A 111,953-nucleotide genomic window follows, 5' to 3' on the forward strand; every position below is an offset into this window, starting at 1 on the left:
AGCCCCACCTCGCGGCAAACCTTCGCGGTCACGAGATCGTTATCGCCCGTGAGCACCTTGACGTCGACACCCGCCGCCGCGAGCGCCGTCAGTGCCGGTGCCGTCGACTCTTTGGGCGGATCGAGAAACGCGATGTACCCGACCAGCACGAGTTCGCTTTCGTCTGCAATCCCGTAGCTGTCTCGCACCGGCGGCAAATGCCGCGTAGCCACCGCCACCACACGCAGCCCTTCGGCGTTCAGATCGGCGGTTACGCGACGCAGACGCGCCAGCACGTCGGGAGTGAGCGGCTCGACATTCGCGCCGTGCTGCACGCGGTCGCACACCGCCATCACCTCTTCCACCGCGCCCTTGCAGATCAGCTCGTGATGCGCACCGTTTTCGCTGACCACGACGGACATGCGACGGCGCTGGAAGTCGAACGGAATCTCGTCGATCTTGCGGTAGCGGTTGACCACATCCAGACGCTGATGCAACTCGGCATGGTCGAGCACGGCCACGTCGAGCAGATTTTTCAGACCGGTCTGGTAGAAACTGTTGAGATAGGCGTACTCCAGCACGTCTTCGGAGCCGTGACCCCAGACATCCGTGTGACGCTCAAGGCAGATCTTGTCCTGCGTGAGCGTGCCGGTCTTGTCCGTGCACAACACGTCCATCGCACCGAAGTTCTGAATCGCGTCGAGCCGTTTGACAATCACCTTCTTGCGCGAGAGCACGACCGCCCCCTTCGCCAGGGTGGCAGTCACGATCATCGGCAACATTTCAGGTGTCAGGCCAACCGCGACCGACAAGGCGAAGAGCGAGGCTTCGAGCCAGTCGTGCTTCGTGAATCCGTTGATGAGCAACACGATGGGGGTCATGACCATCATGAAGCGGATCAACACCCACGACACCCGATTCACACCTTGCTGGAACGATGTGACCGTCGGTTGCAGGGCCGTGACGCGCTGCGCGAGCGAACCGAAGAACGTGCGCGCACCCGTTGCCACCACCACCGCGGTGGCCGACCCGCTGACAACGTTCGTCCCCATGAAGGCAAGGTTGTCGTAAGCGAGCGGGTTGCTTCCACCGGACTCGCACGCATGCGCGAATTTCTCGACGGGCAGCGCCTCGCCGGTGAGCGCCGATTGCGAGACGAACAAGTCCTTGGCCGCGAGAATGCGCACGTCTGCCGGAATCATGTCGCCTGCCGCGAGCAGCACAATGTCGCCCGGCACGAGTTCGGCCAGCGGAATTTCTCGGCCCATGCGGCCCAGACGCCGCACATTGTCCGCCTCCACGCTCCCCTGGCCCGGCACTTCACGGCGCAACACGGTGGCCGTTGTACTCACCATTGCCTTGAGCTTCTCGGCCGCCTTGTTCGAACGCGCTTCCTGCACAAATCGCAACACCGTGGAAATGATCACCATCGACGCGATGATGATCGTTCCCTCGGTGTCGTCGGTCGCGTATGAGACAGCGGCCAGTGCCGAGAGCAACAAATTGAACGGATTGCGATAGCAGTTGAACAGGTGCCGCCACCAGGGCAACGGCTTTTCGTGCTCGACCTCGTTGGCGCCGACGTGAGCCCGCACGGTGGCGGCTTCGTCGTCGGACAAACCGTCTCGGGTGGTGCTCAGCCGTGCGAGCAGATCCGGACCGGCGTCGCGGGCAGCTTCGGCAAGACCGGGTGGTGCCTCGTGGCCGTGCGCGGGCGCATCGAGGGTTTCGAGCATGTCGCGGCGACGGAAGAAGCGCAGCCCAAGGCGCGCGCCAAGCACCGCAATCAGTCGCTCGCTGAGCGTGAGAGCTTGTTGCATCGGATACATCCTGAAAATGCCCCGGGGCACCGGCGAATCGCCAATGCCCCCGGAAGGTCGTGAGGCGGTGTCAGACCGCCGTTTTTTCGCGGCGCACGAACGCCCGCAGCCATTGCCCGACACGCGTCATGGCGCCCGGACGCACCGCCGCGGCGGCCTCCGGATGCGGATCGACGTGATAGTGATGCAGGCACTCGCTCGGCAGCATCAGGGCTTGCGGATTGCCTCCGCGAAGGGTCATGGAGTAACGGAACACGATGAATCTCCCGGCCGCACGGCAATCCGCCCGTCGCTCGCAACGTGTTCGAGCTTGCCGGCCGATGCCCAATGGCGAACGGAAACGGCCTGAAACGAACACGCGCGCACGGCGGAACAGCCCGAACGGCAGATGAAAAGCTAATTAGGGAGCGTGCTACGAAAGACGGACGCTATCGGTACGGCCCAAGAAAACCCTTTGGCATGCAGGCCAAGGGGACAGGGCATTCGAAACGTACATCAGAGGTGCGCGCCAACCCGACTATGCGAGTCAGCGGCGGGGAAGATCCCGGGGACTAACTCGCGGTGATGGTGTCGAACTGCGTCGACCGGCAACTACCACTAGAACTACTGTCCACGGAAGGACCTCCTGAGAGCTATGACGGCGCGATTTTACCCCCGAGTGCGTCGAAAGAAAAGTGACAATTCAACGTGTTACAAAATGATGACAGATGCAACTTTCCAACGGAAAGCGGCTCAGTCAGAATTCGTCATGTTTTCGTCACAAACCGCCTGCCGGCGGCCGTCGATGCGCCGGCACCCTGTGTGCAGCCCGGTAGCATCCCGGACGACCGGCGGTCACTTCTTCGCCCCCCGGACTCCATGGATTCGCTCAACCGCGCCCTCTTTCTGGCCATCAACGCCTCGCCCAACGTGAGCGAAGGCGAACTGGCCGTCGCTATCTTCCTCGCCAAGTATCTGATTCTCCTGCTCCCTGTGGGATTGGTCACCCTTTGGCTGGCAGGCGGGCGCGATCGCGAAAGCGCTGTTCACGGGCTGCTGGGCGTGGGGCTCGTGCTGCTGATCAATTTCGTGGTGGGGCTGGCGTGGTCCGAACCGCGCCCGTTCGTCGTTGGCCTCGGCACGAACCTGCTCGCCCACGCACCGACGAGCGCATTCCCCAGCAATCACGCGTCGATCATGTTCACGTCTGCATTCGTGTTGATGGGCACCGTCGCGCGCACGCCGCGCCTGCTCGGCCGATTGCTGCTGATTTGCGCGTTGCCGGTGTGCTGGGCACGCGTCTATCTTGGCGTTCACTGGCCGGTCGATATGCTCGGCGGACTGGCCGTATCGATTGTGGTCGCACTCGTCATGCGTACGGGAAGCGCGCGTGAAACGAGCCGGATCGTCGCCGCGATCCTTGAAGGCATCTATCGCCGCTTGATGGCGTGGCCGATTGCGCGCGGCTGGCTGCGTCGCTGAAGCAGAGGGATCACGGAAAACTCGGGAACTGCCGAAGAGACGGGCGGGAACGGCGAGGAACGTCAGACGTGCAGGGGATGAGGGTTGGGAGACTCGGGAGATCCGAATCTCCCAGTGGTGCTGCGCAGAGGGAGATCAGCGGTGGTATTCGCCAGCAGCTTCGGGCTGGTAATCAATGCCGAGCAGTTCCAGCTCGATCAGGTGGCCGCCCGGCACTTGCCAGTGAATCGACTGGCCGACGCGCAAACCAAGCAACGCGCTGCCCACAGGGGCCAGTACCGAAATACCGCCTTCCGTGCTCGCCAGATGCTGCGGATACACGAGCGTGACGCGATGTTCCTGCTGCGTGGCGAGGTCACGATAGCGCAACACCGAATTCATCGTGGCGACGTCGGCCGGCATTTGCTCCGGATCGACGGCGACCGCCCGGGCAAGCTCTGTTTCGAGTGCCTCCACATACGGCAATGCCGCACGCGGCGCCTGCGCCATGAGCGCTTCCAGGCGTTCGAGGTCGAGAGTCGAGACAGTGATCGAGGGGCGTTGGGAGTGAACGGTGGACATGTCGACGGGCCTGTTTTTCCTTGACGTTGAGAGAGTGGCCTTCAATCTAACAGAAGCCCCGCACGGCGAGAAGTCCCGGACTTGACCGCCATCCGCTAGAATCGACGCATCAAGACGTCTCAAAAAGCCGAATTCATGTCCGAATCTACTACGAACGCCGCCCTCTTCGAGCGCGCCCAGCAAACCATTCCCGGCGGCGTGAACTCGCCGGTCCGCGCCTTCCGTTCGGTCGGCGGCACACCCCGCTTCATTGCCCGTGCACAAGGCCCCTACATGTGGGACGCCGAAGGCACGCGCTATATCGATTACATCGGCTCGTGGGGCCCGATGATCGTCGGCCACCTGCACCCGGACGTCGTGGCCGCCGTGCAAACGGCCATGTCGCAAGGCTTCAGCTTCGGTGCGCCTACCGAGGCCGAAGTGGTCATGGCCGAAGAAATCTGCCGCCTCGTGCCGTCTATCGAACAGGTGCGTCTGGTGTCGTCCGGCACCGAGGCCACGATGAGCGCGCTGCGTCTCGCGCGCGGCTTTACGGGCCGCAACAAGATCGTGAAGTTCGAGGGCTGCTATCACGGTCACGCCGACAGCCTGCTGGTCAAGGCAGGCTCGGGGTTGCTCACGTTCGCCGACTCCACGCGCAACGCGCCGTCGTCTGCCGGAGTGCCGCCCGAAGTTACGCGCGACACACTCGTGCTCGAGTACAACAATGTCGAGCAGCTCCGCGAGCTTTTCGCCGGACAAGGCGGTGAGATCGCTGCCGTGATCGTCGAGCCCGTGGCCGGCAACATGAATCTGGTGCGAGGCTCGCGCCACTTCCTGCAAACCTTGCGCGAGTTGTGCACCGCGCACGGCGCCGTGCTGATCTTCGATGAAGTGATGTGCGGATTCCGCGTCGGTCTGGGCGGCGCGCAAGCGCTTTATGGCATTACGGCAGACCTCACCTGCCTGGGCAAGGTCATCGGCGGCGGCATGCCCGCAGCAGCGTTCGGCGGCCGGCGCGACATCATGTCGCACCTTGCACCGCTGGGCGGGGTCTATCAGGCGGGCACGCTCTCGGGCAACCCGCTGGCGGTCGCGGCAGGGCTCGCCACGCTCAGGCTGATTCAGGCACCGGGCTTCTACGAGGATCTGGCCAAGCGTACGTCGAAGCTCGTCACCGGACTGGTCGACGCGGCGCAGGCAGCAGGCGTGCCGTTCTCCGGCGACAGCGTCGGCGGCATGTTCGGCCTGTACTTCCGCGCGAACGTGCCGCAGAGTTTTGCCGAAGTCACGACCTCCGACGTGGCGCGCTTCAACAAGTTTTTCCATGCGATGCTCGATCGCGGTGTCTATCTTGCGCCGAGCGCCTTCGAAGCGGGCTTCGTCTCGGCCACGCACGACGACACGATCCTCGACGCGACGCTCGACGCCGCCCGCGATGCCTTCCGGGCCATCGCCTGAGCGTCTCGCATCACGTCGCATCGGGGCGTGTCGCCAACCCGATTTCGCTCCACGTCTCACGTCACACGTAATGGTTGCAATGGATCGGGCCTGCGCACAGGCCCGTCCGACGCCAACAAGGAGAAACACACCATGCAAATGCTGCTGCCGACAAAACTCCGTCAATCGTTTGTTCGCTGGCTCGCGCTGGGACTGTTGACGTCCCTGCTGTCCGCCTGCGGATATAACCAGATTCAGGTCAAGGACGAAGCCGTCAAGGCCGCCTGGAGCGAAGTCGTCAACCAGTACCAGCGCCGCGCCGATCTGGTGCCGAATCTGGTGAACACGGTCAAGGGCTACGCATCGCATGAGCAATCGACGCTCACCGACGTGATCAACGCCCGCGCCAAGGCCACGAGCATCACCGTCACGCCCGAGACGCTGAACGACCCCGAGGCGTTCAAGCGCTTCCAGCAAGCACAAGGGGAATTGTCCGGCGCACTTTCGCGCCTGATGGCGGTCTCGGAAAACTATCCGAACCTGAAGGCCGACGGCCTGTTCCGTGACTTGCAGTCGCAGCTCGAAGGCACGGAAAACCGCATCACCGTGGCGCGTAATCGCTACATTCAGGCCGTGCAGGACTATAACGTGTATGTGCGCCAGTTCCCGAACAACCTGACGGCGAAGATGTTCGGCTACTCGCCGAAGCCGAACTTCACGGTGGAAAACGAGAAGGCGATTTCGACCGCACCGGCCGTCAAGTTCTGAGGATCATGTCATGGCTGCCGTCTCTGCTGTCTCATCGGTCATGTCGGATAGCGGCGCGCTGCCACTGCCGACGTTGCACCGTTCGTTGACCGACTTACGCGACAGCGCCGCCGGCACGCCACGACGCCACGCGAAGGGACGCGTGCTTTGGGGGCTCTGGGCACTGGTGCTGGCTTGCCTGTGCTGGCTGGCGCTGCCGGCCGGTGCAGAAGCGCTGGTGGCCGTGCCCGCGCTCACGGCGCGCGTGACCGACCTCACGGGAACGCTCACGCCCGAGCAACGCAACGCCCTGGAAACACAACTCGCGCAGTACGAGCAGGAGCGCGGCAGTCAGATCTTCATTCTGATGGTGCCAAGCACCGCGCCCGAAACCATCGACCAGTACAGCATTCGGGTAGCGGACGCGTGGAAAGCGGGCCGCAAGGGCGTGGACGATGGCGTCATCATGCTCATCGCGAAGAACAATCCGAACGACCTGCGCAAGATGCGCATCGAAGTCGGACGCGGCGTGCAAGGCTCGCTCACCGATGCCATCTCCGGGCGCATTCTGCGCGACGTGATGGCACCGTACTTCCGCAACGGCGATTTCTTCGGCGGGCTCGCGGCGGGCGTTGCGGCCGTGCAAGCGGCCATGAACAACGAAGCGCTGCCCGCGCCGAATCTGCCGTCGACGCGCGCGCCCCACTCCGATCTGTCCGACTTCCTGCCACTGCTCTTCATCGTCTTCATCATTGCGATGGTGGTGATCATGGAGAGCCGCCGGCGCTTTCGCGGCCCGGGCTTACCGGGTGGCGATCCCAACGACCCGCGCTCGCGCGTGCTCACCGGTCAACGCGGACGCATCGGCGCGGGTGGCTTCGGCGCCGGTCTCGGGGGCGGCCTGGGGGGCGGCCTCGGCGGAGGCTGGGGACGCAACGACGGTGGCGGCTTCGGGGGCGGGGGCGGAGGCGGCTTCGGGGGTGGCGGGGGTGGCGGCTTTGACGGCGGCGGCTCGTCGGGGAACTGGTAATGGCGATGACACACGAACCCATCACGATGGAACAGAAGCCGCACGACGTCTCGCGCTGGTTGCGGCATCTCGGCACCTGGCGCGCACACGCCCGATGGATCTTCCCCGACAAGGCGCTGGATACGCTTGAAGCAGCAATCCGGGAGTCGGAGACGGAACACCGCTGCGAGATCCGCCTGGTGATCGAAGCGGCAATGCCGCTTGCGGCCGTGTGGCGCGGGCACACCTGCCGTCAACGGGCCGTTCAGCTATTTCATCACCTCGGCGTCGCCCATACGGGCGAGCGCACGGGCATACTTCTGTACATCAACATCGCCGATCACGATATCGAGCTGATCGCCGACAAAGGCGTCAATGCGCTGGTGCCTGCACGTACGTGGGACGCCGTCGTCGCGCAAATGAGCGCCGGCTTTCGCGACGAACGTTACGTCCAGAGCGTGCTCGACGCGCTGAACACCCTGCGCGGCATTGCGCGCGAATCCCTGCCGGCTCACGCCGGCGCTGCGCCGGACAATGCCTTGACCGACCGGCCGCTGATGATCTGACGCCTCATGTTTTCCGAACAGGATTTTGCTTACATGCGCCGCGCGCTGGCCCTTGCCGAGCGCGCAATGTTCACCACGACGCCGAATCCGCGCGTCGGCTGTGTGATCGTGCAGGACGGCCGTGTCATCGGCGAAGGCTTCACACAGCCCGCCGGACAGGATCACGCCGAAGTGCAGGCCATGAAAGACGCCCGCACGCGCGGCGAGTCGTTACGCGGGGCGACGGCATACGTCACGCTGGAACCGTGCAGCCACTACGGCCGCACACCGCCCTGTGCGAAGGGCCTGATCGAAGCCGGCGTGAAACGCGTGATCGCGGCAATGGAAGATCCGAACCCGCTCGTGGCGGGACGCGGCCTGACCATGCTGCGCGACGCCGGCATCGAAGTGCGCTGCGGACTGCTCGAGCAAGAGGCGCGCGAAATGAACATCGGCTTCGTTGCGCGCATGGTGCGCGGCACGCCGTGGGTGCGGCTGAAGGTGGCCGCCAGCCTCGACGGCAAGACCGCCCTGAACAACGGTGCGAGCCAATGGCTCACCGGCCCGGCCGCGCGCGCCGACGGACATGCGTGGCGCGCACGGGCGTGTGCCATTCTCACCGGCATCGGCACCGTGCGAGAAGACGACCCGGCCCTCACGGTGCGCGAGGTGGAGACAACGCGCCAGCCACTGCGCATCGTCGTCGATTCCCGTCTGGAGATTTCCCCGACCGCCAAGGTGCTCGCGAACGGCAACGCGCTCGTGGTCTGCGCGAACGGCGCGCCGGACCGGGTGTCGCGTCTGCACGATCTCGGCGTGGAAGTCCTGGATCTGCCCAATCCGAACGGCAAGGTCGAGCTGTCTGCATTGCTGCGTACGCTGGGCGAGCGTCAGCTTAACGAAATTCACGTGGAAGCCGGCTACAAGCTCAACGGCTCGTTGCTGCGCGAGCACTGTGTGGACGAACTGCTGACCTATCTCGCCCCATGCATCGTGGGCGACGCGCAGGGCATGTTCAATCTGCCCGCGCTCACCTCGCTCGACGACAAGCTCACGCTCACCTTCACCGACGTGCGCATGATCGAAAACGATCTGCGCGTGATGGCCCGCTTCAGGCGCGACTAGCGGAAGGCCGGGACGAGCCAGGTCCGATGAAGCGCAGCATCGCGAAGACAAAGAAACGGGGCGTACCGAATGGCGCGCCCCGTTCTTCTTTGCAGGACCGGAAACCAGGCCCTGCCGTATGGCACCGTTTGTAACGTTGTAACGTTTGTACCGTACCGTGCGTTGTCTCAGACGTGGAAGCCCACGCGACCGAGCGACTCCATTTCGACCGAGACGTACTGCCCCGGCTGAATGTATTCGGCCGGCGTCGCCCCGCCCGCCATCACGATCCAGCCCGCCTGGAGCGGCTCGCCGGCCGCCGCCGACAAACGCGCCGCCGCAACCAGCGAACGCAGCGGATGCCCCAGCAGCGCCGCCGTCGATCCTACCTGCACGGTGCGGCCGTTGATCGTCATTGCGAGCCCCAGATTCGAGAAGTCGACATGCGGATCGTGCCAGGCACCAATCACGAAGCCGCTCGACGACGCGTTATCGGCAATCACCTCCGGCAGCGTGAACTTGAAGTCCTTGTAGCGCGAATCGATGATCTCGATGGCTGGTGCAATCGCCTCGACGGCCGCAAGCGCTTGCGGGCCCGTGACGTTGCCATCGAGCGGCTTCTTCAGAATGAAGGCGATCTCCGGTTCGACACGCGGATGCACATAGCGCCTGAAGTCGATGGAGGTGCCTTCCTCGACCTGCATACCGGACGTGAGACGCCCCCAGATCACGTCGGACAGCCCCATTTGAATCATCTTCGCGCGACTCGTAAAACCCATCTTCACGCCCACGCGCGTTTCACCGCGCGCTTCGCGCCGGGCGAGCGATGCGGCCTGAATGGCGTAGGCGTCGTCGAGCGACAGACGGTTGTCGGTATCGAACTGCTCAACCTCGTGCGCGAAGTGCGCCGCGTCGTCGAGCAGCTTGGCGTAGTCTTGAATGTGGCTCATCGCGCAGCCTCGCTGGCAGGTGCGAACACGGCGCGGACCGAGCCCAGGCCGTTGATACGGGTTTCGAAAATGTCGCCGGGCGTCACAGCGGCCATCGGGCCGAGCGCACCGGAGAGCACCAGATCGCCGGCCTTGAGCGGTGTGCCCACGGCCGCCATCGTGCGGGCAAGCCACACCACGGCGTTGATCGGACTGCCCAGACAGGCAGCCCCCGCCCCCACCGACACCGGCTCGCCGCGCCGCTCCATCACCATGCCGCACATGCGCACGTCGAATTCCGAGAGGCGCTTCGGCGTATTGCCGATCACATAGGCCGACGACGACGCGTTATCGGCAATCGTGTCGGTAATGCGAATGTTCCAGTCGGCCACACGGCTACCAACGATCTCCAGCGCGGGCAGTGCATATTCGATGGCGTTGATGACGTCGAGCTGGCCCGGGTTCTCGACGTTCAGATCGCGACCGATGACGAAGGCGATCTCGGCTTCGATCTTCGGTTGCGTGAGGATCGAAGCCGGAATCGGTTCACCGTCGCCATAGCCCATATCGTCGAAGAGCATGCCGAAATCGGGCTGATCGACACCGAGCTGTTTCTGCACGGCGACCGACGTGAGGCCGATCTTGCACCCGACGATACGGCGCCCGGCAGCCAGACGCCGCTCGGTGTTGATGCGCTGGATGGCGTAGGCGTCGTCGATGCTCAACGGTGCGTACGTGTCGCGCAACGGGGCAATGAACTGATGCGAGCGCTCGGCTTCGAGCAGCGCATCAGCCGCCTGTTGCAGACGCGCCTGCGTGGCAGCGTCGCGTGGTGTGCTCATCGTCATCACGCGCCTGCCTTGGCCGGCGCCGCCGGCTCGTCCTTGGTTCGCTCGCCAACCGCCCAATGTGCCGCCGGCACCTGCGTGGCATACACACGGATCGATTCGAGCGGCGCGCCGAGCGTTTCGTGCACGGTGCGCGCTACGGCCTTCACACAAGCCTTCACGGCGGCGGCGTCACGACCTTCCACCAGATTGATATGTACGATTGGCATGATGCTGTCCCCTGAAAATGCCGAAAAGATTGCTTTCGGACCTCATGATGCGCGCACCTCGGGGATACCGTCCAATACCAAATTTCCATATTCCGATACCATTTCGGTATTGAGAGATGGCGCCAGTCGCGGCGCCCGGACGGGATTTCCATGGACATCAAGCAGATGCGATACTTTCTTGCCGTCGCGCAGGAAGGGCATTTCGGGCGGGCGGCAGAGCGGCTGAATATGGCGCAGCCGCCGTTGACCCGCCACATCCACGCCCTAGAAGCGCAACTGGGCACGCCCCTCTTCGTGCGCACCCCCAAAGGCGCCACGCTGACCGCTGCCGGGCAAACGCTGCTCGCCGAGGTGCCGAACATTCTGGCGCTGACGCGTCGCGCCGAAGAACAGACGCGCCTCGCCGGCGAGGGCTATATCGGGCGCCTCGACGTGGGCATCTTCAGTTCCGGCATTCTCAACGTCATTCCACAGTTGCTGGCGGACTTTCATACGGATCGCCCCGAAGTGAAGATCGGGCTGCACAACCTGTCGAAAACCGAGCAGATTTCGGCGCTGCGCGAACGGCGCATCGCCATCGGATTCAACCGCCTGATTCCGGACGAACCGGATCTGGTGGTCGACTGGATTCATCGGGAGCCGTTTCTGGTGGCGCTCTACGAGGGCCACCCGCTATGCAAACGTGCCTCGCTGACACTGGCCGATCTCGACAACGAGCGGATGATCCTCTATCCGAACGCGCCGGTGCCCGGGCTCGCGGAAGAAGTTACTGCGGCGTTCCGCGCCGAGGGCGTCACGCTGCGGGTGGAGCAAGAGGTGGAGGACGTGGTGACGTCGATCGCGCTGGTGGCGAGCCGCTTCGGTGTTTGCGTGACAACGGAGTCGGCGGCGAACCTGCGCCTGCCCGGCGTGGTGTACCGGCCGCTGAAGTCTCAGCGGCTGCGCTCCATCGAGCTCAATTGTATGTACCGGCGCGACGACGACTCGCCCATTCTGGCAGCCTTTCTGGCGCTCATCCGGCGCTCACGCAACCAACGCCGCCCACTGACCATGTAATGAAGCCGCATATCCGCCGGTATATAGCATCGGATGCAAAACTCCATAATTGGATTCCAATGAATCGCGGATTGTATCCAAAATGTCCTGTTCGACAATCCGAGTCGTCGATTCAACATGGCCCCGATTAGTCGACTTGAATCGATTTCAATGGGTTTTTTATCTGCGTAGTAGTACGGAGTATCACTGTGAGGACTCTTATTTTTTTCTTCCGACCCTTTTGAAACCCTTTATTCATGCGGCGCTTCGGGGCGTTGAGGATAGCTGTTCCAATTGAACTGCGTATTACGCTACTATGGCGCATCGTTCGTGTCGCCTGCGGCATGAGTGATCAAATACCAACAGGTTTAGCAGTCGATCAAGACCACCGCACGCTTGGGTAGTCAGAAAAATACAAATCAAGGAGATGTCCACAATGCAGTTTCGTCACAAATCCCTGTTCGTCGCCGCTGCCCTCGCCTTCATTGGAACGGCCGCCAACGCCGAGACCGTCAAGATCGCCATCGCCGGTCCGTTCAGCGGCTCGGTTGCTCAATACGGCGACATGGTCAAGGCCGGTGCGCTGACCGCCATCGAAGAAATCAACGCAGCGGGCGGTGCCAATGGCAACAAGCTTGAAGCCGTGATGATGGACGATGCCTGCGAGCCGAAGCAGGCCGTTGCCGTCGCCAACAAGATCGTTAGCCAGAAGATCAAGTATGTGATCGGTCACGTGTGCTCGGGTTCGACGATCCCGGCATCGGACATCTACGAGAACGAAGGCGTGGTGATGATTACGCCGTCGGCGACGGCCCCGCAACTGACCGAAGGCAAGAAGCGCCACTTCATCTTCCGCACCATCGGCCGTGACGATCAGCAAGGCCCGGCGGCTGCCCAGTACATCATCAACAAGGTCAAGCCGAAGAAGGTTGCCGTGCTGCACGACAAGCAGTCGTACGGCCAGGGCATTGCCACCTCGGTGAAGAAGGATCTCGACGCCGCCAAGGTTCCGGTCGTGCTGTTCGAAGGTATCAACGCCGGCGACTCGGACTACTCGGCTGTCATCACCAAGCTCAAATCGCAAGGCGTGGATTTCGTGTACTTCGGCGGCTATCACCCGGAAATGGGTCTGCTGCTTCGCCAGGCGCGTGAACAAGGCGTGAAAGCCACGTTCATGGGTCCGGAAGGCGTGGGTAACAAGGACGTGACGGCCATTGCCGGCCCGGCCTCGGAAGGCATGCTCGTGACGCTGCCGGCCGACTTCGCTGCCGACCCGGCCAACGCCAAGCTGGTGAAGGCATTTGCCGACGCCAAGCGCGATCCGAATGGTCCGTTCCAGATGCCTGCCTACACGGGCGTGCAACTGATCGCCAAGGGCATCGCCGGCGCGAAGAGCACCGACTCGGAAAAGGTCGCCAAGTACCTCCACGCCAACACGTTCGACACGCCGATCGGCAAGGTTGCGTATGACGCTGCCGGCGATCTGAAGTCGTTCAAGTTCGTGGTGTTCACGTGGCACAAAGACGCCACCAAGACCGCCGCCAACTGATTCCCTGACGCTTTACCGGCCAGCGAATCACCCCCTGCCGCCCGCCGACCCCGGCGGGCGGCGCGCATTCGCGCTCGGCCCCCGCTCGTCGCGAGGCTTCCCGCATGAACGAATTTTTCCCACAGCTCGCCCAGCAACTGGTCAATGGCCTGACGCTGGGTGCGATCTATGCATTGATTGCCATTGGCTACACAATGGTCTACGGCATCATCGGCATGATCAACTTTGCCCACGGCGAGATCTATATGATCGGCGCCTATGTCGGGCTTGTCACACTGACTGCCATCGGCACAGCGGCGGGTTACCCCTTGCCTCTCGTGCTGGGGGCAGCGCTGCTGGTATCGGTGCTGATCACGGGCCTGTATGGCTTCGCGATCGAGCGGGTGGCGTATCGCCCGCTGCGCGGCGGACCTCGTCTCGGACCCCTGATCTCCGCGATCGGTATGTCCATCTTCCTGCAGAACTACGTGCAGATCGGGCAAGGCGCGCGCGATGTCTCCGTGCCAATGCTGATCTCGGGCGCCATCGACATTCCGATGGGTGACTTCACCGTGACCATTCCCTACGCTCGCATGTTGATCGTGGGGGTGACGGTCGCGTTGATGATTCTGCTTACGCTGTTCATCGCCAACTCGCGCATGGGCCGTGCCTGCCGTGCCTGCGCCGAGGACATGCGCATGGCCAATCTGCTCGGCATCGATACGAACCGCGTGATCTCGTTCACGTTCGTGCTCGGCGCCATGCTCGCGGCCGTGGGCGGCGTGCTGATCGGCCTGACCATTGGCAAGCTCAATCCGTATATCGGCTTCATCGCCGGCATCAAGGCCTTCACGGCGGCAGTGCTGGGCGGTATCGGCAGCGTACCCGGCGCGATGCTGGGCGGTGTGCTGCTGGGGCTGGCGGAGACACTCGCCTCGGGCTACATGCCCTCCGAGTACAAGGACATCGTGGCGTTCTGCCTGCTGGTACTGGTGCTGCTGTTCCGCCCGACCGGCTTGCTGGGCAAGCCCGACGTCGAGAAAGTCTGAGGTCGACCATGACACAACAACTCACTCTCAAGTCCGGCGCCGCAAATCGCGCGCAGGCAGGCGACACGCTCAAGGGTGCGGTCATCGCCGCACTCGTGACGATCGTTCTCACGGCCCCCATCCTGGGCCTGCAATTGAAGCTCGAAGGCTATCAGGTGGTGCTCGAGCAGCACTGGCGCCCGGTCTGGATCGCCACGGCCATCGTCTTCGTGTTTCAGTTGATCAAGCCTTTCCTTCTGCGCACCAAGCGTGCAGTGAAGCTGCCGACCCTGCCCGCCATGGGACGCCGCCAGCAACTGACGGCAATGTGGGTGCTGCTTGCCGTCGGGCTCGTGTGGCCGTTCGTCGGTTCGCGCGGTGCGGTCGACGTAGCCACGCTTGCCCTTATCTATTGCGTGCTCGGTCTCGGCCTGAACATCGTTGTGGGCTTCGCGGGCCTGCTCGATCTGGGCTATGTCGGCTTCTACGCCGTGGGCGGTTATACATATGCGCTACTCAATCAGTACTTCGGACTGACTTTCTGGGAATGCCTGCCGCTTGCCGCGCTCATGTCGGCTACGTTCGGCTTCCTGCTCGGTTTTCCGGTGCTGCGTCTGCGCGGCGACTACCTCGCTATCGTGACGCTGGGTTTCGGTGAAATCATCCGTCTCCTGCTGAACAATCTGACGAGCCTCACGGGTGGACCCGACGGCGTGTCGGGTATTCCGAAGCCCAGCGTGTTCGGGCTGGAAATGGCGCGTTCGTCGAGTGTCGAAGGGGCCAGGACATTCCATGAACTGATCGGCCTGCCCTACAGCGGCTCGCACATGGTGATCTTTCTCTACCTGCTCGCGTTTGCACTGGTGGGTTTCACACTGTTTGTCACGAGCCGCCTGATCCGCATGCCGATCGGGCGCGCGTGGGAAGCGCTGCGCGAAGATGAAATCGCATGCCGCTCGCTCGGCCTGAACCCTACGCGCATCAAACTCTCGGCGTTCACGCTGGGGGCATCGTTCGCGGGTCTCGCCGGTGCGTTCTTTGCCGCACGTCAGGGACTGGTCACGCCCGAGTCGTTCACGTTCATCGAATCGGCGCTCATTCTCGCCGTGGTGGTGCTCGGCGGCATGGGGTCGCAGATCGGTGTGATTCTCGCGGCCATTCTGCTCACGATCCTGCCGGAAGTCGCGCGCGACTTTGCCGAGTACCGGATGCTGATTTTCGGTCTGGTGATGGTGCTGATGATGATGTGGCGTCCGCAGGGTCTGTTGCCCGCCACCCGCCCGCATGTGGAGTTGCCGCAATGAGCGCAGAACTGTTGAAACTCTCCGGCCTGCAGATGCGCTTCGGCGGTCTGCTCGCCGTCGACGGCGTCGAGTTCGACGTCCGCAAGAACGAAGTCTTCGCGATCATCGGCCCGAACGGCGCAGGCAAGACGACCGTGTTCAATTGCGTCGGTGGTTTCTATCGCCCCACGGGCGGTTCGATCACGCTCGACGGCGATAACATCACCGGTCTGCCAAGCCACATGGTGGCCCGGCGCGGTCTCGTGCGCACATTCCAGAACATCCGGCTGTTCCGTCAATTGACGGTCGTGGAGAACCTGTTGGTCGCGCAGCATATGCGTGTGCATAGCGGCTTCCTGCAAGGGCTGTTCTCGACGGGAGCGTTCCGGCGGGCCGAGCGCACCGCACTTGAGCGGGCCAAGATGTGGCTCGATCGGCTGGGCCTGACCGCCGTGGCCAATCGCGAGGCGGGCACGCTATCGTATGGACATCAGCGGCGTCTTGAAATCGCGCGCTGCATGATCACCGAGCCGCGTCTGCTCATGCTCGACGAACCCGCTGCCGGCCTGAATCCGCAAGAGAAGGTCGAGTTGCAGCAACTTGTCGACAATCTGCGTCACGAGTTCGGCATCTCGGTACTGCTCATCGAACACGACATGAGTTTGGTGATGGGCGTGTCGGACCGGATTCTCGTTATGGAACACGGCAAGCCCATCATGACCGGCAAGCCCGACGAGGTGCGCAACGATCCGCGCGTCATCAAGGCCTACCTCGGGGAGGAATAATGCTGAAGCTGGAAAAAATCCACACCCATTACGGGGCCGTCGAAGCGCTTTCCGGCGTGTCGATAGAAGTCAACAAGGGCGAGATTGTCACGCTCATCGGCAGCAACGGCGCGGGCAAGACCACGCTGATGATGACGGTATGCGGCACGCCGCGTGCGTCGAGCGGACGGGTGATGTTCGAAGGCAACGACATCACCGCCTGCCCCACGCATGAAATCATGCGCATGGGCCTCGCGATTTCGCCGGAAGGCCGCCGCGTGTTTCCAAGCCTGACGGTGATCGAAAATCTGAAAATGGGCGGCTTCTTTGCGTCCAAGGACGAAATCGAGGCTGGCATGGACCACGTCTTCAAGCTGTTCCCGAGACTCGCACAGCGTGGCAAGCAGCGCGCCGGCACCATGTCGGGGGGCGAGCAGCAGATGCTCGCCATCGGACGTGCGCTGATGAGCCGTCCGCGTCTGCTTCTGCTCGACGAACCGACGCTGGGTCTGGCCCCGCTCGTCATCGCGCAGATCTTCGACATCATTCGCGCCATTCGCGAAGAAGGGGTCACGGTGTTTCTGGTGGAGCAAAACGCGAACAAGGCGCTGCATGTGGCCGATCGAGGCTACGTGCTGGAGACCGGCCGCGTGGTGCTCGCGGATTCGGCCGCCAACCTGCTCGCGAACGACGACATCAAGCGCGCTTATCTCGGGGCATGAGATTGCAGCCTGGGATGTAAGCGCCGCTCTCGGCACATGCCGAGCGCAAAAAGGGACGCGCCTTCGGGCGCGTCCCTTTTTTCATGCCGCCGCGATGACCCAACGTGTTTTGTCCGGCTTCGCCGGCACATCACTTCATCAGTTCGACCAACTGATCGAGCGCCTTGCCCCATCCGTCGTGGAAGCCCATGGCCTCGTGCTGCGCACGCGTAGTTTCATCGCCATGAATGGCAATGGCCGTATAACGTGTGCCCTTGCCTTGTGCCTCCATCAATACGGCCGCGGTGAAATGAAAGCCGCCGTGTTCCGCCACAGGGGCAGGCGCCGGACGGAAGCCAGGCAGGACCACGTTCGTCCAGACCAGTCGCGAGTTCTCGACGACTTCCAGATAGCATCCGTCGTTGGGGAACTGCTGCCCTTCGGGCGAGCGCATGACGGTGCGGAAAAGCCCGCCGGGGCGCAGATCGATTTCGCACTCCACGGTCTGCCACGGCGCAGGGGTGAACCACTTCTTGATGTGCTCGGGTTGTGTCCACGCCGCCCAGACACGCTCGCACGGCACATCGACGTAACGCTCGAGCACTAGATCCAGCTTCGGGTCGATCGAGAAAAGGTTGGCACGGCTCATCGTCATGTCTCCTTCATTTGCAGTAGATAGCTATCGAGTTGATCGAGGCGGCGCGTCCATTTGTCGCGCTGCAACTGGAGCCAATCCTGCGCGCCAGCCAGTGTTTCCGTTTCCAACACATAAGTGCGGACACGGCCACTTTTCCGGGAGACGACCAGTCCGCTCTCCTCAAGCACATTCAAGTGCTGGGAGAACGACGGCAATGCCATGGAAAACGGACGCGCCAGTTCGCTCACCGAAGCGGGCCCGAGCGTCAAACGCTCGACGACCGCGCGTCTCGTGGGGTCGGACAGCGCCTGAAAGATCCGGTCGAGAGGGATAGATTGGTTAGCCATTCACCTAACTATAGTGACACCAATCACTTAGGTCAACACCTTTGTATTGGGAATTTTCCACCCAATGCCCGGCCCGCCACCGACGCCTTGCGCCGATTCTTCCGAGTTCACATTCGGACGCTGCCGAAATTGCCCGTGTCGGCCGATTTTCCGGGGCTGCGGCGCGAGATTCGGCCGCAGCCGTGCACCGGCTTGGCGTAGAATAGAGCCTTTCCAAATTCAGCCCCCGCGTTGTCCGCTATGCCGTTGGCCACTACAGAAGAAATCATTGCCGAGCTGAAGGCCGGCCGCATGGTTGTCCTCGTCGACGAGGAAGATCGTGAAAACGAGGGCGATCTGGTCATGGCAGCCGAGTTCGCCACGCCCGAAGCCATCAATTTCATGGCGAAGTACGGCCGTGGACTGATTTGCCTTACGCTCACCCAAGCGCGTTGCAAGCAGTTGAATCTGCCGTTGATGACCTACCGCAACGGCACGCAATACGGCACCGCATTTACGCTGTCGATCGAAGCGGCCGAGGGGGTTACCACCGGCATCTCGGCGGCAGATCGCGCGCATACGGTCAAGACGGCCATTGCACAAGAAGCGCGTCCCGAAGATATCGTGCAGCCGGGTCACGTCTTCCCGATCATGGCGCAGCCCGGCGGGGTGCTGGTGCGCGCGGGTCACACGGAAGCCGGTTGCGACCTCACGGCAATGGCCGGCCTCACGCCCGCCGCCGTAATCTGCGAGATCATGAACGACGACGGCACGATGGCACGTCTGCCGCAGTTGCTGGAGTTCGCGGAACAACACAACGTCAAGATCGGCACGATCGTCGATCTGATTCACTACCGCAGCCGCACCGAATCGATGATCGAGACGGTCGCAACGCGCGAAATGCAGACGGCCTGGGGCACCTTCCAGGCAACCCTTTATCGGGATAAGCCCAGCGGCAACCCGCATCTGGCATTGGTGCGGGGCACGCCAACCCCGGCAGACGAAACGCTCGTGCGGGTGCACGAACCGCTGTCGGTACTCGATCTGCTCGAAACCGGCGTGTCGACGCACTCCTGGACGCTCGCAGGCGCCATGCAGGCGATTGCCGAGGCAGGCAAGGGGGTGGTCGTGCTGCTCAATTGCGTGGAAACGCCGGAGCACCTGTTCAACCAGTTCGAAGCCCTCGACGAATCCGAGAAGGCTGCGCGCGCCAAGCGCCGCCCGGTGGACTTCCGTACGCACGGCGTGGGGGCACAGATCCTGCGCGAACTGGGCGTCGGTAAAATGCGTGTGCTTTCGAGCCCGCGCAAGATCCCCAACATGGCAGGTTATGGCCTCGAGGTCACCGGCTTCCAGCCGATGCCCGGCGCCGAAACCGCCTGAGTCTGTTCTGTATCGATCCCCTGCCGGCAAACGGCGTTGGGGGATCATCTTGCCGAGCATTGCCTGTTTCGGGCATGCCGGCACAACGTTGGCTGCACCGCCTGGACGGTACTTTTTTAGAGGAAGCCCATTATGGACATCGGACAATACCAGCCGGAACTCGACGGTGAAGGCCTGCGCGTGGGTATCGTGCAAGCACGATTCAACGACGCCATATGCACGGCGTTGCGCACTGCCGCTGTGGCTGAACTCGACCGCCTCGGCGTCGACGGCGAAGACGTTCTGCTTGTGACGGTGCCCGGTGCACTGGAAATTCCGCTGGCATTGCAGAAAATGGCCGAAAGCGGCCAGTTCGACGCGCTCATCGCGCTCGGCGCGGTGATTCGCGGCGAGACGTATCACTTTGAGCTGGTGTCGAACGAAAGCGGTGCCGGTATTACGCGTATCGGTCTCGATTTCGGTATTCCCATCGCCAACGCGGTGCTCACGACCGAAAACGACGAACAGGCCGAAGTGCGCGCCGCCGAAAAGGGCCGCGATGCAGCCCGCGTGGCGGTGGAAATGGCCAATCTGCTCGAAGCCATGGACATGCTCAGTGGCGACGACGACGGATCGGATGAAGACGAAGAAGAGGAAAATCGGTAATGAAGAGTGCTCGCCGCCGCGCGCGCGAATTTGCGCTGCAAGGGTTGTATCAATGGCTGCTCTCGCGCGACCACGCGGGTGAGATCGATGCGCACCTGCGCACCACCCCCGGCTACGACAAGGCGGACCATACCCACCTGGATGCCCTGCTGCACGGTAGCATCCGGGAGGCGGACGCCTTGTCGCAGCAACTCCAGCCGTACCTGGACCGCCCGGCCGCAGAATTGTCGCCGGTCGAACACGCCGTGCTCGTCATTGGCGCCTACGAACTGATTCACCACCTGGATATTCCGTATCGCGTGGTCATCAACGAGGCCGTCGAACTCGCCAAGACCTTTGGCGGTGTCGAAGGCTTCCGCTACGTGAACGGTGTCCTCGACAAGTTCTCGGCGGAAGTGCGCCCGGACGAAGTTGCAGCGAACCGCAACGGCAATCGCGGCAAGAGCGCGTAACGCATAACGCTCAGCAGGTGTCTCAGGCCTGAAGCCGCCAGAAACCTGCCACCGGTTGGGCTCAACGGGGTGTTATCTGCCCCGCAGGGCCCAGCCAGTCGCCCTCAGCCCTTCTCATCCAATCGCTCAGCCTCCTCCCCCCGATATCATGGACCGCACGCCAGATCTCGCCTCTCCCTCGCTCAAACTTGCACAACGCGTCGACGACATCGCTCCGTTCCACGTGATGGAGCTAGCCAAGCAAGCCGCGTTGCGGGAGAAGGCAGGCCACCCCGTAATCCACATGGGGATCGGCGAGCCGGATTTCACGGCGCCCGAAGCGGTGATCGAGGCGGCCGCGAAGGCCATGCGCGATGGACGCACGCAATACACGGGCGCCATGGGCATCCCCGCGCTGCGCGAGGCCATCGCCGGTTACTACCGTAGCTATTACGGCGTTGACATCGATCCGTCGCGCATTGTCGTGACGGCCGGCGCGTCGGCCGCCCTGGTGCTGGCCTGTGCAGCCCTGGTCGGCGTGGGCGATGAAGTGTTGATGCCGGATCCCTGTTATCCGTGCAACCGGCACTTCGTCTCGACGTTCGACGGCAAGCCGGTCCTGATCCCCTCGGGCCCGGCAGAACGTTTTCAACTGACAGCCGAGCGCATTGAATCCCACTGGGGGCCGGCCACGAAGGGCGTGTTGCTTGCCTCGCCGTCGAACCCGACCGGCACATCCATCGAGACGGAAGAACTGTCTCGCATCGTCAAGGCAGTGCGCGCCCGTGGCGGCTTCACACTGGTCGATGAGATCTATCAGGGCCTCTCCTACGATGGCAAGCCGACTACGGCGCTGTCGTTCGGCGACGACGTTCTGGTCGTGAGCAGCTTCTCGAAGTACTTCAACATGACAGGATGGCGCCTCGGTTGGCTAGTCGTGCCGCCTTCGATGGTCCCGACCTTCGAGAAGCTTGCGCAGAATCTGTTCATCTGCCCGTCTGCGGTGGCACAGCATGCCGCCACCGCCTGCTTCCTCCCGGAAACGCTGGCGATTTACGAATCTCGAAAGGAAGCGTTCCGCGAGCGTCGTGACTACATCGTGCCGGCTCTCGAACATCTTGGCTTCAAAGTGCCCGTGATGCCGGACGGCGCGTTTTACGTTTACGCAGATTGCACCGGCGTTTCGCATCCGCACGCCGCCGACAGCGACCGCCTCACTCAATCGTTGCTCCAACAAGCAGATGTGGTGCTGGTGCCGGGGCTCGATTTCGGCTTTGCCGAACCGCACCAGTACATCCGCTTGTCGTATGCCACGTCACTGGCACAGTTGCACGAAGCGATGGACCGGATCGGGAAGGTCTTTGCCGCCGGCGGATAACGCAGATAGCGTCAGCACTCCCCCGCACAAACGGCAACAGAAGCGCAGCCCCGTTGGAAAGCAAAAAACCCATCGAATCGCTTCGATGGGTTTTTTTGTTGGCTTCGCGCAGCCTCTCTATATAGATAGACAACACGCGTACCCGTGTGACGATTGGCTCGAAGGCAATGCACCGGCCGTGGCGCATCCATCCAAAGCGAATCGCCGATCCGTCAGGCAGCGGTGCTGTCGTCCGCCTCAAGCGGCTTGGCAGCCGCAGCGGCCTTGCCAGCCGACGTTGACGCGGCCGGCGCGGGCGCCGAGTCGGTTGATTCGTCCGACTTGCCTGCCGAGACCGGCTTCATCGCCGGCTTGGCCGAACTGACGATCACCGGCGCTTGCGGTGCATTCGGCGAGACCTTGCGACCCATGGTCACGCTGCGCAGACGATCGCGTTCGGCAAGCACCTTGGCGCCGTAACCGCCGTCACCCGCACTGGTCGATCCCACATACAGGCGCAAACCACCGGCGAGCGAGCCACCGCGGGCAATGCATTCCTTCAGGATCAGCGCACCCACCTTGATGTTCGCGAGCGGATGCAGTGCCGCCTCGGGACCGCCGAAGTATTCCAGCTTGTCCTGATGCACTTTCGACATGACCTGCATCAGGCCCTGCGCGCCGACGGTGCTCTCCGCATACGGGTTGAAGCCCGATTCGATAGCCATCACGGCGAGCAGCAGCAGCGGATCGAGGCCGACTTCCTTGCCCGTCGAGTAAGCGGCGCGCACGAGATTGCCCGTGACGTCACCCGCGACGCGATAACGCCGCGCCAGGTAATCGGCCACGGCGATCTGCTCACGCGTGTCCAGTACCTTGGTGGCACGCGCGTCGGCGGCCACACGTTGGTTCGGAATATAGGCGGCGAGGACTGCTGCCGACGGCACATGTTGTGCCGCTTGCGCCATCAACGCCGAGTCGGAGGACGAGGCGCCCTGCGCGACCATGCCGCCGTTGGCGCCCTGGCTGGCCGCATTGGCCGAACCGGTGGCTGCCTCTAGCAGCGGACCCACGCGCGACGCCAGATCGGCACGCCACGTCGGTCGAGCCCACAACGCCAGCGTGCCGACCACGGCAACCAGACCGACCGCGCTGGACGTATACAGTCCAACACGACCGCCATGCCATGCCAGGCGACGCCAATCGCGGCGAGCCGCGGCTACCGTTGCCGCACTGCGTGCGCCAAGCGCACGGACAGCGGCCAGTAGCCAGGGTGATAAACCAGACTTCTTCATACTACGTACTCCGGTTACGCCGTCACCACGGGGTGGCCCCGAGGCGTAAGGAAACGAGCCGGTATGCCCGCCAGGCATCCCGTTAAGTGCTCATTTACGGCATATGGAACGAGGCGGTGCATCGCGTTTGTCGTTGACGATGCCGCTACCGCCGCAGCGCGCCGACCTGTTCAGGTCCCCGGCGCTGACGAGCTATCGCTCGCGCTGCTTCCTAAAACACTGGCTTCCCGACCTCGGTGAGAAAACCAGCCACTGAAAATCCACGTCGATGTTGTAGTTGTCGCTAAGCTTGAGCGGGTCGGCCTACCCGTCTTCAAAGCCGCCTTTCTGGATTCAACGGGCGGATTGTAGCAGCCACATATAAACAGTCAATACTATTATTAGTCTAAATCATTACCAAAAGTAATTTGTAACGGCTGTTTTGCCGTGACGTTCGGGAGCCTTGACCGGTAAAATGCCCTGCCTCACCCCGCGTTTACGGGGGTGCCACCCCGACATTCTGCGAATTCAAACGACCGTTTTCATTGGACGTATGAATTTCGTAAAAATTTTTGGTAACTGTTTGTTTCATGAAATATCTCGATCTTCGTGACTTCACCGCGCAACTGGAGCGATCCGGCCAGCTTCGTCGCGTAGACGTGCCGGTTTCGCCGGTATTGGAGATGACGGCACTCGCCGACCGTGTTCTCAAAGCGGCAGGTCCCGCGCTGTGGTTTGAGCGGCCGACCGGCTACGACATGCCGGTGCTTGCCAACTTATTTGGCACCCCTGAACGAGTGGCCCTTGGCATGGGCATCGACGGCGGTGAAAACGCCCTCGGCTCGCTGCGCGACATTGGCCGCCTTCTCTCGACCCTCAAGGAACCGGAACCCCCTCGCGGGCTGAAGGACGCGGGCAAGCTGCTCGGCATGGCCAAGGCCGTTTGGGACATGGCCCCCAAGGAAGTCGGCAGCCCCGTTTGTCAGGAAATCGTCTGGGAGGGCAACGACGTCGACCTCGCACGCCTGCCGATTCAGACCTGCTGGCCCGGCGACGCCGCGCCGCTCATCACATGGGGTTTGGTCATTACCAAGGGACCTCACCGCAAGCGACAGAATCTCGGCATCTATCGCCAGCAGGTCATCGGCCGCAATCAGGTCATCATGCGATGGCTCGCCCACCGGGGCGGTGCTCTCGACTTCCGCGAGTTTGCACAGGCGAACCCGGGCAAGCCGTTTCCGATTGCCGTCGCGCTCGGTGCCGATCCGGCGACCATGCTCGGTGCCGTGACACCGGTGCCCGATACGCTGTCCGAGTATCAATTTGCCGGGCTTCTGCGTGGCAGCCGAACCGAGTTGGCCAAATGTCTGACGCCAGGGCTGGAGTCGTTGCGTGTCCCCGCCCGCGCCGAGATCGTGCTCGAGGGCTTCATTTATCCATCCGAGCAAGCGCGCCCCATCCCCGACGGTGCCCCGCCGCCCCCGTCGCGCGGTGCGACAGCGGGTTACGACCACGCCCTCGAAGGTCCTTATGGCGACCACACCGGCTATTACAACGAGCAGGAATGGTTCCCGGTGTTCACGATCGAGCGCATCACCCTGCGTCGTAACGCGGTCTATCACTCCACCTACACCGGCAAGCCACCCGATGAACCGGCCGTGCTGGGCGTGGCGCTCAATGAGGTGTTCGTCCCGCTGCTGCAAAAGCAATTCCCCGAGATCACCGATTTCTATCTGCCGCCTGAGGGTTGCAGCTACCGGATGGCCATCGTCCAGATGAAGAAGGCCTATCCGGGGCACGCCAAGCGTGTCATGTTCGGCGTCTGGAGTTTCCTGCGCCAGTTCATGTATACGAAGTTCATCGTCGTGGTGGACGAGGACGTCGATATTCGCGACTGGAAGGAAGTCATCTGGGCGATCACCACGCGCGTCGATCCGACCCGCGACACCACGCTTGTCGACCAGACGCCTATCGACTATCTCGATTTCGCCTCGCCCCAGGCAGGGCTCGGCTCCAAGATGGGCATCGACGCGACGAACAAGTGGCCGGGGGAAACTTCGCGCGAGTGGGGACGTCCCATCGAAATGACCGCCGACGTCGACGCGCGCATGGCTGCTCTATATAAGGATCTCGGCCTGTAAAACCGGCCGCGCAAGCCGGATCGCGATCCTCGTCTTACGCCGGCGGCCGTCGGGCTGCCGGTGTCGCACGCGCGGCGCATTGTTCGACATTGCATCGCCCCATCCGATGTTCATGCGTCGTCACGAACGGCGCACGGCATTGGAGTAAGCTGGCACCCGATACACCGACAAGCCGTATCCGTTTCCGTCCCCCGTACGGTGCACAGTCCCCCGACAGCGCCGCCCGGTCATCGAAGAGGAGAGCTGATCGTGTCATCTACCCGCCCACCGGCGCATTCCCGCGCATCGGCCAAAGCCCATCCGGCGCTGGCCCGTCTGAAAGATCCCGAATTGCTTAAGTCCGACGCCTATATCGACGGCGACTGGACACCGGCCGACTCGCACGCGACCTTCGTGGTGAACGATCCCGCCACCGACGCCGAAATCGCGCATGTGGCCGATCTGGGGGCCAAGGAGACCGAGCGCGCTCTGGTCGCCGCCGAAACCGCCCTGCCCGAGTGGCGTCGTAAGACCGGTAAGGAGCGTGCACGCATCATGCGTCGCTGGTTCGACCTCATCATGCAGGCACAGGACGACCTCGGCGCGATCATGACCGCCGAGCAAGGCAAGCCGCTGGCCGAGGCCAAAGGCGAAGTGGCCTACGGCGCATCGTTCATCGAGTGGTTCGCCGAGGAGGCCAAGCGCATCGACGGCGACGTGCTCAGTTCGCCGGAAAACGGCAAACGTCTGCTGGTGCTCAAGCAGCCCATCGGCGTGTGCGCTTCGATCACGCCGTGGAATTTTCCCATCGCGATGATCACCCGCAAGATCGCGCCTGCGATTGCCGCGGGCTGCACTATCGTGGTCAAACCAGCCCGTCTCACCCCGCTCTCGGCACTGGCGCTCGCCGAACTCGCCAATCGCGCCGGGTTACCCAAAGGCGTATTCAATGTCGTGACGTCGAAAAACTCGTCGGATGTGGGCAACGTGCTCACCTCGAGTCCCCGAGTGCGCCATCTGTCGTTCACCGGGTCCACGCCGGTCGGCGCGAAGCTGATGGAACAATGTGCGTCCACAATCAAGAAGGTAGCGCTCGAACTGGGTGGCCTCGCGCCGTTCCTCGTCTTCGACGATGCCGACGTGGACGCCGCCGTCGAAGGCTGCATCGCCTCCAAATTCCGCAATGCCGGCCAGACGTGCGTGTGCGCGAACCGTATCTATGCGCAGGACGGTATCTACGACACTTTCGTTGAGAAACTGACCGTGGCGGTGAGCAAGCTGCGCGTGGGCAACGGCTTCGAGCCCGGCGTCGCGATTGGGCCGCTCATCGAAGACGCCGCCGTCGCGAAGGTGGAGCGTCACGTGGAAGACGCGCTCGCTAAGGGCGGGCGTGTCACCGTCGGCGGCAAAGTGTTGCATGGCCGCTTTTTCGAACCGACCGTGGTGGCAGACGCCAGCGCCGACATGCTCGTCGCGCAGGAAGAGACCTTCGGGCCGGTGGCGCCGGTCTTCCGTTTCAAGGACGAAGCGGACGGCATTCGCCTGGCCAATGCCTCCGATTTCGGCCTCGCATCGTACTTCTTCGCCCGCGATGTCGGACGCGTCTGGCGCGTGGCCGAGGGCATCGAAGCGGGAATGGTCGGCATCAATACCGGCCTGATCTCGAATGAGGTGGCGCCGTTCGGAGGCGTCAAGCAGTCGGGTCTGGGCCGGGAGGGGTCCAAATACGGCATCGACGAGTACCTTGAAATGAAGTATCTCTGCCTTGCCGGGATGTGACGACAATCTGACCCTTTAATACTTTGTAATAGGCACTTTCCCATGCCGAGATCCGCGTCCTGACTGGCTTGCACGTAATTTTCCGTAACGTCGGCAAACAGGATGGCATTGGGAAAGTGTTACAAAGTCCCACAGACGCGGGGCGCCTCGGGTAGAATCGCGCTTTTTTCGCGAACGGCGACTCCGACCCCAATTCGGGTAATGCACGCCCCCCGTGCGCCACGACATGGGACCGGTCGATGTTCGCGAAGCCCATCAACGGAAGTCGCGTCGGTCAGCGTCGCCCCCGCGCCGTCATGTTTCTCGTGACGGCGACCGGCCTGCCGGCAGTTTGTCCGCCCTCGCGCAGCGTGCCGCCCCGCCCTCATCGGGCCGGTGCCTGCTCCCCCCGGGCGTGGAGAAGACATCGAATGGATAACAATCAATCTCTCATGCGCAACATCGGGCCGTTTGCCCTGATGTTGACGGGCCTCGGCTCGATTATTGGTTCCGGCTGGTTGTTCGGCGCCTGGAAAGCCGCCAAAATCGCTGGCCCCGCCGCCCTTTTTGCCTGGATCATTGGCGCGGTCGTCATTCTGGCCATTGCACTCACTTACGCGGAATTGGGCGCCATGTTCCCCGAGTCGGGCGGCATGGTGCGCTATTCGCGTTATTCGCATGGCAGTCTGGTCGGCTTCATCGCCGCCTGGGCAAACTGGATCGCCATCGTGTCGGTGATCCCGATCGAGGCCGAAGCGTCGATTCAGTACATGAGCACATGGCCGTACGACTGGGCGCACCGCCTGTTTGTCGACGGCACGCTCACAAGCAGCGGCCTCATGCTTTCAGCCCTGCTCGTGATCGTCTACTTCATGTTGAACTACTGGGGCGTGAAGCTCTTCGCGCGCGCCAATACGGCGATCACGCTGTTCAAGTTCGCGATTCCGGCCCTGACCATCGCAGGTCTGATGATCGCGGGATTCCACCCCGGCAACTTTAATCTGGCGGAACACGGCGGTTTCGCGCCGAACGGCATGTCGGCCGTGCTTACCGCTGTCGCCACGTCGGGCATTGTGTTTGCGTTCAACGGCTTTCAAAGCCCGGTGAACCTCGCGGGCGAAGCGCGCGATCCGGGTCGCAGCATTCCGTTTGCAGTGGTCGGTTCGATTCTGCTCGCAACCGTGATCTATCTGCTGCTGCAAGTGGCCTATATCGGCGCGCTCTCCCCCGAGCAACTGGCAGGCGGATGGCACATGGTGAGCTTCAGCTCGCCGTTCGCCGAATTGGCCATTGCTCTGGGTCTGAACTGGCTCGCGATCGTGCTGTACTTCGACGCGTTTCTGAGCCCGAGCGGCACCGGCACCACCTATATGGCGACCACGAGCCGTATGATCTACGCAATGGAACGCAACCGCACCATGCCTGAGATCTTCGGCCGCGTGCACCCGCTATACGGTGTGCCGCGCCCGGCCATGTGGTTCAATCTGGCCATCTCGTTTGTCTTCATGTTCTTCTTCCGTGGCTGGGACTCGCTCGCCGCCGTGATTTCAGTGGCCACCGTGATCTCGTATCTGACCGGCCCGATCAGTGTGATGGCTCTGCGCCGTGCCGCACCGGACATGCACCGCCCCCTGCGTTTGCCCGGCCTGTCGCTGATTGCGCCGTTCGCCTTTGTGTGTGCTTCGCTGATCCTGTACTGGGCTCGCTGGCCACTCACCGGCCAGATCATCGTGCTGGTGGTCGTGGCGCTGCCGGTGTACTTCTACTATCAGGCAAAGGACAAGTGGCAAGGCTTCGGTCGTGATCTCAAAGCCTCATGGTGGCTGATCGGATATCTGCCGGTCATGGCGCTTTGCTCGTATCTCGGCAGCAAGGAATTCGGCGGTATCGGTTGGCTGCCGTACGGCTGGGACATGGTGATCGTGGCAGCCCTCTCGCTCGCCTTCTATCACTGGGGAGTGAAGGCCGGGTGGCGCACGCCCTACCTCGCTGAAGAACGCGAGCAAGACGCCGCCAGCATGGAAGGCATGCCCGCCCTCTCGCACTAAGCCACGTCATCTTTCTCTTTTTACGACGGTCTCTTTTGGGGGGCGCTTTACCTCGCCCCCCAGACGGACCGAAGCCCCTTTCCGCCTCTCAGACATAAACCCAACTCGCCGCAGAAAGGGGCTTCGGTCCGTCTCTCTTCACGCCGTCAGGACTTCCATCAACACCGTTCCTGCGTCTCAGTGCGCCGCGCTGCTCGGGTAGCGTTTTGCGGGCTATCTTTTTTCCGTTCGGTCCTTCACTCACCGGTGTGCGCGTCGACGCTCGATGAACAGGCTGTTGCCTAGTGCTCGCTTCGCCATTTTCTTGGCATCGGCCGCCGCGGCCGAAACTTCTACATGCGACGGGAAACTCTCCGGAGTGACCGCCACGACACCGATCGACAAGCTCGTGATCGGATGGAAGATAACCATGCCACGTCGATCTTCCGCCTCGAATCCACCCGCCGCAATCTGGTCCGGATGGAAGTACTCAGTCACCGCCTCGCCAAAACGGGTAAGCGCTTCGCGGCATCGCGCCTCCCAGTCGGGACTGCGGAACAGAATCAGGAAGTCGTCACCCCCGATATGCCCGAGGAAGTCCCGCTCGGGATTTCGCACGGCCATCAGCACACGCGCGACAAGCTGAATCAGGTCGTCGCCGCGTCGGTAACCGAACACGTCGTTGAACGGCTTGAAGTTGTCCAGATCGATGTAACAAGCATGGAACGACTGCCGCTCGCCAATCATGCGATCCATGTAGTCGTCGATCGGCACGTTGCCCGGCAGCAACGTGAGCGGATTAGCGTAGCGCGCCGCGTCGAGTTGCATATCGGTAATGTGACGCATGAGGGCATGCCCCTGCGCGACGCCGAAATATCGGCCCTGATCCGTCACGATGAAACCCGCCGCAATCTGCCGGCTCGCCCCTTCGGCAATCATGCGGCTCAGATCTTCCATGCGCGCTGTCTTGTCGAACGTGAGCGGGCGCGGCTCCATCACCGCCGAACACGGCTTGCGACCGTACAACTCCCGCGTGAACGGACGTGCGAACCGGCCTATGAGCGATGCGCGTCCGATCAACCCTACCGCACGATCGCGCTCGACCACGGGCAATACCTCTAGCGCCGGATCGCTCTCGAAACGCGCCACCACATCTTCGCTACGGGTATCGGGCGAGACCGGCTCGACGTAGGCAGCAATGCGCTCGAGCGTCACATTGCCCGAACCCAGTTGACTGGGCTGCTGGTGCACATAGGCACGGCGCTCGTTCACAACATCCTGCACATTGGCCGTGATCGCCCGTTGCGGCTGTGCTTCAGGGCGCGCAATGAAATATCCCTGACCGAGGAAGATGCCAAGATCGCGCACTACCTGAAGCTCTTCGGCATGTTCGATGCCTTCGGCAATGACGCGTGTACCACTCGTCTCGGCAATCTGGCGCATCGAACGCACGAACTGGAGTTTGACCGTATCGGTGTCGATGCCGTCAACGAAATGCCGATCGATCTTGACGTAGTCAGGCCGCAGCTCGGACCAGAGTCGTAGGCTCGCGTAGCCTTCGCCCATGTCGTCCAGCGCCACTTCGAAGCCCAGCGACCGATACGCGGTGAGCGACGCCCGCGTGCTCGCCAGATCGAGTGTGGGGGCATGCTCCGTGAGTTCGAGCACGACGCGCTCGGGCGCAAGGCGAAACGACTGGAGCATGGCGAATGTCTCGTCGAGCCCCAACGATTCGCTCACGCCCCCCCCAGGTTGGGCGCGCGTAACGGGGCCGATGTTCAGGAACAACCGTTCGGGCAAGTCCTGTTCGACAAAACCGCGCAACACCGCACGGCGGCAGGCCAGCTCCAGCGGTCCGAGCAGACCATGACGACGCGCAGCGGCAAACAGCGCCATCGGCGAGTGAATCGACGTGCCCGCAGGGCCCCGCACCAACCCCTCGAAACCCGCGACTTCCGATGTCCGAAAATCAAGAATCGGCTGAAACACGCAGGTCAGACCAATGCCCTCGCACAGTTCGGCGAGCAACGCACTCTCGTCGGGATCGGCATAAGGCGCGGCAGGACTGGCAGAGAGGGTTTTCGCGTCGCGTGACGCACCGAAGGCGCCGGGGCGCTCCGGCGGACGTATCGCGACAGGCGTGGGAGGGTTCAACTGAGACTCCGTAGGTCGGTGCGGTGCGCCGCCATCATGCAAACAGCAATGCGTTGTGCGGGCATGTGTCGGGCGCCATCGAGCGCGCCGAAGGCAAGTGCGCTCCGATGAACGGTCTCACCCGTGTTCCCCGTGCTTCGCGTGCGGTAGCTGCTCTGTGGCCCATATCCGCGTCTTGTGACGGTGCCCGCAGGCACCCTCTTTTACTTGGCACTCAGGCTATCGCCGTTATTTGACAGAACCGTGACAGTGCCGGAATTGCCACACACCCGGCCCCCGCGCGAACCCCGGCATCTCGTCAGGCGGGAATTCTCACACCAGTGGGGAATGTTTCCGACACGGGACGAAAAAAAACGGCAACGCCGCAAAGCGTTGCCGTTTTTCCAGCCCGGCTCCATCGACTGGAGCGGCCTGCCCGAACTTACCAGGCGGTCACGACCGAGCCGCCAAACTTCTGCTCGATGAATGCCTTCACTTCCGGCGAGTGGTAGGCCTTGATCAGCTTGGCCACCCAAGGCTTGTTCTTGTCGGCCGTGCGAATGACCAGCACGTTGGCGTACGGGCCATTGGCGTCTTCGATGGCGAGCGAATCGCGCTTCGGGTTCAGACCAGCTTCCATCGCGAAGTTGGTGTTGATGACAGCCACGGCCACGTCGTCGAGCGAGCGCGGCAGTTGTGCCGCATCCAGTTCCACGAACTTGAGCTTCTTCGGGTTTTCGACCACGTCGAGCGGTGTTGCCTTCAGGCCGGCGTCGGCCCGCAACTTGAGCAGACCCTGCTTTTGCAGCAACAGCAGCGCACGGCCGCCATTGGTCGGGTCGTTCGGCAGCGACACCTTGTCACCCGACTTCAGTTCGGCCAGCGACTTGAGCTTCTTGGAGTAGATGCCCATCGGGAAGATCACCGTCTTGGCGATCGACTCGAGCTTGTAGCCACGGTCCTTCACTTGCGCATCGAGGTACGGCTGGTGCTGATAGCTGTTCACGTCCAGATCGCCCGACGACAGTGCGGCATTCGGCTGCACGTAGTCGCTGAATTCGATGACCTTGATGTTCAGGCCGTCTTTCGCAGCAACTTTCTTCACTTCATCGAAGATCTGCGCGTGCGGGCCGCCCGTGACACCCACTTTCAGATTAATCGCATCGGCGGCGACAGCAGGGGCTGCAAATTGCGTGGCGAAGACCGTGGCGGCGCCAACTCCGGCCAGCAGCTTGAAAATCGTACGGCGTTGCATAGAAAACCTCGCGTGTGTATGAAGTGCCGGTTTGCCGGCGATGTTGTTATGTGAAGCGTAATTACTTGTGGCTCAGGCGACGCACCAGCCAGTCGCCGAACGTCTGCACCAGTTGCACGAAAACAATCAGGATCAGCACCACGGTGATCATGACTTCCGGCAGGAAGCGCTGATACCCATAGCGGATGCCCAGATCGCCCAGTCCGCCGCCACCGATGGCGCCTGCCATTGCCGAGTAGCCGACCAGACTCACAAACGTGATCGTGAGGCCGGCCACGATACCGGGCAACGCTTCGGGCAGCAGAACCTTCATGACGATCTGACCGGTCGTGGCGCCCATCGACTGGGCCGCTTCGATCAGGCCACGGTCGACTTCGCGCAGCGCGGTCTCTACGAGACGCGCCACGAACGGCGCAGCGGCGATGGTGAGCGGCACCACGGCGGCCATCGTACCGATGGACGAGCCGACGATGAGTCGCGTGAACGGAATCACGGCAACGAGCAGGATGATGAACGGCGTAGAGCGTACCGCGTTGACGATGATTCCGACGACGCGATTGGTCGGCAGGTTCTGCAACACGCCGTTGCGATCGGTCAAATAGAGCAGCACGCCGAGCGGCACACCGACGACGGCGCCGATCAGGCCGGAAATCCCGACCATGATGAGCGTCTCCCAGAACGAGGAGACGAACAAATCGAACATTTCACTCCACATGGCTCAGCTCCTCAACGACAACGCCCTGACTGGCGAGGAACGCCATGGCTTCGGCCACACGGGCCGGGGTGCCGCCTGCCATGACGGCAAGCGATCCGAATGCCTGCCCCTGGATCTCGTCGATCTGGCCATGCAGGATATTGAAATCGAGTTCGTAACGGCGAATCGCCTCGGAAAGCAGCGGCTGATCCACGCCCGCGCCGGAAAACGCCAGACGATACAGATGGTCGTGGCCATTACCGATGCGCGATGCGACACGCTCGCGAACGCCGGCGGGCAACTCTTGCGCAATCACGTCGCCGATGAGGGCACGCGTAACTTCGTGGCGCGGGCGCAGGAATACGTCGATCACGCGCCCCTGCTCAACCACGCGGCCGGCGTCGAGCACGGCGACACGGTCGCACACCTGCTTGATGACTTCCATCTGGTGAGTAATCAGCACGACGGTCAGTCCCAGCTCTCGATTGATACGCTTGAGCAGTTCGAGAATCGAGCGCGTGGTCTCGGGATCGAGGGCCGACGTGGCTTCGTCCGAGAGCAACACCTGCGGCTCGCTCGCCAACGCGCGGGCAATACCCACGCGCTGCTTCTGGCCGCCGGAGATCTGCGCCGGATAGCGGTCCTTCTGCGCCGTCAGGCCCACCAGTTCGAGCAGCGGCAGCACCTTCGCACGAATCTCGGTGGCCGACATGCCCGCCAGTTCGAGCGGCAGCGCGACGTTGTCGTAAACGGTGCGCGAGCTGAGCAGGTTGAAGTGCTGGAAGATCATGCCGATGCGACGGCGCGCCTGACGCAGTTCGTCCGACGACAATGACGTCAGATCCTGGCCGTCCACGCGCACGGTCCCGTCGCTCGGGCGATTGAGCAGGTTGATCACACGCACGAGCGTGCTCTTACCGGCGCCGCTTCGGCCGATGATGCCGAAAACTTCGCCGCGCTCGATCGACAGGCTGATATTGGAAAGCGCGTCGATCGGCCCCTTGGGTCCAGCAAATCGCTGGGTAATGTTCTGGAGTTCGATCATGCAAAAAAATGGCAGCCCCACTGCCTGAAGTGCCCGCAGTGCCGCCGCCTTGACCCGGTATTTAGCGCAAAGGCGACATTCTAGCCCATGCACCTAAATAGTTGAAAATAATAAAATTTGATCTCTTTATATCGAATTTCAACCGAAGTTCTTAGCGCCTCGCGAAGCTCGAACGAGGGGGAACCCTGCCGTGCCGCAATGCAACACGAATCGGGCTCGCGACAGAATGCCTGCCCTCTCAATCGAGAAAATGTGAGGTGATTTCGCTAATCGGGAATCGCATTCCCGCCAGACAGGAATGGAGCGTGAGTGGGATCAAGAGCCCCGGATCGAACCGGCACTCCCGAAATTAGGGAGATTTCAGGCCTGCCGGCTGGAGGCAAAGTCGTCGAGCACTTCGATTACGCGATCGAATTCCAGCGATTTGTCGAAGAAGTACTGCACACCCAGCTGGAGGCACCGCTTGCGATACGTCGCCAGTGCGTAGTTCGTCAGCACAACGGCCATGAGCTGCGGCAACAGGCCAGCGTCGTGCAGATATGAGAGCACGTCCATGCCCGAGCCACGTCGCAACTGAATGTCGACGATCACGGCGTCGAACTGGTCTTCCTTTAGCGTGCGAACCGCGTCGTCGGCAGTCTCCGCCACGCCCGCCACCTGGAGCATCCCGGTCGAACCGAGCGCTTCGGACAGGCTCTCGCGAATTACCGCCGAGTCTTCGATCAACAGCACCTTGAGGGGCAAACGGGACCCCGTATGCGTTGCCGCGTTCCCGGTTGACATCACAAGCCTCTCTTTTCCATCAACTGATCAGACCGTTCTTGAGCGCATAAAGCGTCAGGTCGGCATTGGTTTTCAAATGCATTTTTTCCAGCACGCGCGCGCGGTACGTGCTGACAGTCTTCACCGACAGATGCAACTCGTCGGCGATTTCCGTAGGGGTACGCCCCTGCGCGAGCTTGCAGAACACCTGAAACTCGCGCTCCGAGAGCTGTTCGTGCATCGGCTCGTCGATCGGATTATCCAGCTTCTGCGCCAGCAGATCGGCCGTTCCCTCACTGACATACCGGTGGCCGCGCGCCACCGTGCGGATCGCCCGAATGATCTCTTCGGGCGGCGCATCTTTCATCAGATATCCGTTCGCCCCGGCACGCAGCAAATTCACCGCGTACTGCGCTTCCGGATACGTCGACAGGAACAGCACACCCTGCTCGGGACGCAATTGCTTGATCACTCGCAGGGTGTCGATGCCGTTCTTGTCAGGCATGGCGATATCCAACAGCACGACATCGAACGCCGTATCGCGAACGGCGCGAATCACCTCGTCGCCGCTCGCGGCCTCGCCCAGCACTTGCATGTCCGATTCGTCGGCAATGAACTGCTTGAAGCCCGTGCGAACGATTGCGTGATCGTCGGCAATCAGGATTTTTATTGTCAGTGACATCTAAGCTCCAGAAACGGTCCCCATCGGCCCGATGGCGTCGCCCACATGTTTTGGATGGACAGACCATGGCCGTCACCGCTGGTTATTCTCGCTCGAGCAGGTCGTGCATATCGTCGGCATGCTCTTCCTCGACCGCCAGAATTTCTTCGAGCATGCGCCGCGTCGTCGTGTCCCGGTCGCCTAAATAATGAATCATCTCGCGGTAACTCTCAATCGCAATACGCTCTGCAACGAGATTCTCGCGAATCATGTCCCGCAGGTTGTTCCCCGTGACGTATTCCGCATGACTGCGTGCCGACAGCCCGTCGGGTGAGAAATCGGGTTCACCGCCCAGTTGCACGATACGCGCCGCAATGCGATCCGCGTGATCCTGCTCCTGCAAGGCGTGTTCGGCAAACTCGGCCGCGACCGGTTCGGCATGAATCCCGGTGGCCATGAAGTGGTGGCGCTTGTAGCGCAGCACGCACACCAGCTCGGTGGCCAGTGCGTCGTTGAGCATGTGCACGACCGCGTCGCGGTCTGCACGGTAGTCTTCCGTGACGGCGCCGTCGTCGAGATGCTCACGGGCACGCTCACGCAGGGCGCGAACATCGATCTCGAAGTCTTCGCCCGCGTGCTTGCTGTGACCGTTGCCTTTCGTCGCGGGCTGGCCATGCGTCTTGGCAGGGGCCTTGGCTTGCTTGGCGGTATGCATTAGCGAATCTCCTTGGTAGTGTTTGCGAGTGTTTGCGGGGGATGGACGGGATGGAAAGAAGGCGTGCTTCGCGGCCGTCGGTGAGCGATCACCGGTCATCGCGCCGGGCGAACTGCCGGGCGGATCGAACCGCCCCGCCCGCCCGGGGGATGCCGCGCAAGGCGAGCACGTCTATCGTCGGACCACCCCGAACAGCAGCGTGACCAGAAAGATCACCAGGAAGATGAAGAACAGAATCTTGGCAATCTCGGCTGCACCGGCAGCAATTCCCGTGAAGCCGAAAACAGCGGCGATCAACGCGATCACGAAAAAAACGACAGCATAGTGAAGCATCGCAACCTCCTCCTTGAATGGGAACGGACCGTGAGCGGCATGACTGACGCTTCACGGAATCGCCACAGCGCAAGATCACGCGTTGCGCCGCGGCGCACCGTCTAATCGACGATCTTCTTGGCGACGGTCAGTCCAAGCAGCAGGAAGATCACGAACAGCACCAGGAACAGCACGAACAGAATCTTCGCGATCCCGGCGGCACCGGCAGCGATCCCAGTGAAGCCCAGCAAGCCGGCCACGATGGAGATCAGTGCAAACAGCAAAGCCCACTTCAACATAGCGCTCTCCTTGTTATTGCATCGTTTCCCGGAGACATTCCTGGCATCCGACGGGGTGACATCGTGTTACACACGGCGACGCAAACTATCGGACGCTGACTGTATGGTAGGGAATGCCCGCCGACGAGACTGCCCGGCCGGCGCTGGTTTTTGCGTAGGAATTCGCTGACAATTTCCGAAATGACGCGATTTTCGACTTATGATCAAAGCGCGTCTCGCCCGTCGAACTCCCTGCTGGACCACTTCCCAACCACCTGACAACCCCTCATGCCCCGATTGTTGACGTCCTGGCTGCGCCGCCGAAGCTGGATCATCGCCATGATTGCCGCGATCGTCATCACGGTCGGGAGCCTGATCGGGCTGGAGTCTGCGCACCGGCGTCTCGCCTCCACCTACGAGACTGCCCTCCAGGCCATGACTGCGGCCAACGAGCTCAACGAGATCATGGCGCGCACCTCCACGGTGGTCTCGAGCCAGCGCGGCTACCTGCTCACGAACAATCCGATCTATCTCGATCCGTATCTGTCGGCAGTGCGGCGCATTCGCGATCTCGCGGCACTCATCGTCCAGCATTACGACGATGTCGGCGATACCCAGGCCACGCGGGACTTTGCCAACGTAATGACGTTGTTCTCGCAACGCATTACCGCCATGGAAACGGCGCGCGCGGCGGTCAAGCAAGGAGAAATGACCATCGAAGAGGCGCTCTCGCCGTCCAATCTCGGCATGGGCACGATGGAACCCGTACAGAACGGCATTACGGATCTGTACAACCGCGAGTTGGCGCGCGCACGCACAGCGCAAGACGACGGACGCTTCGACCAGGCCATCTCGGCCGTGAGCGCCGGCGCCCTCTCGATCCTTACCATCCTGCTGTTCATTCTGCTGTTCCGCACGCTCGGGCGACAGATGCGGCAAGAGGAACTGGCGCGCGAACAGTTGCGCGAACAGCAGACCCATCTGGACCGGCTCGTGCGCGAACGCACCGAACAGCTCGACGAGTTGGCCACCCACTTGCAAAACGTCAGCGAAGACGAGAAGACACGCCTCTCGCGCGAGTTGCACGACGAACTCGGTGCGATTCTCACGGCCTGCAAGATGGACGTGACGTGGGCGCACCACAAACTGCGAGCGACCGATCCGGCTATCGCGGAGAAACTGGCTCGCGCACAGCGCAATCTCGACTCCGGTATTCAGACCAAGCGCCGCATCATCGAGAACCTGCGTCCAACGGTGCTGATCAACTTCGGTCTGGTCACGGCGTTACGCTCGCTTGCCGAGGAAGCGGCCGATCAACAGCACTGGCAACTCGACCTCGATCTGCCGGAAGAAGACTTCGCGCTGCCGGAGTCGACTGCCATCGTGCTGTTCCGCGTGGCGCAGGAGGCGCTTACGAACGCGGGCAAGTACGCACGCGCTACCGCCGTGCGCGTCGCGCTGGCGTGCGACGGTCAACGTGTCCGCCTGGAAGTCATCGACAACGGCATTGGCCTCACGCGCGATCAGTTCAACAAGCCCAAGACACATGGCCTGTTCGGCATGCGCCAGCGTGTCTCCGCCAAGGGCGGACGCATCGATATTCACTCGCTGCCGCAACGCCTCGGCACCGAGATTCAGGTCGTGCTGCCGCTGTGCAATCCGGCAGACGCGCTCGACATTGCCACGGAAGTGACCGAAAGCACTGCACCGCAGGCGCCCGCCGGTACAACTCCCGACAGCGGCGCCAGCGAGACTTCCCAAGCGCCGGGTTCGTCTGGATCGCCGGAGTCGCCCGAGTCGCCCGAGTCGCCCGAATCGTCTGAATCGTCTGAATCGCCGCAGGTGTCTCCACGCTCCGTCCCTCCCGTCGGAATGCGCTGACAGCGCAACCCGACTCCGCCTACACCGCGACGCTCACGCGGCTGACAGCGCAAACGTTTCGCACTCCCTACCATGGAATCACTTGCCGCCCTCACGGCGCGGCAATGACGCGGTAATGACGCGGGTATCAAACGCGCGATGCTGTGCGTGCTGTGGCACGAACTATCCCTGAACCCAACATTAAGGAGTTGCTATGAACTCGGATCTGATCAAGGGCAAGTGGAATCAGCTTAAGGGCGAAGCCAAGAAGCAGTGGGGCAATCTGACTGACGACGATCTGCTCAAGATTGAAGGCAACCGCGACAAGTTCGTGGGCGTGATTCAGGAACGCTACGGCAAGGCCAAGGCCGATGCCGAACGCGAAGTCGATACCTGGAACAACCAGCACAAGCTCTGGTAAGCCCAGGTCGCCGTGCCCGCCGGGAGGCGGGCCGCAACTGCGTTCTAGCGCCTCGCGCCTCACGCCTTGCGCTTTCCAGCGCCTCGGACGACATTCACTCTCAAGGAGAAATCAAAATGAAACGATTGATCGCCATCGCACTGCTCTCCGGCTTCGCACTGGGTCTTGCCGGTTGCAACACCATTCAGGGCGCGGGCAAGGACGTTGAAAAGGGTGGCGAGGCCATTCAAGGCGCCGCAGAGCGTAATAAGTAACGCCGACTGACCGCCGGAACCCCGGCGCATGCCCCGTCTGACACGCGATGCATCGGCATCGCGTCTCATACTCGTTCGCTCGTTCTAATACCAGCCCAAAGGAGGACTTTGAGATGTCACATCGAATCGCCATGAACTTCCTCACCTGCGCCTGTCTCGCGGCAGGCGCTGCGGGAATGATGGGCACAACGGTAGCCAACGCGGCCGACGCCGCCACCAAGGATCGGTACGACGCCGCGCAGAAATCTGCCGAGGCCGACTACAAGGCATCGGTGGCGCGCTGCGAGGATCTCAAGGACAACGCGAAGAAAGTTTGCGTAGAGAACGCCAAGGGTAACGAGAAGGTTGCCAAGGCGAACGCCGAAGCCGACTACAAGCAAACGCCCAAGGCCCGTTACGACGCCGCCATCGCGAAGGCCGACGCCGATTACAGCGTGGCCAAGCTGCGCTGCGACGACAAGAAGGGTAACGAGAAGGACGTCTGCGTCAAGGATGCCGACGCCGCCAAGACCAAGGCCTATGGCGACGCCAAGGTCATGCGCACGAGCCGCGAATCGTCGAAGGACACCATGGCCGCACGCGAGGACGCCAACGCCGATGCGAACAAGGCCCAATACAAGGCCGCGCTCGAGCGTTGCGACAGCCTGAGCGGCAACAGCAAGGACGCCTGTGTGGCCGACGCCAAGGCGCGCTTTCACCAGTAACCGGGCCACATCTGGCACACATCCGGCAAATTTCCGGCAATAGGCGGCCCCGCCCCATAACCCGGGCGATTCCCCAAAAACAAGCATCGCGGCGGGGGCCGATTCGGTTTAGCAGGGAGGAGGAGGTGTCTCGTCGACACGAGAGACACTGGCAGCGGGCGGATGCCGTGAGAGCGGCTTCCGCCCGCTGTTTTTGCGCCACACGCACACGGCGTCATGTAAATGAATGTAACAAGTGTCGCTCGAAACCGCGTGCCGACGCGCGGACGCCACCCTCTGGCGCGTCAACCAAAACGAGCGCAAACCGTTGATTCTGAATAGAATAGGGGCCTGATTCACACGTTTGGCGGCCGCCTTTCTACGCCCGAACGTTCCCTATGCCGTGTCAATGCGCATACTTTGCAACAATTGCGCCACGCCTGCGTTTCGGAACTTCAGTAAAGTTAAGTCAAGAAATCTGACGAACCAAGGTGCCGGTGGGCACCTGGCGCGTCGAACGGCATGGTGCCGTTCGGGTGCCGTCATCAGTACGCTGCCAAGTCCGCAGGAGAAATGTCATGAAAACCAAGTTTGCCGCCCTTGCCATCGCCGGCATCGCGCTCGCCGCGGGTGCGATCGGGACGGCGCAGGCGCACGTCTCGGTCGGTATCGGTATTGGGGTGCCGCTGGTCGTCCCCGGCCCGGTGTATGGGCCGGCCCCGGTGTACGTGGCGCCGCCTCCGCCGGTCTATGTCGCACCGCCGCCCGTCTATGTCGCCCCCGCGCCCGTCTACTATGGCCCACCGCCGCCGGCTTATTACGGTCGTCCGTACTACTACGGCCACGGTTACTGGCGTCACGGCCGCTGGTACCGGTATTGATTGAGGGCTGGCAAGCCCGGCCACTGAAAGCACAACGCGCCACCGACTGCGAAGTCCGTGGCGCGTTGCTTTTCAGGGGGACAAGACGAGCGCGTGCTCAGCGCGCCACCCGGTAGGCAATGCGAAAACCGCCCCAATGACGCCCGTTCACATAGATCGGTGCCGACGCGTCTTTCATCACCACGAACTCGCCCCCACCCATGTCACGCCGGTAAGTCTGGAGCAGCAGCGGTTTGGTATTGCGTCCGGCCGCAGCGCCCGTTCGGTCGTTGAAAAGACGCCGATTACGACAGTTCGCAGCGTTCCACACCGGATCGTTGGTCGGCGACTGTGAGAACTTTCGATTGTGCGTGGGCAGATAGCCGTTTTCGTCGACGGCGGCGCAGAACGTGATTCGCTCGTTGAGTCCGAGCAACGGCTCCTGAATGGCGGGCAGCGTCTCGTCGGTAAAGCGGGTGAAACTCGCCATCAACTGCTGCGGGTTCGACCCCGGAATCGGTTCGTAGCGACGGTCGAACAGCTCCTGCTCGCTGATCTTTCCCTTGGCCAGCGCCGCCTCGAAACTCTCCCCCACTTGCTTGGCCGCGCGGCGTACGGCGCGAATGAAGGGCGTGTCTTCGGTTTCGACGTCGGCCTCGGCGATCAGGCCGATCAAATGCTCCGAGACAGACAACAGCCCGTTGATGCGCTCGCGCGCGCTTTCGACATGATCGGCCGAATGCGAGACACCGTCTGCCATTTCATCGACGTGGGCGGCGAGCGTCGTGCACTCGTTCTCGATCGCTTCACTGACCTCGGCAATCTGGCCGGCCTGACGATCGAACGTATCGAGTGCCGAGCCGGCGGTCTCGATCACGTTCGCAATGGCGCGGGTGCCTTCGCGCGCATCGTTGGCGCGTGCAACGTTGGCATTGCTCTCGCGCATCAAACGCTCGGTGCGCTCCCCCAGCGCGGCGAGTGTGTGCTCGATCTGCTGGGTCGCCTCAGCCGTCTTGCTGGCAAGCAATTTGACTTCGGTGGCAACGACCGCGAAGCTTCGCCCGGCCGCGCCTGCACGAGCCGCTTCGATAGCGGCATTGAGCGCCAGCAGATTCGTCTGACGGGCGATCACCGAAATCCCCTCGGCGACTTTCCCCACATGATCGAGTGCGTCTCGCAGCCCGGCGATCTCGCCGGCCATGCCGGATACGCCCTCCACCAAGCCGTGAATGGAAGCCAGCGATGCGTCTGCCGTGTTGCGCGACGCGGAGATTTCCGCGCTCGCACGATCGGCCACATCGCGTGCCTCGCGGGCAGCGCTCGCGATCCGCTGATTCCCTTCGCTGGTGTCGGCGGCGGCCCGGCGAAGCTCCTGAAACACTTCGGCCTGCCGCTTGATTCGAACGGCGATTTCGTCGACGTTACCGGCGATATCGCACAACTCCACGCCGAGGGTGCCCGCATTGGTGGCCACCTCGTTCATGATAGCGACGGTCTTCGCTGCTCCCCTTGTGCGCGTGAATAGCCCCATCGTCAGTCTCCTCGCATTCTGATCTGCTTGTTATGACGAGGGCGCGACATCCGCCGGAACTGCCAAAAACGCCGGGAAGACGCTCGCGCCGCACGCTGATGTGTCGAAAAGTATAACGGGAGAAAAAACGGCCGACTTGAGGGTTTCTTCGCTTGTCGCACCCCTTGCCGCCGCCCGCACTTTCGACTTTATGGGGCCACCCTCTCACGCACGGCTTACGCGTGACTTACTGAGCGCTGAGCGGCCTGACGAGGCCGCCGCGCCTATCGCGGCGCGCATCGCTTCGCCCACCGCAACGACCAGCCCACTGGCATCGCGGCGATGCAGCAACGCGATTTCGCTGTCGGCGTTGGCGTCGTCGAGCGTCACGCGCCTTACCTCCGGCCCTGCCATGGCAGCAAGGCTCTCCGGCACGATAGCCACGCCGAATCCCGCTGCTACCAGGTTCACAAGCGTCGCCTTGCGCGACGTTGCCACGGCAGCCTTCGGAAAGAAGCCGTGCTGTTGGCATAACTGCGCAACGCGATAACTCAATCCGCCGCGTTCCCGATGCGGCAGCGAGACAAACGGCTCGGCCGCCAGCGCCGCCACGCTCACCGACGCCTCGCCCGCCAGCACGTGACCCGGCGGGACGAGCAACAGCAAGCGCTCCGTTGCGAGGGTGTCGCACACGAGCGACGCCGCGGGACGAAGCACTGGCAGGCGCACCAGCCCCAGATCGATGCGGCCGGCTTCGATTTCGTCTTGTTGCTGTTCGGAGGACAGCGTGGAGACATCAACACTCACGCCGGGGTGTGCCTGAAGATGGGCAAACAAGGCGGCGGGCAACGCCCCGGCAAACGGAACCGAACTCGAATGCGCCAGCCGTACCGTGCCCTGCTCGCCACGCGCCACACTGCGCGTGAGGGCCACCGAGCCTTCAAGTTCGGTGAGCACCCGCCGCGCCTCGTTGACGAATGTGCGCCCCGCAGGCGTGAGCGTTACGCCCTTGGACGAGCGCTCGAGCAACACCGCCTGCAATTCGCGCTCAAGCTCCGATATCTGGCGGCTCAGCGCCGATTGCGCGACGAACAAACGTTCGGCCGCCGCGCTGAAACCACCGGCGTCGACCACTTCCAGGAAATACCGCAACTGCCGCAGCGACACCATAACCATGCCGTTTCGAGATCGAATATCGCCACATTCTATATTGGCGCGGCCCCGGCACACGGCCCTATGCTGGCGGAAAACCTGCAAACGCCATGTGCGTTCTTCTCGCCCGCTTCGCTCTCGTCCCACTACGCCTGCCATCATGCTCTCGACGTTGTCTGCGCCGCTACTCGACACACTTGCCGCCGCACTCCCCACCCCCGGCCACTGGCTACTGATGAGTGCCGCCCTTGTCGTCGCCTATGTGATCTTCGGCGTCGCGGGCTTCGGCACGGCGCTCGTCGCCAGCCCTGTGCTTGCCTATGCGATGCCCGTCGCCCAGATCGTGCCGATGCTGGCCCTGCTCGACTTCAGCGCGGCCTCGGGCAATGTCGTGCGCAATGCCCGCGCCGCCGACATCGGCGAGTTGCGTCGTCTGGTGCCGTCGATCGTCGCCGGGAGTCTTGCGGGCACCGCGCTGTTGCTGACATTGCAGCCCGAGGTTCTATTGCGCGCGCTGGCGTGGTTCATCTGCGGATACGCCGTGTTCTCGCTGATCGGGCCGCGTGCGAAATCGCGTCTGTCACAGGCATGGGCGGTGCCGTTCGGGGCGCTGGGCGGCATGTTCGGCGCGATGTTCGGCAGCGGCGGCTTCATCTTTGCGATCTATCTGACGAGTCCCCTGGAGCGGGTCGAGGCGATGCGGGTCACGCAGGCCACGCTGATCGGCTTCAGTACTCTGGCGCGCGCCATGCTGTTCCTGTTTGCCGGCGTCTACGCCAATCTGCCGATGCTGGTGACGGCGGCGTCATTGATCCCGGCGATGATCGCCGGGATGTGGCTCGGCAAGCACATTACCTTGCGCCTCTCACGCCTGCAGTTTGTGAAAGCGGTCAATCTTGTCGTACTGGCGGCGGGGATCGCGCTGCTGATGCGCAGCCGATAGCGCCAAGCGCCGTTACGGCGGATATCGAGGTCATGTCGATTCCCCCCAACACAGCGCGCACCGGCAAGCGGGTATGCTGACAGCCGTACGCAACTCTATACGGCTCTGTATGGCCCTGTATGGCCCTCCTCCCATGTCGCTGCCCGCCCTGCTCGTCTTCGGCGAAGCCCTCACCGATCTGATTCGCCGACCCGGCGGCGATGGCCGCCAGTGGGTGACGCGCGCGGGGGGTGCGTGCTGGAATGTCGCGCGGGTGAGCGCCGCCATGGGCGTGGCAACAGGTTACGGCGGCGCGATCAGCACGCATGCGCCCTTCGGCACCGAATTGCTTGCCCTTTCCCGCGCGGCAGGTCTGGACGAACGATACCTGCAACCGGTCGACGCCCCGCCGCTCGTGGCCGTCGTGCATCGTCACGATCCGCCCGCGTACTTCTTTCTCGGCACGGGCGCCGCCGATCTCGCCTTCGATCCCGATGCCCTACCCTCCGGCTGGCAGAACGCCGCGCGTGTCGCGCACTTCGGCTGCATCAGTCTTGTGAGAGCGCCGCTGGCGGGCAGGTTGCTGTCGTTGGCCGCGCAGTTGCATGCGCGCGGCGTCGCCATCAGCTTCGATCCGAATCTGCGCAATCTGATGGGCCCCGACTATTTCGCCACCTTCACGCAAATGGCGAAGCTCGCGACATGGCTCAAGCTCTCGGTGGAAGACCTGCGCGGGCTGTACCCTGCGCGGACCGATGACGATGCACTGGCAAACGTGCGTCGTATCGCGCCGCAAGCATCGGTATTACTCACGGACGGCGCAAACGGCATGCGATTACTGCTGCCCGACGGCACGGCGCTAACTCAACCGGCATACTCCGTCGACGTAGCCGATACGGTCGGCGCAGGCGACGCCGCCATCGGTGGCTGGCTGGCCAGTCTGTCGCGCGATCCCGAGGCTTCGCTTGCCAGTCACCTGCGCCGCGCGGCCGCCGCCGCAGCCCTCGCCTGCACGCGCACGGGTGCCTACGCACCCGACTGGCAGGCAGTGGAAGGCCTCGTCGCCACTCGCCTCGTGGATGGAACGTCAGGTCAATCATCCAAATAATGGCTATGATGACAGTCAATCATCACCATAGCCGATAAATTCGAGATGACGCCGGACCAATTGCTGACCTTCGCGACGGTCGCCGAACTGGGCAATATCAGCCACGCGGCACAGGCGCTGCATCTGTCGCAACCTGCGGTTTCCGGACAACTCCGTTTGTTGCAGGAATCGTTTGGCGAGCCGTTGTACCGGCGCGACGGACGCGGCATTCGCCTCACGGCCGTGGGCGAGCAGGTCGCGGTGTACGCGAACAAACTGCGGCAGGATTACCGTCAGGCACTCGCCCTGCGCGACAGCCTGCGCGGCATGGAAACCGGCGCGCTGCGCATTGGCGCGAGCACAACGCCGGCCAGCTATCTCCTGCCCTACGTGATCGCGGAATTCCATCAGCGCTACCCCGCTGTCGCCTTGCATATCGTCGACGGCAACACCAGCGAAATCGTGGCGCAGCTCGACCGTCTGGACGTTGCCTTCATCGAGGGGGCCGTGCCGCCGGGCTTGTCGCCGGAGATCGCCGTGCGGCCGTGGCGCGACGACGAAGTCGTGGCGATTGCGCGTGTCGACCATCCGCTGACGAAAGCCCCGGAAGGGGCGTCGTTGCAGGCCATCGCCGACTACCCGTTGATCATGCGCGAACCGGGCTCGGGGGTACGAGCGCTGGTCGCCAGAGCGTTCTCGGTGGCGGGGCTCACGCCGCGCGTGGCGCTGGAACTGGCGGGGGTCGAGAGTATCAAGGAAGCCGTGCGTGCCGGCATGGGCGTGGGCTTCGTCTCGGCGATGTCAATGCGTCATGAAGACGCTGCGCTCGTTTCGGTGCGCATCGATCCGCCGCACGGTCTCAAGCGTTTGTTGACTGCGCTCGTCCCCCACGCCGACGCCCTCTCGCGCCCCACAGAGCGCTTTCTCGCCCAGTGCTTTCCGGGAGACGCCGCCGATCCGGCTGCGGTGCGGTGACACGCGACAGCGACCCCATCGTACGCTGCGCGGCACTCGTCGCATCGCCCACCGGACCGGCGCGTCAGGCCGATCTCCTACGGCCTCATTTGAAATCCCAAGCCATTTGCTCCGCCACCGACGTGGCTTCCGAAGACCGCACACACACCTCCAGATAGTCGGTAATGGGCGGCGGCGGCGGGGTGCCTTCGGCCATCAGACGATGGTTATCGAACACGTAGTCGAGCGCTGCGAATGCGCCATACCGGCGCAACGCCTTGGCCATCAAACGGCTGTTGCCATGTCCTAGCTGACGGGCCAGCGCCGGGGTCAGGCGATCGATCTCCGCTTCACCGATGTGCCGGAAGCGTTCGCCCAGCGGGGCTACGCCGCGCGCCTTCGCCAGCGCCGCCTCGATCTGGCGAATGGTTCGCGCGCTGCCCTCGCCTGCCGACACGTGATACAAGTCGTGACGCAAGCGCGGCAGGAAGGCAAGATCGATCAGTGCATCGGCGCAAAAGTCGACAGGCACCACATCGATCCGGTCATCGAGACTGCAAGTGAATGCGCCGAGCAACTGCACCATGCGGAACATCCAGAAGATGCTGCCAGACGGCTCGCAACCCAGGCGCGTATGCCCCACGACAATGGAAGGCCTCGCAATCACCAGCGGCAGGCCCGGCCACTCGCGGCGCAGGCGTCGCTCCGCCTCAGCCTTCGACGCGGTGTAGGGCACGACCTGATGATCTGCGAGCGCCAGTTCGTGCGACTCGCGCACCAGCCCCGAGAGCGCATCGCCACAGGCCATGGCCGTGCCGACATGTACGAAGCGCTCAAGCACCGGCGACGCCGCGACCGCACGGGCGAGCGCCAGTGTGCCGGTCACGTTGACGGTGTCGAGTTGCGGATGCGCAGAGAAGGTCGCAATTGCCCCGGCGTGAATGACATGCGTGACACTGCGCATGCGCGGGTCGTCTTCGAACGAGACCGGCTGCGCAAGGTCGCCGCACACGATGTTCGCTTCGCTGAGTGCGAGCCGATGCACCGGCGCGACGCGAAAACGGTCCATCGCGGCCCGCACACGGGCCAGACCGTCACTGCTGGTTCGCGAGCGCACGAGCAGCAACAACGACGGACCGAATCCATCCTTGAGAAGCTGGGCGACAACCGCGCCCCCCACAAAACCGGTACTGCCGGTGACGAGAATTCGCATGGCATTAGCCTCGCAGAAAAACGGAACCGCGACGCGTTCGTCAGAACGTGTAGTCGAGCGTTGCGGCGACCTGATAGTTGGTCTTGTTGAATACGATGGGGCTCTTCGACGCATTGCCCGTGTAGCGCATGACGCCGCCAGCCACCGTGGTGCTCCAGTGCTTGGTGAATTTGTGAGTCCAGTTCGCGGTCAGGCTCACCCCGTACAAGCCGCCACCTGCCGCGTATTGGCGATAGCCCGAATTCAGACTCTGATCGGCGGTCACACCGAAATAGGTCTGTGCATACTTACCGCTGGCAAAGTGCGCTGTGGCGCCCACGCCGACCGAGTCCGCGGCCGACTTGAAAAGCACGCTGTCCACGGCGAAGCGGTATACGTTGCCGCGATCGCGATTGGACAGCGGCACATCCGTCGCCACACTCACCACGGCCAGATCGCCAATGGCGTAACCGGCTTGCAGCGTGGTGAAGACCGAGCCCTTGATGTCGCCCATGCCGCGCAACTTGTCCGAGCCGGAGTCAAGCCCCTTGGCCCGGTCTTTACGTCCGCCGTCGTACGAGAGCGCCGCCGATACGAAGAAGCCCGCAGGCAATTGAAGTCGATAGCCGATGCCGCCCAGACCGACAAACACGCCATAGGGCGTTTGCAGTGCGAGGTTCAGGGCCGGCGTGGCGCGATATTCGTCACTGCCCATGTAGCGCGGCGAGTAGCCGACACCACCGCCGATCGTGAATTCATAGCCGCTTTCCGGTGCGTTCGTCGGCAGACTCTGGTCAGGCTGAATGCCACTGTAGCGGGCGGGCTCGACGGCAAATGCGTGCGAGGCGGCACCGGCCAGCAGCAAGCCTGCGGCACTGGCCGCGAGGCGGGGAAAATGACGAATGCGGTGGGGATAGCGTGAGTCGCGGCTTTTCATGGCACTCCTACAAGTACGAGGCGTTTCTATTGTTGGGGAATTGCGACCTGCGGATGGATCGCAAGGTGAACGCATGGTAGGCGGGAAGCGAGCGCGTAGCTGTTACCTGATTTAGGAGAGTTGTGAACAAATGTTTTCATTTGTTCGCAGGTTTAAAACGCCCGCCCGGCGTGGGCTTCGGGGCATTAGAATGCGCATCACGGGAGTGCCGCCCACCGTGTGCGGCACGGCACAACAGGAAAGGAATACGGCCATGTACCGTGTCTTGCTTGTCGAAGACGATGCGCGGCTGGCTGCGCTTGTCACGGAATACCTGCACGCCTATCGCTTTGAAGTGATGGTCGTTGCGAATGGCGCACGCGCGCTGGATCGCTTTCGCGCGTTTTCGCCCGATATCGTGGTGCTCGATCTGATGCTGCCCGGCATGGACGGCATGGAAATCTGCCGCCAGTTGCGCGCAGTGAGCGCCACGCCGATTCTCATTCTCACGGCGCGCGAAGACACTTACGATCAGGTCGCCGGTCTGGAGGTCGGCGCTGACGATTACGTCGTGAAGCCGGTCGAGCCGCGCCTGTTGCTCGCGCGGCTGCGGGCGCTGTTACGGCGTGCCATACCGAGCGCCGACGCGGAAGTCGCGGGCGACGACGGGCTGGCGTTCGGCCTGTTGCGCATTGTGCCGCGCGATCGCATGGTGTTCTGGCGCGGCGCGCCCGTTGAATTGAAGTCCAACGAGTTCAGCCTGCTGCTGATTCTGGCGCGCGGCGCCGGGCGCGTGGTCACGCGCGACGAAATCCTGCAACAGTTGCGCGGCATCGAGTTCGACGGTATCGACCGTACGGTCGATGTGGGCATTTACCGCCTGCGCAAACGCTTCGAGGACACCGACGGTGAACCGCAACGTATCAAAACCGTCTGGGGACGCGGCTATCTGTTCAGCCCGTCGGCCTGGGAGAGCTGAGCCATGTTTCGCGTTCTTTTGAAGTTGTACCTGCTGGTCGGCATCTCGCTGGTGGCCGCCATTCTTCTGATTCAGCACACCTTCGGCTATCTGTTCTACGACCTCATGAACCGCTCCACGCAAACGCAGTTGGGCGCGTACGTGTGGCTCATCAACGAATCCCTCGGAAAAATCCCCGAGTCGAAGTGGCCCGCGTTCATCGCAGAATTCCAGAGCAAGGGCAAAGACAAGATGGAGATCGTGCCGCTCAAGGGCTTCAAGCTCGAACGCGAATATACGCGGCCGCAACTGGAAGCCGGGCTGCCGATCGTGAACGATACTCAGGGCGAGCACATCGCCGTTCGATTGCGCGATTCCGACTGGGTGCTCGCCTACGAGAGCGCCACCGACCTGAATGTGAAGCAGATCAACTACCTCGCCTACGCGCTGCTGGCACTGCTCATGCTGATTGGCGTGCTGACCTGGGTTCGATGGTATTGGACCGATTTGCAGTCGCTCAATCGCGCCGCGATTCGCTTTGGCGAGGGCGACTTCAACTCGCGGGCGAAGGTCTCTCGCTTCTCGAATCTCGGCTCGCTGGTGCACGTTTTCAATACGATGGCCGAACGTATCGATCGCTCCATCAAGGCACAGAAAGACATGATCAACGCGGTGTCGCATGAATTGCGAACACCGATCGCACGCCTCGATTTCGGACTGGAAATTCTTCAGCAGCGCCGCCATGAAAGCGACGCCTTTGAGCGCATCAATGCGCTCAAAGGCGACATACGCGAACTCGACGAACTGGTCACCGAACTACTGTCGCTCGCGCGTCTGGACCAGATCAGCGTGCCGCCTGCGCGTCACGCCGTCTCGCTGCGCCTGATGTTCGATAGCCTTGCGGCGAATTGCACCGAGGCGCTCGCCGCGCGTTCGATTGCGCTCGACATTGCCGCTGAACCCGGTGCAGATTGCGTCGAAGTCGAACCCAAGCTGCTCGCGCGCGCCGTGCAGAACCTGCTCAACAACGCGATGCGGCATACAGCGCGACGCATTGTCTGCGGGGCGAAAACGTGTGAGGGTGGCGGCGTCATGATCTACGTGGACGACGACGGCGAGGGTGTACCCGTGCCTGAGCGGGTCCGCATCTTCGAGCCCTTCCACCGGCTCGATAGCAGTCGCAACCGCGCGACCGGCGGCTTCGGTCTCGGGCTTGCCATCGTGCGGCGTATTGCGCTGCTGCATGGCGGGCACGTCGGCGTCGACACGTCGCCGCTGGGCGGCGCGCGCTTCACCATCACGCTCCCGGGCACCGCCACGGGCTGACACCGGGCGCCCCTCAGGCACACCACGACCGACTCCCCCCTTGCGGCCGGCGAACGATTCGCCGGCCGTTTGCATTGCAGTGTCTCTTTTCGGATAGCGCCGGATGCCTTCGGATGACGATGCATTGTCATGCGCACGACATGTTGGCCGCTTACATTGGCAGCTCAATTTAATCCCAAAGAGGACCTTGTAATGAAACCCAGTTTCCGCATTGCGGCGGCGGGGTGCTGCCTGGCGTTCGCCAGCAGCCTGCCCATGCCCGCTCTGGCCCAGTCTAACGTTCAGCTCTACGGGCTGATCGACTCGGGCGTCGAATTCCTCACCAATGCCGACAAGAATGCCGCCGGCAACACCGTCAACCTGACACGCTTCACCTCGGGCAACCTCGCCGGTTCGCGCTGGGGCATCAAGGGCACCGAAGACCTCGGTGGTGGCAACAAGGCCCTGTTCCTGCTCGAAAACGGCTTCAACCTCGGCAACGGTCAGTCGCTTCAGGGCGGCCGCGAGTTCGGGCGTCTGGCCTACGTCGGCCTGTCGAACAGCTCGTTCGGCACCTTCACAATCGGCCGTCAGGGCGGTGTGTTCCTTGACTGGGTGAGCAAGTTCAACCCGCTCAACAATGCCGTGTACGCCATCAAGATGCAGGACACGGCGTTCTCCGACCGTCTCGACAACAGCCTGCGCTATACCGGCAAGCTCGGCGCGTTCGAAGGCATGGTCCAGTACTCGAAGGGGTACGACGACGTGAGCTTCGGCAGCGCCACGCCGGGCGACAATCGCCGTGCCCAGGTTATCGACGCCGGCGTGCGTTACGCCAACGGCCCGCTGTCGTTCGTGATCGCCTACGACCAGAAGAACGGCGGCTCGACGCTGCCCAATGCGGCCATGACCTCGAAGGTCGGCGGCTATGAAGGCAACATCGATCGCCGTATCGCCGCCGCTGTGCAGTACTCGCTGCAAAGTGTGGATCTGTACGTGGGTTATCGCTACCTGAATGCCAAGGCGATCCACCTCTCGGCCCTGAACAAGAGCCCGGTGGAAGCGTCGAGCTACTACTGGCTGGGTACGACGTGGCATGCCACGCCGGCACTCGACCTGTCGGCAACGGCGATGTACCAGGACTTCTACGGCACGAACCGCGACCCGCTGTCGTTCCAGGTCAGCGCCGACTACAACTTCTCGAAGCGTACCGATGTCTACGTCAACCTCGGCTATGTCGTGAACCGCAACGGGTCCGACCTCGGGCTGAACGGTTTCGGCACCAACGTGGTTGCCGGCAAGAACCAGTTCGGTACGATGGCCGGCATCAAGCACACGTTCTGATGACGAGCGACACTCGCGCTTCGCAGGGCGGTGTGTCGTCGGGCGTGTCGCTGTCGCTGCGCGCGTTACACCAGACATTCGGTGCAACGCGCGTACTCGACGGTATCGACCTCGATGTTCCGGCCGGTACCACGACCGCCCTGCTCGGCCCCTCGGGCTGCGGCAAGAGCACCCTGCTCAAATTGCTCGCCGGCCTGCTCGCCCCCACCGGGGGCGAAATCCGTTTCGACGACACGGTCGTTGCCAGCGACAGCGTTTGCCATGCCCCCGAGCGACGCTCGCTCGGCATGGTGTTCCAGGACTACGCGCTGTGGCCGCACATGAGTGTGGCTGCGAACGTGGCGTTTCCGCTCGAGATGCGAGGTATCAAACGCGCAGAACGTGGCGAACGTGTCGAAGAGGCGCTCTCGTTGGTCGGTCTGGCCGGGCTCGGCGCACGCCGTCCGCAGGCGCTCTCGGGCGGCCAGCAGCAACGCGTTGCCCTCGCACGCGCGATCGTCTCGGCCCCGCGTCTGTTGCTGTTCGACGAACCGCTCTCCAACCTCGACCGCGATCTTCGCACGCGCTTGTGCGCCGATATCGGCGCACTGCTCTCGCGTCTCGGCACCACCGCCGTCTATGTCACCCACGACCGTGACGAAGCCGAGGCGCTGGCCGATCAGATCGTGATCCTCGCCCACGGGCGCGTTGACAAACGTATTACGAGGTAGCTCATAATGTTCCACCGCAAAATTATCGCGACACTCACCATGGCCTTTGCTGCAAGCGCCGGCGTGCAACACGCGCATGCGCTGACCGTCTATACCGCCGGCCCCGGCAACCTGAGCAAAAAACTTGCTGCGGGTTTCGAGAAGAAGACCGGTATCAAAGTCGATGTATTTCAAGCCACGACCGGCAAGGTGATGGCGCGCATCGAGGCTGAACAGGCCAACCCGCGCGCCGACGTCCTCATCTCGGCTTCGTGGGACACTGCGCAGGATCTCGAAAAGCGCGGCTGGCTCGCTCCCGTTCAAAGCGCCAATGCCGCACGCGTGCCCGCGCCGTTCAAGACGCCGCATTACGTGGCGCAAGGTCTCTCGGCGCTCGGCATCGTGTGGAACGCCAAGTCGGGCACGCCCGAACCCCATGACTGGCGCGACCTGACCAAGCCGGCCTATCGCAATCTCGTGACGATGCCGGATCCGGCGCTCTCGGGCGCCTCGGCGGATCTGTTGCTGGGTCTGCAAGCGCGTCTGGGCGGTGAAGCGTGGAAACTCTTCGACGACCTCAGGCACAACGGCATGGTGGTCTCGGGCCCGAACGCGCAGGCGCTCAATCCGGTGCTGCAAGGCGCAAAGGCTGCCGTGTTCGGCGCGGTCGATTACGTTGCCTACGCGGCGGCGGCAAACGGCGAAGCGGTAAAGGTCATCTTCCCGACGAGCGGCACGGTCATCGCACCGCGTCCGATGATGATTCTGAACACGTCGAAGCAGCAAAACGAAGCGCGCCAGTTCATCGACTACGTGCTCTCGGAAGAAGGTCAGCAGATGGTGGCCGAGGCGTGGCTGATCCCCGCGAGAGAGGACATCGCGATCAAGCGCGCCTCGTTCAAGGATCTGCGTCTGTTGCCGCAGGGCGACGCACAATCGTCGAGCGCTTCGCGCGCCGAAGTCCTGGCACGTTTCGCCAAACTCAACGGCCAGCACTAACGGTGAAATCGTTCCGACTACTCCCCGCGGCGACGGTTGCAGCCCTCGCCGTCGTGGTGGCGTTGCCGGTCGCGTTCGTGCTGTTGCAGGCGGTCTTTCCGCACCTCGCGCAGGGCTCGTTCGCCGAGCCCTTCTCCGCTGTCTGGCCCACGCTGTCGCATGACAGCACGTTGCCGCTGGTGACCAACACGTTGCGGTTGGGACTCTCGGTGGCGCTGGGTACGGCAATCGTCGGCGGTGCGCTTGGCGCGGTACGCGGTCTGTTTCATGTACCGGGCGCCCGGCTCTGGGATCTGTGCTTCCTGTTGCCGTTTCTCGTGCCGCCGTATCTCGCGGCACTCGGCTGGATGCTGTTGCTGCAAACGGGCGGTTACGCCCAGCAGCTGGCCGGGCTCGATGCCGGACAGTTCCTGTTCTCGCTACCGGGCCTCGTCTTCGTGATGACGCTCAATATCTTCCCCGTCGTGTATTTCGCCGTCTCTCGCGCGCTGGCCACCACGGGCTCGCGTCTGGCCGATGTCGCGCGCGTGCATGGGGCCTCGGCATGGCGTGCGTTCGTGCGCGTGACCTTGCCGCTGGCACTGCCTGCATTCGCCGCCAGTCTGCTGCTGGCGTTCACGATGGCCATCGAGGAATTCGGTGCGCCCGCCGCACTCGGCGCGCGAGCCGGTTTCTCCGTGCTGGTGACGTCCATCGAAGGCCGCTTTGCCGACTGGCCGATCGATCTGCCGGGCGCGTCGATCCTGTCGGTCATGCTGGCGGTGATCGCGTTGTTCGCCTTCGTGTTGCAGCACCGGTTGGCGGCAGGCAAGGACTTCGAGACACAGACGGGCAAGCCGGTGGCCTCGCCGCCGCGTGCGCTGGGTCGGTGGCAAGTGCCAGTGCTGTGTGGCTTCGGCCTCGTTGCCCTGTTGGCTACGGCCGCACCGCTGTTCTCGATTCTGGCCACGGCGTTCTCGGGCACCCTCTCGGGCGGCCTGTCTTTCGCCAATCTGACGACGGCGCACTTCGCGGCGCTGCTCGGTCAGGGCGCAGAGGGGATCGAGGCGCTGGCGACAAGCTTGTCGCTGGCGTTGGGTACATCGCTCGTGACCGGGGTACTGGGGTTTTTGTGTGCGTGGTGTGTCGTGAAGTCGACGATGCGCGGACGTGTTCTGATCGACGGCTTGTCGTTGCTACCGCACGCGTTGCCGGGCATCGTTGTCGGCGTGGGCCTGATCCTCGCGTGGAACCTGCCGTTCTGGCCGGCGACACCGTACAACACATGGGGCATTCTGCTGCTGTCGTATAGCTGCCTGCTGCTGCCCTACCCGGTGCGATACACGAGCGCCGCCTTACGTCAGACAGCCGCCTCGCTCGAAGCCGCCGCACGCGTACACGGTGCACCCGCCAGTGTGGCGCTGCGCCGCATCACGCTGCCGCTTGTGATGCCGGCCCTTGGCGCGTCGCTGATGATCGTGTTCGCCATCGCCTCGCGCGAATTGGTCACCTCGTTGCTGCTGGCCCCCAGCGGCGTGCAGACGGTCTCGATCTTCGTGTGGCGTCAGTTCGAGCAAGGCTCCATCGGGCAAGGCATGGCGATGGGAGTCGTGTCGATGACGGTAAGCGGCATCCTGCTCGCGCTGGCGTCGAAGCTCAACGGCAAACCGGCGAACGGCTAACGCCATCCGTTCGCGCCCGGCTCAACCTGTTGCCAGGGTCCGGGCGCGACGTTCTCTCCCACATCGCCACCACGCGCATGCCGCTCAGAACGGCATGCGCACCAACTCTTCCACCGCGCCTACCACCTTGTCGCGCGTGCGCATCAGCATGGAAAACGACAGGTCGGCCTGCGCGCTTGCCAGCATCGCACCGGTCAGATCGTTGCTCTTGCCCAGATCGACGGCCTTCATACGGTCGCCCGCGTCGCGCTGAGCGGCATCGACCCCGCGCAGCATCGCGCTGAAATCGGGCTTGCCCGAGGGGCCTGCCAGTGCAGGCTCGGCCTCGCGCACACCAGCGGCCATATTCAGTTCGCGTTGCGTCGCTTGCATGCGACGCATTTCAGTCATCAGCGACTGTTCCATCGAGACAGGCATTCGGATCTCCGTAACGTGTTTGAACGTGTGCCTGCCTAGCCCGCAGCGGCACCGGTATGACTCCGCACTTTACGCACACCCGCCCCCCTCGTGATTGGGCAATCCCCCAAAGGGTACGGAGTTGAGTGATTCCCCATCAACAAGGGCGATCGACGCCTTTAGGATGCGAACTTCCCTCCGCGCAGAAGCGCTGCGAACCGTCTACTTATCACATGAACACTATGCACGCGCCTATGCCCGGCGCGATCCGGGCACTCGATCCGTGCCGGCTCGGACAGCCGACGCAGCTCCTCGATCCTCTGACCGAGCGGCTGCGCTCGCGTCTCGATGTCCAATTGCCGCAGCACGTCCGTCATCGCCATGCTATGGCGTGGCGTGTCGCCGCCATGTCGGTGAGCGCCAACGCTCCGGACACGGCTGATGTCGTCGTGCAGCGTTTTCGGGTCGATGGTCATTGCATTGATGTGGCGCTGGACGCCGGCCTGCTGCGCGACGCCTTCCGTCTGCGCTACGACGCGGACGACTTCGTCGGGCCGCCCGCCAGACACGCGGCGCCGCCTGCGGCGACGTACGAACGCTTTGTCACCCGCTTTGCGAGGCAAATGCTCGACGCCCTGCGCCATGCCGTGTCGTCCGAGATGGCCCCGGCTCCGGCCGATGTCGAGACGATCGACCTCGATCCGCGACTGACGCCGGCGTCGCTGTGGATCGGCGCGCGCATTGCGGATCGCGCCGGTAACACTCCGCTGGGCACCGTCACGTTCCGGCTCGCCGCAGAAGACGCACGCCGCTGGCTCACGATGCTGGGCCCCAACACGAGCGAACGCGCCGCACAACACACCCGGCCCGCGTGCGATATCGCCACGATTCCGGTACGTCTGAGCGCGCATTGGCTCGATATCGACCTGTCGCTCGGCGCCCTGCTCGACGCGCAACCGGGCGACGTACTGCCCGTGCGTTTCGTGCAACGCGCCCTCGTCTGCGTAGATAACGCCCCGCTGATGAGCGCCGACATCATCGAGCGCGACGCGCACTTGTGCCTCACGCACTTCCAAACCCTTGAGTAAGATGCCCATGACCACGCAACTCCCCCACGATCCCGCCGGCCAGACGCCGGGCACGGCCGACACGCCCGACCTGCGCCCGGACGCGCACTTCGACGATCTGCCTGCGCTGGACGATCTCTCGCAAGATCTCTCCGGCGACTGGCTCGGCAAGGTCGGCGACCCCACCACGGCGTCGGCCCCTGCGTCGCAAGCCGGCACGGCGCCAGTACCGCTGGCCATGCGTGAGACATTGCGCCGCGTGCCGGTGAAACTCACGCTCGAGGTCGGTGCGACGCGCCTCACGCTCGGTGAACTTGCCGCCCTGCGCGCCGACGACGTGCTAAGCCTCGATCGCGCCGCAGGTGCCCCGCTCGCCGTGCTGGTCAACGGCGTGCCGGTGGGTCTCGCCGAGGTGGTGGCCTCCGGCACGCAATACGGACTGAAGATCCTCACGCTCGATGCGCTCGAGCTGGATCGTCTGGCGCAATGAAAGCTGCGCTACAGTTCTTGCGCCAGCGGCTGGTGCGCACGCTCGGGTCGCACAGCTTTCCGTTGTGCGCCTCGGAGACCTTCGTTCTCATGATTCTGGCGATCGGCCTCGCCCTGTTCGCCACGGGCGCGCGCGCCGACGAGGCCAGCGACCTGATGCGCCTGCGCTCACAGGGCGGCACCACCGATTTCACCGTCAAGACCCAGTTGCTCATTCTGATGACGCTGCTGGGCCTGCTGCCCATGATGCTGATGGTGATGACGACGTTCGTGCGTTTCGCCATCATTCTTGCGCTGCTGCGCCAGGCGCTCGGTCTTCAACAGGGGCTGCCCGCGCGTGTGCTGACCGGCATGGCGCTGTTACTCAGCCTGCTCGTCATGCGTCCGGTGGGCGAGGCGATCTGGACACAGGCAGTGGTGCCTTACGACGAAAACCGGATCACGCTGACTGAAGCGATCCGTGCCGGCGAAGCACCGCTCTCGCGCTTCATGCTCGCGCAGACCCGTCAGTCGTCGCTCGACCTGATGGCTCGCCTGACCGGCGAGACCGACGTTGCCGAGCCGCAAGCGCACAGTTTTCTGGTGAAAGCGTCGGCCTTCCTGCTGAGCGAACTCAAAACGGCGTTTCAAGTCGGCGCCATGCTCTTCGTGCCGTTTCTCGTGATCGATCTGGTCGTGGCCTCGGTGCTCATGGCGATGGGCATGATGATGCTCTCGCCTCTGGTCGTCTCCCTGCCGCTCAAGCTCTTGCTGTTCGTCCTGATCGACGGCTGGACGCTCACCGTCAGCACGTTGGTTTCCAGCGTGCAGGCCGTCTGAGGAGAACGCCATGCTGACCAGCGATATTGCCATCGACATCGGACTCGACGCCCTTCGGCTCGTCATCGTCATCGTGCTCGTGCTGATCGTGCCGAGCCTCGTGATGGGGCTGGTCGTGGCGCTGTTTCAGGCAGCCACACAGATCAACGAACAGACGCTGTCGTTCCTGCCGCGCCTGATCGTCACACTGATTACGCTCGGGCTCGCCGCCCCGTGGCTCGCGGGCATGCTCACCGATTTCGCCGCCGAGACCTTCGCCCGCGCGGCCACCCTCGCCGGTTAGCGCCGCGCGCCACGACGCCGCCGCCTGACAAACGATCATGCCGTTTCCTCTCCCCTTTGCCGCGTGGCCCGGCCTCGAAGGCTGGCTCGCCCAGTGGCCCGCCCAGCTCGTGATGCTGTGGTGGCCGTTCTGCCGTTTCATCGCGGCACTGAGCATGCTGCCGCTCGTTGGCGAAGGCGTGGTGCCCATGCGCTGGCGTGTGCTGATGTCGCTGGTGCTCAGCCTTGCGCTCTGGCCGGTGTTCGCGCAAAGCGGCGTGCCGTCGACCGATCCGTTCTCGCTCGCCGGCGTTGCACTCGCCGCAGAACAGGCGATCATCGGTGCGTGCCTTGGTCTGGCGTTCTTTATCGTGCGCAGCCTGCTCACGCTCGTGGGGTATTTGTGCGCGTCGCAAATGGGACTGGCCATGGCCGCCATGAACGACCCGATGAACGGTGAGGCCAGCGAGCCGGTGTCATTGCTCATGGTCTGTCTCGGCACGTTGCTCTTCTTCGTCGCCGATGCCCATCTGATCGCGGTGTCGATCGTGGCCCGCAGCTTCGAGGTCTGGCCCATCGGCGGCGGGTTGCCGCTCACCGATCTGGCCGGCCTGCTGCGTGCGCTTGGCTGGACACTGGCCGCCGCGATCACGCTGGCGTTGCCGGTCGTGCTCACGACCTTCATCGTGCAATTCGGTCTCGGGTTGCTCAATCGCGCCGCACCGGCCCTGAATCTGTTTTCGCTGGGCTTTGCCGTGACGACGCTCGTCGGGCTGGTCGTGCTCTCGGCAGTCGTCCCGGCGCTGCCGGCCCATTACCTGACGCTGACCGAACGAGTCCTCGACTCGCTCGGCCCCGTCGCACGACCGAAATGAGCGCATGACAACCCAGGACACCGGCGACAAGTCAGAAGCCGCCTCCCATCAGAAGCTGCGCCGCGCCCGTGAGCAGGGGCAGGTGGCGCGCTCGCGCGACACCGCCACCGCGGTGGGCATCATGGCCAGTGTGGCCGTGCTCGCGATCTCGGCACCCGTGCAGCTCGACGAGTTTCGCTCGCTCTACGCAGCGGCATTCGCCGATCTCGCCGGGATCGGCTTCGACGACGCGTGGACGGCCCTGCTGCCCGCAGCGATGTGGCTGCTCGTCAAACTTGTCGCCCCCCTGGCGGCCATTCCGCTGTGCATCAGCGTGGCCGCCATGCTGCCCGGCGGTTACGTCTTCAGCACGACGCTGCTCAAACCGAAATGGCAACGTCTGTCGCCCAAGTCGAACCTTGGGCGGCTGGTTTCGATGAAGCACTATGCACAGGTCGGAACCGCCATTCTCAAGGTCGCACTGGTGGTGACGGTGCTGGTCCTTGCGCTGCGCACACGCTGGGACGACCTGCTCGCGTTGCAGGCGAGCGCGCCTGGCGAGGCGATCACCGTAGGGTTATGGCTATTGCGCGACGCCGTGCTCATGTTGGGCGGCGCGTTCGTTGCGTTCGCGCTGCTCGATCTTCCGTTGCAACGCTTCCTCTTCATGCGCGAGCAGCGCATGACCAAACAGGAAGTGAAGAACGAACACAAGCAGACCGAGGGGCGCCCCGAAGTGAAGCAACGCATTCGCCAGATCCAGCGTCGCATGGCCGAGCGCAGCTTGCGCCGCACGGTGCCCACGGCCGACGTGGTGATCGTCAACCCGGCGCACTACGCCATTGCGCTCAAGTACGACACCGGACGTGCGCAAGCGCCGTATGTCGTGGCGCGCGGCCTCGACGAAATGGCCGGCGTGATGCGCCAGATCGCCCGCGAACACAAGATCGACGTGGTGAGCTCTCCACCGCTCGCACGTGCGCTGTACCACACAAGTCAGGTCAACCAGCAGATTCCCGGTGTCCTTTACGACGCGGTCGCGGTGATTCTGGCCTACGTCCTGCAACTGCGCGCCTGGCGTACCGGCGAGCGCGCGACCCAACCCGAGCGTCCGGATACCCCCGCCGTACCGGCAACGCTCTCCGATCCCCCTTCCACGCGACCGACTCCCTGAACTTATGAGCCGACTACTGACCGATCTTCGGCGTCACAAATTTCTGACGCCGCTCCTCGTCTTCGCCATCCTCGCGATGGTGATGCTGCCGTTGCCGCCGCTGCTGCTCGACACGCTCTTCACGTTCAACATCGTGCTCTCGATGGTCGTGATTCTGGTGAGCCTGTCGGTAAGGCGACCGCTCGACTTCTCCGTCTTCCCGACCGTCATTCTCGCCACGACGCTCATGCGTCTGACGTTGAATGTTGCCTCGACACGCGTGGTGCTGCTCAACGGCAACGAAGGCACCCACGCCGCAGGGAGCGTGATCGAATCGTTCGGCAACGTGGTCATCGGCGGCAACTTCGTCGTGGGCCTCGTGGTGTTCGTGATCCTGATGATCATCAACTTCGTGGTGGTCACCAAGGGGGCGGAACGTATCTCCGAGGTCTCGGCACGATTCACGCTCGACGCCCTGCCCGGCAAGCAGATGGCCATCGATGCCGATCTCAATGCCGGCCTCATCAATCAGGAAGCCGCACAGACTCGTCGGCGCGAGGTCGGCTCGGAAGCCGACTTCTACGGCGCGATGGACGGGGCTTCAAAATTCGTGCGTGGCGACGCCATTGCCAGCATCCTGATCCTGCTCATCAACCTGATTGGCGGCGCAGCCATCGGCGTGACGATGCACGACATGAGCGCGGGCGACGCGTTCCGCCAGTATTCGCTGCTGACCATCGGCGACGGGCTGGTCGCACAGATTCCGGCACTGCTGCTCTCATCGGCCGCGGCCATCATCGTGACGCGCGTATCCGACGCAGGCGACTTCGAGAAGCAGGTCGGCAGCCAGTTGCTGGCTTCGCCATCGGTACTGTGGAGCGTGGCGGTGTTGATGTTCGTCCTCGCGGTGATTCCGGGCATGCCGACGCTGCCGTTTCTGGCGTTCGCGGCCGTCATGGCATTCGTGGCATGGCGCGTGAGCCAGCGGCGTGCACCCGACGAAGCGGACAACACCGACGCCCTCGAAGCGGCACTGACGGCACACGAACCGCCCGCGCTCACATGGCACCAACTGCCATTCGTCTCGCCAGTGACAGTCAGTCTCGGCTACCAGATCGTGGGCCTCGTAGACAAACGCGAAGGGGCGCCACTCGTGCAACGGCTCTACGGCATGCGGCAAACGCTTTCGCAGGCGATGGGCTTCGTCGTGCCTGCGGTCAGGCTCGATACGGGCCTCGGACTCGGGGCGAGCGAATATGCCATCGACATAGGCGGCGTGCGTGTCGCGAGCGCCACCTTGCCGCACGACCGGCTCATGGCGATTTCCGCGCCCGATTGCTACGGCGAACTCGACGGCATGCCGGCCATCGATCCGTCATTCGGCATGCCCGTCGTGTGGATCGAGCCCGAGCGGCGCGCCCATGCGCTGGGGCTGGGTTATCAGATCGTCGACCCGGCGGGCGTGATCGCCACGCATGTTCAGGAAGCGATGAAAGCCCATCTGGCGGACTTGTTCACCTATCAGGATGTCACGTCGCTTGGCGAACGGCTGCGAGAACTCTCGCCATCGCTTGCCGATGCGTTGGACAAGGCGCTCACGCATCAACAGCAACTGACAGTCATTCGTCTGCTGCTCGCGGAAGCTGTGTCGTTGCAGGATATCGACGTGCTGGCCACGGCGCTGGTCAACGCATCTACCGTGAGCAAAGAGCCGCTGATGCTGGCCGCCGAGGCCCGCAGCGCGCTCAAGCGACGGCTGGTTCATGGGCTGATCGGCGACGAGCCGACGCTGCATGTCTACCAGCTCACGACGGACCTGGAGAATTTGTTGCTGGGTGCCTATACGGCCGCGCAACAGGCGGGCAAGTCGACCGCCGATGCCTTCCCGCTCGACCCACAATTGCTCGAGCAGTTGCAATCGCACATGCCTCAGGCCCGCGAGAATATGAAGCAAACGGGCCGCGCGCCGATCCTGCTTGTCATGCCGCAGTTGCGTCCCCTACTCTCGCGCTACGCCCGGATGTTCGCGAGCGGTCTGCACGTACTCTCGTATAACGAGGTGCCGCAGACGAAAGAGATCGAAGTGGCGGGAACGTTGGGATAGCGAGGGCGATGAGCAATTCGGTAGACCCGACGGCCTGCTTCACGGTGTCGGGGATCGGGCGCCCCTAAGAAAAAAAGAGCCAACGGCATGACACCGTTGGCTCTTTTCAGACTTCTCGGCCGAGAGAATTTACCGGCCGGCGCGGCGCAATTAACGCAGCAGCATCTGGATCATGCCCGGCATTTCGCCGGCCTTTTGCAGCATTTGCAGATTCACGTTCATCTGCGTTTGCAGCTTGGTCAGCTCCGACACGGACTCAGCGAAGTCCACTTCGTTCATGCGCGCATTCGCTTCACGCGTGTTTTGCAGCAGCGTCGATTGAACTTCCTCACGGCCGTCCAGATCCATCATGGCAGCGCCGATGCTGGCTTGCACGGTGGCCAGTTGCGTGATGGCGGCTTCGAGATTGGACATGGCGCTAGCTGCATTAGTCGCGGTATCCAATTGGCGAGACGCCGGTTGGGCCTTCGATACGATCAGTTCATCGACCGCCGCGAGAAGGTCACGCTCCTCACTGCCGACAAGCTGGTTACCACCCACCGTTGCCGCTGTACGGAACGCACCGGCGAGAGCCGTCTGCATTGCGCCCACGTCGCCATAGGCGTTCACCCCGGCGATTGCGGTCAAGGCGGTCGTCAGCGCGTCGCCCCAGTTCACGCCACCGGTCTGCTCTTTGGCGAGCAGGGCGGTCATACCCGGCTTTGCATGTAGTTCACCAATCAACGAGATCGCAGCGTCGGCGTTCGGATTCGCGCCAGTGACGAAACCCATCTTCGCTGCCAGAGTGTCGCCGGCGGCAAACGGTGCCGTCGATTGGGTTCCGAATTGCCCCGTGGCGTCGCCAATGCTCGAGAAAAGGCTGCCAAGCGCCGCACTGATGTCCAGCGCCTTCGTTTCAGACGCGCCAGCGCCGACTTGCAGGTCGATCTTGCCTTCGGCGAGAATCCCCGTCGCAGCACCACCCAGCTCCATCTTCAGCAGGTTCTTACCGGCAAACGTCGTGTTGTCGAAGATTGCCTTCAGCGCTTGTGCGTTGTTGGTGTATTGCTGTTGCAGCGCCGACTTTTCAGCGCCACCCTTCAGGCCATCCTTCGCCTGCGTGGCCAGATCCTTCATGGTCACGAGCAGTTCATTGGCCTTGTCCAGCGCGCCTTGCGCCACGCGGGTGCTCGACTGAGCGTACTTCATGTTGCCGATCGCCGACTGGGTGCCGCTGGCATGCATGTTAAGCATGGCCGAAATACGGGCTGCGGCCGGGTCGTTCTTGTACAGGTCGTTCTTCTTGCCGGTCGAAAGATCGCGCATGAGGGCGTTCAGCTTGCCGCTGGTGCTGCGTTGCGAATTCAGCGACGACATTTGCGCCACGTTGGTATGCAGATTCAACATTGCTAGAGCTCCTTGTTCTGGTGAGCTAATCGGCAGACCGGATTGCCTGCCTCACCGTGCTAAGGCGTCTCTTCGCGAGATTTGTTAATGCATTCCCGTGGAGATTTTTCCCATCTGCAAGCGCCCCCCGGCAGATCGCTCGTCGAACCCGCAACGCTCGCTTACACGTCGCCAAGCAACGCACGCACATTCGCTCGCGAGACAGGAACCCCCTTCGGCATCGCGAGCGTGAGTGCCACGAACGGCGGCTGTTTTCCCAGTCGCGACGTCCATGCCTTCGCCGATGCCAGCGCAATTTCGAATGCCACGCCATCGGCGGCGCGCTCGCCAGCGAGCTGCGATTTCCCAACGACTTGCGCCGACGCCCGCGCCGTATGCTTCGCCAACGCATGAGATGCCCTGATAGCCCCCACCATCGACGCCAATGCACGGCGCGCCTGTACGACGGTGTCCGGGCTATCGAGGCGCCACGTCCGGGGTGCAATGGCATCAGGGGCGTCGCGAAGCGTTGCGCGTTGCGGGTGCGCGTCGACACCTTCGTTCGATTGTGCGATGGCAAAGCGCGACGCCAGCGACGGCCATGCCGCGCCAGGCGCGCTCAACACCCAGCCGCTATCCGGAGGGCGCTGGGACGGGGACGGGGACGGTTCCAGCGTGATGCCGTAAGCCGCCAGTGCGCGGGTCGTGCGGCGACGCAATCCCGCCTCCGACACCGCGTTCGCCAGATCGATCTCCACCCCCGGCTTGTAGGGCCCTGCGGGAAAGAGCGAGACCTGCTGCGCCTTCGACGCACGCCACTGCGCAGGCGCAACGCCGTCGACGGTAAAACGTCGCGGCGCGTTTCTTTGCACGTCGAAATGCAAACGGTCGTCGACAGTGCCCAAACTGCCCCGCTCCCGGTCCTGCCATAACGCACCAAGGGCGTCGAGCGACCGGCGTGCCTGCGCTTGCGAGACAGGGTCGTCGTCCCGCCACCGCGAGAGCGACGTCAATGCCACGCTTGCCGACGCATGCAGTGTCGACAACCACTGCGCACCGGCACTCGCGCGGCTAGCCGAGGCGTGCTGCGAAATCAGTTCGGTAACTTGTGCAACGCGTCGCTTGTCGAACGGCTCCGCGCCTCGCGACGCAGGCCCGCCCGATACGCCAATGTGCGCGCGCTCGCCCACACCCGATGTCGCGTTCGTCAACGCAGTGCTGCCGGGCGCACGCGCCGACGCATCTGCCTGAGAAGCGTCGCCTCTGCGGGCATTCAGACGAGCCGAAGTCAGTGCGTCGTCGAGTGCGGCACTGCCGGGAATCTCGCGAACGATATCAACCATGAGCGAGATCCTGTTGAGTCAGACGGTGCAAATCCACGGCGAATGGCTTAGATAACGTCGAAGAACGACAACTTGCCCACTTCGGCGTGCGCAGAGCGTGCTGCGGAAATGGCGCGATACATGGCAAGCAGGTCCGGCAAGGCTTCGGTGGCGCTCGTGCCCTCGATGGCCACGCGGGCCTTCACCAGCACCTCGCCCTGCAATTCATGATCCTTGCGCACGGCGTCGAGGCGCTTCGCGCTCTGATCGTTCACAAACTCGGCGTCTGCGATCTGCGCGGCAACCTTGTCGACGGGTTCGGCAAGCGCGCGAAGCACAGAAAGCGATGTCGTACCCGGCGTCGCGCGTCCCGCATTCGTCAACGTTGTCGCTGCCGCGCCGAGGCGATTGAGCAGGTCCGGCATACCCTGCCAGGCTTGCGACGCGTGGGTATGGAGCATCCCGTCGCCGATATCCACGGCCGTGGGGGCTTGCGTGGTGGCGCTCAAAATAAAGTTCACCGCCGCAGCGCCCGGGCTGGCCGTGTCGACGATCGGCGCACCGCTGCTGGCAAAGAGATAGCTGCCGTCTGCACGGCGCGTGTTGATCGCACCGACCAGCCCGGTCATCAACTCGCGAATCTTGTCCGCAGAGGCTTTCGCTTCACCGATCTGCAAGGCGTCGGCCTTCAGCGATACCTCATTTTTGAAAGCGCTGAGCCGGTCGTATGCATTCTTGAGACTCACGTTCGCCTGCTTCAGATCGGCCTCGAGGCTGGCGATCACCTTCGTGCGATGCCCAATGGTCTGCTGTTCGCGGTCGATGCGGGCAATGCGCTCGAAATCGACGGGATCGTCAGTGGCGCGCAGCACACGTTTTTCTTCGCGCGCGTGATCGGTCATGCGCGCCAGACGTTCGTTCATCTCCCGCAGTACGTGCTCGCGCTCGAAACGGCTGAAGTGGTGATTGATTTGCATTGTGGTTTCCTTTGGCGACGTTGGGCGGATCAGCGCACCATCGCCAGCGTGGCGTCGAACAACTCGTTGGCGACGGCCGCCACGCGCGCGTTGGCTCGGTAGAGCTTCATGTAGGACATGAGCGCCCCCCCCGATTCGGTCTCGTCCACGCCTGCCTGCTTTTGAAATTGCGTGCGTGCAGATATCAGCACGGCGCCGGCAGACGTTCGGCCGGCGTCGATCTCACTGGCGCGGCGGCCCGTGTCGGCCGCCAGCGCGCTCATGGCTTCGACAAGCGTTCCGATCGTGCGGCCCGGCAGCGATACCGGCGCGACAATCGCACCTTTCAGGCGCTGCAACGTCTTGCCGTTGCCGTTGACGCTGTCGGCATTGAGATTGAGACCTTGCGCCGTGGCAAGCGTGCGCGCCAATCTTGGCGCACCGTTCGGGCCGATCGTCAGCGACAGCAGCGGCGTGCCGCTGAAGGATGACGACAGGTCGTCGGCGTGCGCACGGTTGAGTTGCTCGACGAGCGTGCGGGCGACTTCCGCCACGTCTGCGATGCGTTGATCCAATTCGCGTGTAAGGAACCTGTCGTGCCCCCCCAACCGGCCGCCAAGCCCGTCTGCCGGCACATTGACCCGCGACGCGCCGGCCACCAGCGCATATCCCCCCGTCGGCAGCGCTTCGAGCTGTGCCGCGCGATTGCCCAGAACGAGGGGGTGCCCGGCGCGAGTCAGCACGTGATATGCGCCGCTGCTGTCTTCGCGCACATCCACGTCGATAAACGCCGCCAATTCGCCCAGCGCCTGATCGCGTTGATCTTCGATGGCAAGACGACCGGCTTCATCGGGCGCCAGCCGATGCAGTCGATTGAGGTCGGCCAGCGTGGTCGCCAGGCGATTGACCTTCTCCACGTCCCCGGTTCGCACCCTGTTGAGGGTCTCGCGCATGCGTTCCAACGCGGAGAACATCGAGTTCGTGCGTTCTGCGACACGCCCCAGCGACGCGAAAACTTCGTCGGCATGAACATTGCCGCCGACCGTTTGCGCTTCGTGATCGAGCGCCTTGACGAAATCGCGCAATCCGAGCGGATCGCTCGCCACATCGGTGCCGCCCAGTTGCGTGAGCAAGGCGTCCGCGTGCGGTTTCTGGGCATCGAGTTCGTTCGCGCCGGACACCGCACGCCACAACTGACGCCGCTGCTCCAGCCCGGCCGCGCGTACGAGTTCCTGCGCCTGCACCGTGCCGTCGGCGCGCGATGTCACTCGCACGTTACGGCGGGTATACGCCGAATTGCCCATCTGCGAGATGTTGAGCGACTCGTTGTCGAGCAGCGACTGCGCAGTTTTCACGCCTTGCGTGGCGATATTCAGCATGTTCATGGTTGGGTGCCTGTCGTGTCGGGTTTAGCTCGGCATGGGTGCGACGTGGGTGGCTGCCGCGTGTTCAGCGGCCCGCCATTTGCCGGACGATCGTGTCGGCAATGCCAAAGGCTCGGCGCGACGCGAGCGCTTGCGCGACCTGTGTATCGGCCCAGTCGTGCAGGCCGTCGGTCGAGCGGTCGCGCTTGCCCAGCCCGCCGGTACCGTCGCCGTCGTCGCGCAACGCCTGGGTGGCGCGGCGCATTTCGCCGAGTAGTCGCGCGATGAAGATCGCTTCGAACTGTTCGGCGGCCGCCTCGAGATTCGCGGCCGGAGCGTTCGGTGCCGCGCCCGCATTCTGCATAGGCGACCCGGGAGCGGAAATTAGCAAATGGTTGTGCGCTATCGGCGTCATCGGATATCTCAGATCACATGCAGCTCGCCGTTAAGCGCGCCGGCTTCGTCCAGGGCTTGCAGGATCGCAATCACGTCGTCGGGGGTCGCCCCCGAGCGGCGCAGACTGTCGACGATGGTTTGCAGATCGACGCCATCCGGCCAGACCTGAATGTCCATGCCGTCTTCCTGCACGTCGATATTCGAGCGTTGCACCTCGGCCGTACGGCCGCGCGAGAACGGCGCAGGTTGCGCGATGACGGGCGACTCGGTCACCGTCACGCGCAACGAGCCGTGCGACACGGCCACCGGCCGCACCGTCACGCCTTGCGAGATCACCACGGTGCCCGAGCGTGCGTTGATCACCGCACGCGGCACCCGGCTCACACCCGGCACGGGCAACGAATGCACGTCGGCCAGAAAGCGCACGCGCGCGTCGGCGTCTTCCGGGGCACTCACCTCGACCGTGCTGCCGTTCATGGCCTGGGCCACGCGCTCGCCGAAACGCGTGTTGATGGCGTCTGCGATGTTGGCCGCCAACTGGAAGTCGGGTCGCTTGAGGCTCAGCCGCATGGCGCCGCCCTCGCCGACCGGCACGGGAATCTCCTGCTCGATCGTCGCCCCATTGGGCACACGTCCGGCAGTCGGTGTGTTCTTCTGCACGCGCGAGCCGCTGCGCCCCTCGGCCTGCATGGCACTCACCACAAGGTTGCCCTGCGCAAGCGCGTAGGTCTGGCCATCGACCGCGCGAAGCTGGGTCAGCAGCAACGTGCCACCGCGCAGACTGCGCGCATCGCCCATCGACGACACGGTAACGTCAATGGTCTGCCCGCGCAGGAATCCCGACGGGTAGGTTCCGCTGACCATGACCGCAGCGACGTTGCGCGAGCGCAATTGCACGTTATCGGGCATGCTCACGCCAAACTGCTTGAGCAGATTGGCGAGCGACTGGCTGGAGTGGCGCGAGCGCGGGCCGTCGCCAGTCCCCGGGAGTCCCACCACCAGACCGTAGCCGACGAGCTGGTTATCGCGCACGCCTTCCACGTTCACGTAGTTGCGCACGGTTTGTGCATGGGCCACAGGGGCGGTGACCAATGCCGCGATCGCCGCCGTGACGGCGATCATTGCCGAAAACGACAATGCGGTGAAACGGTGGGACATGCGCACGAGCGCGTCAGGTATTCCGAACATTCGAATCTCCCCTCAGAGCGGCGCGAACTGGCTGTTGAAGAAGCGTGTCAGCCAGCCGGGATTGTTGCTGTCGGCAAGCGCTCCGGTACCGAAATACTGAATGCGGGCATTCGCGACACGCAGCGACGACACGCGATTGGTCGTGTCGATATCGCCGGCACGCACGTAACCGGCAACGCGCACGGTTTCTTCGCCCTGATTCAGGAACAGACGTTTCTCGCCGCGCACATGCAACAACCCACTGGGCAGCACCCGATGCACGACAACCGTGATCGCACCGCGTAAGGTGTTCTGCGCCGTACTCGAGCTATCGCCGCGAAAGCCGCGTCGCGCGCCAATTGCCGAGTCGCCCAGGGTGGACTTACCCATCAGCGTGACCTCGTCGATCGACATGTCGCTGCGTTTGTCCAGTCGCGTACCGGCACGTTTGCTCGCCTGTGTTTGCTCTTGCAGCACGATGGTCAGCACGTCGCCCGAGCGGAATGCGCGCTGGTCCGACGTCAACGACAGCGCGTTGCCTGCCGAGAAAAGCCCGCCCGCCTGCCCCTGCGACGACATCTCGGCCACGCTCGGCAGGTCGTCGCTCTCTTCGAGCTGCGGCGGCAGGTAACCCGCACAGCCCGTGAGCGCGGCGGCGAGCGCCATCGCGACCGCCGCACGCATGGCACGTCCCGCGCGCACGCCGCGATGGGTCATGCGGGCATCGCGCGGCAGAGGGCGGGTCGCGTCCGTCATCGTCATCTCCGTCCGTTACCGCGCGACCTGCGCGAGGCTCTGCATCATGTTGTCGGCCGCCGACAACACTTTGGTGCTCATTTCATAGGCGCGCTGGGCTTGAATCATGTTCACCATCTCCTCGACGGCAACGACGTTCGAGCCTTCGAGCGCCTTTTGTCGCAGCAGCCCCAGGTTCTCTTCCCCCGGATTGCCCTCGATGGGCGGGCCGCTCGCAGCCGTCTCCGCAAACAGGTTGCTGCCCATCGGGCGCAGACCGGAAGGGTTCACGAAGTCGGCCAGTTGCAGACGGCCAAGCGACGTCGGCATGGTGTCGCTGTCCTCGAGGGCGCTGATATCGCCATCGGGGCTGATCCTCAGATCGCGCGCGCCCGGCGGCACGACGATGTCGCCCACCAACGGATGCCCTGCCTGCGTCACCAGACGCCCGTCGGCGTCGAGCCTGAGATTGCCGGCGCGGGTGTAAGCCGTCTCGCCGTCGGGCATTTCGACTTGCAGAAAGCCGCGCCCGGTGATGGCGACGTCGAGTTCGTTCTGGGTCTCCTGCTCGGCACCGTTGACGAACTGCTTCTGCGTGCCGGCAAGCCGCACGCCGGTACCGAAATACATGCCGCCGGGCAGCGTGGCATCGCCCTGCGTGCGCGCCCCCGCCGGACGAACAGCGCGATAGAACGTGTCTTCGAACGCGAGACGGTCGCGCTTGAAGCCGGTGGTGTTCACGTTGGCCAGGTTGTTGGCAATGGACTGCAATTGCGCATCTTGCGCATGCACCGCCGTGCGGGCGATGAGAAGTGCGGGATTCATGACATCTCGTTGGGAATTGGGGGGTGAATTAACTCGACTTAGCCGCGCACGAGGCGATTGCCGCCTTCTGCCATGTCGTCGGCGATTTTGAGCACGCGCATCTGCATTTCGAAGTCACGGCTCGCGTTCATGCTCTGCACCATCGCGCCGACAGCCGAAACGTTGCTCGCTTCGAGATGGGCGCCGCGCAGCATGACGTCGTCGCCGGGCAGCGTGCCGGCGTCGCTCACGAACAGGCCGCCGCCGGCACTGCGCATGTCGCCCGGCATGGCGAGCACGCGTTGCAGTGTGCCTACCGGCAGCAGATCCGCTGCCCCTTCGAGCCGTACGGACACCGTGCCGTCAGCGCCGATATCGAGCTCATGATGAGGCGGCACCACGATGGGACCGCCCTCGCCCAACACCGCACGACCGTGCAGCAACAAGGTACCGTCGCCATCGAGCATCAGCGAACCACCGCGCGAGTAGACAGCGTCCGCGCCGTCTTCCGGCAGCGCCGCGAGCGCCAGATAGCCGTCGCCGTCGATGGCGACGTCCAGCGCGCGCCCTGTTGTTTCGAGCACGCCGGGCGTGGTATCGAGACCGGCCGGCGCCTGCACCGCGTAGTGACGCGAGGCCAGACCGGGGCCCGGCAATGCATTGGCCTGCGCCACGGCCATCGACGCGCGAAAGCCGGTCGTCGTGGTGTTGGCGAGGTTGTGAGCGACCGTGTGCTGAGCGTCCTGCGCACGCTGCGCGCCCGACATGGCGGTATAGATCAGGGCGTCCATCGCGTCAGATCGACTGCATCAGGTTGCGCATCATCTCGTTTTGCGTGGAGATGACTTTGGTGTTGGCCTGATAGTTGCGCTGAGCGGACATCAGGTTCACCAGTTCGTCCGTCACGTTGACGTTCGATCCTTCGAGCGAACCGCTCACGAGTACCCCCGCCGCGCCTTCGCCGGGGCGACGCAGTTGCACGGCGCCCGAATCACCGGTTTCGCGCCAGACGGTACCGTCCACGGGAACCAGACCGCCCACGTTGGCAAATTCGCCGAGGGAGAGTTGATATTGCGCGCTGCTCGTACCGTTGCTGTACTCCGCAACCACCGAGCCATCCTTGTCGATGCGCGCACGCACGAATTCGCCCGCTTCTCGACCACCGACTTCGGCGGCAGTGGCGGTGAACTGACCGGCTTGATGCGCCATCCCGGAAAAGTCCAGTGACGGAAGCGTGCCCTGAGCGGTCGCATTAAAGGCCCGGTTCGTGGGATCAAGCGTGCCCAGCGGGGTCACAGTTTGTCCATTGACTTCCGACACTTGCAACGCCGGGCCAGCGATCATTTCGAACCGCAACCCTCTGACGGCGAGTTCGCCGTTGGCGTCGCGAAACGTGACTGAGATCTCACCGACCGCCCCCGGTGCTGCGGGCAAAGGATTGGGCAAACGCCCAGAGATATTGATGGTCGTGCTTGGCAACGCCCCCACCGGGCTCTTGTCGATCGTCACATCCGATACGTTCGCCTGACCTTGAGCGAAACCCTGCACGCTGCGACCGCTTCCGTCGACCAGTTTGTTGTCTTTGTCGACCTGGAAATCGCCCACGCGCGAATAGACACGCTGCCCGTTCGTTTCCTTGAGGATGAAGAAGCCGCCACCCTGAATCGCCTGATGCAAACGGTCGCCGGAACTGCGCAGGCTGCCGTTGGACGCGACCGAATACCGTGTACCGCTGGCTCTCACACCCGCAGACTGGGCTTCGGCCATGGCCGACTCGAAATGGGTACGCCCCGACTTGTATCCGTTCGTCTCCACGTTGGAGATATTCTGCGAAATGGTCTCAAGTGACTTATTGATGGCGTTGATGCCCGACAGGGCAATATCGAAACTCATGCCGCACTCCCATGCTTGGCCGCGCGCAAAGGCGCGTTGGCCGACAGTTCTTTGATGTTGAACGCGTCGATGCGGGTCCCCACGCCGGACACGTCGATCTGCGCGCCGGCACCGTCAAGATGCACACGCTCGACACGCCCCGAGACGCGCACCGGCAGCTTGGCCGTGCCTGCCTGAACGTGGATATCGAACTTGCCCGCGCCCAGGTTGTTGCCGGCAAACCACGCATCGTCGATGCTGAATTCCGTGCGTCCGGCGGACCCCGGCAGCGGCTTGCGAATCGTCTTGCCGTCGTGGCTCGTAAGCACCAGCTCGGCCCCTTCGGTCCCGACCGGAAGTTCGACAGTGCCGCGAATCCCTTGTCCGCTCGCGCGCTCGACGCTCGGCGTCTCGACACTCACCTCACGGCCGACATGGCTGCCCAGTGTGTAGCCCTGCAAACCGGAGAGCACCTGGGTCTGGGCGAGCATGCGCTGGCTGACCTGCTGCAGCGTTTCGGTCTGGCTGAGCTGCGTGAGCTGCGCGACGAACTGCGCCGGATCGGTGGGATTGAGCGGGTCCTGATTGCGAATTTGTGCGACCAGCAGTTTCGTGAACATCATCCGCATGTCCTCACCGGGATCGCCGGCAGACGCCAGTGCGCCAGCGGCATTTGCCGGGGCGTTCAGTGCGCCGGGTAGGTTTCCAATGGGCAGCGTCATCCGCGTTCTCCGAGTCGTAACAGTTCCTGCTGCGCCGTGCGAACACGGGCCAGCACTTCCAGATTGGTTTGAAACGCGCGCGACGCATCGAGCATGTCCGTCATTTCCTCGATCGCGTTCACGTTCGCATAGAAGACATTGCCGTCGGCGTCGGCGACCGGATTACCGGGTTCGTACGCAACGCGCGGCAAATCCTCGCTCTCGTAGATATCGATGACCTGCACATGGTGCGCGCCCTGCGCCTCCCCGAGCACCGTGGCAAATACCGGTTTGCGGGCTCGATAGGCCGTCTCGGCGTCGCCCGACACGGCGCTGGCGTTCGCCAGATTGCTCGCCACGGTATTCAATCGAATCGTTTGCGCGGCCATCGCCGAGCCCGCGATTCCCGCAATTTCTCTGAAGCTCATCGTCAACGGCCTCCGTCGATGACCTTCTGCAATCCGGCAAGACGCCGGTTCAGAAAGGTAAGGCTGGCCTGCCAGTCGGACAGGTTCTGCGCAAAGAGCGCCTGTTCGATACCGAGTTCCACGGTGTTGCCGTCGGCGCGCGCCTGCGTCGGCACGCGATAGCGCAAGGCGTCGAACGACTCGCTCGCATGCAACGTGTCGACACCGCCGAGCGGCGTCATGCCGGCATTCAGATGCTGTTGCACACGCTCGCCGAAGTCGAGGTCACGCGCCTGATAGCCGGGCGTTGCCTCATTTGCGAGATTGGCGGCAAGCACACGCGTGCGGTCCTCTCTCGCGCGCAACGCCGCAGCGTGTACGCCAAGCGCCTGCGAAAAAAATGTCTGCAAACTCCGCCTCCATGGGTGACTGATATCGACTGCCCCCATTCTCGGCATAACTATCGAAAAGAGGCTCGAATGCGCCGGAAATTGCCGCGTTTCCCAAAGCACTTGCCCCGCTTTGGGAAGATGACGTTGCCTGCGTAGGTGTCTTGTGAGTGACTTCGTTGTTGCGCTACGCAAGTTGCAGGGCATGCCTACCGGCCTGATGACCTCATGACTTGATGACACCGGGACGGATTGAGGCGAATCGGAGAGTTATCGCGAGGGTCTCTGCGGCGAGTAAGTCGCCGGGACAGGTGACAGCACGACATCGAGCGCGTGGAGGCGCGTACCGATGTCTTGCAGATTGCGGGCATTGCTCGCCTTGCAGCGCGCCGCGCATGCCTGGAGCGTTTCCCAGCGGGCAGAGAATGTCTGACGTGCGGGAGTATCCAGCCATTGCAGGACGGGCGCCATGGTATGGGTGGATGCCTCACCGAACGCCTGCGCCAGACACTGCACGCGACGCCGTGCGCGAACCTGCAACCGGCTCACCAGTTGCGCAGCCCGGTCATGCGCACGCCCGAGTGTGTCGAGTTGTTCGTCCACGAGCGCACGATGCAGCACGTCGAGCGTATCGATCAGCCGCCCATAGTCGCCGAGATCGGCGTCGACATCCGCCACAATGCGTGCCACACACTCGCTACGCAGACGCTGAAGCTCGGTACTCAACGCAACATCCCGTGATGCGCGAGTATCCCGTTCGCCACGCGCTCGCTGTCGAAGGCCAACTCACCGCTCGCCAGCATCGCCTTGATTCGGGCGACCTTGGCGGCGTCCACGCGCGGCACGGACTCGACGGCGGCACGCGCGCTGGCAAGCCATTCGCCGGCGTTCGCCGGCACCGCACGTGGAGTGCTACCCATAGCAGCCGTCGGCTTCGCCGGCGGCTGGGTCTGCCCCGCCGTCAGGCGCAGGCGCGCGGCGTCGATGGGCGCGACGTTGGCAATCGAGTCGATCTTGGGCATGAGAGGTGTCCTTGGAAATTACGGTTCACTCGAATCAGGCGACGGTTCGCCATCATTTGTTAAACGCTCCGGCAGCGTGGCGATCGCCGCCGCATCCGACGCCGTGTTCTCCCCGGAAAGCACCATCTCGCCGACCTGCGGTGCACCGAACATCTGGGACAGTTGCGTCGCCCGCGTCTTCGTAAGCACCACGAATTCGATACGCCGGTTGGCCGCCGCAACCGGGTCGTGCACCAGCAACGGCGCATGGTCCGCCATGCCGACCGCCATCAACACCCGATCGAGTGCCAACCCTCCGGCGACAAGGGCGGTGCGCGCCGCGAGTGCGCGCTCCGACGACAGGTGCCAGTTCGTATAGCCGTCGGCCGCCGTCGTGCGATATCGCACTGCGTCGGTATGGCCCACGATCATCAGCGAGTTTTCGACACCTGCCAGCAGCCCGCCGATACGCGTCAGGAGCACGCGAGCGCCCGGCGAAGGCGTTGCACTGCCTCGTTCGAACATGCCGCGCTCATCGGAGTCGGCCAGCCGCACGCGCAAGCCGTCCGGCGTGATGGTCGTACTCACGTGATCGGAGAGCTTCGCCAGTTCGCCAAGTTGCTGCACGGCGGCAGCCAGACGAGCCAGATCCGCCGGCGACTCGAACTGCCCGTGCGGGAGCCCGTCCGACGATGAGCTCTGCGCATGCCGGGCGTCAGATGGCGAGGCACTGGCAGACGACGGCGACGTCCACGAGGGCTGCGGCGTGCTGGCCGACTGTGAATCCGATACCGCCGCCGTTTCAAAGACGCGCCGCTCAAGCATCCACATCACGACGAACAGGCACATGAGCACCAGGCACAGATCGGCAAAGGCCACCTTCCAGGCGCCGCTTTGCTCCTCGTGTGCGGCCCGTGCGCGACGCGTGCTCATCGCACGTCCTCAACGTTGCGCACCCAGCCTTCGAGCGCGCTGAAGCTGGGCAGCGCACCGTATTGCAGCATGCGACGGCCGGCGTCGGCCGAGAGTAGCGGTGTCTTGCCGCTCAGGAACGCGATCAGTGCAGCGTGCACGCACTCGTACCCGGTCATCTCCACCGCGACGGATTGCGACAGGCGGTTGGCCAGCGGCCCAATCACTGCGTAGCAGGCGAAAACACCAAAGAACGTGCCGACCATCGCCACGGCCACCTGACGCGTAATCGTGGCCGTCGCCGCACCCGCGCCAATGTCGTACATCGCGAGCACCAGACCGAGGACCGCCGCGATAATGCCGAAGCCCGGCATCGATTCCCCCAGCTTGTGCAGTGCCTGCACCGGCTGCATCATGCGGCGCTCACGGCTCTCGATTTCCATCGCCAGCAGGCCGTCGAGTTCACTGCGCGACCCCTTGCTCAGTGCCGCGACACGCAGGGCATCGACTGTAAAATCGACCAGCTTCGCATTGGCCAGCACGTGGCGGCTACGCTGAAAAATGGCGCTGCGCGACGGGTCGTCCAGATGCGCGTCGAGCGCACGAACGCCCTCGCGAGACGACGTTTGCAGCAGCGAAAAGGTGAGCGTGAGCAACTCCTGCTCAAACGCATCTCCATGACGGCGGCGGCGCATTGCCGCCGCCACAACGGCACGCAAATCGCCCAGCACGCGCGCCGTGTTGCCCACCAGAAACGCCCCCAGAGCGGTACCGACCACCAACACGAGTTCGTTCAAATGAAAGACGGTCTCGAACTGGCCGCCATTGAGCCAGAACATACCGAACACGCTGCCGGCGATCACGGCAGCCCCAAGCATCAACAGTTTCATTTCCTTTGCCTCGTCTCACATTTCGATAGTGGTGCACTTGCAGCGCGTGCGCTGCCTCGCCCTGCGTCCTGCAAGGCGAGCTTCATCTTTCCGAGCGCCGCCTGATGGATCTGGCAGATGCGGGCGCGGGTCAGCCCCAGCACTTCGCCGATCTCTTCGAGATTCATGTCGAACTCGTAATAAAGCTGCACGACGCGTTGCTCTCGTTCGTCGAGCGCATCGAGCGCGCGTGTCAGGCGCTGCCGCATGGAGACCAGATACTCGGGGCTTCGCCGTTCGACAAGCGCCTCGTTGGCCGCCAATCCTCCGTCGGCCAGCAACTGGTCGAAGCTCGCGATACTCTCCGCGTAGCCGGCCATCTCGGCCGCGTCGAGCGTGGCGCCGTCCATGCCGGCGTGTGCACTCAGTTCCTCGCGGGTCGGTGCGCGACCGAGGGTGCGCGTCAGTTCCCGTTCGGCATCGCGCCGACGGTGCGACGACTGACGTAATGTGCGCGGCCGCCAGTCGAGCCGCCGAAGTTCATCCAGCACGGCCCCGCGAATGCGGGTTGCCGCATAAGCGGTAAAACGTTCGTCGGGCGGCCCGTAGCGCCGAATGGCGTCGAGCGCGGCAATCAGCGCGATCTGCGTCATGTCTTCCTGCGCAATCGCAACGCTGATCTGCGGGTTGAGCGAACGCACGATGCGCGAAATCACCGGCATCAGACGCAAGACATGCGCCTGCTCCTCCGCCACGGGCATCGCCTGCCATCCGTGCGACGACGGCCCCTTCGGCTGTCCGGGGGAAGGCGTACCGGGAGACGACGTCAAGGCGTCCGGTTCCTGCCCGGGCGTCGCCACGCGCGCGCTACCGCGCTTTTCGCCCCGTCGTTGCACGACAGGGCCGTACAGGAGTGTGTTCATAATCGGAACGCCTTACGCTCGCGTGCCGCTTCGCCCAGCGCGAGCCCCGGGCCTTCGTCACCGGACTGTTCGTCACCCGAATGCCGCTCGCGCGCGTGGCCCGCCCCCCCGTCGCCGCCATCTGACGGCATGCCTGCAACGCTCACCTGCACCTCTCCCGCGTGACGTTGCGAGAGCATGTCGCGCAGCAACGCCGCAGTGCCTTGCACAAGGCTCAACGCCTCGGGGCGCGCCACCTGCAAGCTCACGCTGAGTTGCATGGGCGACTTGCGAACCACGATGGCGATGTCCCCCAACTCGGCCGGCGTCAGGCGCAGGCGCGCTTCGTGGACACCCTTTTCCGTCATGGCATGAACCCGTTCGGACAGCGTGCGGGCCACAGTCGTCGCATCGCCAGCCGCTACATTGGCGCTCAGATAGCCGCCCGATGTCGCAGCGGCAGACAGCTCGCCCGTAACGGCGTTGCCGAAGGTCGCAGGGGGAAACGCTCCACGGAGCGCTTGTGCACTACCGCTGTCGATAGGGGCTGCGGCCAGCATTGCCGGGTCGGTAGCCGTTGTCAGCACCGCCATCGACGGGCCTGCCGGACCGAGAGGCAACGAGACGGCAGCGGCACGCACCACCGCGACACCTCCAGCAGACGCCAACGCACCGGTGGTGCCTTCGTTCGACGGATTCGGCCCGGCTGGCGTATGCCTTCCGAGCGCGCCACGCATCCGATGCTCATGTGCCGCCAGCAACGTCTCGATATGGGGCGTTACCGCATCGCGCAGCGATTCGTTGGTCGACGCAGGTGTGCCGGGTGCGACACGCGCCGAATTGTCGGCGACGGAGGTATCGGCCGCCCGCGTGACGGGAATGTCGCGTGGCATCGACACGGTGTCGCCCGTCACCAGCGAGTCCGCGCCGTCCGGCATGGCAGGCGCGCCCGGCACAATGGCTAGCACTGGCATGCCGGCAGGTGAGCCCACGTCGGGTCGTGCCAACGTCTCCGTCCCCGGCGTATGCACAAGCGCGCCTTGCAACGCCTCGGCGTCACTCTCTTTCCAAAGCAGATCGAGCGCCTGCGCCGTCGAGCGATCGAGTGTCGCGGCGAAATCACCCGGCGCTGCTTCCATGCCGCGAGCGACGGGAGTCCCTGGAACCCCAACGGACAGCAGCGTCTGCGCCAGCGTGTCGGTCGGCATTCCTTCTGCCACCGGTGCGAATGCGTCAGCGTTGCCGGGTTTCATGAGACGTGTGAAATCAACGATCATCGTGCATCCTCAGATAGCCGAGCGCGCCGTCGCGCCAATGCCCCAGTCCGGCCAGATGTCTGCGCGCCTCCGACGTGGCTCGCTGGCTGAGGGCATAGGCCTGCTCGTGCGCGATACGCGCATCCGCCATAGCCTGTGCGAGCAAAGCCTCGCGGGCGTCGGGGGCAGGCGCATAGCGCCACGCCCGGCGAAACAGGGCGTCGGTCGCTTGCAGCAAGTCCCACTCGCGGGCGGCGGAATGCCGTCGCAAATCTCGCGCCAGCGCCCGGAAGGTCGCCACGTCAGCCACGCCGCGTCTCCAGCGCCCGCCAACCCTGCGTGAGTTGTGCGACGACCGCCACGACCTCGTCGAGCTTGGCGAGGTCGAGTTCCACGCTGGCCTGTGCAATGCCACGCATGCAGAAGTCATACACCGCAGTGAGGGGCTGCGTGACCCCGGGCCCATCGGCCACATCGATATGCGATGCCAGCCCGTTGACCAGGTTCAGGCATTTGGTCACGCTGCGCAGGCGCGCATCGTGGCGTGAGTGTTCGATATGTCCACGCACGCGGGCCAACTCGTCGAGCAGCCCTTCCAGAAGGATCAGCATAAGTTGCAAGGGCGTTGCCCCTGCGATGCGCGCATCGAGGTCGGAGGTACGGTATTGCTGGTAAGTCATGATCGGGTGGACTCCCTAAAGGATGGCGTCGCGCGTCAATCGCCCGACTTGCGCGATCCACGAAAGAGCGCGTCGACAAAACCGCGTGTCTCTTTCATTTGTTGCTGAACCTGCTCGGCGCGAGCCAGTTCATTGGTATAGCGCGCCACGAGCGCCAGAAAACGGGCTTTGAGCTTGTCTTCTTTGGCAGCGAGCCGCTGCGTGGTGACTTCGTCGGTGTCCGTGCGGTGCTTGAGTACGCCGGTGATCTCGTCGGTCCACTCGCGAATCCGCACGGCAAGACGCATGCCGGCCGGTTGTTTGTCCAGATCGATGCGGGTGTCGCGCTTCATCACATCCGCGCTCTCGCCGAACCACTGGGTCAGCAGCGCCTTGTCGCCGGCATACGCGGCTTCAAAGCGCTTTTGATCGAACGTGACCGAACCGTCGGCATTTCGCTTCACGCCGAACTGGGTCGGGTCGAACGTCTTGCCGTCGATCGTCACGGGCCGCTCGAAATTGCGTTCGAGATCGCGCAACAGCGCGCGCACGCCGGCGTCGGCATAGAACGCTCCGGCCGGTTTGACGTCGCCCTTGTCGTCGCCGTCGGGCGACATCGATGCGCCCGGCGTGCCGGGGTCCATCAGGTCGCGCAGTTGCTTGCGCACCGCGTCGTACGCTTGCACGAGGGCACGCATGTTGGTGGCCGTGCCGTCCATGTCGGGTGTGACCGACACGCGCGTAGTCTCGCCTGCGGCATTGGCCTTCTTCAGCGAGAGCGTTACGCCAGTGAAGAGCGTGACTTCATTGCTTGGGTAAAACTCGGGGGTTCCCTGGTTGCCGATCCGCACGATGGCGTTCTGCCCTTGTGCAAGCACCGTCGCGTCGCTCCCCGCGAGAGCGTTGCCTGTCGACGCCTGCAAATCGAACTTCGCACCGGCACCGGATTTCGTCGCGCTCAGCAGCAAATATGGTGTCGGCTGCCCGGGCACATGCCGCAGGTCGGCGCGAACCACGTCCTTCAAATCCGGATTGGCGTTGATTCGTCTGGCAAGCTCGCGAACCCCCTCGGCCGTCGTCAAATCAAGGCCTGAGGTGTTCAACGCGATTGAGTCTGCGCGCCCGTTGATCTTCACCTTGCCGTCGGCGAGCGCCTCCACGTTCATGATCTGCACCTGATGAACGGCCGCGAGTTGCTCAACGTGCACGTCGAAATCGAGTTGTTGCGAGCCCTTGTCGAGCTTGACGGAGAACGCCGAATCGCTCGACTGCGTTGCCTTGTGCTGATGCAGGTCTGCGCTGTCGCCGATACGCCGGAGTTGCTTCTCGAAATTGCCGAGAACGTCCTTGAGCGTCTCCACACCCTTCTGACGAGCTTCAGCACCGGCCTTGTCCTTACCCAGACGACCGAACTCCGCTCCCATCTTTCTCTGGGCGATTTCGGCGGCCATATCGTCGATACGGTTTTTCACTTGCAGCATGGCGAAGCTCCTGGTTCGGGTGATGTACGGGACGCGAAATGCGTTTTCCCAACCCAAGCGACCGCGGGGCGCACTTTGTCAACGCGCGCGCCCGGGGCGATTTCCTCAATGTCGTGCGTATCTGCACGCTGCTCGCTTGCCGGTGCGCTTCTTTGCCAGACGGCTAACGCCTGAGCGACTTGTTCCTGCCCTTCCTGCCGGAGTCGGACCTGCTTCGCTGCCGCCTCGTGACGGGCAGCCAGCGTTGCCACGCCCTCGCGCCGGCGCTGCGCGTCGCGCACGGCCTGTGCCGAGACCGCCTGCCAGCGTGCCAACTGCGCCATCGGCGCCTGCTGCGTCTCGATCATCTGCACGAGCGTGCATTTGTAGTCGGCGCGATTCTGAAAACTGTAGGCATTCGCGCGTGCGCCACCGATCGCCACTGCGCGATACAGCCGGGTAAGCTGCTCGACGTTTCGCGCGAGCCGCCCATGCTGTTCGGCCAAGCGCCGGCCGTCGTGTTGCGCGGCCTCGAGTTCACGATCCCGGATCGAGAGCAACGCCTGAAGCGCGCGCGGTGTTCGCGGGGTCATCGGCATAACGCCTCCAGCCGTTCGCACAGGCGATGCGGTGTGTTCGCCTCGCCATCGCGCTGACGCAGAAAGTCGAGCATGAGCGGATGCCGGGAGACGGCACGGTCGGTCTCGGCGTGAGCGCCCGGCACATAGGCACCGAGCGGCATCAACTCGCGAATCTGTTGATAGGCATGCCACTGCGCTTTGAACGCGCGCGCGGCATTGGCGTGCCGTGCGCCCACCGCCTGCGTCATGCACCGGCTCACCGATGCCCCGACGTCGATGGCGGGATAGTGTCCGGCGTCGGCCAGTTCGCGCGACAGCACGATGTGACCATCAAGGACGGCGCGGGCGGTGTCCACCACCGGGTCTTGCAGGTCGTCGCCTTCGGCCAGCACGGTGTAGATCGCGCTGAGGCTGCCCGTTCCCGCGCCATTCCCCGCGCACTCGACTAAACGGGGCAACCGGGCGAACACCGACACCGGATAACCGCGTGCGGCAGGCGCTTCACCAAGCGAGAGCGCCACCTCGCGGCATGCCATGGCATAGCGCGTCAGCGAATCGACGAGCAACAGCACGTCGTGCCCTGCGTCGCGAAAATGGGCGGCAACGGCGTGACACAACTCCGTGGCCTTTATCCGTTGCGCGGGCGGCGCATCGGCCGGTGCGGCCACCACAACGGCCTTCGCAAGCCCGGCCTGACCCAGCGTTGCGTTAATAAATTCACCGACCTCGCGGCCGCGTTCACCGATCATGCCGACCACCACAATCTGGGCATCGGTATGCCGGGTCATCATGCCCAGCAACACACTCTTGCCCACGCCGCTACCGGCGAACAACCCCACGCGTTGCCCCTTGCCCAGACTGAGCAACCCGTCGATGGCACGCACGCCCACGGGCAGTGGCTCGGCGATCGCACGACGCGCCAGCGGTGCTGGCGGCGAACATCGGGTATCGAGCAGCGCATCGCCACGCAACGCCCCTTTCCCGTCGAGCGGCTGACCGAAGGCGTCGATCACGCGGCCGAGCCACGACAGCCCGATACGCAGCGCAGGTGTCGCGGTGCCGGGCAGCACCCGGGCGCCGGGCACGATATCCGCCACCGACGCGTAAGTCAGTAGCTGCAACGCGCCATTGGAGAACCCGACCACCTCGGCCTCCGTCCACCGGCCTGCGGCGGTCTCGACACGGCAGGCTTGCCCGAGCGAAAAACGTTGCCCACGCGCCTCGAGCACGGCGCCCGTGGCCCGCGTGACGAACGCCATCGGCGTTGCGAGTGCGATCTCGTCGTTCATCACAATGTCTCCGAGGTCGCGGCCGGCGCGCAGGCGGCGCGCGTTGCTTCCCCCCATTCGCTCAGATGCCGACGTGCGATCGCTTGTGCTGCCGCTTCGCGGCCTTCGCACCCCGCGTCGTACCAGAGGCCGTCGACGTCAACGCGGCAATCTCCGCGAACCAACGACGGATCGGCTTCGATGCGCCATCCCGGGCGCGGGCCATCCGCGTGGGCCGATGCGCTGCCGACACGCGCGCACAGCGCGCGGGCATCGGCGGGGCTGACATAGACGGTCACGGCATCGTCGCGCCCTCCCAACTGCGCGAGCAGCCGCGCAACAATGCTCTCGATGTCGGCAGGTGCCGTGTGCAACTCGCGCTGCACGATGGCGCGCACCGCGCGCGACGCCACGTCGCTCAACACGTCGACGGCCGCGGCCGCGAGCCGGGAATGCACTTGTTCTCGGGCCGCATGCAGTGCCTCGAGCGGCAGCTTCAGCGCCTCGAGTTCGTCGCGCAAGTGCTCGGCATGAGATGTCTGCAAGCGTGCTTCGGCCGCTTGCTCGCCGTGCACACGTCCGGCATCGAAGGCTTCCTGCCAGACAACCTCGCGTGTGTTCGCTGCGCCATCTGCCATGCCTTGCGCATAGGCCTGTGCACGCAAGGTGTCGAGATCCGGATGAACCGGCAGCCAGCCGCGCTGGGCCGCAATGTCGGACTTCGTGCCAAACCGGTGCGGCTTCATTCGAGTACCTCACCGTCGGCGAGACGCAGAACCAGATCGGCCTCGCGCGCTCGCGTGCGCAGCATGACCATGATTTCGTCGCGCGCGGCGGCAACACGCGCCGCCGACATGGCGCCCAGACGCTGCATCGCCTGCGCGAGGGCATCTTCCTGAAGACGCGACATGCGTTCGCGCACAACTTGCCGCATACGCGTGTCGGTTCCCTTGAGCGCGACCGCCCACAATTCGGTCGGCACCTCGGCGACCGCCAGATCGATGACTTCCGGCGCCTGATAGGCCAGGATGTCGAAGCCGTACATACTTGCCTCGACGGACTCCGCCAGCGACGCGTCGTGCGCGCGCAGTACGTCCATGAGTCGTTTCTGATCGTCAGGCACATGACCCATGATCTGCGCCGCAAGTCGTGTGCCGGGCACATCGGTGCTCTCGGCGGACAAGCCCGCAAGACAACGATCGGCAATCACTTCGAGGTCAGCCAGCAGCTCGCGGTCCACGCGTTTGAGTTGCGCGGTCTCCAGTAGCAGCGCTTCCTGCTGCGACTCTGGCAGTGCGCGAAGCAATTGGCCGCCGAGATCGGCGGGCAGATAGGCCAGCAGCAACGCCTGCATACGGTGATGTTCGCGCGAAAGCACGTCGGCGAGTCTCGTCACGCTGACCCATTGGAGACGCGCCAGCTTGGGACGAATCCGATCGCCATAAATGCCGTCGAGCACATTGCTGGCAATGCCTTCTCCGAGCGCCGCAGCCAGTGAGCGCTCCAGATACGCACGCGGGGCGGCATTCGCGCCGCCATGCTGCACGCTGGCTTCGAGGAATTGATCGACGATGGCATGCACGTCGTGCTTCTTCACGCCGCCGGCACGCGACATGGCGTGCGCCACGCGCAGAAGCTCGTTGGGCGCGAGCTGCGCCATGACCCCGGCGGCAGCCTTCTCGCCCATGCAAAGCAACAGGACGGCGGCGCGGTCAACGCCGTTGATCTCGGTCAGGGTGGAACTATCAGCGGGCAGAGGCATGCGAACCGATCCATTGTTTGATGATCTGGGCGACGCGCTCGGGTTCGCCGTCGGCCAGTGTTGTCAGGCGTCCGAGCTTCGTGTCGAGCGAGGCGTCCGAGGCGGGCGGCATGTCGTTGGCAAACGCCGGCAGCGCCGCTTGCTGCGCCGCACGCTCGGCGTCGCGGCGGCTGCGCTCGATCGCGTCGGTCTCGGCAACGCGTGCCGCGTCCTTTCGCCGGCGCGCACGCCGGGCCAGTGCCCCCCAGGTGATCAACGCAATCAACAGCGCCGCAGCGACAGCCATGGCGACATATCGCCGTTGTGCGCCGGTGAGCCCGAAGCCCGCAGCAGCGGTGGCCGGCGAGTCGAAGGTCATTGCACCATCGGTCGCCACGAACGGCATCGCACTCACGACCAGCGTGTCGCCACGGTCGACTTGAATACCCGCGCTCGCGCGCAAGGCACGCTCCAACTCGGCGATCGTGTCGGCGGTCCAGCCATTGCCACCGGGCGCAGCCTGAGAATCGACCATGACGGCCACGTGCATCTGACGCACGCGTGGGCGGTGACGCTTGGTCTGTGTGATCGAGCGGTCGTAAGCGAACTGTCGCGTGGACGAAGTGGTGCGCATCGCACCGCCCTCGCCGCCGAGTACCGGCGCCGCGTCGACCGGCCGGTTCGCCATTGCCCCCGGGACCCCGCCCACAACCGCGTCGTCGTCGCGCGCCTGCCGCACGGCTTCCTGCATGACACGGGGATCGGCGCCGAGCGCCTCGGTAGTGTTCGACACCAGATCTTCGTCCAGATCGATGCTTACGCTCGCACGGTAGCGATCGGCGCCGAGAATGCCGTCGAGCAGCCCCCGCACGTTGCGAAGCGCTTCGTCACGCGAACGGATGCGCGCTTCGGCGTTACCGTATGTGGCGTCGTCCAGATCGAGATTCGCGCTCAGCGGTGTGCCGTGCTGATCGAGCACGGAAACGTTCTCCGCCGCCAGCCCGTTCACACTGCCGGCCACGAGCTTGACGATGGCGCTCACCTGCTGCGGCGCGAGCTTTTGCCCCGGTCGCACCGAGATCAGCACCGACGCGCTGGCCGACGCCCGGGTATGGGTGACGAATGACGACTGCGGCGCAAGCGCAATGTGCACACGTACGGCATCTACCGCATCGATCGACATGATCGTGCGCGCCAGCTCTCCCTCCAGACCACGGCGAAAACGCACGTCCTGCACGAACTGGCGCACGCCCAGACGCTCATCGCGATCGACCAGTTCCAGTCCCGGCGGCAACTCCGGCGTCACGCCCTTCGCGGCCAGCGCGAGACGTGCACGGCCAAGCCGGTCGTGCGGCACGAGGATCGCGCCGGTGTCCGGATGCATGCGAAACGGGATCTGCTCCGCTTCGAGTACGCCGGTGGCCTGTGCGATCGGAATGCGCTGGTTCTGGCCGAAAAGCGGCGCGTAGCCCGTGTCGTGCGAGTACCAGGCCAGCGTGGCGGCGGTAATCGCGCCGGCCGCGACCAAAAGCGGCAACGCGCTGCGCAGTTGCCCGGCAAAACCCGAAGGCTGCACACGCCACTTCAGCCATTGCTCACGCAATCGCGTGCCAGCGCTGCCAAGCGCCCGAAAGATATTGTCGATTCCCATATGTCGATTCACATGCCTTGTTGCTGAGCGTCCCGAATACAGTCCGATACGGGGAGCTCGTCTAAGGCGTGACGCATAAGACTCACGCGTCGGGTGTCAATTTGAAGGAGCACATGGTGACAACGAATCGGTCGATTAACGAATATCTGCGTAGTCTTTGGGCATCGGCTGTACTTAGGCGGGAAATTTGATGCGTTTTCCCATTAACCCGAATCGAAACAATGAAAAAAGAAAAGCCCTCACGCGCGTCAGGCGTGAGGGCTTGGCTACGAGGCAAGTGCGGCCAGGGGCCGCGTGCGCGAAGATCAAGCGGCGATCTTCTCCGGCGTTGCCGCCTCGTCTTCCACCGAGCTGAGCATCAGGTGTTCGAACGCGCCCAGCGACGCCTTCGCACCTTCGCCCACGGCAATGACGATCTGCTTGAACGGCACCGTCGTAACATCGCCGGCGGCGAACACGCCCGGCACCGACGTCTTGCCCTTGGCATCGACTTCGATCTCGCCGTGACGCGAGAGCGCCACCGTGTCCTTGAGCCATTCGGTGTTGGGCACCAGACCGATCTGCACGAACACCCCTTCGAGGGCAATCGTGGCCGTCTCGCCAGACACACGGTCGCGGTAGGCAAGGCCGTTGACCTTCTGGGCATCGCCATGAATCTCGGTCGTTTGCGCGTTCGTCAACACACGCACGTTCGGCAGGCTGCGCAGCTTGCGCTGGAGCACTTCGTCTGCACGCAGTTGCGCGCCGTATTCGATCAATGTGACTTCCTTGACGATGCCGGCAAGATCGATGGCGGCTTCCACGCCCGAATTGCCACCGCCAACGACCGCGACGCGCTTGCCCCTGAACAGCGGGCCGTCGCAGTGCGGGCAGTACGCCACGCCGCGGTTGCGATATTCGCGCTCGCCCGGCACCCCGATTTCGCGCCAGCGCGCACCGGTGGCCAGCACCACCGCACGCGCCTTGAGCACAGCGCCGCTGGCCAGATGCACTTCGTGGATCTTGCCCGGCACCAGGGCTTCGGCGCGTTGCGTGTCGATCACGTCGACGTCATAGGTCTTGACGTGCTGTTCGAGCGCCGTGGCGAACTTCGGCCCTTCGGTATGTGTCACCGACACGAAATTCTCGATGGCCATCGTGTCGAGTACCTGACCGCCGAAACGCTCGGCGACCACGCCCGTCACAATGCCCTTGCGTGCTGCATAGATGGCAGCCGCAGCACCCGCCGGGCCACCGCCCACGATCAGCATGTCGTAGACGGGCTTGTTCTCGAGCGCCTTCGCAGCCCGTGCGCTGGCTCCCGTGTCGAGCTTCGCGAGCAACTCCTTCACGCTGGTCCGGCCTTGCGTAAACGACTCGCCGTTGAGAAATACCGTCGGCACCGCCATGACCTGACGCGCCTCGACTTCACTCTGGAACAGTGCGCCGTCGATGGTGACTTGTTGAATGCGCGGATTGATGAGCGCCATGACGTTCAGCGCCTGCACGACTTCCGGGCAGTTCTGGCACGACAGCGAAATGTAGGTTTCGAAGCGGAAATCCCCGTCGAGCGCGCGAATCTGCGCGATGGTGTCGTCGTCGAGCTTGACCGGATGTCCGCCGACTTGCAGCAACGCGAGCACCAGCGAGGTGAACTCATGGCCCATGGGCAGTCCGGCGAAACGAATGCGCGGCGCCTCGCCCGGCGTGCCGATGGCAAACGACGGACGGCGCTCGCCGGCGTCCTGATCGGGGTCGTTTCGCACCACCACAGCGATCTGCGGCGAGAGCGGCGCGATCTCGTCCACCAGCGCCTTCATTTCGGCCGCCTTGGGACTGTCATCGAGCCACACGGCGATCTCGATCGGGCGCGTGACTTTCTGGAGGTACGTTTGCAACTGGGCTTTGAGGTTCGCGTCCAACATGGCGTTTATCCGTCTCGATAGGGGGGTGATAGGGCGAGCACAGGCCACCGCGTCGGCCTGAGGCGGGCGCAGGTAAGCGTCGGGAATTCGGGATTGGGTGCCGGCGCGGCGGGTTTAGGGGGCCGCCGCGCCGGCGGGACGCCGCTCTGTGACGGGAGCGGCGCTTGCTGCAGTGATCGCGCTTGACGCTTAGATCTTGCCGATCAGGTCGAGCGACGGGCTCAGCGTTTCGGCGCCCGGCGTCCACTTGGCGGGGCAGACTTCGCCCGGGTGAGCGGCAATGTACTGCGCTGCCTGCACCTTGCGCAGCAGTTCCTTGGCGTCGCGGCCGATGCCGTTGTCATGGATTTCGCACAGCTTGATCTCGCCTTCCGGGTTGATCACGAACGTGCCGCGCAATGCCAGACCTTCCTCTTCGATCAGCACGTCGAAGTTGCGCGAGATCGCGAGCGTCGGGTCGGCAACCATCGGGTACTGGATCTTGCGGATCGTGTCCGACGTGTCGTGCCAGGCCTTGTGCGTGAAGTGGGTATCCGTCGAGACACTGTAGATTTCGACGCCCAGCTTCTTGAATTCTTCGTAATGGTCGGCCAGATCGCCAAGCTCGGTCGGGCACACGAACGTGAAGTCGGCCGGGTAGAACACCACCACCGACCACTTGCCCTTCAGGGTTTCGTCGGTCACGGTGATGAAGTCGCCGTTCTGATAAGCGTTGGCTTTGAACGGCTTGATCTGGGTGTTGATGATCGGCATGTCGTTGTCTCTCTGACTGGGTGGAAAGTGTTGCCAGTATGCCGAACGCTATCGATTAATAGAAATTGATTATTAAAATCTATTCAATTGAAGCAGGCTATCGACGCCGATAGCCTGCTTCCTACCTTATGGCGATGACCTCGCCAGCGGCCACCTCGGTGAGAGAGTCAGTCCTTCGGGTAGCGCACGGCTCGCACCTTGCCGCTTGCGCCGCCACCGCAGTAGAAGAGGCCGTGGCCGTCGTACTCCAGACCGCTCACGCCAATACCGTCGGGCATCTGCACGCGCTGGAGCACTTCGCCGCGCGCCGGATCGACCTGACGCAACTCGCTCTCGTCGTTCTCCCAGGTGCCGTGCCAAAGCTCGTCGCCCACCCACGTGACACCCGTGACGAACCGGTCGGATTCGATGCTGCGCAGCACCTTCCCCGTCGCCGGGTCGACTTGAAAGATGCGACGGTCGCGATATTGTCCGACCCAAAGACTGCCTTCGGCCCATGTCAGTCCCGAATTGCTGCCGCTGTCCGGTGCGGGAATCGAATGCACGACGCGACCGGTCGACGGCTCGATCTTGTCGATGCGGTCTTCACCGATCTGATAGAGATACGTGCCGTCGAAGGTGGTGCCGGCGTCGCTTGGCGCGTCGATGGCGCGGCGGACATCGCCGCTGACCGGGTCGATGGCCAGCAGCTTTTCTCCCGTGGCCGCCCAGACTTGCCGGCCGTCGAAGGTCACGCCGTGGATGCTCGGGGTTCCGGGGAAAGGACCATATTCGCAGGCGATGTCGGCCGCGCTCACGGCGGCGGTGCGAAGGCTTCGTTGCGGTTTGCTCGTCATGTCAGTCTCCTGTAGTTACGCCTTGGCAGGCGCGCAAGACCACTCTAGCCAAACGACCATCCCGCAGGGAGTAACAAAATCGTCGTGAATTCGGTGAGCGGCGGCGCCATCCAGCGTTGCGCCCGTGCGCGGCCGATCGACCGTACCCGGCCCTGCGATTCGAGTTCGACCAGGGCACGTTGCACAGTGCGCTGACTGGCGTCGAGGGCCATGGCCAACGCAGACGTCGACCACGCCGCGCCATCGGCCAATAGGGCGATCAACGAGGCACGTTCGCCGTCGATGGGCGGCAACAACACGGTAACGGCGGTCGCGGTAGTGGTGCGCAAGGCGAAGCCGCGCGGGGTCGCGTCGATCTCGGCAATGCCTTTGAGCAACACGCGCAGACGTCCGATTTCGACACGCAGCCGCGCGCGATGTGTCTCATCCGGATGGCGCAGCCGGAACGCCTCCGCGATCAATGCTTCCCTGTCGACATCGTCCGGCCACGCGCGGGCCAGTTGCAAGGCCAGCGCAAACAGCACCGGGCGCTTCGCCAGCGGGCGCCATGTGTTGCCGATGCTCACGCCCCGACGGCAGGCGTCGATCACCAACGCATTGGAATGAAGCAGTGCGACCGCGTCGGCGAGGGTTAGCGCACGCTCGCCGCCCGCGTGCCATTGGCGTGCGGCCGGACGTTCGAGCGAATCGTTCAGGTTTTCGATTTCGGCACTGAGCGCGGGAACCCCTGCGGCGGTGGCCGCGTCGGATGCGCGTGCGAGCGCGCGGCGAGCGTCGGCAATCCGCAGCGTGCGCAGCGCCAGCTCCGCGGCGATCAGGGCGTGAACGGCAACGTGACGTGCGGGCACATGGGGCAACGGCGCCTCGTGCAGCGCTTGCGCGGCGGCGTCGAGTTTGCCAACGAGCAGCAAGCGGCGTGCAACAAGCAGCCGGGCGAGCATGGCGTTGGGGAAGTCGTCGTGCGCGGCGAGCAGGGCCGCAGCGTCTTGCAGCGAGCGTGAGGTCCCGCCGAGATCGCGCATGGCGAGGGCGACTTCCGCATCGGCGACAACGCATCGTGCGCGGGCAAGCGCCTCATGACGTCCGAAGCCTCGTGCGGCACGCTTGAGCAGTTCGCGCGAGCGCGGATAATCGCCAAGCTGCGCCATCGCGATCCCGCGCAACGCGAGCGCGGGCGGATCGTCGCGAAGCGCAACACGGTGCAGCGCACCCAGCGGGTCGCCCGCAGCCAACGCGCGGGCCGAAGCGGCGATGAGGGAGTCCATCGCGCGATATTACCGCGTAGCGTGCCCCGCCCCCGCCGCGAAAGTGTCGCCCGGTCGATCAGTACCCGCTAAGCACGGCGAACGCCAGCGCGCCGCCGGACAACACGAGCAATACAAGGAACAGGGGAAGAATGAACTTCAGCCACTGACCGAAGCCCACCCGCGCCGTGGCGAGATATGCCAGCAACATGCCGGACGTCGGCGTGATCATGTTCGTCAGCCCGCCGCCCAGCAGAAACGCCAGCACCGACGTCTGCGGACTCACGCCCGAGAGCTGCGCAATCGGTCCGATGATCGGCATGCTCACCGCCGCCTTGCCCGAGACCGACGGAATGAACACGTCCAGCGCCATTTGCACGCCCATCAGACCGTTGGCGACAGCCACCGCCGATTGCCCGCGCACCTTGAGCGTGAAATCGTTGATGAGCGTGTCGAGCACGTAGCTGCCGTGCAGAATGATCTCCACCGACGCCGCCAGCCCGATCAGCAATCCGGCGAGCATCATGCCCTTGAGTCCCTCCACGAACGCGTCGGCCGCCGTGCGCGAATCGAGGCGACCGACCACGGCCGTCACCAGACTGGTTAACACGTAGAACGCCGACAGTTCCAGATTGCCCCACTTCAGTTCGCGCGTGCCGTAGACCAGCATGACCGCCGCCAGCGCCAGTACGAGCAGCGTGGCTTTGTGGCGGCGCGACAGCCGCGCATGCAAATGCGCCACCGTCGCCATCTGCGCGCGCGCCTCGGCCAAACGATAGTCGCTGCGGTACACGTGCCACAGAAAATAGGCGATGCCCAGCGCAAGAAACACCACGAACACTGCGATACGAAGACCGATACCGGAGAACAGCGGCAAGCCGACCAGCGGTTGCGCCACGGCCAACGCCAGCGGATTGGTCACCGAAGCGATATAGCCGATCTTCGCCGCAATCGCCACCAGCGCCACCGCGAACAGATTCGACAATCCCAATCGGCGCGTCAGCACCATGACCATGGGAATGACAACGAGGTACTCGGAAATGAAGCCGAGCAATGTGCTGCCCAGCGCAATCAGCACCATGAGCAGCGGTGCGAGCACGTACATGTTGCCGGATGTGAGTTGCAGCAGCCGGTCAATGCCCGCATCGATGGCCCCCGTCTTGCGCATCACGCCGAACATGCCACCTACGAACATCACCATGAAGATGAGCGGCGCGTTCTTCACCAGCCCTTGGGGTACCGCAAGAAATGCCGACACTACGTTGGCCGGCTGAGCCTGTTCGGGTGTGCTGTGCGCGGCCTTCGGCGCAACGAGAGAGCCGATGTCGTGCGTCTTCGGCACCACCTGATAGGTGCCCGGCACCACGAGTTTGCCGTCGCGCTCGAAGCGCCCGGCGTCGACCCACCAGGTCATGGCCACGGCCATGATCAACACCCAGAGCATCATCACGACCGGGTGCAACATCTTGCCGTGCGGTTTCTCGGCCTTGCCCTGCTCGCCATCGCCATGCCCGGCAGAGGCGTTCGTAAGATCGGAATGGGAATGCCCGTCGACGGGCGTCGGCGCAAGCGCTGTCATGTCAGTCCTGCCTGTTGTCTCTTTTGTGTTTGTGAAATGACGTTGCGCTGCGCCCTGCCCCGGGTCGGCCGATGCGATGCGCGGATACGCCCATACGCTCGCCGGCCCGGAGACCATCGCCGGACTACGCCACCTTGTTGGCTTGCGCCTCGTTCGGGGCGCGTTCGCCAGCCGCACCCGCATACCCCAGTTCGGCCGAAATCTGCCGGCTGCAGGCTTGCAGCCGTTCCAGATAATCGGGAATCTCAATGCGACTGATGCGCGCTTCAGGCCCCGAGATGGAGAGCGCCGCCACAACGTCGCCGGACACATCGCGCACCGGCACCGCGATAGCCACGGCACCGCTCGTGACTTCGCCCGCGCTCATTGCATAGCCCTTGCGCGCCACCGCCGCCAGTTCGTCGGCAAACGCCATTGGCTCTGCGGCCACCGGCAGATGCTTCATGCGCGCGAAAAACTCGTTGCGAATGGCGTCTTGAGAGAACGCAAGCAACAACTTGCCCGACGCCCCCGAACTGATCGGCCGGCGATTCCCCACCGAACCCACCGAGCGCACCTGATGCGTGGTTTCGCAGCGCGCCACGCACACCGTCTCGAGCCCTTCGCGTACACGCAGCACGATCGTCTCGTTGATCGCCTGATTGAGCGCGAGCATGTACTTCTGCGCGGCCCGCACGAGAATGTTCTGCTGCGACGCCGCCACGCCGATCACAAACGCCTGCGGCCCCAGCGAATAGGTCGTGGTGCGCTCGTCCTGCAATACGAAGCGGTTGTGCTCCAGCGTGCACAACATGCGATAGGTGCGCGACTTGTTGATGCCCAGGCGATTGGACAGCTCCGTCACACCGAGTCCCGGATGCTCCGCGACTAGCGAGAGCAGTTTCAGGGCGCTGTCGACCGAATCGACGATGTAGTTCATGGGATTTCCTTCGGGCTTGACTGCATGCGCACCCAACGGGCGAGCGCAGCCGTGAACGTTTCCAGGTTGCGCCCGAGCGTATCAAATCCCGCGTGCTTCACAAAGCGCGTCTCGTCCATATACAGCGCGCGATTGATTTCGATCTGCAAACTGGAGCGCCGCCGGCCCGGATCGCTCACCGCCGTGAGCAAATCGCCGCCCTGATAGGGCGCATTGACCTGAACGCGATATCCCTGCTCGCGCAGCGCCTCGGCAACCCACTGCGTGAAGGCCGGGTCGGACGTGGTCCCGAGCCGGTCGCTCACAACCATGTCGGGACGCGGCTCGCCGTCATCCACATTCATCGCATTCCCGCGCGATTTCATCGAATGGCAATCGACGTGCCACAGCGCTCCGTGCCGTGCGTAGGCGGCTTCGGCCGCTACGCCAAGCGCCTGACGATACGGAGAATAGTAGGCGTCGATACGATGGCGCACTTCGGCCACCGTCAGCTTGCGGTCGTACATCGGCATGCCTGGCAACGCGTAGCGGCGCAGCAGGCCCATGCCGCGCGCCGAGTACTTCTCGGGGGCAATGGGCCCCGGCCACGGTGCGTCGAGCATCTCGGCGTCGATGTCCGTCACGGCGCGATTGGCGTCGATATAGGCGCGTGGAAAGTTCGCGGCGATCAGCGTACCGCCGTGACGCGGCACGCATGCCCAGAGTTCGTCCACGAAGGCGTCCCACCCCGTGAGCAGCGCTTCACGTGGCGCAACCGTGCCGAAGTCGTGCGGCATGTCGAAGCCGCTGTGTGGCGAGTCGAACACGATCGGGAGCGACGGCACGCTCGGCGGCACGACCACGCAAACGTCGCGTTGCGTCATGTCATCAGTCATGAATCTGCCGGGCAAGGCCGTCGTGTTGTTTTCTTGCGTCACCATCAAAAATTTTTCCCACGTACCGGCGGCCCCTGACGGGCCAAAGTCGCGGTCTCTACCTTCACCGAACCGCAAATGTCTTATTGAATAAAACAACGTATTAAAAATTAAGCCTCAAAAATTTGAGCCGGTCAAGCGCAGAATCTGTCGTCGACACAGGCACCTTCATCTCGCACCGCGAAAGTCCTTAGAAAAATAGCGGATTTTCCAGTGTTTCAATCATCGAAATATCCCTCCCTCCTCATCTTCGTCGCATTCACTTCTGTATTTTTTTCTCGCCGGTTGACGTACTTGCTTTCTGGAATCGATAATTTTCAAAACGTTGTTTTAATCAATAAGACATACGCAAAAAGTCATTCAACACACACCCGGAGGGGGGATATGAAGCAGAAGGTTTGGCCAATCGCTCGCGTGGCCGCAATGGGGATGGGGGTCGCAGCGCTGTCGGTGCTCAGCACGTCAGCCCGCGCACAATCGAACGTCACGCTGTACGGGCTGATCGACAGCGGCGTCACTTACGTCAGCAAGGTGGCGGGCCCGACCGGCACGACCACGGGCAACCGCTTCAGCGTGGACAGCGGAGACCTTCAGCAATCGCGCTGGGGCATGAAGGGAACGGAGGATCTTGGCGGCGGGATGAAAGCACTGTTCATCCTCGAAGGCGGCTTCTCGGTCGCCAATGGCACGGCGGGGCAAGGCGGGCTGCCGCTGGGCCGCACGTCGGTGGTCGGGCTCTCAAGCCCTTACGGTACGGTGCAGATCGGCCGCCGCAAGGACTACATCGACGAAATTGCGACCTGGTATTCGAGCGTCTACAACTTCGGTGTATTCATCAATGGTGTGCACGACAATAACCTCGACCGTGTCGGCGGCAACCGTTCCAACAACTCGGTCCGCTACGACACGCCCGACTATCGCGGCCTGACGGCCAACGTCACGTATGGGTTCGGCGGCACGGCCGGCTCGATGGCGACCGGTCAGTCGCTCGGCTTTGGTGCGAACTACAAATACGGCGGCTTTGGTGTGGGCTTTGGCTACTGGCAGTCGCGACTGGGCACCGGTACCGCTGCCGCGAACACGTCGAGCGACGTGGGAGCGAGTTCCGGTGCGGGCTGCGATCCGGCGTTCGGTCAGGCAGGCGACGTGTGTATTCGCACGTGGATGGTCGGCACGAGCTACAAGTGGGACAAGGCGCGCATCTACGCATCGTGGTCACGCACGCTCCAACCGCTCGCCCGCTTCGGCGGCACAACCGCACCACTTGCCACAACCTTCACCAGCGCGGCGAGCAGCGGGGCATTCGCTGCCGCAGGGTCGAACAACAATGCAACGAACGTGTTCGATGTCGGCGTGAACTACTGGGTGCTGCCCAATCTCGAGCTGATCGGCGCCGTGCTGCACTCGCGCTACTCGTTCGTCGGCGCACCGGCAACCGGCCGTCTGCTTCAGTTCAACGTCGGTCTGGATTACTTCCTGTCGAAGCGCACCGACATCTACTCGTACGTTGCGAACCTGCGCGCATGGAATATGTATAGCCCCGGCATCACCGGGGGGGCGCCGGGTCGCGACGCCACCCAGAGCGCCATGACCATCGGTCTGCGTCACGTGTTCTAAGCGGGAAGGCCGCACCCTGCAACGGGGTGCGGCTGCAATACGGTGTCAGTGCGCCTGCGAGGTTGACTCGTCGCGGCAATCGCCACCCGGGCAAGACGATGGCGAACCGCGCGCATGCGCAACCGGCGCGGACGACGTGCCCTGCCGTCCGAACCCGATCTGCTCAAAAACACCGCCACCCAGCTCAAAGCCGGTGGCGTAGTGATAGGCGGCAACCGTGGAGCCGAGTGCCACCGATAGCAACAACAACGTACCCGTACGCCAGCGGCGTCGGACCGTGGAAGCCATGTCTCCTCCCTGTCAGAGGTCGGCCCGCGCAAAAGATACTTGTCACCAACCCACGGTAACCACACTCCAGCATCTCGGCGGGGATCGAGTTCCAGTCAATTGCTGAGTCTCGTTTTTTCGCGATTCTGCACGTAGGCGGCCTTGTTTGTCATCCCGGGTATCCCTAAGACCGTTGAATATATCGCATTGTGATATATTTTTTGGTTTTCGGACCTCCCCGCGTCTCACGCCTGCCTGCCCATGCCCGAGCCCACCTCATCCGGCGCAAGTCGTTCGCCGATCACGGCCGACGCGCTGACCAAGAGCGATTTCGAAGCCCTTTCGGAATTTCGCTACCGTCTGCGCCGCTTCCTCAATTTCAGCGAGACGGCGGCACGCGAAGGCGGTATCACGCCCCAGCAATATCTCTTGCTGCTTCATGTGAAAGGTATACCGGGGCGCGACTGGGCGTCCATCAGTGAATTGGCCGAGCGCCTGCAAGCCGTGCATCACAGTGTGGTGGCGCTGGTCGCCCGGTGCGAAAAGGCAGGACTGGTCACGCGCCGTCAAAACGAAAGCGACCGGCGCGTGGTGGAAGTGCATCTGTCGGCGGCAGGCGACGCCTGCCTCGCCAATCTCGCGGCACAGCATCGCAACGAGTTGAGCACGTTCGCAGACATCTTCCACATTCGTGGCGTTCATCTGTAATCACGGCATTGTCATGATCGCAGTTCCCCATATCCCCACACGCCACGTGGCCGGGACTGCGTGCGTTGGCTGCCGGCCGTGAGCGATCTGGTAAAGCCAGCGGAGCATTGGCGCGCCGAAGAGGAGGTGCGCGAGCGCATGCTTCATCTCGGATGCCGACGTAATTGAGCGCGCCGCACCGCAAGCAACGTGCATCGGCCCCATTGACGCACGTTGCCCGGTGGCTTCACCATCGAAGACTTCATCTCCCCGAATGCGCCGGGGCACCGGCGCGATCTCCGATGGCGACGACTCACCCCTCCAAAACGCCGACGACGCGTGCAACCAACGCGACGCGCGCGTCGTCTGGCAACCGCATTCGCATTGGTGTGGGCGGCTGGAATTTCGCCCCTTGGCAAGGCACGTTCTATCCCGAGAAGTGGCCAAAGCGCCGCGAACTCGAATATGCCAGCCGGCACCTGACTTCCATCGAAATCAACAGCACGTTCTACGGCTCGCAAAAGCCCGCAACGTTCCGGCATTGGTTCGAGGAAACCCCCGACGACTTCGTGTTCTCGGTCAAGGCATCGCGTTACGCCACGCATCGGCGCGTGCTCGCAGAAGCCGGCGAATCGATCTCGCGCTTCTTCGACAGCGGTGTGCTGGAACTGGGCAAGAAGCTCGGCCCGGTGAACTGGCAATTCGCGCCAACGAAAGCCTTCGATGCGCAGGACTTCGAACACTTCCTGAGTCTGCTGCCGACCGAGGCTGGCGGCTATGCGATCCGTCATGCGCTGGAAGTCCGGCACGAGAGTTTTGCCGTGCCCGAGTTTGTCGCGTTGGCGCGCAAGTACCACATGGCGATCGTGCTTGCCGGCGATGCGAAATTCCCCTGCATCGCCGATGTCACCGCTCCGTTCGTCTACGCACGCCTCATGGGTACGCAGGAGCACTATAAGCTCGGGTACGCGCCAAAGGCGATGACGCAGTGGATCGAGCGGGCGCAAGCCTTCGCGCAAGGCGGCGCACCGAAAGACCTCGACACGCTCGCCGGCGCCCCGCCCAAGGCAACGCATCGCGACGTGTTTCTCTATGTCATCAGCGGCTTCAAGGAGCGCAATCCCGCCGCCGCGATGGCAATGATCGACGCCTTGGCAAAGCACTGACCGAATCGCAGCGGATACGCCTCGCCACATAAAAAAACGGCGCCCCTGGAGGCGCCGCATCACGTACTGCCACAACTACGGTCAATCCGTGGGCCGAACGTCAGTGCATGGCGGCCGAGTTACGCGCCTCGCGCGACGTCGCCGACTGATTTCCGTTGGCACGCTCCCAAGCGTTCTTCGCCAGCAGCGCGACCGTGGCGATCACGGCCGGAATCGCCAGCAGCGAGAAGGTCGCGGAAAAGCCCAGATGGCGGCGCATCAACTCGGCGCCCAGCAGCGCACCGGCAATGCCGCCGAAGCGCCCGATACCGAGCATCCATGCCACACCAGTGGCGCGCCCGTGTGTCGGGTAGAACATGGCGGCGAGCGACGGCATCGACGACTGCGCACCGTTCATCGCCGTGCCGGCAAGGAAAATCAGCGCCACCAGCAAACCGATATTGCCCATTGCCTGACCGACGGCATACACCAGCACTGCGGTGAGCGCATAGCCGATGGCAACCACTTTCTGCGCGTTGAACTTGTCCATCAGCCAGCCCGACAGAATCGTGCCGATGCCGCCACCCAGCGGAAACAGGGCTGTGATGAGGGCCGCGCGTTCGATGGTGAAGCCTGCATCCTTGAACAGGATCGGCATCCAGCTTGTGAGCAGATAGAAGATTACGAGTCCCATGAAGTACGTGAGCCACAGCATCACGGAACCGAAGCCGTACTGTTTCGAGAGCACGACGCTGATGGCAGAACCCGCGCGCTTCGGTGCCGCTTCATTGACGGTAAAAGTACCGACATCGCCGAGCGATTCGCCCGAGATGCGCGACAGAATGCGACGCACGCGCTCAACCGGTTTTTGACGCACGACGAGAAACTTCACCGACTCCGGCAGACACAGCACCAGCAGCACCGAGAGCACCAGCGGCAATACCCCGCCCAGCACCAGCACGCTGTGCCAGCCGAAGTGCGGTATCAGCCACGAGGCGACGAATCCACCGACCGACGCGCCGAGGGGGAAGCCGCAGAACATGGTGTTGACGATAACGGCGCGGCGCGATTCCGGCGCGTACTCCGAGATCAGCGTCACCGCGTTAGGCATGGCCGCGCCAAGCCCGAGTCCTGTCAGGAAACGCAGCGCGGTCAACGTGTCGAGATCCTGAGCGAACGCAGTGGCGAGACTCGCAACGCCGAAGAAAACGACCGAGAGCACCAGCAGTGTCTTGCGTCCCAACTTGTCGGCCAGCGGCCCAGCGAAGATCGCGCCGCCCGCCAGACCGAAGAGGGCGGCCGAGAGCACCGGGCCGAGCGAGCCGCGATCAATGTGCCACTGCTGCACGAGCGAGGGCGCAATGTAACCAATGGCGGCCGTATCGAAACCATCGATGGCCACCACGAAGAAACACAGGATCAGCACCAGCCATTGATAGCCGGAAAACCGTTGTGCGTTGATATAGGCGGGCACATCCACCGTGCGCGATTGATTCATGAAACTGTCTCCTCGGGGCGTGGTCGCCCCGCTTGTCATCCCATTATTATTTTGAATTCGGCGCCGCCCTGACGCGCCCGTTCATTTGGGGGCGAGCGCGGTCTGAATACCTGACTGCCTTGATGCAGCGGGGCGGCGGCGTCGAAATCTGCCGCTACTGTACGTCTTTCGACTGCCCGTCAAAATGATCTTTCGTCAGCCCATCCATAACGGACGGTTATGCTCGCGGCCACCGCTGGCGGTTATAGCACATCGGTGACCCTGCTTCGACGTCCCCCTATCGTCAAGCCAGCGGCAGCCCTACATAGTTCTCCGCCAGCATGAGAGACGCTGCGCGCGAACTCACCACGTACTCAAGCTCCGAGCGTTGCATCTGCTGCTCGAACGGCGTGGCGTCGTCGAGACGGTGCAGCATGCGCGTCATCCAGTACGAGAAATGCTCCGCGCGCCAAATCCGCTTGAGCGCCGCCTCGGAATAGCCCTGAAGCGCTGCTTCACTGTCGCGTTGATAGAAGTCGTCGAGCGCACGCGCCAGTCGCCAGACGTCGGCCACGGCCAGGTTCATGCCCTTGGCCCCTGTCGGGGGCACGATGTGTGCGGCGTCGCCCGCCAGGAACAGACGGCCGTATTGCATCGGCGTCGCGACGAAGCTGCGCATGGCGACCACATTCTTCTGGAAGATCGGGCCCTCCTTGAGACGCCAGCCATCGTTCGTCTCCGTGCGCGCATGCAGCTCGCCCCAGATGCGCTCGTCGCTCCACGACTCCGCCCGCTCGCTCGGGTCGCACTGGAAATACATGCGCTGCACCGTGGGCGAGCGCGTGCTGATCAGCGCAAAGCCGCGCTCGTGCGCTGCGTAGATCAGTTCGTCTGACGACGGCGGTGCCTCGACCAACACACCGAACCAGCCAAACGGATACACCCGCTGGTACTCCTTGCGCACCGACGCCGGCATGGCCGGGCGGCACACCCCATGGAAGCCGTCGCAGCCCGCGATGAAGTCACACGTCAAACGTTGCACCTGACCGTCCATCGTGAACTGCACGCTCGGTTGCGTGCTATCGATGTCATGCACCGAAACGTCCGATACGTCGAACAGGATCTCGCCCTGCGCCGCTTCCCGCGCTGCGATCAGATCCTTGATGACTTCATGCTGCGCGTAGACGGTGATGGCGCGTCCGGTCAACTCGGTAAGCGGTATGCGATGACGCTGACCGCCGAACGCCAGCTCGACACCGTGGTGCACCGCGCCTTCGCGCCGCATGCGCTCGCCAACGCCCGTGTCGTTGAGAATGTCCATCGTGCCCTGCTCCAGCACACCGGCACGAATGGTCGACTCGACCGCTGCACGCGAGCGCGATTCGAGCACGACCGACTCGATACCTTGCAAGTGCAACAGGTGGGAAAGCAGCAAGCCGGCGGGACCGGCGCCAACGATGACGACGGGGTAATGGGTACGCATGAATTGTCTCCTGAGATTTGCACCGCCCTCCTCCGGTATGTCTGAGCCGGGTCATGTCGCGACAGGAAAATGGCATGCGGCATGTGCGCGAATTGCATTTCTCGGTTGCCTTACGCACGCTGCACCAACTTAAGACTGCGCGTAAACGAGTATGTCGAAAGATGCGCTCACGCCTTGTCACGAGGGGCGAATGCGTCATATCTTATGGAGCACGCGCGTCGCGTTGAATGGATGAATCGACGACTTTCTTGTACTTTTTTGACAACTTCGCCCAAGGGAAAACCAGTATGTCAGGCGCGTCATCCCGGCTGCGCGCGGCTCGCGAGACGATTCCGGAATTCTCGCTGTACGGAGAATTGACGGAAACCGACAGCGCCGATTTCGTCCACATCGAATGGATCGAAACACGCAGCCGCCTCTACGACTGGCATATCGATACACATCGGCATCTGGGACTCTTTCAGGTGTTGGCGATTTTCGAAGGCACGGTCGAGGCGAATGTCGACGACGCGACCTGGGAAGTCGAAGGCCCGGCCGTCATTACGGTGCACCCTTCCGCCGTGCACAACTTCCGCTTCTCGCGCGGCGCACACGGGTTCGTGCTCACGATGGCGCAAAGCGTGCCGTTCGATGCGGCCATTGGCGCCGACGCCGACATGGAGTCCTTGCTAAGCAAGCCGTGGCTCTTCCCGCTAGGCGAGGCACCGCAAACGCGCGACCGCCTCTACACATTGCTAGGCCTGATCATGGACGAGTTTTCGCGCCCGCAGCTGGGGCACGCGGAAATGGTCGGATGGCTCACACGCAGCGTGCTGCTGCTGCTCGCCAGGCTGCACGCGCATCGCGAATCCGCGACACGTTCCGGACGCACGGAACTGGATCTGTTCGCTCGCTTTCGCGCGCTCGTCGAATCCCACTACACGCAAGCCTGGGCCATACCGGCTTACGCCGAACGGCTGCATGTCACCGAGAGCAAACTCAACAGACTGTGCCGCCGCATTGCGGGCAAATCGGCTTTCGATCTGGTGCAGGACCGCCTGATGCTTGAAGCCCGCCGCAAGCTCATCTACATTCCCGCGCCGGTTTCCCACGTCGCGTATGAACTCGGGTTTCAGGACCCGGCATATTTCTGCCGCGTCTTCAAACGGCATGTCGGCGTCACGCCGTCGGCCTTTCGGCGCACGGCACAAAACGCCCATCTGGGCGACGAGTGAAAATGCCCGGCCGGGTCGGCGAGGCGCTCCGTCGAGCGCCTCGCCCCCGTGCTCACGCTGGCAAGTTGGCGCTTACGCGCCCGCCAGCGTCTTCCCCCGAAGGAAGGTCAGCAACGCGTCGGTGACCGCCGGCGCGCACTCGATGTTCGACAAATGCGCGCCCGGCACAACGACCTGCTGCGCGCCGGGAATACGCTCGACCATGGCGCTCGACATCGCGGGCGGCGTTGCGAGGTCTCCTGAGCCGGTAATGACCAACGTAGGCGCCGTGATCGACGCAATCTCGTCAAGCTGATTCATATCGCGCACGGCTGCGCAGGCCGCCGCGTAACCGTCTGCCGAGAGGGACCGGAACATCGCCTTCATGCGGTCGATGACTGCGGGTTCCTGCTGCGCGAACTCGGGCGTGAACCAGCGCGACACCACGGCGTCGGCAACGGCGCCCATGCCATCGGCCTGCACCGCGCGAATGCGCGCGTTCCAGCCATCCTCACCGCCAATGTGGGCAGACGAGCAAACAATCGCCAGACGATCGAGCCGCTGCGGTGCATGAATGCCCAGCCACATCCCCGTCATGCCGCCCATCGAGACGCCGGCCAGACTCGCGCGTTCGATGTGCAGGGCGTCGAGCAATGCGATCACGTCGCGTCCCAATTGGCCGATGACATACGGCCCCGGCGTCACGGACGATCCCCCGTGCCCACGGGTGTCGTAGCGAATCACGCGGAACTCGCGCGCGAGTGCCGGCACCTGCGGCGCCCACATGTCCAGCGTCGTGCCCAACGAATTGGACAGCACAAGCGCCGGCGCCCGTTCGTCACCGTCGACGGCCACACGCAGTTGGGCGTCACCTGCGTCAATCAGACATTCCATGCTCATTCGGTGAATCTCCTCAGCCCTGCGCGTCGTTGCGCACACGGGTGGTCGAACCCGGCTCGGCGGCTTCCATCTCCGCGAAGACCTTCTCGGCATCGTGAATCGCCTGATTGGCCGCAGGCAGGCCGCAATACAGCGCGGCGTGCATGAACAGTTCCTTCATCTCGTCGCGCGTCACACCGTTGTTGAACGCAGCGCGCACGTGCATGCGGAATTCGTCGCCGCGATTCAGCGCGATAAGCAGCGAGAGCGTAATCATGCTGCGCATGTGCCGCGTGAGCCCCGGGCGAGTCCACACGTCGCCCCAGGCGAAGCGCGTGATGAAGTTCTGAAAGTCGTCGTTGAACTCGTTGCGGCGAGTCAGCGTGCGGTCCACGTGCGCGTCGCCGAGAACGGCGCGGCGCACCTGCATTCCGTTGTCGTAGCGTTCCTGATCGTTCATTTGGATTTCCTGCCGGATTGGGGGATCGCCACCGCAGTGTCGGCGAGCGCGAGCACCTGGCTCACGAACGTCTCGGCGGCGCCCAGATAATGTTGCGGGTCCATGAGGCGCTCAAGCGCGTCGCTGGAGAGAATGCGTGTGATGTCGTCGTCTTCGCGCAGCACATCGAGCAAATGGCGTTGCTGAGCGAGCGCGTCGCGGCAACGCGCTTCGACACGGCGATGTGCTTCGAGACGTCCCAGCGCTTCGCCAAGCGCCATGGTCACGGCCTCGGCCATGATGAGCCCGTGCGTGATCTCGAGATTCGCTCGCATGCGCGACGTATCGACGGTCCAGTCGTCGACGAGCGTGCGTGCCGTGGCCAGCGCGCCGCCGCACAGCATGAGCAGTTCGGGCAGCGTCTCCCATTCCGCGTGCCAGTTACCCAGCCCACGCTCGTGGTCTTGCTGCATCGCAGCGAACAGAGTGGCAGCGAGTTGCGGCGTGCGGGCGGCGGCGGCCAATATCGCGGCACAGCCAACCGGGTTGCGCTTATGCGGCATGGTCGATGAGCCGCCACGCCCTGCCCCGGAAGCCTCGGCGATTTCGCCGACTTCGGTTTGCGTCAGCATGGCGGTGTCGCGAGCGAACTTGCCAAGCGAGCCGGTCAGCGACGCCGCCCAGCCGCCCACGCGCACGATGCGATCGCGCTGACCGTGCCATGGCGTAGCGGCATTCGACAGCCCCAGATGACGGGCAAGCGCCGCCGCGACGGCGGGGCCTTGCGTGCCGAGCGATGCCAGCGTGCCTGCCGCACCGCCGAATTGCACGCACAGCACCTGCTCACGCACGTTCGCCAGATCGGCACGCGCCCGCAGCAAAGCGTCGAGCGTGCCCGCGAGTTTGAGCCCGAAGGTGATGGGTAACGCATGTTGCAGCCAGGTGCGCCCGATCATGACCGTGGCGCGATGCTGCCGGACCTGTCCGGCGAGTTGACGAATGAGGCCGTCGAGATCTGCCCCGATGTCGTCGAGCGCAGCGCGCACTTGCAGAATAAGGCCGGTATCGATCGCGTCCTGACTGGTGGCGCCCCAATGGACGAAGCGGGCCGCGTCGGCGTCGAGCGCTTTCACGCGTGCGGTCAGTTGCTTGACCAGCGGAATGGCGAGGTTGCCCGCGCGAGCCGCGTCGTCGCGCAGCGAGGCCCAGTCCAGGTCACTGGCACGGGCGGCGGCGGTCATCGGAGCGACGGCGGCAGCCGGGATCAGACCGACCTCGGCTTCGGCAGCGGCCAACGCCACTTCGAAGTCGAGCATGCCCTGAAGCGTGGCGTCGCGCGAGAAGCACGCCGTCACGGCAGAGCCGCGCAGCAAGGAGTCAAGCAGTTCCGTCATCGGAGGGTCGATGGAGGTTGGTGATTAAGGTCTGTTCGCACGAATTGCACATTCATGGCCAAACCCTTGTACGTTGCAAAAATGCAGATACGGCCACGGGCCACCGGCACTTTCATGCCAGCAGCCCGAAGCCGCGCCAGTTTCAGCCTTGCACGACCGACTTCAAAGGTCGAGGAACACCGTCTCCTCGTCGCCCTGCATGCGGATGTCGAACCGATACGACACACGGCCACCGCTCACCTCGCGGCGCGCGATCAGCGTGTGGCGACGCTCGGCCGGCACTTGTTGCAGCACGGGGTCGGCCTCGTTGGCCGCTGCCTCGTCGTCGAAATAGATACGCGTAAACAGATGATTGAGCAAGCCCCGCATCGTGAGAATCACATCGATGCGCGGCGCTTCGCCCGGCGCGGTCGCGCCCGGCTTGATCGTCTCGATGACGAAGCGGTTCTGGGGGTCGGTGCCGGTGCCGCAGCGGCCCGTGCCGGCGAAACCCGTGCGCTCGATCTCGTCGGCGCTCTGCACGTAGCGGCCGTGGGCGTCGGCCTGCACAACCTCGATCAGCGCGTCGTTGATCGGATTGCCTGCGCCATCGAACACCTGACCAATCAGGCGAATCGCCTCGCCCTCAGCGCGATCGAGCGCGACCACGGGCGTAAAAGCGCTCTTGAAGTCGTACAGGTACTGTTCCGGCGACAGGCCATAGGCGAAGTACGGACCGACGGTCTGCGACGGCGTTTGCTGGTAATCGGACATGGCTCAGGACTCCATCGGCGTTTGGTCGGCACCGCGCAGCACGATGTCGAATTCATAACCCAGCGCGTACTCGGGCTCGGTGATGTCCATCGAGAAGCGCGCGATCAGACGGTCGCGGGCATGTGCCGGCGTGGCCTGGAAAATCGGATCGTAAGCCAGCAACGGATCGCCCGGGAAGTACATCTGTGTGACAAGGCGGGTCGCGAAATACTGACCGAACACCGAGAAGTGCAAATGCTGCGGACGCCACGCATTGTGGTGGTTCTTCCACGGATACGCACCCGGCTTGATGGTCAGGAATTTGTAGCGGCCCTGCGCGTCCGTCAGGGCACGGCCTGCGCCCAGGAAGTTCGCGTCGAGCGGGGCGTCGTGCTGATCTACCTTGTGCACGTAGCGGCCACAGGCGTTGGCCTGCCAAAGCTCCACGAGCGTATTGGGCACCGGGCGGCCGCCTTCGTCGAGCACGCGGCCCGTGACGATCATGCGCTCGCCCAGCGGCTCGCCGTTGCGAACCGCATTGCGCGTGAGATCGCCGTCGAGCTCGCCGATGATGCCGTGGCCGTAGACCGGCGCGCGCAGGTTGGCGAGGTTTTGTTTGACCGGCACGAGCAGTTGCTTGGGGCCGCGCAGCGCCGTGGATTTGTACCCGCTGTCGATCAGCTTGGGATGCGAATCCCAGTCCCGGGGGCGCAGGACAGTGGTCGTTTCCGACATGGTCTCACTCCATTTTGTGTTGACTGATCTGGCTTGTCGCCAGCTTGTTTTCGACACTATATCCATAATCAACGGATATATTTATTGACATTTTCTTAGGCATTTCATAACTTTTCGGCATGGAAAGACACTTACTCGACGGGCGCATCAAGTTGCGCCATCTGCAATGCCTGCTGGCCGTCGCGCAGCACGGCAGTCTTCAGCGCGCGGCCGAAGCGCTGTCCATCACGCAACCGGCCGTCAGCAAGACGATTGCGGAACTCGAAGGGCTGCTCGGGGTGCGGTTGTTCGATCGCGGACGCAACGGCGCACGCCCGACCGCGCAGGCGGAACTGTTCCTGCGGCATGCGGGCGCGAGCGTGAGCGCGTTGCGACAGGGCATCGACGTGCTCTCGCGCGCCGTTGGTCAGACAGGCGGCGTGATCGAGATTGCCGTATTGCCGACGTTGGCCGCCGCCATGATGCCCAGCGTGCTCGAAACCTTCCGGCGCGAATGGCCGGGCATCGTGGTACAGGTTCACACCGGCGCGAATCAGCAATTGCTCACGCAGTTGAAGTCCGGAGAAATGACGCTTGCACTGGGCCGGATGTCCGATCCCGAGGGCATGGCGGGACTCACGTTCGAGCATCTTTGCGCGACCCCGCTCTGTGTGGTGGTGCGCCCCGAGCATCCCCTCGTGCAGCAGCGCAGCGTGTCGATGGGCGATCTGGCCGGCCATCACGTCATCCTGCCGCCGCACGGCACGATCCTGCGGCATACTGCCGACAGCTTCCTGCGCGCACACGGCGTGGGCACGCTCGACGACTATTCGGAGCTGCTCTCGATGTCGCTCGCGCGCGCCATGACGCTGCGCGACGACGTCGTGTGGATCGCCTCCGAGATCACGGTGCAGGACGATCTCGCCGACGGCGTGTTGTGCGCCCTGCCCTTCGCGACGAAAGGCACGGAGGAGTCCATCGGCATTCTGTGGCGCAACGACACGGTGCCCACCCCGCCGGAACAGACCCTCATCAGCGCGATGCGCGAGGCTGCGCGCGTGCGCTACGGCGTGCCGGGACTGCGCTGACGAGGTCACCGGTCATGCCTGCGGCGCCGAGGCCGCCGCCGGATCCGCAACGCCGGTCTGCGCCGGTGCCAGACCGAGCATCCTCACTGCATTGTCCTTGAGCACCAGCGGCCTGACCTCGTCGCGAAATCCGGCCGCTTCAAAGTCGCGCAGCCATCGATCCGGTGCGATCAGCGGGAAATCCGAACCGAACAACATCTTCTCGCGCAGCAACGCGTTGGCGTACTGAATCAGTTCCGGCGAAAAATACTTGGGCGACCAGCCCGACAAATCGATATAGACGTTCGGCTTGTGCAACGCAATGGACAGCGCCTGCGATTGCCATGGCCAGGACGGATGGGCGATCACGATGTTCATGTCGGGAAAATCGGTCGCTACGTCGTCCAGATGGATCGGCTCGGAGAACTTGAGTCGCAGTCCGCCGCCGCCCGGCATGCCCGAGCCAATCCCCGAATGACCGCTGTGGAACACAGCCGTCAGCTTGTACTCGGCAATCAGCTCGTACATCGGATACGCCATACGGTCGTTGGCGAAAAACCCCTGCATGGTCGGGTGGAACTTGAAGCCGCGCACGCCGAATTCCTCGACCAGCCGCCGCGCTTCGCGCACCCCCATGCGTCCCTTGTGCGGATCGATGCTCGCGAACGCGATCATGATGTCCGCATTTTCCTGTGCGAAGCCCGCAATCTCCTCGTTCGGAATGCGGCGACGGCCGATGTTCGCCTCGCAATCGACCGTGAACATCACGAATCCGATATTGCGCTCTCGGTAGTGTTCGATCGTCTCCGGAATCGTTGGCCGGCGATTCTGCCTGAGCACCGTGCCGAAGTATTTGTCGGCCGCGTCATCGAATGCCTTGCCGAAAAGATCCGGTGGCTGACAGCACGACACTTCCGCATGCACATGCGTATCGATGGCGACGAGTTTTTCGAGGTTCATTCGGCCGTCTCCGGGTCATGGATTTGTGCCGCCACGATCGCCATCGCGCGGCGCGTCTCGGGCAGTTCGAACTTCAGCCAGTAGCGTGCCGCATCGCGTTTTCGCTCGCCAGTCATGCCGCCCGCCGCTTCGGCGCGATGCTCGGCGAGCGCCGCCTGCGCCCAAAGCCCGGCCATCGACAGCCCGTGCACGGCCCGCATGACCTCCCCGGCCACGCAGAGCGCCGCACGTGGCGACGACTGCGCCAAGGCAATGACCGATGGCAGCAGCGACCCCCATTCGTCCAGTGCTGCCAACGCGGCGTTAAAACCACCGAGTGTCGCAACGGACCGCGCATCGTCCACCTGAACGCGTGCCCAGGCGAGCCAATGGCGCAGCGTCGCACCGCCGTCTCTGACAACCTTGCGCAGCATCAGGTCGATGGCCTGAATCTCGTTGGTCCCTTCGTAGATCATGGGGATGCGCGCGTCGCGCAGATACTGCGAAATGCCGGTCTCTTCGACATAGCCATAGCCGCCGAAGACCTGCAACGCCGCGCTCGCTCCTTCAAACGCCTGCTCGGTGAGCATGGCCTTGACGACCGGAGTCAGCAGCGCCGCCAAGGCGTCGGCTCGCTTGCGTGCTTCGGGCGTGCCGGCGTGATGTGCTTCGTCGATGGCGAGCGCAGCACGGTACAACAGCAACCGCGCCCCTTCTACGGCGACCCGCTGCCCTTCGAGCAGCCGCCATACCGCTGGGTGCCGCGCGATAGGCGCACCCGTGTCTGCCCCCGGCACACGCGATTGCACTCGCTCTCCGGCATGCCTCACGGCCATCTCATAAGCGTTCTGTGCCAACCCGAGCGCCGACGCCCCGACATGCAGACGGGCCGAATTCATCATCGCGAACATCGCTTCGAGTCCGCGACACGGCGTTCCGACGAGATACCCCGTAGCACCCTCGAACGCCATCGAACATGTGGCGCTGCCGCGAATCCCCATCTTGTGTTCAATGCCGGTACAACGTACGGCGTTCCGCTCACCGTTCGCCAACACCTTGGGCACGAGGAAGAGCGACAGGCCGCCACTTCCGGCGGGCGCATCGGGAGTGCGCGCCAACACGAGATGCACGATGTTCGGCGTCAGATCCTGTTCGCCGCCGGAGATGAAGATCTTCTCGCCCGTTACCTTTACCGTGTCGTTCGCGCCGTCGATCCACTCGGCACGCGTGCGAATCTGTCCCAGATCGCTACCGGCCCCCGGTTCCGTCAACGCCATCGTGGCAAGCCACTCGCCGCTCACGAGCGGGCCGAGCCACGCCTCGCGCAAGGCGTCGCTACCGAACCGATGCACGCATTCGTAAGCGCCATGCAGAATGCCGGGATACATCGTCCAGGCCAGATTGGCACCGGCCGTCAGTTCCTGTACCGCCACCTGCGCAACGACCGGCAACCCCTGACCGCCCAGCGACGGATCGCATGGCAACGACGGCCAGCCGGCGTCGCGATACTGACGATACGCGTCGGCAAATCCGGCAGGCGTGCGGACCTCGCCGTCGCGCCATATGCACCCCTCACGGTCACCGACGGCGTTCAGCGGCGCGAGCACTTCGCGGGAAAAGCGCGCCGCTTCGTCGACGACCTGCACCAGCGTCGCCGTATCGAACTCACCGAATGGTGGGAGACGCGTCAAGGCTTCGCCCACGCCGAGCTTGTCCAGCACGAACGCGATATCGCGGGCCGCGCTTTGCAACTCCGGATACCCCATGTCAGCGCCTTGCCGGAGCGAGAATGATGTGGCGGCCGTCGGCCTTTGCGGCATGCAGCACATCGACCGCTGCCGCCCGATGATCCTGCACGGCGCGCTGGTTGATCGATCCCTTGTCGGTCACCTCGCCCCGGTCGAGCGAGGGCGGCGAATCGAGCAGCATAAGGCGAGCGACGTAAGTGGCGCTGCCCCCCGCCGAAGCGTTGAGCTTCGTCAGCAGCGCTGCGAACGCTTCGCGCACCGGCGCGCTGGCCAGCACATCCGCCAGGGGAGCTTCCTTCGGCAGACCGCTCAGGCGGCGGCAGTCGTCGACTCGCGGGAAGACCATCAGACCGATATCGTCGCGATTGATGCCTGTGATCACGACGTCCTGCACATACGGTGCACCTTCCGAAATCACGCGGGCACGCAACGGGCCAACGCTCACGAAGGTGCCCGAGCTGAGTTTGAAGTCTTCGGTAATACGGCCGTCGAACTGAAGACCGGTCTCCGGATGCTGGCTATCGACGAACGTCGCAGCGTCTCCCGTGCGGTAGTAGCCTTCTTCGTCGAACACCGGCTCGCTCGCCTCATGACGCCAATAGCCTGCCATGACGTTCGGACCCCGAAACCTGACTTCCAGCTTTCCGCCCACCGGCGCGAGCTTCACCTCGCAGCCCGGCGCGGGCAGGCCGATGTAGCCCGCACGCATGACAGGCCCGGTGGTGAACATGCAACTCGGCGACGTCTCGGTCATCCCCAGTCCGGACATGATCCGGATGCGCTCGCCGCAGTGCTGTTCGGTCACACGCTCAAGCCGGTCCCAGGCGGCCTGCGACAGCCCCGCTCCGCCGAAGAAATAGAGATTCACGCGTGCGAAGAAGCGCTCGCGCAACGCGGCGTCGCTCTCCAGCGCAATGGCGAGGTCTTCCCACCCCTTCGGCACGTTGAAGTACACCGTCGGGGAAATCTCGCGCAGATTGCGCAACGTCTCCTCGAACTTTCCCGCCACCGGTTTGCCGTCGTCGATGTAGAGCGTGCCGCCGTTGTACAGCGCAATGCCCACGTTGTGGCTACCGCCATAAGTGTGATTCCACGGCAGCCAGTCCACCAATACCGGGGGTGCCTCACCGAAGGTCGGAAACGTTTGCAGCAGCATCTGCTGGTTGCTGCACAACATGCGCTGCGTGGTCGGCACGGCTTTCGGCTGACGTGTCGATCCGGAGGTGAACAGGATCTTGGCGATGGTGTCGCCAGTGACTTGTGCATGCACACCGTCGACATCGCGCGGCACGGTATCGAGCAACGTATCGAATGCCAGCGTGCCGCCATCGCCGCCGGCGGTCACACGAATCACGTCGTCGCCCAGCACCGCGTCCATGGCGCGTCCGTAGGCATTAACGTCGGTCGCGTAGACAAGCCCCGGGCGCAGCACGCCCAGGGTGTGACGCAACTTGCCGAAGTCGGTCGATACGATCGAGTAGGCCGGCGAAATCGGTGCGAATGGCACGCCGGCGTACATCGCACCGAGGGCCAGTTGGAAGTGTTCGAGGTCGTT

Annotated in this window: 113 protein-coding genes (2 of these 113 only partly in view); 45 read left to right on the forward strand and 68 right to left on the reverse strand. The window is 63.6% G+C overall.

The annotated features are described in order from the left end of the window. Both mgtA and AT395_RS25715 read right to left on the reverse strand, forming a co-directional pair. Positions 1 to 1,799, reverse strand: partial view of a magnesium-translocating P-type ATPase gene (gene mgtA / locus AT395_RS19390; protein WP_048628946.1) — the 5' portion only. The gene continues 943 nt to the left of window position 1, outside the view; the window shows 1,799 of its 2,742 coding nt (coding positions 1-1,799); its start codon is at positions 1,797 to 1,799; its stop codon lies beyond the left edge, outside the window. Between the two features lie 70 nt (positions 1,800 to 1,869). Next, positions 1,870 to 2,055 carry a hypothetical protein gene (locus AT395_RS25715; RefSeq protein ID WP_125347642.1) on the reverse strand — a complete coding sequence of 62 codons (186 nt, stop codon included), beginning with the start codon at positions 2,053 to 2,055 and terminating at the stop codon, positions 1,870 to 1,872. Between the two features lie 602 nt (positions 2,056 to 2,657). On the opposite strand from AT395_RS25715, the gene AT395_RS19395 reads away from it, so the two are divergent. After that, positions 2,658 to 3,260, forward strand: coding sequence for a phosphatase PAP2 family protein (locus AT395_RS19395; protein ID WP_042114906.1), 603 nt, complete (start codon positions 2,658 to 2,660; stop codon positions 3,258 to 3,260). A gap of 135 nt (positions 3,261 to 3,395) precedes the next feature. Here AT395_RS19395 and rnk read toward each other — a convergent pair whose 3' ends face one another. After that, on the reverse strand, positions 3,396 to 3,821 hold the full coding sequence (gene rnk, locus AT395_RS19400; RefSeq protein ID WP_042114905.1) for a nucleoside diphosphate kinase regulator: 426 nt from the start codon (positions 3,819 to 3,821) through the stop codon (positions 3,396 to 3,398). Between the two features lie 135 nt (positions 3,822 to 3,956). Here rnk and hemL point away from each other — a divergent pair, with 135 nt between their 5' ends. The 5 genes from hemL (at position 3,957) to ribD (ending at position 8,666) form a co-directional block, all read left to right on the forward strand. Beyond that, positions 3,957 to 5,261: a glutamate-1-semialdehyde 2,1-aminomutase gene (gene hemL, locus AT395_RS19405; RefSeq protein WP_048628945.1), complete on the forward strand. Its 1,305-nt coding sequence runs from the start codon at positions 3,957 to 3,959 to the stop codon at positions 5,259 to 5,261. Positions 5,262 to 5,393: 132 nt separating this feature from the next. Further along, a complete protein-coding gene (locus AT395_RS19410; RefSeq protein WP_042114901.1) occupies positions 5,394 to 6,008 on the forward strand; it encodes a LemA family protein in 615 nt (204 codons plus the stop codon). Between the two features lie 10 nt (positions 6,009 to 6,018). After that, on the forward strand, positions 6,019 to 7,017 hold the full coding sequence (locus tag AT395_RS19415; protein WP_167370741.1) for a TPM domain-containing protein: 999 nt from the start codon (positions 6,019 to 6,021) through the stop codon (positions 7,015 to 7,017). 5 nt (positions 7,018 to 7,022) lie between these two features. After that, entirely contained in the window at positions 7,023 to 7,562 is a 540-nt protein-coding gene (locus tag AT395_RS19420; RefSeq protein WP_162597723.1) for a TPM domain-containing protein, read from the forward strand. Positions 7,563 to 7,568: 6 nt separating this feature from the next. Next, a complete protein-coding gene (ribD, locus tag AT395_RS19425) occupies positions 7,569 to 8,666 on the forward strand; it encodes a bifunctional diaminohydroxyphosphoribosylaminopyrimidine deaminase/5-amino-6-(5-phosphoribosylamino)uracil reductase RibD (protein WP_048628931.1) in 1,098 nt (365 codons plus the stop codon). 167 nt (positions 8,667 to 8,833) lie between these two features. On the opposite strand, the gene AT395_RS19430 is transcribed toward ribD, so the two are convergent. From AT395_RS19430 to AT395_RS19440, 3 genes are read right to left on the reverse strand one after another with little or no spacing between them, the layout of a single operon-like run. Beyond that, the gene (locus AT395_RS19430) at positions 8,834 to 9,595 is read right to left on the reverse strand and encodes a 2-keto-4-pentenoate hydratase (protein WP_048628930.1); all 762 of its coding nucleotides are present in this window, start codon (positions 9,593 to 9,595) and stop codon (positions 8,834 to 8,836) included. Next, complete coding sequence (gene mhpD / locus AT395_RS19435; RefSeq protein ID WP_042118060.1) at positions 9,592 to 10,416, reverse strand: 2-keto-4-pentenoate hydratase; 825 nt, start codon at positions 10,414 to 10,416, stop codon at positions 9,592 to 9,594. Before mhpD ends, AT395_RS19430 begins: the two co-directional genes overlap by 4 nt. Positions 10,417 to 10,421: 5 nt before the next feature. Continuing rightward, on the reverse strand, positions 10,422 to 10,631 hold the full coding sequence (locus AT395_RS19440; protein WP_048628929.1) for a tautomerase family protein: 210 nt from the start codon (positions 10,629 to 10,631) through the stop codon (positions 10,422 to 10,424). Positions 10,632 to 10,781: 150 nt separating this feature from the next. Here AT395_RS19440 and AT395_RS19445 point away from each other — a divergent pair, with 150 nt between their 5' ends. The 6 genes from AT395_RS19445 (at position 10,782) to AT395_RS19470 (ending at position 16,991) form a co-directional block, all read left to right on the forward strand. After that, a complete protein-coding gene (locus AT395_RS19445) occupies positions 10,782 to 11,687 on the forward strand; it encodes a LysR family transcriptional regulator (protein ID WP_042114896.1) in 906 nt (301 codons plus the stop codon). 415 nt (positions 11,688 to 12,102) lie between these two features. After that, positions 12,103 to 13,215, forward strand: a complete 1,113-nt coding sequence (locus AT395_RS19450) for a branched-chain amino acid ABC transporter substrate-binding protein (protein WP_042114894.1) — start codon at positions 12,103 to 12,105, stop codon at positions 13,213 to 13,215. A gap of 104 nt (positions 13,216 to 13,319) precedes the next feature. Further along, the gene (livH, locus tag AT395_RS19455) at positions 13,320 to 14,243 is read left to right on the forward strand and encodes a high-affinity branched-chain amino acid ABC transporter permease LivH (RefSeq protein WP_042114893.1); all 924 of its coding nucleotides are present in this window, start codon (positions 13,320 to 13,322) and stop codon (positions 14,241 to 14,243) included. Positions 14,244 to 14,251: 8 nt separating this feature from the next. Beyond that, positions 14,252 to 15,526 (forward strand): high-affinity branched-chain amino acid ABC transporter permease LivM, encoded by a 1,275-nt coding sequence (locus AT395_RS19460; RefSeq protein WP_042114891.1) that lies wholly within the window; start codon positions 14,252 to 14,254, stop codon positions 15,524 to 15,526. Continuing rightward, positions 15,523 to 16,290, forward strand: a complete 768-nt coding sequence (gene livG, locus AT395_RS19465; protein WP_042114889.1) for a high-affinity branched-chain amino acid ABC transporter ATP-binding protein LivG — start codon at positions 15,523 to 15,525, stop codon at positions 16,288 to 16,290. The genes AT395_RS19460 and livG overlap by 4 nt, the downstream gene beginning before the upstream one ends. Then, positions 16,290 to 16,991, forward strand: a complete 702-nt coding sequence (locus AT395_RS19470; RefSeq protein ID WP_042114888.1) for an ABC transporter ATP-binding protein — start codon at positions 16,290 to 16,292, stop codon at positions 16,989 to 16,991. The genes livG and AT395_RS19470 overlap by 1 nt, the downstream gene beginning before the upstream one ends. A gap of 130 nt (positions 16,992 to 17,121) precedes the next feature. Here the strand turns inward: AT395_RS19470 and AT395_RS19475 are convergent, their stop codons facing one another. Then, positions 17,122 to 17,619, reverse strand: coding sequence for an SRPBCC family protein (locus AT395_RS19475; RefSeq protein ID WP_042114886.1), 498 nt, complete (start codon positions 17,617 to 17,619; stop codon positions 17,122 to 17,124). A 2-nt stretch (positions 17,620 to 17,621) separates the two neighbouring features. Further along, positions 17,622 to 17,954 (reverse strand): ArsR/SmtB family transcription factor, encoded by a 333-nt coding sequence (locus tag AT395_RS19480; RefSeq protein WP_042114885.1) that lies wholly within the window; start codon positions 17,952 to 17,954, stop codon positions 17,622 to 17,624. Positions 17,955 to 18,194: 240 nt separating this feature from the next. Between AT395_RS19480 and ribBA the strand changes: the two genes are divergently transcribed. From ribBA to AT395_RS19500, 4 genes are all read left to right on the forward strand, one after another. Next, positions 18,195 to 19,316, forward strand: coding sequence for a bifunctional 3,4-dihydroxy-2-butanone-4-phosphate synthase/GTP cyclohydrolase II (ribBA, locus tag AT395_RS19485; RefSeq protein WP_042114884.1), 1,122 nt, complete (start codon positions 18,195 to 18,197; stop codon positions 19,314 to 19,316). Positions 19,317 to 19,448: 132 nt separating this feature from the next. Then, complete coding sequence (ribH, locus tag AT395_RS19490) at positions 19,449 to 19,961, forward strand: 6,7-dimethyl-8-ribityllumazine synthase (RefSeq protein WP_048628928.1); 513 nt, start codon at positions 19,449 to 19,451, stop codon at positions 19,959 to 19,961. Next, positions 19,961 to 20,413, forward strand: coding sequence for a transcription antitermination factor NusB (gene nusB / locus AT395_RS19495; RefSeq protein ID WP_048628927.1), 453 nt, complete (start codon positions 19,961 to 19,963; stop codon positions 20,411 to 20,413). The genes ribH and nusB overlap by 1 nt, the downstream gene beginning before the upstream one ends. A gap of 148 nt (positions 20,414 to 20,561) precedes the next feature. Then, positions 20,562 to 21,770 carry a pyridoxal phosphate-dependent aminotransferase gene (locus AT395_RS19500; protein WP_042114881.1) on the forward strand — a complete coding sequence of 403 codons (1,209 nt, stop codon included), beginning with the start codon at positions 20,562 to 20,564 and terminating at the stop codon, positions 21,768 to 21,770. Between the two features lie 212 nt (positions 21,771 to 21,982). On the opposite strand, the gene AT395_RS19505 is transcribed toward AT395_RS19500, so the two are convergent. Then, entirely contained in the window at positions 21,983 to 23,041 is a 1,059-nt protein-coding gene (locus AT395_RS19505; protein WP_053086366.1) for a lytic transglycosylase domain-containing protein, read from the reverse strand. A 569-nt stretch (positions 23,042 to 23,610) separates the two neighbouring features. Between AT395_RS19505 and AT395_RS19510 the strand changes: the two genes are divergently transcribed. The 3 genes from AT395_RS19510 (at position 23,611) to AT395_RS19520 (ending at position 28,946) form a co-directional block, all read left to right on the forward strand. Further along, positions 23,611 to 25,161 (forward strand): UbiD family decarboxylase, encoded by a 1,551-nt coding sequence (locus tag AT395_RS19510; RefSeq protein ID WP_048628926.1) that lies wholly within the window; start codon positions 23,611 to 23,613, stop codon positions 25,159 to 25,161. A 249-nt stretch (positions 25,162 to 25,410) separates the two neighbouring features. Beyond that, positions 25,411 to 26,919, forward strand: a complete 1,509-nt coding sequence (locus tag AT395_RS19515) for an NAD-dependent succinate-semialdehyde dehydrogenase (protein WP_048628925.1) — start codon at positions 25,411 to 25,413, stop codon at positions 26,917 to 26,919. A 410-nt stretch (positions 26,920 to 27,329) separates the two neighbouring features. Next, a complete protein-coding gene (locus tag AT395_RS19520; protein ID WP_042114876.1) occupies positions 27,330 to 28,946 on the forward strand; it encodes an APC family permease in 1,617 nt (538 codons plus the stop codon). Positions 28,947 to 29,186: 240 nt separating this feature from the next. On the opposite strand, the gene AT395_RS19525 is transcribed toward AT395_RS19520, so the two are convergent. The 9 genes from AT395_RS19525 to AT395_RS19565 all read right to left on the reverse strand — a co-directional run bounded on the left by AT395_RS19525 (position 29,187) and on the right by AT395_RS19565 (position 36,801). Continuing rightward, positions 29,187 to 31,079: a GGDEF domain-containing protein gene (locus AT395_RS19525; protein ID WP_042114875.1), complete on the reverse strand. Its 1,893-nt coding sequence runs from the start codon at positions 31,077 to 31,079 to the stop codon at positions 29,187 to 29,189. 421 nt (positions 31,080 to 31,500) lie between these two features. Further along, entirely contained in the window at positions 31,501 to 32,313 is an 813-nt protein-coding gene (locus AT395_RS19530) for a MetQ/NlpA family ABC transporter substrate-binding protein (RefSeq protein ID WP_042114872.1), read from the reverse strand. 61 nt (positions 32,314 to 32,374) lie between these two features. Next, positions 32,375 to 33,028, reverse strand: a complete 654-nt coding sequence (locus tag AT395_RS19535) for a methionine ABC transporter permease (protein ID WP_042114871.1) — start codon at positions 33,026 to 33,028, stop codon at positions 32,375 to 32,377. Then, positions 33,018 to 34,052, reverse strand: coding sequence for a methionine ABC transporter ATP-binding protein (locus AT395_RS19540; RefSeq protein WP_048628924.1), 1,035 nt, complete (start codon positions 34,050 to 34,052; stop codon positions 33,018 to 33,020). The genes AT395_RS19535 and AT395_RS19540 overlap by 11 nt, the downstream gene beginning before the upstream one ends. Before the next feature lie 360 nt (positions 34,053 to 34,412). After that, the gene (locus AT395_RS19545; RefSeq protein WP_042114869.1) at positions 34,413 to 34,835 is read right to left on the reverse strand and encodes a response regulator; all 423 of its coding nucleotides are present in this window, start codon (positions 34,833 to 34,835) and stop codon (positions 34,413 to 34,415) included. 19 nt (positions 34,836 to 34,854) lie between these two features. Then, positions 34,855 to 35,496, reverse strand: coding sequence for a response regulator (locus AT395_RS19550; protein WP_042114866.1), 642 nt, complete (start codon positions 35,494 to 35,496; stop codon positions 34,855 to 34,857). An 82-nt stretch (positions 35,497 to 35,578) separates the two neighbouring features. Further along, on the reverse strand, positions 35,579 to 36,190 hold the full coding sequence (locus AT395_RS19555; RefSeq protein WP_082117812.1) for a ferritin-like domain-containing protein: 612 nt from the start codon (positions 36,188 to 36,190) through the stop codon (positions 35,579 to 35,581). A gap of 171 nt (positions 36,191 to 36,361) precedes the next feature. Next, positions 36,362 to 36,523: a DUF1328 domain-containing protein gene (locus tag AT395_RS19560; RefSeq protein WP_039374862.1), complete on the reverse strand. Its 162-nt coding sequence runs from the start codon at positions 36,521 to 36,523 to the stop codon at positions 36,362 to 36,364. A 101-nt stretch (positions 36,524 to 36,624) separates the two neighbouring features. Continuing rightward, the gene (locus AT395_RS19565; RefSeq protein ID WP_042114863.1) at positions 36,625 to 36,801 is read right to left on the reverse strand and encodes a DUF1328 family protein; all 177 of its coding nucleotides are present in this window, start codon (positions 36,799 to 36,801) and stop codon (positions 36,625 to 36,627) included. Between the two features lie 267 nt (positions 36,802 to 37,068). Between AT395_RS19565 and AT395_RS19570 the strand changes: the two genes are divergently transcribed. The 5 genes from AT395_RS19570 (at position 37,069) to AT395_RS19590 (ending at position 40,879) form a co-directional block, all read left to right on the forward strand. Next, positions 37,069 to 38,661 (forward strand): sensor histidine kinase, encoded by a 1,593-nt coding sequence (locus tag AT395_RS19570; RefSeq protein WP_082164777.1) that lies wholly within the window; start codon positions 37,069 to 37,071, stop codon positions 38,659 to 38,661. A 193-nt stretch (positions 38,662 to 38,854) separates the two neighbouring features. Further along, positions 38,855 to 39,061, forward strand: coding sequence for a CsbD family protein (locus AT395_RS19575; RefSeq protein ID WP_039374866.1), 207 nt, complete (start codon positions 38,855 to 38,857; stop codon positions 39,059 to 39,061). A gap of 116 nt (positions 39,062 to 39,177) precedes the next feature. Further along, positions 39,178 to 39,315 (forward strand): entericidin A/B family lipoprotein, encoded by a 138-nt coding sequence (locus tag AT395_RS19580; protein WP_042114861.1) that lies wholly within the window; start codon positions 39,178 to 39,180, stop codon positions 39,313 to 39,315. Between the two features lie 113 nt (positions 39,316 to 39,428). Further along, the gene (locus AT395_RS19585) at positions 39,429 to 40,019 is read left to right on the forward strand and encodes a hypothetical protein (RefSeq protein WP_042114860.1); all 591 of its coding nucleotides are present in this window, start codon (positions 39,429 to 39,431) and stop codon (positions 40,017 to 40,019) included. A gap of 557 nt (positions 40,020 to 40,576) precedes the next feature. Beyond that, positions 40,577 to 40,879, forward strand: a complete 303-nt coding sequence (locus AT395_RS19590) for a hypothetical protein (protein ID WP_172417111.1) — start codon at positions 40,577 to 40,579, stop codon at positions 40,877 to 40,879. A gap of 97 nt (positions 40,880 to 40,976) precedes the next feature. Here AT395_RS19590 and AT395_RS19595 read toward each other — a convergent pair whose 3' ends face one another. Beyond that, on the reverse strand, positions 40,977 to 42,389 hold the full coding sequence (locus tag AT395_RS19595; protein ID WP_042114855.1) for a methyl-accepting chemotaxis protein: 1,413 nt from the start codon (positions 42,387 to 42,389) through the stop codon (positions 40,977 to 40,979). 204 nt (positions 42,390 to 42,593) lie between these two features. Next, entirely contained in the window at positions 42,594 to 43,544 is a 951-nt protein-coding gene (locus tag AT395_RS19600) for a LysR family transcriptional regulator (RefSeq protein ID WP_231606120.1), read from the reverse strand. Between the two features lie 136 nt (positions 43,545 to 43,680). Here AT395_RS19600 and AT395_RS19605 point away from each other — a divergent pair, with 136 nt between their 5' ends. The 3 genes from AT395_RS19605 (at position 43,681) to AT395_RS19615 (ending at position 46,504) form a co-directional block, all read left to right on the forward strand. After that, positions 43,681 to 44,463: a sulfite exporter TauE/SafE family protein gene (locus AT395_RS19605; RefSeq protein ID WP_082164776.1), complete on the forward strand. Its 783-nt coding sequence runs from the start codon at positions 43,681 to 43,683 to the stop codon at positions 44,461 to 44,463. Positions 44,464 to 44,596: 133 nt separating this feature from the next. Next, complete coding sequence (locus tag AT395_RS19610; RefSeq protein WP_042114853.1) at positions 44,597 to 45,550, forward strand: carbohydrate kinase family protein; 954 nt, start codon at positions 44,597 to 44,599, stop codon at positions 45,548 to 45,550. A gap of 45 nt (positions 45,551 to 45,595) precedes the next feature. Then, entirely contained in the window at positions 45,596 to 46,504 is a 909-nt protein-coding gene (locus AT395_RS19615) for a LysR family transcriptional regulator (RefSeq protein ID WP_048628921.1), read from the forward strand. 85 nt (positions 46,505 to 46,589) lie between these two features. Here the strand turns inward: AT395_RS19615 and AT395_RS19620 are convergent, their stop codons facing one another. Both AT395_RS19620 and AT395_RS19625 read right to left on the reverse strand, forming a co-directional pair. Continuing rightward, positions 46,590 to 47,696 (reverse strand): SDR family oxidoreductase, encoded by a 1,107-nt coding sequence (locus AT395_RS19620; RefSeq protein WP_048628920.1) that lies wholly within the window; start codon positions 47,694 to 47,696, stop codon positions 46,590 to 46,592. 40 nt (positions 47,697 to 47,736) lie between these two features. Continuing rightward, the gene (locus AT395_RS19625) at positions 47,737 to 48,612 is read right to left on the reverse strand and encodes a MipA/OmpV family protein (protein WP_048628919.1); all 876 of its coding nucleotides are present in this window, start codon (positions 48,610 to 48,612) and stop codon (positions 47,737 to 47,739) included. A 253-nt stretch (positions 48,613 to 48,865) separates the two neighbouring features. Here AT395_RS19625 and AT395_RS19630 point away from each other — a divergent pair, with 253 nt between their 5' ends. The 6 genes from AT395_RS19630 to AT395_RS19655 all read left to right on the forward strand — a co-directional run bounded on the left by AT395_RS19630 (position 48,866) and on the right by AT395_RS19655 (position 55,547). Then, on the forward strand, positions 48,866 to 49,570 hold the full coding sequence (locus AT395_RS19630; protein WP_042114849.1) for a response regulator: 705 nt from the start codon (positions 48,866 to 48,868) through the stop codon (positions 49,568 to 49,570). A gap of 3 nt (positions 49,571 to 49,573) precedes the next feature. Next, complete coding sequence (locus tag AT395_RS19635) at positions 49,574 to 50,875, forward strand: ATP-binding protein (protein ID WP_048628918.1); 1,302 nt, start codon at positions 49,574 to 49,576, stop codon at positions 50,873 to 50,875. Positions 50,876 to 51,067: 192 nt separating this feature from the next. Beyond that, positions 51,068 to 52,198, forward strand: coding sequence for a porin (locus tag AT395_RS19640; RefSeq protein ID WP_042114846.1), 1,131 nt, complete (start codon positions 51,068 to 51,070; stop codon positions 52,196 to 52,198). Next, entirely contained in the window at positions 52,198 to 52,908 is a 711-nt protein-coding gene (locus tag AT395_RS19645) for an ABC transporter ATP-binding protein (protein WP_082117807.1), read from the forward strand. Before AT395_RS19640 ends, AT395_RS19645 begins: the two co-directional genes overlap by 1 nt. Positions 52,909 to 52,914: 6 nt before the next feature. Continuing rightward, the gene (locus tag AT395_RS19650; protein ID WP_042114845.1) at positions 52,915 to 53,886 is read left to right on the forward strand and encodes an ABC transporter substrate-binding protein; all 972 of its coding nucleotides are present in this window, start codon (positions 52,915 to 52,917) and stop codon (positions 53,884 to 53,886) included. Between the two features lie 2 nt (positions 53,887 to 53,888). Then, on the forward strand, positions 53,889 to 55,547 hold the full coding sequence (locus tag AT395_RS19655; RefSeq protein WP_042114844.1) for an ABC transporter permease: 1,659 nt from the start codon (positions 53,889 to 53,891) through the stop codon (positions 55,545 to 55,547). 84 nt (positions 55,548 to 55,631) lie between these two features. On the opposite strand, the gene fliE is transcribed toward AT395_RS19655, so the two are convergent. Continuing rightward, positions 55,632 to 55,964 carry a flagellar hook-basal body complex protein FliE gene (fliE, locus tag AT395_RS19660; protein WP_053086365.1) on the reverse strand — a complete coding sequence of 111 codons (333 nt, stop codon included), beginning with the start codon at positions 55,962 to 55,964 and terminating at the stop codon, positions 55,632 to 55,634. A 212-nt stretch (positions 55,965 to 56,176) separates the two neighbouring features. Here fliE and AT395_RS19665 point away from each other — a divergent pair, with 212 nt between their 5' ends. The 7 genes from AT395_RS19665 (at position 56,177) to AT395_RS19695 (ending at position 62,690) form a co-directional block, all read left to right on the forward strand. After that, positions 56,177 to 57,031 carry a hypothetical protein gene (locus AT395_RS19665; protein WP_125347603.1) on the forward strand — a complete coding sequence of 285 codons (855 nt, stop codon included), beginning with the start codon at positions 56,177 to 56,179 and terminating at the stop codon, positions 57,029 to 57,031. Positions 57,032 to 57,038: 7 nt separating this feature from the next. After that, positions 57,039 to 57,500, forward strand: a complete 462-nt coding sequence (locus AT395_RS19670) for a FliM/FliN family flagellar motor switch protein (RefSeq protein WP_162597722.1) — start codon at positions 57,039 to 57,041, stop codon at positions 57,498 to 57,500. A gap of 89 nt (positions 57,501 to 57,589) precedes the next feature. Next, positions 57,590 to 58,318: a flagellar type III secretion system pore protein FliP gene (locus AT395_RS19675; protein WP_042118037.1), complete on the forward strand. Its 729-nt coding sequence runs from the start codon at positions 57,590 to 57,592 to the stop codon at positions 58,316 to 58,318. Between the two features lie 10 nt (positions 58,319 to 58,328). Further along, positions 58,329 to 58,601: a flagellar biosynthetic protein FliQ gene (locus AT395_RS19680; RefSeq protein ID WP_048628916.1), complete on the forward strand. Its 273-nt coding sequence runs from the start codon at positions 58,329 to 58,331 to the stop codon at positions 58,599 to 58,601. Positions 58,602 to 58,638: 37 nt separating this feature from the next. Beyond that, positions 58,639 to 59,454: a flagellar biosynthetic protein FliR gene (locus AT395_RS19685; RefSeq protein ID WP_224787508.1), complete on the forward strand. Its 816-nt coding sequence runs from the start codon at positions 58,639 to 58,641 to the stop codon at positions 59,452 to 59,454. Between the two features lie 4 nt (positions 59,455 to 59,458). Beyond that, entirely contained in the window at positions 59,459 to 60,607 is a 1,149-nt protein-coding gene (flhB, locus tag AT395_RS19690) for a flagellar type III secretion system protein FlhB (protein WP_058375241.1), read from the forward strand. A gap of 4 nt (positions 60,608 to 60,611) precedes the next feature. Then, positions 60,612 to 62,690: a flagellar biosynthesis protein FlhA gene (locus AT395_RS19695; RefSeq protein ID WP_048628914.1), complete on the forward strand. Its 2,079-nt coding sequence runs from the start codon at positions 60,612 to 60,614 to the stop codon at positions 62,688 to 62,690. Positions 62,691 to 62,840: 150 nt separating this feature from the next. On the opposite strand, the gene AT395_RS19700 is transcribed toward AT395_RS19695, so the two are convergent. The 34 genes from AT395_RS19700 to AT395_RS19865 form a co-directional block, all read right to left on the reverse strand. Further along, on the reverse strand, positions 62,841 to 64,076 hold the full coding sequence (locus tag AT395_RS19700; protein WP_042114836.1) for a flagellin N-terminal helical domain-containing protein: 1,236 nt from the start codon (positions 64,074 to 64,076) through the stop codon (positions 62,841 to 62,843). A gap of 161 nt (positions 64,077 to 64,237) precedes the next feature. Beyond that, the gene (locus AT395_RS19705) at positions 64,238 to 65,398 is read right to left on the reverse strand and encodes a hypothetical protein (RefSeq protein WP_048628913.1); all 1,161 of its coding nucleotides are present in this window, start codon (positions 65,396 to 65,398) and stop codon (positions 64,238 to 64,240) included. Between the two features lie 47 nt (positions 65,399 to 65,445). Beyond that, complete coding sequence (locus tag AT395_RS19710) at positions 65,446 to 66,354, reverse strand: hypothetical protein (RefSeq protein ID WP_048628912.1); 909 nt, start codon at positions 66,352 to 66,354, stop codon at positions 65,446 to 65,448. A 29-nt stretch (positions 66,355 to 66,383) separates the two neighbouring features. Next, entirely contained in the window at positions 66,384 to 67,718 is a 1,335-nt protein-coding gene (locus AT395_RS19715) for a FlgK family flagellar hook-associated protein (RefSeq protein ID WP_048628911.1), read from the reverse strand. A gap of 64 nt (positions 67,719 to 67,782) precedes the next feature. Further along, positions 67,783 to 68,061: a rod-binding protein gene (locus tag AT395_RS19720; protein ID WP_048628910.1), complete on the reverse strand. Its 279-nt coding sequence runs from the start codon at positions 68,059 to 68,061 to the stop codon at positions 67,783 to 67,785. 59 nt (positions 68,062 to 68,120) lie between these two features. Next, positions 68,121 to 69,281, reverse strand: coding sequence for a flagellar basal body P-ring protein FlgI (locus AT395_RS19725; protein ID WP_094068151.1), 1,161 nt, complete (start codon positions 69,279 to 69,281; stop codon positions 68,121 to 68,123). 12 nt (positions 69,282 to 69,293) lie between these two features. Further along, positions 69,294 to 69,944 (reverse strand): flagellar basal body L-ring protein FlgH, encoded by a 651-nt coding sequence (gene flgH / locus AT395_RS19730; RefSeq protein ID WP_042118031.1) that lies wholly within the window; start codon positions 69,942 to 69,944, stop codon positions 69,294 to 69,296. 87 nt (positions 69,945 to 70,031) lie between these two features. Beyond that, entirely contained in the window at positions 70,032 to 70,820 is a 789-nt protein-coding gene (gene flgG / locus AT395_RS19735; RefSeq protein WP_042114829.1) for a flagellar basal-body rod protein FlgG, read from the reverse strand. A gap of 38 nt (positions 70,821 to 70,858) precedes the next feature. After that, a complete protein-coding gene (locus tag AT395_RS19740; RefSeq protein WP_042114828.1) occupies positions 70,859 to 71,590 on the reverse strand; it encodes a flagellar basal body rod protein FlgF in 732 nt (243 codons plus the stop codon). Positions 71,591 to 71,594: 4 nt separating this feature from the next. After that, complete coding sequence (locus AT395_RS19745; RefSeq protein ID WP_042114827.1) at positions 71,595 to 72,692, reverse strand: flagellar hook protein FlgE; 1,098 nt, start codon at positions 72,690 to 72,692, stop codon at positions 71,595 to 71,597. After that, positions 72,689 to 73,393: a flagellar hook assembly protein FlgD gene (locus tag AT395_RS19750; protein ID WP_053086364.1), complete on the reverse strand. Its 705-nt coding sequence runs from the start codon at positions 73,391 to 73,393 to the stop codon at positions 72,689 to 72,691. Before AT395_RS19750 ends, AT395_RS19745 begins: the two co-directional genes overlap by 4 nt. Next, positions 73,390 to 73,800, reverse strand: coding sequence for a flagellar basal body rod protein FlgC (flgC, locus tag AT395_RS19755; RefSeq protein WP_048628909.1), 411 nt, complete (start codon positions 73,798 to 73,800; stop codon positions 73,390 to 73,392). Before flgC ends, AT395_RS19750 begins: the two co-directional genes overlap by 4 nt. 2 nt (positions 73,801 to 73,802) lie before the next feature. Continuing rightward, entirely contained in the window at positions 73,803 to 74,189 is a 387-nt protein-coding gene (gene flgB, locus AT395_RS19760; RefSeq protein WP_224787510.1) for a flagellar basal body rod protein FlgB, read from the reverse strand. A gap of 249 nt (positions 74,190 to 74,438) precedes the next feature. Further along, a complete protein-coding gene (gene flgN / locus AT395_RS19765; protein ID WP_042114823.1) occupies positions 74,439 to 74,894 on the reverse strand; it encodes a flagellar export chaperone FlgN in 456 nt (151 codons plus the stop codon). After that, positions 74,891 to 75,190, reverse strand: a complete 300-nt coding sequence (gene flgM, locus AT395_RS19770) for a flagellar biosynthesis anti-sigma factor FlgM (protein ID WP_042114822.1) — start codon at positions 75,188 to 75,190, stop codon at positions 74,891 to 74,893. Before flgM ends, flgN begins: the two co-directional genes overlap by 4 nt. A gap of 18 nt (positions 75,191 to 75,208) precedes the next feature. Continuing rightward, entirely contained in the window at positions 75,209 to 76,102 is an 894-nt protein-coding gene (locus AT395_RS19775) for an OmpA family protein (RefSeq protein WP_048628907.1), read from the reverse strand. Continuing rightward, entirely contained in the window at positions 76,099 to 76,971 is an 873-nt protein-coding gene (locus AT395_RS19780) for a motility-associated protein (RefSeq protein WP_048628906.1), read from the reverse strand. The genes AT395_RS19775 and AT395_RS19780 overlap by 4 nt, the downstream gene beginning before the upstream one ends. Continuing rightward, a complete protein-coding gene (locus AT395_RS19785; protein WP_072632880.1) occupies positions 76,968 to 77,873 on the reverse strand; it encodes a FliA/WhiG family RNA polymerase sigma factor in 906 nt (301 codons plus the stop codon). Before AT395_RS19785 ends, AT395_RS19780 begins: the two co-directional genes overlap by 4 nt. Beyond that, complete coding sequence (locus tag AT395_RS19790) at positions 77,870 to 79,129, reverse strand: flagellar hook-length control protein FliK (protein ID WP_048628905.1); 1,260 nt, start codon at positions 79,127 to 79,129, stop codon at positions 77,870 to 77,872. Before AT395_RS19790 ends, AT395_RS19785 begins: the two co-directional genes overlap by 4 nt. Then, positions 79,119 to 79,418 (reverse strand): hypothetical protein, encoded by a 300-nt coding sequence (locus AT395_RS19795; protein WP_042114819.1) that lies wholly within the window; start codon positions 79,416 to 79,418, stop codon positions 79,119 to 79,121. The genes AT395_RS19790 and AT395_RS19795 overlap by 11 nt, the downstream gene beginning before the upstream one ends. Then, positions 79,411 to 79,788, reverse strand: a complete 378-nt coding sequence (gene fliS, locus AT395_RS19800; protein WP_048628904.1) for a flagellar export chaperone FliS — start codon at positions 79,786 to 79,788, stop codon at positions 79,411 to 79,413. Before fliS ends, AT395_RS19795 begins: the two co-directional genes overlap by 8 nt. 35 nt (positions 79,789 to 79,823) lie before the next feature. Continuing rightward, positions 79,824 to 81,248 (reverse strand): flagellar filament capping protein FliD, encoded by a 1,425-nt coding sequence (fliD, locus tag AT395_RS19805; protein WP_048628903.1) that lies wholly within the window; start codon positions 81,246 to 81,248, stop codon positions 79,824 to 79,826. Further along, positions 81,236 to 81,820 (reverse strand): hypothetical protein, encoded by a 585-nt coding sequence (locus tag AT395_RS19810; protein ID WP_107337779.1) that lies wholly within the window; start codon positions 81,818 to 81,820, stop codon positions 81,236 to 81,238. Before AT395_RS19810 ends, fliD begins: the two co-directional genes overlap by 13 nt. Continuing rightward, entirely contained in the window at positions 81,817 to 83,097 is a 1,281-nt protein-coding gene (locus tag AT395_RS19815; protein ID WP_104928025.1) for a FliI/YscN family ATPase, read from the reverse strand. Before AT395_RS19815 ends, AT395_RS19810 begins: the two co-directional genes overlap by 4 nt. Then, complete coding sequence (locus AT395_RS19820; protein WP_048628900.1) at positions 83,097 to 83,822, reverse strand: FliH/SctL family protein; 726 nt, start codon at positions 83,820 to 83,822, stop codon at positions 83,097 to 83,099. The genes AT395_RS19815 and AT395_RS19820 overlap by 1 nt, the downstream gene beginning before the upstream one ends. Further along, positions 83,819 to 84,838 carry a FliG C-terminal domain-containing protein gene (locus AT395_RS19825; RefSeq protein ID WP_042114813.1) on the reverse strand — a complete coding sequence of 340 codons (1,020 nt, stop codon included), beginning with the start codon at positions 84,836 to 84,838 and terminating at the stop codon, positions 83,819 to 83,821. Before AT395_RS19825 ends, AT395_RS19820 begins: the two co-directional genes overlap by 4 nt. Beyond that, entirely contained in the window at positions 84,822 to 86,468 is a 1,647-nt protein-coding gene (gene fliF / locus AT395_RS19830; RefSeq protein WP_048628899.1) for a flagellar basal-body MS-ring/collar protein FliF, read from the reverse strand. Before fliF ends, AT395_RS19825 begins: the two co-directional genes overlap by 17 nt. Positions 86,469 to 86,773: 305 nt before the next feature. Next, positions 86,774 to 88,372 carry an alkyl hydroperoxide reductase subunit F gene (gene ahpF, locus AT395_RS19835; protein ID WP_048628898.1) on the reverse strand — a complete coding sequence of 533 codons (1,599 nt, stop codon included), beginning with the start codon at positions 88,370 to 88,372 and terminating at the stop codon, positions 86,774 to 86,776. A 189-nt stretch (positions 88,373 to 88,561) separates the two neighbouring features. Beyond that, entirely contained in the window at positions 88,562 to 89,125 is a 564-nt protein-coding gene (ahpC, locus tag AT395_RS19840; protein ID WP_010804507.1) for an alkyl hydroperoxide reductase subunit C, read from the reverse strand. Positions 89,126 to 89,292: 167 nt separating this feature from the next. Beyond that, entirely contained in the window at positions 89,293 to 89,961 is a 669-nt protein-coding gene (locus tag AT395_RS19845) for an NHL repeat-containing protein (protein ID WP_048628897.1), read from the reverse strand. Positions 89,962 to 90,005: 44 nt separating this feature from the next. Next, positions 90,006 to 91,226 (reverse strand): hypothetical protein, encoded by a 1,221-nt coding sequence (locus AT395_RS19850; RefSeq protein WP_042114810.1) that lies wholly within the window; start codon positions 91,224 to 91,226, stop codon positions 90,006 to 90,008. Positions 91,227 to 91,284: 58 nt separating this feature from the next. After that, entirely contained in the window at positions 91,285 to 92,784 is a 1,500-nt protein-coding gene (locus AT395_RS19855; protein WP_045852657.1) for a YfcC family protein, read from the reverse strand. A 124-nt stretch (positions 92,785 to 92,908) separates the two neighbouring features. Continuing rightward, positions 92,909 to 93,703 carry an IclR family transcriptional regulator gene (locus AT395_RS19860; protein WP_042114809.1) on the reverse strand — a complete coding sequence of 265 codons (795 nt, stop codon included), beginning with the start codon at positions 93,701 to 93,703 and terminating at the stop codon, positions 92,909 to 92,911. Then, positions 93,700 to 94,623 carry an N-formylglutamate amidohydrolase gene (locus AT395_RS19865; protein WP_048628896.1) on the reverse strand — a complete coding sequence of 308 codons (924 nt, stop codon included), beginning with the start codon at positions 94,621 to 94,623 and terminating at the stop codon, positions 93,700 to 93,702. The genes AT395_RS19860 and AT395_RS19865 overlap by 4 nt, the downstream gene beginning before the upstream one ends. Positions 94,624 to 95,001: 378 nt before the next feature. Between AT395_RS19865 and AT395_RS19870 the strand changes: the two genes are divergently transcribed. Continuing rightward, complete coding sequence (locus tag AT395_RS19870; protein WP_224787511.1) at positions 95,002 to 96,234, forward strand: porin; 1,233 nt, start codon at positions 95,002 to 95,004, stop codon at positions 96,232 to 96,234. Between the two features lie 45 nt (positions 96,235 to 96,279). Here the strand turns inward: AT395_RS19870 and AT395_RS19875 are convergent, their stop codons facing one another. After that, complete coding sequence (locus AT395_RS19875; RefSeq protein WP_042114808.1) at positions 96,280 to 96,522, reverse strand: hypothetical protein; 243 nt, start codon at positions 96,520 to 96,522, stop codon at positions 96,280 to 96,282. Positions 96,523 to 96,762: 240 nt separating this feature from the next. Between AT395_RS19875 and AT395_RS19880 the strand changes: the two genes are divergently transcribed. Together AT395_RS19880 and AT395_RS19890 are read left to right on the forward strand one after the other, a co-directional pair. Further along, positions 96,763 to 97,209 carry a MarR family winged helix-turn-helix transcriptional regulator gene (locus AT395_RS19880; RefSeq protein WP_048628895.1) on the forward strand — a complete coding sequence of 149 codons (447 nt, stop codon included), beginning with the start codon at positions 96,763 to 96,765 and terminating at the stop codon, positions 97,207 to 97,209. A gap of 281 nt (positions 97,210 to 97,490) precedes the next feature. Next, complete coding sequence (locus tag AT395_RS19890) at positions 97,491 to 98,354, forward strand: DUF72 domain-containing protein (RefSeq protein ID WP_042114806.1); 864 nt, start codon at positions 97,491 to 97,493, stop codon at positions 98,352 to 98,354. 100 nt (positions 98,355 to 98,454) lie between these two features. Here AT395_RS19890 and AT395_RS19895 read toward each other — a convergent pair whose 3' ends face one another. Together AT395_RS19895 and pobA are read right to left on the reverse strand one after the other, a co-directional pair. After that, positions 98,455 to 99,831 carry an MFS transporter gene (locus AT395_RS19895; protein ID WP_048628894.1) on the reverse strand — a complete coding sequence of 459 codons (1,377 nt, stop codon included), beginning with the start codon at positions 99,829 to 99,831 and terminating at the stop codon, positions 98,455 to 98,457. Between the two features lie 283 nt (positions 99,832 to 100,114). Beyond that, on the reverse strand, positions 100,115 to 101,293 hold the full coding sequence (pobA, locus tag AT395_RS19900; RefSeq protein WP_048628893.1) for a 4-hydroxybenzoate 3-monooxygenase: 1,179 nt from the start codon (positions 101,291 to 101,293) through the stop codon (positions 100,115 to 100,117). Positions 101,294 to 101,580: 287 nt separating this feature from the next. On the opposite strand from pobA, the gene AT395_RS19905 reads away from it, so the two are divergent. Continuing rightward, positions 101,581 to 102,507: a helix-turn-helix domain-containing protein gene (locus AT395_RS19905; RefSeq protein ID WP_048628936.1), complete on the forward strand. Its 927-nt coding sequence runs from the start codon at positions 101,581 to 101,583 to the stop codon at positions 102,505 to 102,507. 72 nt (positions 102,508 to 102,579) lie between these two features. Here AT395_RS19905 and pcaD read toward each other — a convergent pair whose 3' ends face one another. From pcaD to pcaH, 5 genes are all read right to left on the reverse strand, one after another. Continuing rightward, positions 102,580 to 103,386, reverse strand: a complete 807-nt coding sequence (gene pcaD, locus AT395_RS19910) for a 3-oxoadipate enol-lactonase (protein ID WP_042114802.1) — start codon at positions 103,384 to 103,386, stop codon at positions 102,580 to 102,582. A gap of 13 nt (positions 103,387 to 103,399) precedes the next feature. Further along, positions 103,400 to 103,825, reverse strand: a complete 426-nt coding sequence (pcaC, locus tag AT395_RS19915; protein ID WP_042114801.1) for a 4-carboxymuconolactone decarboxylase — start codon at positions 103,823 to 103,825, stop codon at positions 103,400 to 103,402. Further along, positions 103,822 to 105,198: a 3-carboxy-cis,cis-muconate cycloisomerase gene (locus tag AT395_RS19920; protein ID WP_048628892.1), complete on the reverse strand. Its 1,377-nt coding sequence runs from the start codon at positions 105,196 to 105,198 to the stop codon at positions 103,822 to 103,824. Before AT395_RS19920 ends, pcaC begins: the two co-directional genes overlap by 4 nt. 162 nt (positions 105,199 to 105,360) lie before the next feature. After that, positions 105,361 to 105,951: a protocatechuate 3,4-dioxygenase subunit alpha gene (pcaG, locus tag AT395_RS19925; RefSeq protein ID WP_048628891.1), complete on the reverse strand. Its 591-nt coding sequence runs from the start codon at positions 105,949 to 105,951 to the stop codon at positions 105,361 to 105,363. Between the two features lie 3 nt (positions 105,952 to 105,954). Continuing rightward, positions 105,955 to 106,665 carry a protocatechuate 3,4-dioxygenase subunit beta gene (gene pcaH, locus AT395_RS19930; protein ID WP_042114798.1) on the reverse strand — a complete coding sequence of 237 codons (711 nt, stop codon included), beginning with the start codon at positions 106,663 to 106,665 and terminating at the stop codon, positions 105,955 to 105,957. 119 nt (positions 106,666 to 106,784) lie between these two features. Between pcaH and pcaQ the strand changes: the two genes are divergently transcribed. After that, positions 106,785 to 107,732 (forward strand): pca operon transcription factor PcaQ, encoded by a 948-nt coding sequence (gene pcaQ / locus AT395_RS19935; protein WP_042114797.1) that lies wholly within the window; start codon positions 106,785 to 106,787, stop codon positions 107,730 to 107,732. A 12-nt stretch (positions 107,733 to 107,744) separates the two neighbouring features. On the opposite strand, the gene AT395_RS19940 is transcribed toward pcaQ, so the two are convergent. The 3 genes in view from AT395_RS19940 to AT395_RS19950 are tightly spaced (at most 1 nt apart) and all read right to left on the reverse strand, a layout consistent with a single transcriptional unit that may run on beyond the window. Then, positions 107,745 to 108,671 carry an amidohydrolase family protein gene (locus tag AT395_RS19940; protein ID WP_042114796.1) on the reverse strand — a complete coding sequence of 309 codons (927 nt, stop codon included), beginning with the start codon at positions 108,669 to 108,671 and terminating at the stop codon, positions 107,745 to 107,747. Next, positions 108,668 to 110,416 (reverse strand): acyl-CoA dehydrogenase, encoded by a 1,749-nt coding sequence (locus AT395_RS19945; protein WP_048628890.1) that lies wholly within the window; start codon positions 110,414 to 110,416, stop codon positions 108,668 to 108,670. The genes AT395_RS19940 and AT395_RS19945 overlap by 4 nt, the downstream gene beginning before the upstream one ends. 1 nt (position 110,417) lies before the next feature. Beyond that, positions 110,418 to 111,953 carry the 3' portion of a feruloyl-CoA synthase gene (locus AT395_RS19950; protein WP_048628935.1) on the reverse strand. Its footprint extends 312 nt past the window's final position, so only the last 1,536 of its 1,848 coding nucleotides appear in the window; its start codon lies off the right edge, out of view — the gene reads right to left on this strand; it ends in the stop codon at positions 110,418 to 110,420.

The sequence above is a fragment of the Pandoraea apista genome, from assembly GCF_001465595.2.
Classification (GTDB): domain Bacteria; phylum Pseudomonadota; class Gammaproteobacteria; order Burkholderiales; family Burkholderiaceae; genus Pandoraea; species Pandoraea apista.

What these genes read in the sequence shown, in the direction of transcription:
- flgH (WP_042118031.1), bottom strand. Translation starts at nt 69,944, where the DNA reads ATGCGTGCGGCGGTCGCGATGGCGCTCGCCGCCGCGCTCACGGGCTGT.
- livG (WP_042114889.1), top strand. Translation starts at nt 15,523, where the DNA reads ATGAGCGCAGAACTGTTGAAACTCTCCGGCCTGCAGATGCGCTTCGGC.
- AT395_RS19575 (WP_039374866.1), top strand. Translation starts at nt 38,855, where the DNA reads ATGAACTCGGATCTGATCAAGGGCAAGTGGAATCAGCTTAAGGGCGAA.
- AT395_RS19505 (WP_053086366.1), bottom strand. Translation starts at nt 23,041, where the DNA reads ATGAAGAAGTCTGGTTTATCACCCTGGCTACTGGCCGCTGTCCGTGCG.
- AT395_RS19620 (WP_048628920.1), bottom strand. Translation starts at nt 47,696, where the DNA reads ATGCGAATTCTCGTCACCGGCAGTACCGGTTTTGTGGGGGGCGCGGTT.
- fliF (WP_048628899.1), bottom strand. Translation starts at nt 86,468, where the DNA reads ATGGGAATCGACAATATCTTTCGGGCGCTTGGCAGCGCTGGCACGCGA.
- AT395_RS19890 (WP_042114806.1), top strand. Translation starts at nt 97,491, where the DNA reads ATGGCGACGACTCACCCCTCCAAAACGCCGACGACGCGTGCAACCAAC.
- flgC (WP_048628909.1), bottom strand. Translation starts at nt 73,800, where the DNA reads ATGAGCTTCAGAGAAATTGCGGGAATCGCGGGCTCGGCGATGGCCGCG.
- AT395_RS19785 (WP_072632880.1), bottom strand. Translation starts at nt 77,873, where the DNA reads ATGAACACACTCCTGTACGGCCCTGTCGTGCAACGACGGGGCGAAAAG.
- fliS (WP_048628904.1), bottom strand. Translation starts at nt 79,788, where the DNA reads ATGACTTACCAGCAATACCGTACCTCCGACCTCGATGCGCGCATCGCA.
- AT395_RS19615 (WP_048628921.1), top strand. Translation starts at nt 45,596, where the DNA reads ATGACGCCGGACCAATTGCTGACCTTCGCGACGGTCGCCGAACTGGGC.
- AT395_RS19520 (WP_042114876.1), top strand. Translation starts at nt 27,330, where the DNA reads ATGGATAACAATCAATCTCTCATGCGCAACATCGGGCCGTTTGCCCTG.
- AT395_RS19745 (WP_042114827.1), bottom strand. Translation starts at nt 72,692, where the DNA reads ATGAGTTTCGATATTGCCCTGTCGGGCATCAACGCCATCAATAAGTCA.
- AT395_RS19680 (WP_048628916.1), top strand. Translation starts at nt 58,329, where the DNA reads ATGCTGACCAGCGATATTGCCATCGACATCGGACTCGACGCCCTTCGG.
- AT395_RS19695 (WP_048628914.1), top strand. Translation starts at nt 60,612, where the DNA reads ATGAGCCGACTACTGACCGATCTTCGGCGTCACAAATTTCTGACGCCG.
- flgG (WP_042114829.1), bottom strand. Translation starts at nt 70,820, where the DNA reads ATGAATCCCGCACTTCTCATCGCCCGCACGGCGGTGCATGCGCAAGAT.
- AT395_RS19625 (WP_048628919.1), bottom strand. Translation starts at nt 48,612, where the DNA reads ATGAAAAGCCGCGACTCACGCTATCCCCACCGCATTCGTCATTTTCCC.
- AT395_RS19555 (WP_082117812.1), bottom strand. Translation starts at nt 36,190, where the DNA reads ATGCATACCGCCAAGCAAGCCAAGGCCCCTGCCAAGACGCATGGCCAG.
- ribH (WP_048628928.1), top strand. Translation starts at nt 19,449, where the DNA reads ATGGACATCGGACAATACCAGCCGGAACTCGACGGTGAAGGCCTGCGC.
- AT395_RS19945 (WP_048628890.1), bottom strand. Translation starts at nt 110,416, where the DNA reads ATGGGGTATCCGGAGTTGCAAAGCGCGGCCCGCGATATCGCGTTCGTG.
- AT395_RS19430 (WP_048628930.1), bottom strand. Translation starts at nt 9,595, where the DNA reads ATGAGCCACATTCAAGACTACGCCAAGCTGCTCGACGACGCGGCGCAC.
- AT395_RS19450 (WP_042114894.1), top strand. Translation starts at nt 12,103, where the DNA reads ATGCAGTTTCGTCACAAATCCCTGTTCGTCGCCGCTGCCCTCGCCTTC.
- AT395_RS19865 (WP_048628896.1), bottom strand. Translation starts at nt 94,623, where the DNA reads ATGGTGACGCAAGAAAACAACACGACGGCCTTGCCCGGCAGATTCATG.
- AT395_RS19510 (WP_048628926.1), top strand. Translation starts at nt 23,611, where the DNA reads ATGAAATATCTCGATCTTCGTGACTTCACCGCGCAACTGGAGCGATCC.
- AT395_RS19860 (WP_042114809.1), bottom strand. Translation starts at nt 93,703, where the DNA reads ATGAACTACATCGTCGATTCGGTCGACAGCGCCCTGAAACTGCTCTCG.
- AT395_RS19650 (WP_042114845.1), top strand. Translation starts at nt 52,915, where the DNA reads ATGTTCCACCGCAAAATTATCGCGACACTCACCATGGCCTTTGCTGCA.
- AT395_RS19635 (WP_048628918.1), top strand. Translation starts at nt 49,574, where the DNA reads ATGTTTCGCGTTCTTTTGAAGTTGTACCTGCTGGTCGGCATCTCGCTG.
- AT395_RS19895 (WP_048628894.1), bottom strand. Translation starts at nt 99,831, where the DNA reads ATGAATCAATCGCGCACGGTGGATGTGCCCGCCTATATCAACGCACAA.
- ribBA (WP_042114884.1), top strand. Translation starts at nt 18,195, where the DNA reads ATGCCGTTGGCCACTACAGAAGAAATCATTGCCGAGCTGAAGGCCGGC.
- AT395_RS19940 (WP_042114796.1), bottom strand. Translation starts at nt 108,671, where the DNA reads ATGAACCTCGAAAAACTCGTCGCCATCGATACGCATGTGCATGCGGAA.
- AT395_RS19710 (WP_048628912.1), bottom strand. Translation starts at nt 66,354, where the DNA reads ATGCAAATCAATCACCACTTCAGCCGTTTCGAGCGCGAGCACGTACTG.
- AT395_RS19535 (WP_042114871.1), bottom strand. Translation starts at nt 33,028, where the DNA reads ATGTGGAGTGAAATGTTCGATTTGTTCGTCTCCTCGTTCTGGGAGACG.
- AT395_RS19720 (WP_048628910.1), bottom strand. Translation starts at nt 68,061, where the DNA reads ATGCAGAATGCGGGCGCGGCACCGAACGCTCCGGCCGCGAATCTCGAG.
- ahpF (WP_048628898.1), bottom strand. Translation starts at nt 88,372, where the DNA reads ATGTTGGACGCGAACCTCAAAGCCCAGTTGCAAACGTACCTCCAGAAA.
- AT395_RS19480 (WP_042114885.1), bottom strand. Translation starts at nt 17,954, where the DNA reads ATGGCTAACCAATCTATCCCTCTCGACCGGATCTTTCAGGCGCTGTCC.
- AT395_RS19675 (WP_042118037.1), top strand. Translation starts at nt 57,590, where the DNA reads ATGATTCTGGCGATCGGCCTCGCCCTGTTCGCCACGGGCGCGCGCGCC.
- nusB (WP_048628927.1), top strand. Translation starts at nt 19,961, where the DNA reads ATGAAGAGTGCTCGCCGCCGCGCGCGCGAATTTGCGCTGCAAGGGTTG.
- ribD (WP_048628931.1), top strand. Translation starts at nt 7,569, where the DNA reads ATGTTTTCCGAACAGGATTTTGCTTACATGCGCCGCGCGCTGGCCCTT.
- AT395_RS19880 (WP_048628895.1), top strand. Translation starts at nt 96,763, where the DNA reads ATGCCCGAGCCCACCTCATCCGGCGCAAGTCGTTCGCCGATCACGGCC.
- pcaD (WP_042114802.1), bottom strand. Translation starts at nt 103,386, where the DNA reads ATGAGCATGGAATGTCTGATTGACGCAGGTGACGCCCAACTGCGTGTG.
- AT395_RS19825 (WP_042114813.1), bottom strand. Translation starts at nt 84,838, where the DNA reads ATGCCTCTGCCCGCTGATAGTTCCACCCTGACCGAGATCAACGGCGTT.
- AT395_RS19665 (WP_125347603.1), top strand. Translation starts at nt 56,177, where the DNA reads ATGAACACTATGCACGCGCCTATGCCCGGCGCGATCCGGGCACTCGAT.
- AT395_RS19395 (WP_042114906.1), top strand. Translation starts at nt 2,658, where the DNA reads ATGGATTCGCTCAACCGCGCCCTCTTTCTGGCCATCAACGCCTCGCCC.
- hemL (WP_048628945.1), top strand. Translation starts at nt 3,957, where the DNA reads ATGTCCGAATCTACTACGAACGCCGCCCTCTTCGAGCGCGCCCAGCAA.
- AT395_RS19530 (WP_042114872.1), bottom strand. Translation starts at nt 32,313, where the DNA reads ATGCAACGCCGTACGATTTTCAAGCTGCTGGCCGGAGTTGGCGCCGCC.
- AT395_RS19550 (WP_042114866.1), bottom strand. Translation starts at nt 35,496, where the DNA reads ATGTCACTGACAATAAAAATCCTGATTGCCGACGATCACGCAATCGTT.
- AT395_RS19440 (WP_048628929.1), bottom strand. Translation starts at nt 10,631, where the DNA reads ATGCCAATCGTACATATCAATCTGGTGGAAGGTCGTGACGCCGCCGCC.
- AT395_RS19645 (WP_082117807.1), top strand. Translation starts at nt 52,198, where the DNA reads ATGACGAGCGACACTCGCGCTTCGCAGGGCGGTGTGTCGTCGGGCGTG.
- AT395_RS19420 (WP_162597723.1), top strand. Translation starts at nt 7,023, where the DNA reads ATGACACACGAACCCATCACGATGGAACAGAAGCCGCACGACGTCTCG.
- AT395_RS19685 (WP_224787508.1), top strand. Translation starts at nt 58,639, where the DNA reads ATGCCGTTTCCTCTCCCCTTTGCCGCGTGGCCCGGCCTCGAAGGCTGG.
- AT395_RS19475 (WP_042114886.1), bottom strand. Translation starts at nt 17,619, where the DNA reads ATGAGCCGTGCCAACCTTTTCTCGATCGACCCGAAGCTGGATCTAGTG.
- pcaQ (WP_042114797.1), top strand. Translation starts at nt 106,785, where the DNA reads ATGGAAAGACACTTACTCGACGGGCGCATCAAGTTGCGCCATCTGCAA.
- AT395_RS19610 (WP_042114853.1), top strand. Translation starts at nt 44,597, where the DNA reads ATGTCGCTGCCCGCCCTGCTCGTCTTCGGCGAAGCCCTCACCGATCTG.
- fliD (WP_048628903.1), bottom strand. Translation starts at nt 81,248, where the DNA reads ATGCTGCAAGTGAAAAACCGTATCGACGATATGGCCGCCGAAATCGCC.
- AT395_RS19410 (WP_042114901.1), top strand. Translation starts at nt 5,394, where the DNA reads ATGCAAATGCTGCTGCCGACAAAACTCCGTCAATCGTTTGTTCGCTGG.
- AT395_RS19445 (WP_042114896.1), top strand. Translation starts at nt 10,782, where the DNA reads ATGGACATCAAGCAGATGCGATACTTTCTTGCCGTCGCGCAGGAAGGG.
- AT395_RS19905 (WP_048628936.1), top strand. Translation starts at nt 101,581, where the DNA reads ATGTCAGGCGCGTCATCCCGGCTGCGCGCGGCTCGCGAGACGATTCCG.
- AT395_RS19780 (WP_048628906.1), bottom strand. Translation starts at nt 76,971, where the DNA reads ATGAAACTGTTGATGCTTGGGGCTGCCGTGATCGCCGGCAGCGTGTTC.
- AT395_RS19630 (WP_042114849.1), top strand. Translation starts at nt 48,866, where the DNA reads ATGTACCGTGTCTTGCTTGTCGAAGACGATGCGCGGCTGGCTGCGCTT.
- AT395_RS19580 (WP_042114861.1), top strand. Translation starts at nt 39,178, where the DNA reads ATGAAACGATTGATCGCCATCGCACTGCTCTCCGGCTTCGCACTGGGT.
- AT395_RS19850 (WP_042114810.1), bottom strand. Translation starts at nt 91,226, where the DNA reads ATGGACTCCCTCATCGCCGCTTCGGCCCGCGCGTTGGCTGCGGGCGAC.
- AT395_RS19920 (WP_048628892.1), bottom strand. Translation starts at nt 105,198, where the DNA reads ATGACGGAACTGCTTGACTCCTTGCTGCGCGGCTCTGCCGTGACGGCG.
- pobA (WP_048628893.1), bottom strand. Translation starts at nt 101,293, where the DNA reads ATGCGTACCCATTACCCCGTCGTCATCGTTGGCGCCGGTCCCGCCGGC.
- livH (WP_042114893.1), top strand. Translation starts at nt 13,320, where the DNA reads ATGAACGAATTTTTCCCACAGCTCGCCCAGCAACTGGTCAATGGCCTG.
- AT395_RS19740 (WP_042114828.1), bottom strand. Translation starts at nt 71,590, where the DNA reads ATGGACGCCCTGATCTATACCGCCATGTCGGGCGCGCAGCGTGCGCAG.
- AT395_RS19700 (WP_042114836.1), bottom strand. Translation starts at nt 64,076, where the DNA reads ATGTTGAATCTGCATACCAACGTGGCGCAAATGTCGTCGCTGAATTCG.
- AT395_RS19820 (WP_048628900.1), bottom strand. Translation starts at nt 83,822, where the DNA reads ATGAAGCCGCACCGGTTTGGCACGAAGTCCGACATTGCGGCCCAGCGC.
- AT395_RS19705 (WP_048628913.1), bottom strand. Translation starts at nt 65,398, where the DNA reads ATGGTTGATATCGTTCGCGAGATTCCCGGCAGTGCCGCACTCGACGAC.
- pcaG (WP_048628891.1), bottom strand. Translation starts at nt 105,951, where the DNA reads ATGTCCGATTACCAGCAAACGCCGTCGCAGACCGTCGGTCCGTACTTC.
- flgM (WP_042114822.1), bottom strand. Translation starts at nt 75,190, where the DNA reads ATGCCCAAGATCGACTCGATTGCCAACGTCGCGCCCATCGACGCCGCG.
- AT395_RS19545 (WP_042114869.1), bottom strand. Translation starts at nt 34,835, where the DNA reads ATGTCAACCGGGAACGCGGCAACGCATACGGGGTCCCGTTTGCCCCTC.
- AT395_RS19670 (WP_162597722.1), top strand. Translation starts at nt 57,039, where the DNA reads ATGACCACGCAACTCCCCCACGATCCCGCCGGCCAGACGCCGGGCACG.
- AT395_RS19560 (WP_039374862.1), bottom strand. Translation starts at nt 36,523, where the DNA reads ATGCTTCACTATGCTGTCGTTTTTTTCGTGATCGCGTTGATCGCCGCT.
- AT395_RS19415 (WP_167370741.1), top strand. Translation starts at nt 6,019, where the DNA reads ATGGCTGCCGTCTCTGCTGTCTCATCGGTCATGTCGGATAGCGGCGCG.
- AT395_RS19855 (WP_045852657.1), bottom strand. Translation starts at nt 92,784, where the DNA reads ATGACAGCGCTTGCGCCGACGCCCGTCGACGGGCATTCCCATTCCGAT.
- AT395_RS19725 (WP_094068151.1), bottom strand. Translation starts at nt 69,281, where the DNA reads ATGTTCGGAATACCTGACGCGCTCGTGCGCATGTCCCACCGTTTCACC.
- pcaC (WP_042114801.1), bottom strand. Translation starts at nt 103,825, where the DNA reads ATGAACGATCAGGAACGCTACGACAACGGAATGCAGGTGCGCCGCGCC.
- mhpD (WP_042118060.1), bottom strand. Translation starts at nt 10,416, where the DNA reads ATGAGCACACCACGCGACGCTGCCACGCAGGCGCGTCTGCAACAGGCG.
- pcaH (WP_042114798.1), bottom strand. Translation starts at nt 106,665, where the DNA reads ATGTCGGAAACGACCACTGTCCTGCGCCCCCGGGACTGGGATTCGCAT.
- AT395_RS19815 (WP_104928025.1), bottom strand. Translation starts at nt 83,097, where the DNA reads ATGAACGACGAGATCGCACTCGCAACGCCGATGGCGTTCGTCACGCGG.
- AT395_RS19565 (WP_042114863.1), bottom strand. Translation starts at nt 36,801, where the DNA reads ATGTTGAAGTGGGCTTTGCTGTTTGCACTGATCTCCATCGTGGCCGGC.
- AT395_RS19750 (WP_053086364.1), bottom strand. Translation starts at nt 73,393, where the DNA reads ATGACGCTGCCCATTGGAAACCTACCCGGCGCACTGAACGCCCCGGCA.
- AT395_RS19540 (WP_048628924.1), bottom strand. Translation starts at nt 34,052, where the DNA reads ATGATCGAACTCCAGAACATTACCCAGCGATTTGCTGGACCCAAGGGG.
- ahpC (WP_010804507.1), bottom strand. Translation starts at nt 89,125, where the DNA reads ATGCCGATCATCAACACCCAGATCAAGCCGTTCAAAGCCAACGCTTAT.
- AT395_RS19870 (WP_224787511.1), top strand. Translation starts at nt 95,002, where the DNA reads ATGAAGCAGAAGGTTTGGCCAATCGCTCGCGTGGCCGCAATGGGGATG.
- AT395_RS19845 (WP_048628897.1), bottom strand. Translation starts at nt 89,961, where the DNA reads ATGACGAGCAAACCGCAACGAAGCCTTCGCACCGCCGCCGTGAGCGCG.
- AT395_RS19595 (WP_042114855.1), bottom strand. Translation starts at nt 42,389, where the DNA reads ATGGGGCTATTCACGCGCACAAGGGGAGCAGCGAAGACCGTCGCTATC.
- AT395_RS19460 (WP_042114891.1), top strand. Translation starts at nt 14,252, where the DNA reads ATGACACAACAACTCACTCTCAAGTCCGGCGCCGCAAATCGCGCGCAG.
- AT395_RS19590 (WP_172417111.1), top strand. Translation starts at nt 40,577, where the DNA reads ATGAAAACCAAGTTTGCCGCCCTTGCCATCGCCGGCATCGCGCTCGCC.
- AT395_RS19875 (WP_042114808.1), bottom strand. Translation starts at nt 96,522, where the DNA reads ATGGCTTCCACGGTCCGACGCCGCTGGCGTACGGGTACGTTGTTGTTG.
- AT395_RS19570 (WP_082164777.1), top strand. Translation starts at nt 37,069, where the DNA reads ATGCCCCGATTGTTGACGTCCTGGCTGCGCCGCCGAAGCTGGATCATC.
- AT395_RS19775 (WP_048628907.1), bottom strand. Translation starts at nt 76,102, where the DNA reads ATGAGCACGCGTCGCGCACGGGCCGCACACGAGGAGCAAAGCGGCGCC.
- AT395_RS19790 (WP_048628905.1), bottom strand. Translation starts at nt 79,129, where the DNA reads ATGATCGTTGATTTCACACGTCTCATGAAACCCGGCAACGCTGACGCA.
- flhB (WP_058375241.1), top strand. Translation starts at nt 59,459, where the DNA reads ATGACAACCCAGGACACCGGCGACAAGTCAGAAGCCGCCTCCCATCAG.
- AT395_RS19585 (WP_042114860.1), top strand. Translation starts at nt 39,429, where the DNA reads ATGTCACATCGAATCGCCATGAACTTCCTCACCTGCGCCTGTCTCGCG.
- AT395_RS19810 (WP_107337779.1), bottom strand. Translation starts at nt 81,820, where the DNA reads ATGACCCCGCGAACACCGCGCGCGCTTCAGGCGTTGCTCTCGATCCGG.
- AT395_RS19640 (WP_042114846.1), top strand. Translation starts at nt 51,068, where the DNA reads ATGAAACCCAGTTTCCGCATTGCGGCGGCGGGGTGCTGCCTGGCGTTC.
- AT395_RS19715 (WP_048628911.1), bottom strand. Translation starts at nt 67,718, where the DNA reads ATGAACATGCTGAATATCGCCACGCAAGGCGTGAAAACTGCGCAGTCG.
- AT395_RS19500 (WP_042114881.1), top strand. Translation starts at nt 20,562, where the DNA reads ATGGACCGCACGCCAGATCTCGCCTCTCCCTCGCTCAAACTTGCACAA.
- AT395_RS19470 (WP_042114888.1), top strand. Translation starts at nt 16,290, where the DNA reads ATGCTGAAGCTGGAAAAAATCCACACCCATTACGGGGCCGTCGAAGCG.
- fliE (WP_053086365.1), bottom strand. Translation starts at nt 55,964, where the DNA reads ATGCCTGTCTCGATGGAACAGTCGCTGATGACTGAAATGCGTCGCATG.
- AT395_RS19605 (WP_082164776.1), top strand. Translation starts at nt 43,681, where the DNA reads ATGCTCTCGACGTTGTCTGCGCCGCTACTCGACACACTTGCCGCCGCA.
- rnk (WP_042114905.1), bottom strand. Translation starts at nt 3,821, where the DNA reads ATGTCCACCGTTCACTCCCAACGCCCCTCGATCACTGTCTCGACTCTC.
- AT395_RS19600 (WP_231606120.1), bottom strand. Translation starts at nt 43,544, where the DNA reads ATGGTTATGGTGTCGCTGCGGCAGTTGCGGTATTTCCTGGAAGTGGTC.